This is a genomic window from Rahnella sp. PAMC25617 (genome assembly GCF_050606005.1).
Lineage (GTDB): Bacteria > Pseudomonadota > Gammaproteobacteria > Enterobacterales > Enterobacteriaceae > Rahnella > Rahnella variigena.
This window is the reverse complement of sequence record NZ_JBOCUM010000003.1, coordinates 460,357-548,308: the sequence shown is the minus strand read 5'-3', so window position 1 is coordinate 548,308 and position 87,952 is coordinate 460,357. Positions and strand designations below refer to the sequence as shown.

Sequence of the window (87,952 nt, the reverse complement as noted above, 5' to 3'; positions counted from 1 at the left end):
GGTTCGTATGGCGGAGTGTGTTGAGAAATCATGACATGATGCGGTATGGATGAAACAGAATTTGCCTGGCGGCAGTAGCGCGGTGGTCCCACCTGACCCCATGCCGAACTCAGAAGTGAAACGCCGTAGCGCCGATGGTAGTGTGGGGTCTCCCCATGCGAGAGTAGGGAACTGCCAGGCATCAAATTAGTAAAGAACGTGTTCCTTTTCCCCTGACAAGGAAAATAACAGGAACAAGCAGGCATCAGCCGATTGCTGATGCGTGTGAAAGAACCGGTGGAGCGGTAGTTCAGTTGGTTAGAATACCTGCCTGTCACGCAGGGGGTCGCGGGTTCGAGCCCCGTCCGTTCCGCCACTTATTGCATAACCCCTGAATCGAAAGATTCAGGGGTTTTTTGCATATGTTTTTTAGAATTCCAGAGCTAAAACGAATTTAACCTTCGTATGATTTTCTTATTCTCAGATAATCTCGCCCGATATTTATAAAGCTGGTTATTACTTCAGTTAAATAGCCTTAATTAACCCGGAATAACTATATTTACACAATGGTAATTGTTATCAGTAATATTATTTCCTATTCAAGAAGCTCAGAAGTTTAACGTTAATCTCCTGTCTCAATAAGTAGTTCGTTTTAAGTTTGTTTATATTAGGATAAATAAGTGGAGATGAAAAATAACTTGTTGTGGAATCTTAAGTAAAATCTATAGTTCAGGGTTATATGTCCACAAATTACAGATGCAACTTTCAATAAAATATCATAAAGTCATATTTCTAATAATTCACAAAGATCACTCATCATGAAATTAACACTGGATATGCTTGACTGGCGGGCTCTTGCTCCGGGAGTTGACAGCTGCGAACACTGGATCCAGTGGGCCCACCGGCCTGATGCAGAGAGATTCTCGGGTGAAATCCCTAAAAGCACGCAAATTCCCATGATGACTGCGCGTCGTATGAGTATCGGAAGTCGTTTCGCAGTGGATTCCGGTCTTTTATTGCTCGAAAATTATAAAGTCGACGCTGCCATTTTTACCAGTCGTCACGGTGAGCTCGAAAAAACAGGGCGAATTTTGCATAATTTAGCGAATGAAGAGCCTGTTTCGCCGACAGAGTTTTCGATGTCAGTACACAATACCGCGGCGGGTTGGTTAACCATTACCGGTAAAAAACCTTTGCCAGTCACCTCATTAGCCGCGGGACATGATAGTTTTCAACAGGGAATACTTGAAGCACAATCAATGTTATCTGCGGGGGCTTCCCGCGTTATGCTGGTCGATTTCGACGGACAAATTCCTGCGATATATAATGAATCGGTAAATTCTGAGTTTCTTCCTTATGCGGTAGCAATAATATTAACGGCTGGCAATACTTTGCAGTGTGAGCGTGTTTCTATGCCCGGTGAACATCAGATAGTGCCTCTTGCGCAGAGTCTTCAATTCCTGCGCGGTTATCTTTCATCTTCCCCTTCATTTGAGGTGAATGCAGGTAATCGTCACGGCTGGCAATGGTCACGTGACATGCAATGAGAGAATCTCAATTGAACCAAGGGGTGTCTTCTCTGGCGAACCGTATCTGGAGATGGTTGGCGACCGGATTCTTTTTCGCACTTTTCGGAATTGGCGGACTGTTGCTTTCGCTTATCTGGTTTAATCTGTTGCGGCTTATCATACGCCAGCCAGACAGATTGCACCGCATGACGCTGAACAGTATCCGCAGCAGCTTTCGGTTTTTCCTCGGCGGATTGCGCCTGGTTGGGGTGATGGATTACCGTTTTACAGGTGATGAAAAGTTTCAACAGGATACCGGCTGTCTGATCGTGGCAAATCATCCCAGCTTGCTTGACTATGTCATTCTGGCCTCACAAATGCCGCGCTGTGATTGCATTGTCAAACAAGCTTTGCTGAAAAACCCGTTTCTGAGTGGCGTGATTAAAGCTGCCGGATATCTGGTTAACTCCGGATCGGATACGCTGCTGCAGGCTTGTGAAACACGCCTGCAAGCGGGAGGAACGCTGCTGATCTTCCCCGAAGGTACACGTACCGTGCCTGGCGAGCCGTTAACTTTACAGCGTGGTGCGGCAAACATTGCGCTGAGAGCAAATTGTGATGTAAGAATTGTTCATATTACCTGTCAGCCGCCTATGCTGACTAAACGGGGAAAGTGGTATCAAATTCCCCCGGTAAAACCTCAGTTTGTTATTACTGTTGCCGATAAGGTAAAAGCTGAAGACTTTCTCTATGAAAGCGATCTTTCGCCGGCTCTGGCTGCAAGACGTCTGACACAACATTTGCGCACTGAGCTGATGCGTGGAAATACTCAAGATAATGAGAAATAAGTCATGGATTCATTAAGTAACGACATTAAAGTCCTGATCATCACGACGCTTAATCTGGAAGGTATGACACCAGATGAGATAGAAACTCAGGCGCCGCTTTTTGGTGACGGTTTGGGGCTGGACTCCATTGACGCTCTTGAACTGGGCCTGGCGTTGAAAAAACAATACGGTGTGATCCTTTCGGCTGAAAATCAGGAAATGCGCGAACATTTCTATTCCGTTGAAAGTCTGGCCAGATTTATATCAGTACAGCGTGGTTAAAGAGATTCCTATGCAGAAGCAAGAAATTTACCAGCAAATTAGCGTCCTATTAATCAAGCTATTTGAAATTGATGAAAGTGATATCAGTCCGCAAGCGAAGCTTTATGAGGATCTGGAATTAGACAGTATTGATGCTGTGGATCTGGTTGTTCATTTGCAAAAGATAACGGGCAGAAAGATTAAACCTGAAATGTTCAAGTCTGTAAGAACAGTTCAGGATGTTGTTGATGCGATTGATGAATTGCTTAACACGCCTGAGTCCTGATATTTGTGAATAAGCTCCGGCATTTATCATTCCCATTGCTGGCAAAAATTGCCCGATGGGCAATGCCGTTGGCGGTGATTGCTTATCCGATAGCCGTTTGGTGCGGATTAAAAAATTGGGGAACCGGCATTCTGGCACCTTTGCTGATCGCCATATTTATTCTGCGGTTACTGACTTTTCGCGGAAAATTATCCCAGCTTACTTTTTTTGGAAAAGCGATTGCCATCGTGGGGATCGTGCTGGTGGCAACCAGCGTTTTGCTCCGCGAAACATCAATGTTGCTGTATTACCCGGTCGCGGTGAATGCATTATTGCTGGGAGTATTTTTCAGCTCTCTCTATGCCCGGCAATCTCTGGTTGAGCGACTTGCCCGTTTAAGCGAACCGGAATTACCGCCACGGGGCGTGATGTATACACGTCGGGTTACGCAAGTCTGGTGTGTTTTCTTTTTATGTAATGGGTCAATGGCCTTATATACCTGCCTGAAAGGCGATACGGATTTATGGGCTCTTTATAACGGCGGGATCAGTTATCTGCTGATTGGCTTATTGATGGGTATTGAATGGATAGTCAGAAAGCGTCTGCGTCAGTGATAACCCTGCCGATGTGTAAATGGTTGAGCGCGGAAAGATCTGAGGATCATCTCGTCGCATGGAATGAAAGCCGTGAATGGCGGCAACACGAGTTTCGTCGCGATGTGCTATCTCTTATTGCCGGGCTCCGCAGGACTTCTCATAGCCGTTGGGCGCTATGTCTGGAAGATAACTATTCTTTCGCGGTCGCGCTGCTGGCGGTGATTTATAGCGGAAAAACGCCGGTTCTGCCCGGTCATTTTCGTCCCGCCGTATTAGCTGAACAGCAAAGTGAATTTGATGCGCTGATTACCGATCTCCCTTTGTCACCGGATTGCCCGGTACTGCGTTTTCCGTTCGCATCGGAAGATACTCTGAAGGTTCTGCCACCATGGCCGCAAGATGCCTCAGTCATCCTGTTTACTTCCGGTTCGACGGGGAAACCACAAAAAATCGTCAAGCCGGTTTCCTGTCTTGATCTTGAAAGTCAGTGGCTCGGCGCACGCTGGGGAACAGAATTTGCTGACGCGCGTTTTGCCGCCACCGTTGCCCCTCATCATATGTATGGCCTGAGTTTCGCTTTCATGTTGCCGCTGTCTCTGGGACTGCCGTTTGTGACCACCAGTGTTAAATATCATGAGCAATTACACTCTCTGGCTTCCGTACATTCTCTGGTTTTCATCAGCAGCCCGGCATTTCTGGAAAGACTGGATCCGGCGCTGAATATGCCAAAACTCCGGCACGTTTTTTCAGCTGGCGGACCGCTGAAACATGAGTCTGCACGCTTAGTCGCACAAACCTGCGGCGACGTGCCGACGGAAATCTATGGCACGACAGAAACCGGTGTTATCGCTTTTCGGCAGCAGCATCAGCCAGAACAGGTCTGGACGCTATTTGGCGAAAACGTTTTTTCGCTCAGCCCTGATGGCAATACTTCCCTGATTTCGCCACTGGTTTCGCCTTCGTGCTGCTTCATGCTCAGCGATGAGATTCGAATGTTGCCTGCCGACCCGTGTCATTTTGAGTTGCTGGGACGCAAAGACCGGATCGTTAAAATAGCCGAGCAACGGGTCTCCCTGACTGAAATAGAACAACGTTTGTGCCAGCTGGATCTTCTTTCAGAGGCCAGCGTGCTGACTGTTGAAAAGCGCGGGCGGGTTTATATGGCTGCCGTGCTGGTGTTAAGCCGCAGCGGAGAACAGTTACTGGATGCGCAAGGTCAGGCAGCACTGCTGGATAATCTTCGTCAGAGCCTGCGCAGCTGGATATCGCCCGTTGCGCTGCCACGATACTGGCGCATTGTTCCGGCGATCCCCCTTAACCAGCAAGGCAAGCGCTCGGCTGCTGAACTACAGGAGATGTTTTTATGATTATGCCTGACGTGCTGAACCAGCAACTCACCAGCGAAACCGGCCTGCTTCTTACGTTCAGGTTGCCTGCACAATTACTCTGGTTCAGGGGCCATTTCCCGTCGTCGCCAATCCTTCCTGGTGTGACACAGGTGAACTGGGTCATGAACTACGCAGAAACGATTTTGGGAATGAATAAAGCGTTTGCTGGTATGGAAGTGGTGAAGTTCCAGCGGCCACTTTTACCTGAAGAAACCGTAGATTTGCACATCGACTGGCTTAAAGAAAAAAACCAGCTGGTATTCCGGTATAGCGTAGCTGATGCCGTCGCCAGCAGTGGGAAAATCACATTATGTCCATGATGCCGCCAGCCCCATTTTCTCCCTGCCTGATTATTCCGTGCTACAACCACGGGCCGATGATGGCCGGTGTTTTGGAAAGTCTCCGGCCGTTCGATCTGCCCTGTATCGTGGTGGACGATGGCAGCGACGCGCAAACGGCAGACGAGCTACAACGTCTGGCTTGCATCACACCATGGATGAGTCTGACGCGCTTACCGGCAAATCAGGGAAAGGGTGGTGCCGTGATGGCGGCGCTGCGGCTGGCTGCTGAAAAAGGCTTCACTCATGCACTACAGGTTGACGCCGACGGTCAGCATCAGCTTTCTGACGTCCCCGCAATGCTGGCGGAAGCCAGAAGCTACCCGGATTGTCTGATCTCCGGTCAGCCGGTTTACGATGACAGCGTGCCGAAATCGCGTCTCTATGGCCGCTATATCACGCATTTTTGGGTATGGATCGAAACCCTGTCATTCTCAGTAAAAGACAGCATGTGCGGCTTCCGCGTTTATCCTCTCAGGCCTTGCCTGCAACTGATGGAGAAAAAGACGCTGGGTTTGCGGATGGATTTCGATACGGAAATCATGGTGCGTCTTTACTGGCAGGGCACGCGCAGTCGTTTCCTGCCCACGCGGGTGACTTACCCCGAAGACGGCCTCTCGCATTTCGATGCCGTAAAGGACAACCTGCAAATTTCCTGGATGCACACCCGGCTGTTTTTTGGCATGTTGCCGCGCATTCCTTATTTGCTGCGCCAGCGTAAAGACCGGCCGGAACACTGGTCAGTGACTCAGGAACGTAAAGGATTGTGGGGTATTCGCCTGATGCTGGCGGTTTACCGGACGCTGGGTTACAAAGCTTTTCGTCTGCTACTTTATCCGGTCATCACTTATTTTTGGCTCACTGGCCGCAAACAGCGCAATGCCTCTGCGGACTGGCTTGCACGTGTCCGCACTATAGCCGCACAGCGCAACATTTCCCTGCCTTATCCGCTGAGTACGTTCCGCCATTTCATGCGCTTTGGTGAATCTATGCTGAGTAAACTGGCGAGCTGGCAGGGCGATAAAACTCTGACTGATCCGGTGCTGGTCAATCCCGAAATTTGTGAATCACATATTGCCTCCGGGCGCGGCACGTTGATCCTCGCTTCACATTTGGGCGACATCGAATCCTGCCGGGCGATTGGTGCGCTCAATTACCGGATCACCGTCAATGCGCTGGTGTTTACCGAACACGCCGAGCGGTTCAATCAGGTGATGAAAGAAATTAATCCGCAGGCGGTGGTTAATCTCATTCAGGTCAGCCAGATGGGGCCGGAAACGGCTATTTTATTGCAGGAAAAACTGGATGTCGGTGAATGGGTAGCGATTGTCGGCGACCGCACGTCTGCCAGCCAGCATCAGCGCGGGGAGCATTCCCGCATCATTTACAGCGAGTTTCTGGGCCAGCCCGCGGCCTTCCCGCAAGGGCCTTTTATTCTGGCTGCGGCGCTGCGTGCGCCGGTCATGCTGATGTTTGGCATCATGCAGCAACAGCGGCTGCATATTTACTGTGAATCTTTTGCGGATCCCCTGATCCTTCCGCGCGGCAAGCGTCTGCCTGCGCTGCAGGCCGCTGTCGATCACTATGCCACACGGCTGGAATATTACAGCCTGCTCGCGCCGCACGACTGGTTCAATTTTTATGATTTCTGGCAGCATCCCGCGGATGTCGCCCCTGACAGGAAACCTGACTGATATGACTTCCAAACTTGATCCGCGTTTTAACGATCCGCGATTTTCTACCCGTGTCGAAATCACTGTGCCTTTCCATGATGCCGATGCGATGGGCGTGGTCTGGCACGGCAACTATTTCCGTTATCTGGAAGTCGCGCGCGAGCAGTTACTCAAACAGTTTGATTACGGTTACCGTCAGATGGAGGCATCCGGTTATGTCTGGCCGATTGTGGATACCCGCCTGAAATACATCGCACCGGTGCTCTTTGAGCAGCGTATTGCGGTTCATGCTCAGCTTGAGGAAATTGAAAATCGTCTGCGTATCGGCTATCAGATTTATGACATCGAAACCGGTAAACGCACGACGACGGGTTACACATTGCAGGTCGCGGTAGATGCCACTACGAAAGAAATGTGCTTCGTCTCGCCGCAGGTGCTTTTCGATAAAACAGGAGTCAGTCTGTGAAAGCTTTTCTGTTCCTCGTACTGACCTTCTTAAGCGTAACCGCGCACGCCGTCACGCTGGAAGAATTACAGCAACGCTTCAGTCAGGTGCCGGTATTGCGTGCTGATTTTGCGCAGCAAAGAACCATCAGCGGGATGGCACAACCGCTCAATTCCAGCGGCAATCTGCTGATTGCTCAGCAGCAGGGGTTGTGGTGGCAGCAGGAAAAACCGTTCAGCCTGACGTTATTGCTGACAGAAAAACGCATGGTACAAATCATGGCGGGGCAGGAACCGCAGGTAGTGACGGCAGATAATAACCCGCAGATGTTCCAGTTCAACTCCTTGCTCAGCGCGCTGTTCCACGCAGACCGCAAAGTGCTGGAAGAAAACTTTGCTCTCGATTTTAAAGATTTGGGCAAAGGTGCCTGGAAACTCGTCCTGACGCCTAAAGTGTCACCGCTGAACCGACTGTTCCGCAGCATCACGCTTAATGGCGAAACTTTCCTGAACAATATTGATATCAATGATATGCAGGGCGATGCCACACACATTCGTTTCTTCAATCAGAAAACGACACCTGCCACGCTGACCGACGCCGAGAAACGCCATTTTGCATCCTGATCTTCACAGAAAACTGGCGCAAAGCTGGCTGCTGATTATCGCGTTGATGGTGGCGGCACTGTTCTGGTTGCTGCCGCGCAGTCAGATTAACAGCAGCGTGCTGGCGCTTTTGCCTCAGCAGCAGACGGCGGATGTTCCTCAGGCATTTTCTGACGGATTCACGCAGCGGCTGGACAGGCAATTGATGTGGCTGGTCAGTCCGCCGCCGGGGGCCGGGGTTCAGCCCGCCAATGACTGGCTTACGCAACTGCAAACGTTGCCGGAGCTGAATCGGATCGCAGGGCCGATGGATGCGCAGCGTCAGCAGGAGTGGGGCGCTTTCTTCTTCAAACATCGCAATGCGTTGCTTGATGACGCGACGCGCCAGCGCCTGAAATCGGGCGCTGAGGCACAAAGTCAGTGGATCCTCGGTCAGGTCTATTCGGCGTTTTCAGGCGTCAGTGGCAAAGAACTGGCAAACGATCCGCTGCTGCTGGTGCGTGCTTCGCAAATGGCGCAACAGCAAAACAGCGCCGGTATGACGCTGGATCAGGGCTGGCTGATGGCCCGCGATAAACAGGGCCGTAACTGGTACCTGCTGCACGGTGAGCTGAAAGCCTCTTCGTATGACATCACCTCGGCAAAACACACAGTGGCGGCGCTCAGTGCGGCGAAAGATGCGTTTGAAGCACGCTGGCCGGGCGCGAAAGTCCTCGAGCGCGGCACGATTTTCTACAGTAATTATGCCAGTCAGCAGGCTGAGCACGATCTCTCCACGATTGGCGCGGTATCAGTGCTGGGCGTGTTTGCGCTGATCTTACTGATGTTCCGCTCTGTCCTGCCGTTGTTGCTCAGCCTGCTATCTGTCGCTATCGGCGCGCTGTCTGGCACCGTTTTTACCTTATGGATATTTGGCGAAATTCACGTGATGACGCTGGTGCTGAGTACCAGCATTGTCGGCATTTCCGCCGACTATACGTTGTACTTCCTGACGGAACGGCGTGTACACGGTGAGGTGAATTCCCCGCTGGAAAGTCTGAAAAAGCTCTTCCCCGCCTTATCTGTGGCGCTGCTGACCACGGTGGCCGCCTATCTGATGTTGCTGATTGCGCCGTTCCCCGGCCTGCAACAGCTGGCCGTTTTTGCCGCCGCCGGGCTGAGTGCCGCCTGCATCACCGTAATGTGCTGGTATCCGTATTTATCGAAGCGTTTGCCGGTCGGGCCAGCCCCGGGACTGGGGATCATCATGCGCTGGTTGCTGGCGTGGCGCAGTCGCAAAGCCGTTAGGTTCGGATTACCCTTGCTGGTTTTAGTGCTGGTGGTGGCCGGAATATCGCGGCTGAAAATCAATGATGACATCGCCGATCTGCAATCCCTTCCTGCGGATTTACAGCAGCAGGAACAGCAGATCGCCGCGCTGACCGGACAGACCAACGATCAGAAATGGCTGCTGGTGTATGGCGACAGCGCAGAACAGACACTGCAACGTCTGGAAGCTTTGCGGCCAAAGCTGGCGCAGGCCAAAGAGAAGGGCGTAATTGACGGATTCCGTGCGCTCAGCCTGCCTTCACAAGCACAACAGCAGCGCGATTTATCCCTGCTCCGCCAGCGCACCCCGCAAATTATTGCGCAGTTGCAGCAGGCGGGGGTGACGGTGGTGAAACCCGATCTCAGTGCGCAAACGGTTGATGTGCCGCAATGGCTTAACAGTGTGGTAAGTGAGGGCTGGCGTTTGCTGTGGCTGACGCTGCCGGACGGGCGCAGCGCCACGTTAATTCCGGTGAGCGGCGTGCATGACAGCGCAGCGATGGCGGCGCTGGCGGCTTCCACACCTGGAACGGGCTGGATCGACCGCAAAACAGAATTCAGCAGCCTTTTCTCACAATACCGCGTTTATCTGACGTATCTGCTGGCGCTGGGTGTGGCGGTCATTGCGGCTATTTATCTCTGGCGTTTTCGTCTGCCGCACGGGCTGATTTGCCTGGTGCCGACGCTGCTTTCGCTCGGAATGGGCGTCGCGGCACTGGGTTTCAGCGGTCACAACCTCAATCTTTTCTCCCTGCTGGCGCTGATCCTGGTGCTGGGGATTGGCATCAATTACACCCTGTTTTTCACCAATCCGCGCGGCACGCCCACCACATCAATGTTTGCTATTTTCATGGCCGTGGTGACGACATTACTGACGTTTGGCATGCTGGTGTTCAGCTCGACACAGGCGATCAGCAGTTTCGGAATCGTACTGAGCGCCGGTATATTAACGGCTTTCCTGCTGTCGCCACTGACCTTGCCGGCAAAAAAACGAGGACGTAAAAAATGACCCGATTGATGTGGCCGGTGCTGGCGCTTCTGATCTTAATGCTGGGCGGTTGTGCGATAAATTCCCCTTCCGGTACTGAGCCTCAGGCGTGGCTAAAACGCGGCGTTCAGGTGAAACTTCCCGCCCCCTTATTAGATAAGCCGGTCAGTCAGCAACAGTTACTGACGGCTACCGTCAACGGCAAACAGCAGTCATTGCTGGTGCTGCTTAATGCGGATGGCAAATCGCTGCAACTGGCCGGATTGTCTCCGCTTGGGATCCGCCTGTTCAAAGTGGTCTACGATCAAACAGGTATCCACCTCGGGCAGGCGATAAAAATGGAGGGTTTACCTCCCGCTAATCAGGTTCTGGCCGATATTATGTTGAGCTACTGGCCGGTACAGAGCTGGCAACCGTTGCTGCCAGCGGGCTGGACGTTCGATGAGCAGCCTTTGCGCCGGACATTACTGGATAACGAAGGCCATGCCGTCACCCGTATTGATTACGTGGTGCAGGGCGGCACGCGTCAGCCCGTTTCGATTACTCAGATGGCGTTTCACTACCAGATAACTATCCAGAATGTCGGTGAATAACATGATCTACTTTTCGGCCGTGGGCATGGTTAACGCGCTGGGAAATAACAACGCGCAAATCGCAGCCAGCCTGATGGCGGGCGTAGCGCCGGGTATGACCGTGCAGGAAGGCTGGCTGACGGAAGACCGGCCGGTCTGGCTGGGCAGTGTGACGGGTGACTTGCCTGCCATCCCGGCTGCTCTCTCTGCGCACCGCAGCCGCAATAATCAGCTGTTACTGGCCGCGCTGGCGCAAATTGAAGCGCCGGTAAATGACGCGATCGCCCGTTATGGCAAAGATCGCGTGGCAATCGTAATGGGCACCAGCACGTCAGGCATTGCTGAAGGTGAAGACGCGGTACGCTATCTTCAGCAGCATGGTGAATTCCCTGCGGGTTATGACTATCAGCAACAGGAGCTGGGTGATCCTTCAGAGTTTATGGCGCAACTGCTGGATCTGAGTGGTCCCGCCTATACCTTATCGACGGCCTGTTCTTCCAGTGCGAAAGCGATTATCAGCGGAAAACGCCTGATTGAATCCGGGCTGGCTGATGCCGCGCTGGTCGGCGGGGCTGACAGTTTGTGCCGGATGCCGGTAAACGGCTTCAACAGCCTGGAATCTTATTCCCGCGGTCATTGCACGCCATTCGGGCAAAACCGCGATGGGATCAATATCGGTGAGGCATCAGCCCTGATTTTGCTGACACGTGAACCGGCAGATATTGCGCTGCTTGGTGCCGGTGAATCATCAGATGCCTGGCATATGTCTGCGCCGCATCCTGAAGGGCTGGGCGCCGAACGTGCCATTGTTATGGCGTTAGAACAGGCCGGTCTGCGTCCCGCGGATGTGGGCTACATCAATGCACATGGCACTGCCACGCCGCTTAACGATCAGGTGGAAGCCGCGGTGATCCACCGGCTGTTTGGCAACCGGACGCCGTGCAGTTCTACCAAACACCTCACCGGTCATACGCTGGGTGCGGCGGGCGCAACGGAAGCGGCGCTGAGCTGGCTTATCCTCACGCAACATCTTGCGTTGCCGCGACAGGATTTCAGCATAACGCCGCGGGATATCAGCCTGCCGGATATCCGTCTGGTGGAAACCACAGTAATGGCGGAGAAACCGGTCATTTTATCCAACTCCTTTGCTTTTGGCGGCAATAACGCCAGCCTGGTGATCGGAAGACCGTCATGAATGCCTTAAACGCAGCAGATTATTTACCGCATGAATCGCCGATGGTGTTGCTGGAAAACATCATCGACGTGACAGAAGAAACGGCGTTGTGCAGCGTCGTGGTTTCAGAAAACGGCGTGCTGGCACCGTTTCTCAATGCTCGTGGTGCGTTGCCCGCGTGGTACGCCATTGAGCTCATCGCGCAAACTATTGGCGTGTGGAGTGGCTGGCACGGCGCGCAGAGCGGGTTATCGCCGCAGGTGGGCATGCTGCTGGGCGGCAGGGCGATAAAATGCAGCGTGCCGGAATTTACAGCAGGCAGTGAATTACGGATAAGCGTGGCGATGGTATTGCGCGACGAAAAACTCGCCAGCTTTGAAGGCGTTATCTGCATCAAACGAGAACAAGACAACCTTCAGGTTGCACAGGGAAGGCTGAATACGTACCAGCCAGACAAGGATGAATTGATTAAATTGACACAGGGGAAACTGGAATGACGCGTTCGGTATTAGTGACCGGTGCCAGCAAGGGGATCGGCAAAGCCATTGCCTGTCGGCTGGCAGGTGAGGGTTTTTTGGTAGTCATTCACTACCACAGCGATCAAGCAGGTGCAGATAACACCCTGCAACAGATAACTGAAAATGGCGGTAGCGGGCGCATTGTGCAGTTCGACATCAGCAACCGCCAGCAGTGCCGCGACGTGATCGACGCGGACATAGAAGCGCATGGTGCGTATTACGGTGTGATTAATAACGCCGGTATTACCCGCGACGGCGCGTTTCCTGCGCTGACTGACGAAGACTGGGACGGCGTGATCCACACTAATCTCGACAGTTTCTACAATGTTTTACACCCTTGCGTAATGCCGATGATCGGCCTGCGTCAGGGCGGGCGCATTATCGCACTTTCCTCGGTTTCCGGTATCACGGGCAACCGCGGTCAGGTCAATTACAGTGCGGCCAAAGCCGGGATTATCGGCGCCTGCAAGGCGCTGTCGCTGGAGCTGGCGAAACGCAAAATCACCGTCAACTGTATTGCGCCGGGGCTGATCGACACCGGTATGCTCGACATGGAACAGCCGGCGCTGGATGCTGCCATGAGCATGATCCCACTTAAACGTATGGGACGTGCCGAAGAAGTCGCCGGATTGGCGAGCTATCTGATGTCGGATATCGCGGGCTATGTGACACGCCAGGTAATCTCCATCAACGGAGGCATGGTATGAGTCATCGTGTAGTGATCACCGGCATGAAAGGGGTTACGGCATTCGGCAACCACTGGGACGAGGTTTCTGCCCGTCTGCAGCAGGGTAAAAATGCCGTTCGTCATATGGATGAATGGTTGATCTACCAGGGTCTGAACACTCATCTGGGCGCACCGGTGGATGATTTTGTGTTGCCTGCGCACTACACCCGCAAACGTATCCGGTCGATGGGGCGCGTCTCGCTACTTTCAACGCGTGCAGTGGAACTGGCGCTGGAACAGGCCGGTTTGCTGGAGGACCCGGTTCTGACCGATGGCGAGACCGGCATTGCGTTCGGTTCATCGACCGGCAGCACCGGTCCGGTGAGTGAATTCGCCACCATGCTGACGGAGAAGCACACCAATAACATCACCGGCACGACGTATGTGCAGATGATGCCGCACACCACGGCCGTGAATGCAGGATTGTTCTTCGGGCTGAAAGGGCGTGTTATCCCGACGTCCAGCGCCTGTACCTCCGGCAGTCAGGCCATCGGTTATGCCTATGAAGCGATCAAACACGGTTACCAGACTGTGATGGTGGCGGGCGGTGCGGAAGAAATCTGCCCGTCTGAAGCCGCCGTGTTCGACACGCTGTTCGCCACCAGCCAGCAGAATGATCACCCTGAACTTTCGCCGCGTCCGTTTGACACACAGCGTGACGGTCTGGTCATTGGCGAAGGCGCCGGGGCGCTTATTCTTGAGTCGCTCGAACATGCACAGGCGCGGGGCGCGAAAATTTACGCTGAAATCGTCGGATTCGCCACCAACTGCGACGCGGCGCATATTACCCAGCCGCAGCAATCCACCATGCAGATTTGTATCGAAAAAGCGCTGAAAAATGCCGGTATTCCTGCTTCTGAAATTGGCTATATCAGTGCGCATGGCACGGCAACGGATCGCGGCGATATCGCGGAAAGCCACGCAACTGCTGCCGTGTTTGGTAATCAGACGGCCATTTCATCGCTGAAAAGTTACTTCGGCCATACGCTCGGTGCCTGTGGTGCGCTGGAAGCGTGGATGTCGCTGGAAATGATGCGTGAAGACCGGTTTGTGCCGACCATCAACCTGACGCAGCCGGATCCGCTTTGCGGCGAACTGGACTACATCATGGGTGAATCGCGCCATATTCAGACTGAATTTATTCAGTCGAATAACTTTGCATTCGGTGGGATCAATACCTCTTTAGTTTTCCGTCGCTGGCAGTAAACAATGAACTCTGCGCGTCTCATCACTGCATCGCTGGATGACCCTTTTTCGTTGTCCCGCTTGTCCGCAGACATGATCGCTAAAAGTGCCGCAATGAACCCCGCCCGCCGCCAGCAATGGCGTGCGGGCAGGGTGCTGCTGGCCGAAGCATTGTCCGTTTTCTGCGGTTGTGAGACCTTGCCGGAACTGCAGTTTTCCGCGCAGGGAAAACCCTTTTTTGCCGATGTATCCCTGCCGCATTTTTCTCTCAGCCACAGCAAAAATCATCTGCAACTGCTGTTATGTCAGGCGGGTGAAGCCGGAGGCGATGTGGAGCAAATGCGTCCGCGCCGTCGTTATCATGACGTCGCCCGCGAAGCATTCAGTGACACTGAATTTCTGTGGCTGATGGAACAAGCGGAACCGCAAATGGCGTTCTGGCTACTGTGGTGTCTGCGTGAAGCGTGGCTGAAACAGCAGGGCGGCAGCGTGTGGCAGATGGACCGGATCCGCCTCGATCCTGCCTTCAGGTCTTTTACGTCTGAACCCGCCACGGACACGCAGTTATGGTATTTAGCCGATGGTTCTGAGATGCGTGCGCTGGCGCTGCCTGCGGGTGTTTCAGAACTTGAAGAATATGCTTTTAACGCGGTTTCCGGTGATTTTGTCCCACTGGCTTGCCGGCCATGGTCGCAATTTTCCTCCCGCTGATTATTGCGTTCAAATCAAAAGTCTTCTGGGGGGATATTCAGCTCCCGCGAGTTCCCAGCTTTTCACTCAGAAAATCAATAAAACACCGGATCCTTGTGCTGACCGTCTGATCGCTGTAATACACCGCGTGGAAAGGCATGGCGATACGCAGGGTGTCCGGTACCAGCAGTTTCACCAGATCTCCCCGTGCAACATCCTCATCGGTCATAAAGTCCGACAGACAGGCAATGCCGTTGCCCTGTAAACACAATCTGCGCAGCGTCTCACCGCTTCCTGAGCTGATAAACGGTGTGACCGTCAGTTGCTGGCCGTCCGCGCACAGCAGTGGCCATTTGTTCAGCGCCACCACTTCGTTAAAACCCAGACATCGGTGTTTTAGCAGATCATCAGCGCTTTGCGGCGTTCCCCATTTTTTCAGGTAATCCGGCGACGCCAGCACGCTGCGATAGCTGAGCATCAGCTTGCGCGCCCGCAGGCTGGAATCTTCCAGCTCACCGACGCGGATCGCCACATCCACTTTATGGTCGATCAGATTGATATTGCTCTCGGAAGAAAAAAGCGCGAGCGACATCTTCGGGAAACGTTCCGTAAATTCAGCCACCAGCGGTGAAATGATATGCAAAATAACCGGCGTCGCTGCATCGATGCGTAAAATCCCCTGCGGATCGTCGCGGTTCTCCAGCAGATCGTCTTCTGCTGCCGCCATTTCATGCAGGATCTTCTGTACGCGAAAGAAATAGCGCTCGCCTTCGTGCGTCAGGCTGATCTGACGCGTGGTGCGGTTGAGCAGGGTGATGCCCAGTTTTTGTTCCAGACGTTTCAACGTCCGGCTGACCACGGAATTATCCTGCCCCAGCTGTTCTGCCGCGCGGCTGAAACTGCCGCTTTCCACCACCGTGACAAAGGTAATCAACTCTTCAGAACTGGCTCGCATTGTTGTTACTCCAGCATAAATAAATTGATATTTTGGTTATTTCTGTCATTTAAGCACAAGCCGATAATAGCCGCCATCAAATCGATATTCATGTGGAGTAAAGGTTATGCCGCTTGCACTATTAGCACTGACCATCAGTGCGTTCGCTATAGGAACAACAGAGTTTGTTATCGTCGGCCTGGTGCCGACCATCGCACAGCAACTGGGCGTTTCAGTCCCGTCCGCCGGTTTGCTGGTGTCCATTTACGCGCTCGGCGTGGCGATTGGCGCACCGGTTCTGACCGCACTGACGGGCCGCGTACCGCGCAAAACGTTGCTGATTGGTCTGATGGTGCTGTTCACGCTGGGTAACCTGCTGGCGTGGCAGTCACCGAATTACAGCACGCTGGTGATGGCGCGTCTGCTGACCGGCCTGGCGCATGGTGTGTTCTTCTCTATTGGCTCGACCATTGCCACCAGTCTGGTGTCGAAAGAAAAAGCGGCCTCTGCCATCGCGCTGATGTTTGGTGGTCTGACCGTGGCGCTGGTGACGGGTGTGCCGCTCGGGACATTTATCGGTCAGCATTTCGGCTGGCGTGAAACTTTCCTCGCGGTGTCGCTGATTGGTGTCGTTGCCATTATCGCCAGCGCGATCCTGGTACCGAATAACATCAAAAACAAACCGGCAGCGCGTATTGCCGATCAGGTCAAAGTGCTGATGAACCCGCGTCTGTTACTGATTTACGCCATCACCGCGCTGGGTTACGGCGGCGTATTCACTACGTTCACGTTTCTTGCGCCGATGATGCAGGAACAGGCCGGTTTCTCCGCCAGTATGGTCAGCTGGATCCTGCTGGCGTATGGCGTGTCGGTTGCCATCGGCAATATCTGGGGCGGCAAACTGGCTGACCGCCACGGAGCCGTTAAAGCCCTGACGATTATTTTTGCCGCACTTGCCGCGCTGTTGCTGATTTTCCAGTTCACTTCAGGTTTCGGTATTCCGGCGTTAATCACGCTGCTGGTGATGGGAATTTTCGCCTTCGGCAACGTACCGGGATTGCAGGTTTACGTGGTGCAGAAAGCCGAAGAGGTAACGCCGAATGCGGTCGATGTGGCGTCTGGTCTGAACATCGCAGCATTTAACGTCGGTATCGCTTTAGGTTCGGTGATTGGCGGGCAGGTGGTTTCCACAATTGGTCTGGCGCAAACGCCGTGGATTGGCGCGGTGATCGTCGCGGGCGCGCTGTTACTTATCCGTCTGAGCGGGCATCTCGACCGCAAGCCGAAAGCGGCGCTGGCCTGATTTATCCTGCATTCTGTGTCTTCACGGCTCGCTTCGGCGGGCCGTTTTAGTTTTTGTGCTAGCCTGTAGATGTGACAAGGTTGTATACCAATGTAAACAGATTTGGCCTGAGCGCCTGCGGGCGTATACTGAACTTTCGCTGTGGGAATCTCTCTCATATAGCAACGATATAACGGGTAAACAGGCGATTAGCGTGCGGAAAAAAACATATGCAATGAGGTATGTCGCAGGTCAGCCCGCTGAGCAAATCTTTCCGGGTGCCCTCGCACATTTAGGGCCGGATTTGCCGCCGGGTGCTGCGCTACCCAACTCGAATATTCTGCGCGTCATGGTGTGGAATATCTTTAAACAGCAGCGGGCTGACTGGTTGTCAGTTCTGCGCGATTACGGCAAAGATGCGCAACTGGTGTTACTTCAGGAGGCGCAGACGACGCCCGAACTGATCCGCTTTGCCACATCCAACTATCTGGCTGCCGATCAGGTGCCGGCGTTTATGCTGCCTCAGCACCCCTCTGGCGTGATGACACTCTCTGCCGCGCATCCGGTTTATTGTTGCCCGTTGCGTGAGCGTGAGCCACTTCTGAGGCTGTCTAAATCGGCATTAGTGACTGTCTATCCGCTTCTGGATGGTCGTTTGCTGATGGTAGTGAATATTCATGCCGTCAATTTCAGCATCGGTATCGACGTCTACAGCAAACAGCTCGACCCTATTGGTGAGCAGATTGCTAACCATAAAGGGCCGGTGATTATGGCGGGGGATTTCAACGCCTGGAGCAAACAGCGTATTAACGCACTGTACGGCTTTGCGGGGAATATCCATCTGGAGGAAGTGCGTTTTCCTTCTGACTACCGTAAGCGGGCGTTCGGCAGGCCGCTGGATTTCATCTTCTACCGAGACCTGAGCGTCACCAGTGCGTCGGTAATGGAAACACGGGCTTCAGACCATAACCCGTTGCGGGTTGAGTTTATGGCAAGTAAACCGCTGGCGTTGTAGCGCTTTTTTTGTTGAACAAAAGAACGCGGCTCAAAAGAACACAGTCAAAAAACGCAGACATAAAAAAAGCACCCGGAATATTCAGGGTGCTTTTTTATTGCCGGTACCGTTACGAATCAGGTATCAGGACTCATCTTGTTGCTGACGAACAACGTTAACTTGTTGCCCGGCTGCAGGTTGTCGGCATTAGTGTTCCAGCGCATCACATCTTTGATGTTGACGCCGTGACGCTTGGCAATGCTCGACAATGAATCGCCTTTACGCACCTGATAAGTGATGCTGCCGCCATTGGCACTGGTATCGCTGACGCTGTTATCCGCCACCTGCAGTGTTTGCCCAACTTTTAACGCGCCTGCTGAGCGCAAATTGTTCCAACGCTGTAAATCACGGGTCTTCACATTCAGCCGGGCTGCAATGCCAGACAAGCTGTCGCCGGAGCGAACCTTGTACTGTTTTGCACCTGACGGAGTGTTGCTGGCCAGTTTGGTTTCCTGTACTGCGGCAATATCGCCATCAGCCAGTGAATCTTTTAACTGGTCGGCATGCGCCTTCGGCAGAACGATGTAATGCGGGCCATTTGGCGCGGTTACATTTTTCTTGTAGCCAGTGTTAAACGACTTGAGCTTGGTCAGGGACATGCCCGCCATCTCCGCCGCCTGGGTCAGTTGCATCTGCTGTCCGACTTCAACACGCGCCAGGGCACGGTCTTCACTCGGTTTCGGCAGGTTGATACCGTATTTTTTACTGTGCTTGAGAATGTCGCTCAGGGCTAACATCTTCGGCACATAAATCGATGTTTCACGTGGAAGCGCCAGCGCCCAGAAGTCAGTCGAACGACCCTTAGCTTTGTTCGCTTTCACCGCTTGCATTACGCGGCCTTCACCACTGTTATACGCAGCAACGGTCAGTAACCAGTCGCCACCAAACATCTTGTTCAGGCGTTGCATCATATCAAGCGCAGCGGTTGTCGAAGCCACAACATCGCGGCGACCGTCATACCACTGGTTTTGTTTCAAACCATAGTTTCGACCCGTTTGAGGCACAATCTGCCACAACCCTGCAGCGTTAGCTGATGAGGTTGCTTTAGGGTCAAAAGCGCTCTCCACTATGGGTAGCAGTACCAGTTCCATCGGCATATTACGTTTCTTAATCTGCTCGGTGATCCAGTACATGTACGGCTCTGCCCGTAATGTTACATCGTGGAGATAGCTCTTATTCTTTAAATATTTAACTCTTTGTTCGCGGATCCGGGGATTATCCGGAACCTTCATCTTCAGCTCGTCGCCTATGAAGTTCCACAAATTTTGTTGGGAGACGGTGTCGTTTCCATCCAACCATCCCCCAGAGGCCGCACGGCCATCATCTGTGTACTGTCCTGCTTCACTTTGACTTGCTGAAGACAAACTCTGTGCATGTTGTTCCGGTACCTTCACGCCCTGCCTGGACGCCTGGCAACCTGTGAGCAACATGGAGGCGATTATTAGGATCGCGTTTGCCTTCATGTGTGTGTCATAGTTGCTTAAAAGACGAGCGATAATACTTTGCTTCGAAAAAAAACACAACCTTTGGGGCTAAAAGCTATCTTTCAGTGCCCTTAATTGCGCGAAAACCTGCCAGTCAGGCTTTAAGGAACCGTTAAGGTTTAATTTGTTTTGTAAATCAACATCATCGCAACGTAAAAAGAGGTTAATTTTACGCTCAAGACCGAGGGTAGAAGGCAGGGAAGATTGTCCCTTTTCACGCATTTGTTGCACTTTGTGCTCATGAGAATGAATATCATGATCCTGCGGTAAAATGGAGCGCGCAAACTTAAGATTTGAGAGAGTGTACTCATGTGCGGCGCAGACTAATGTTTCATCAGGCAGGGCTGCTAAGCGTTGAAACGACTGGTACATTTGCTCCGGCGTCCCTTCGAACAAACGGCCACATCCGGCGGAAAACATCGTGTCTCCGCAGAAAAGATAAGGTGCGCTATAGTATGAAATGTGACCAAGAGTGTGCCCGGGCGTAGCAAAGATCTGCCATTCCAGACCGCCAATTACCAATTTATCGCCGTTTTTAAGACTAATCTGACTAAATTTGTTCTCAGTTTCGTGAGGTCCGTACACTTTCAGACCCGGAAAATGGCTGCAAATCTCATCAACACCCCCAACATGGTCGTGATGATGATGCGTCAGGAGGATAGCCGTCGGGGTTAAATTATCCTTTTTCAGCGCGGCTAAAACCGGCGCTGCTTCACCGGGATCGACAATCAGGCAATGCCCTTGCTGGTCATCGAGCATCCAAATGTAATTGTCCTGCAAGGCAGGAATACTGATAAGATTCATGGCAACCTCTCTTTGGCAACTGCTTGAAAGAAGATAACAAACTATGCGACCAGCCCGCGCCCGTAAGAAAATAGTTGCACCGGCTTCATGGGAAGATATCCCATGCGGCGACTACTACCGTGCCGCGCTTGAGCAACAACTGCAACCCTGGTGGGGCAAACTTTACGGGTTCCACCTGCTGAAAATCGGCGCATTAAGTGCCGAAATCGATGCTCAGGCCTGTCCGATCTCGCATCAGGTGAACTTCGCACCGGAAGGCGAGGGGCTGCATGTTCAGGGCGATCCTTACTATTTACCGTTTGCGGCAAAATCGGTGGATGCCTGCCTGCTCAGCCATACGCTCGCTTACGCGGATGACCCGCACCGCATACTGCGTGAAGTGGATCGTGTGCTGATTGATGACGGCTGGATGGTGCTCAGCAGCTTTAATCCGCTCAGTCTTTTAGGTATCGGCAAACTGATGCCGGTGTTTCGTAAACGCCAGCCTTACAGCAGCCGTTTATTTACCCAGATGCGTCTGCTCGACTGGCTGTCTTTGCTCAATTATGAAGTGATGGTTCACCGGCGTTTTCACGTGCTGCCGTGGAAAAAGAATGGCGGAAAATTGCTGAGTACGCATCTTCCTGCGCTGGGATGTATGACGCTGATCATTGCCCGCAAAAGGACTTTCCCGCTGACACCGACCGCGAAAAAAGTCCTCGCACAGAAACAAAAAATACCGCAGGCGGTGGGGGCGACGAAGAGTTACCGGGAAGAACATCGGGATTGAGTTGAGAAAAAAATGACCGACGCCAGCCGTTTAATTCTCAGCCTGATAACCCACATCTTCCAGCGTCGGATTCCCCGCCGCTTCTTTCGCCAGCACGTCGCACCGCTCATTCTCAGGGTGTCCGGCGTGGCCTTTGACCCACATCCAGTTCAGCTGATGCGTCTGGATCGCGGCGTCGAGGCGTTTCCATAAATCGACGTTTTTCACCGGTTTTTTGTCAGCTGTTTTCCAGCCACGTTTCTTCCAGTTGTGGATCCAGGTGGTAATGCCCTGGCGCACATACTGGCTGTCGGTGCTCAGCGTCACTTCGCACGGCGTGCTCAATGCTTCAAGCGCCACAATCGCCGCCATCATTTCCATGCGGTTATTGGTGGTCAGACGAAAGCCCGCGCTGAACTCTTTTTCGTGTTGCTTATAGCGTAATATCGCGCCGAAACCGCCGGGGCCGGGATTACCCAGGCAGGAGCCGTCGGTGAAAATTTCTACCTGTTTGGTCATATCTGGCAGGCTCTGTCATCAAAAGTAAAAACCAAGTCTGACATAAACCGCCGTGCCGGGCACAGCAATATCTTGGGGTGTAACTGTCTGAAAGCGGGCGCTGAGGAGGCTTTGTAACAGGTTTGGGCATCAGTAATGACTCTTTTGGCTGGAGAGCGCTGTCTTTTGCAATATAATAGGAAACTGCAGAGTGCCAGTTCAAAACTCTGAGTGAGTTCCGACTTTCATGGTTTTTTCACTGCCAATTTTCCAATGCTTTAAGGATGTCTAATGAGAAATGTTACGGTTTCTGCAACACAAATGAGCTGCAGCTGGGATCTGGAAAAGAATATTGTTAACGCTGAGAAACTGGTTCGCCAGGCTCATTCTAAAGGCGCACAAGTTATTCTTATTCAGGAACTTTTTGCTGCGCCTTACTTCTGTATTGATCAGAGCCCTGAGCATTACAGCCTGGCACAGGAGCTGGATAACAGCCCGCTGATCCGCCATTTCTCTGCGCTGGCGAAAGAACTGGAAGTGGTACTGCCTCTGAGCTTCTTTGAAAAGTGCAATAACGCCTATTACAACTCGCTGGTCATGATTGATGCTGACGGCAGTGTGCTGGACGTTTATCGCAAAACTCACATTCCGAACGGCCCGGCCTATCAGGAAAAACAATTCTTCATTCCGGGCGACACTGGCTTCAAAGTGTGGAATACCCGTTACGCGAAAATCGGCGTGGGCATTTGCTGGGATCAATGGTTCCCGGAAACCGCACGTTGCCTGGCATTGCAGGGCGCAGAAATCATCTTCTATCCGACGGCGATCGGTTCAGAACCGGCGTATCCGGAAATCGACAGCCAGCCACACTGGACCCGCGTTCAGCAGGGCCACGCTGCGGCTAACCTGGTGCCGGTGATCGCCTCTAACCGTATCGGCACGGAAAAAAGCAAATTCATTCCTGATTATGAAATGACCTTCTACGGTTCTTCCTTCATTGCTGATCAGACCGGTGCGCTGGTTGAACAAGCCAACAAAACGGAAGAAGCCGTGCTGGTTCATACCTTTGATCTGGATGCTATTGCTGCACAGCGCGCATCGTGGGGTCTGTTCCGCGACCGCCGTCCTGAAATGTATGGCGCAATCGCGACATCCGACGGTTCAACAAGGAAATAACTGATGTCTTCTATTGATATCAATCCTCAGGCTGAAGGTTTTGCGATGCCCGCTGAATGGGCATCGCAGCAGGCTGTCTGGATGATCTGGCCTTACCGCACCGATAACTGGCGCTCGAACGGGCGTCCGGCACAGCTGGCTTTCGCCAATGTGGCGGCAGCGATTGCGACAAAAACGCCGGTATTTATGGCGGTTCCGGCAGCGGAAATGGCCAACGCACGCGAAGTGATGCCAGCGCAGATTACGCTGGTGGAAATGGAAAGCGACGACGCCTGGATGCGTGATACCGGCCCGACCATTGTGGTCAATCCGCAAGGCGAGCGTGTGGCTATCGACTGGACATTCAACGCCTGGGGCGGCTTCAACGGCGGTCTGTATTCGAGCTGGGAGCGCGACCAGCTGGTTGCCCGTCAGGTGGCGAACTATCAGCACATTCCTTATGTGTCGACGGATCTGGTGCTGGAAGGGGGATCCATTCATGTGGACGGCGAAGGCACCTTGCTGACCACCGCAGAATGCCTGCTCAATCCGAACCGCAACCCTGATCTTTCTAAAGCTGACATTGAAGCGCAGTTGCAGAAATACCTCGGCGTGAAGCAATTCATCTGGCTGGAAGAGGGCGTATTTAACGACGAAACCGACGGGCACATCGACAATATGTGCTGCTTCGTGCGACCGGGTGAAGTCGCTTTGCACTGGACTGACGACGAGCAGGACCCGCAGTACGCGCGTTCTGCCGCAGCGTTAAAAGTGCTGGAAGCAACGAAAGATGCCAAAGGGCGCAGCCTGAAAATCTGGAAAATGCCTTCGCCTCCTGTGATGCACGCCACCGCAGAAGAGACGATTGGGGTATTGCCGGGTACGGCGATTGAACGTGTGGAAGGCAACCGTCTGGCAGCGTCTTACGTCAATTACCTGATCAGCAATAACCACATCATTTTCCCGCTGCTCGATGCGAGAACCGATAAGCTGGCTGAAGCAATGTTTGCGCAAATGTATCCGGATTATAAAATCACCGGTATTCCGGCCCGTGAAATTCTTCTGGGTGGTGGTAACATCCACTGCATTACGCAGCAAATCCCCGCGTAAGATAAAGTGCCCGGCCGTGTCTCTTTGCGTGCCGGGCAGACTGTTTCTGCCATTGACTGTCAGCGTTGGAAAATGACCCATGGATTTACAAAACACATCTAACAGGATCGTCGTTCTCGATACCGAAACCACCGGTATGAATAAACTCGGCGTCCATTACGAAGGGCACCGGATTATCGAAATCGGTGCTGTTGAAGTGGTTAACCGTCGTCTGACGGGGCGCAATTTCCATGTTTATCTCAAACCCGATCGTCTGGTGGATCCGGAAGCCTTCGGCGTTCACGGCATTAGTGACGAATTCCTCGCGGATAAACCGACCTTCGCCGACGTTGCTGACGACTTTGTCGAGTACATTCGCGGCAGCGAATTAGTCATTCATAACGCAACGTTCGACATCGGCTTTATGGATTACGAGTTCGACATGCTTGGCCGTAATCTGCCGAAAACCGAGACGTTCTGTAAAATCACCGACAGCCTGGCGATGGCGCGTAAGCTGTTTCCCGGCAAGCGTAACAACCTCGATGCCCTCAGCGATCGTTACCTGATCGACAACAGCAAACGTACGCTGCACGGCGCATTGCTTGACTCCGAAATTCTTGCCGAAGTTTATCTGATGATGACCGGCGGCCAGACCAGCATTAAATTCACCCACGAAGGCGAGCAAAATACCGGCGCTGACGGGCTCGGGATCCAGCGGGTGGCGCGTCCGGCTTCCGGGTTAAAAGTGATCGCGGCGAATGAGCAGGAACTGGCGTGGCACGAAGAAAGACTGGATCTGGTGGTGAAAAAGGGCGGCAGTTGTTTGTGGCGTTCTTAAGCCGCTTTTCCTGACTTTTGGATTGAAAATATCCAGCCTGCAGAAAAACTGTGCGGTTGATTGAAAATATCAGGAAAAGCATTGACGTAAGGGCGGGCATTCCTTAATATCCGCTCCGTTCTTAACCAGAACAAAACGCGGAGCGGTAGTTCAGTTGGTTAGAATACCTGCCTGTCACGCAGGGGGTCGCGGGTTCGAGCCCCGTCCGTTCCGCCACTATTCAGAAGCCCTGAGTGAGAAATCACTCAGGGCTTCGTCGTTTCAGCCATCCTGGCTGTTTCCTCCCTTGTATCAGTCTGTTATTCCGCTTCGATTTTCATATAGCCCATTGCGCCGCTGGTCGCCCGATCATGGCGGGCGATGTAACGATAGAAACCGCCTGCCAGGAATGCGCCAATAAACCAGCTGAAGTTCGCCACCTGATGCAGGCCTGGCGTAAAGCTTATCACCAGACCAATCACCACTGCGGGTACCAGGGCTGCAATCGCTTTCGGGTTAAACCCGTTGCGATACCAGTAACGGCCGGAAGGCGTGGCGTTAAACAGCGCATCGACGTCCATATGACCGCGTTTGATCAGATAATAATCCGCCAGCAAAATCCCGAACAATGGCCCGATAAATGCCCCCAGCACATCCAGCGTGTAGTGGATAATTTCCGGTGACTGGAACAGGTTCCACGGCGTCAGCAGCACAGAACCCACAGCAGCGATCATCCCGCCGGTACGGAAACTGATTTTCTGCGGTGAACAGTTAGAGAAGTCGAACGCCGGCGACACGAAGTTCGCCACGATATTGATACCGATGGTGGCGATGATCATGGTCAGCAGACCAAGCGCCACGGCAACGCTGTTACCCACACGGCTGACGGTCTCGATAGGATCGGTGATCATCTGCCCGAACAGCGATTGTGTCCCTGAGACGATAACTACGGTCACAATCGAGAACAGCAGGAAGTTAAACGGCAGACCCCAGCGGTTACCGCGACGGATTTCGCTCATGCTTTTACCGTAGCGGGAGAAGTCGCCAAAGTTCAGCAGCGGACCGGAGAAATAAGACACCACCAGCGCCGTGGCGGTCAGCATTTCCCAGCCTTGCTGACCGACCGTCAGGGTTTTGGTGGATAACGTAAACGAGATATTACTCAGCCCGGTTTTATACAAAATCCAGCCCGCCAGCATCAGCATAACGACATACACCGCCGGACCCGCCACATCGATAAAGCGCTTAATCGCGCTCATTCCGTGCCAGAACACCATCGCCTGCAATACCCACATAATGCCGAAACAAATCCAGCCGAGGGCAGAAAGGCCCAGCCAGTGCGGCACGGTCAGCGGCGTCAGGGAAGGGAAGAATTTTAGCAGCACCAGCATTAACGCGCTGGCCGCCAGATAGGTCTGAATACCGTACCACGCGAAGGCGATCAGCCCGCGGATCACCGCCGGAATATTCGCCCCGAATACACCAAATGCCTGACGGCAAATCACCGCGTAGGGCACACCGGCTTGCTGGCTTGGCTTCGCCACCAGATTGGCACAAATCTGCACGATACAAATCCCGCACAACAAACACAGCAGCACCTGCCAGCTGGTCAGGCCGAGGGTGAAGAAACTCGCGGCGACCACATAACCGCCCATGCTGTGTACGTCGGACATCCAGAAGGAAAATATGTTGTACCAGCTCCAGTTCTGGTCACGGGTCGGCGCTAAATCATCATTGCACAGCCGCGGGCTGTAATAAGGCTTGATGATCCCGGCACCCTGTTCGGAAGACGCCGTTGCGGAGGTGATTTCCTGATTTGGCATAAATCGTGCTCCTGTCATAAACAACATGTGAAAGTCGGAAGCCGGTGACCGGCTGCCCAAAGTTAAAAAGCAGTCACGGGAACACTGCATGAATCAGGCCAAACTTCACTTCTTGTATACAAAAAATCTATTTCAGGTATACGATAAATACACAAAACGGTATACGGAGTAACAGCAATGACCAGTTGGAGCGGGCTGAATACGGCCTATTTTACCGAGGATAAGGACGACCACATTTACAACGCGCTGGTGAGATCTATTGTTGAGCACCAGCTTTTACCCGGCAGTAAATTACCCGAAGAAGCACTGGCGGAAGTGTTCTCGGTCAGCCGCACGGGTATCCGCCGCGTGTTACAGCGCCTTGCCGCAGTGCAACTGGTGACGATATTGCCCAAACGTGGTGCGCATGTGACCGCGCCGGATGCCGCAGAATCGCGCGATGTTTTCGCGACCCGTAAAATTCTCGAGTGCGCCAACCTGCCGCAGGTGATTGCCCGTTGTCAGTCGACCCATCTGGTCGCACTGAAGAAGCTGGTGCAGGAAGAAAAGCGTGCCCATGATGAGCGCGACGGCGCTGCGGCAATCCGTCTGTCCGCCGCTTTTCACGTCCAGCTTCAGGCCATTTCTGGCAACAAAGTGCTGACCGAATCCGTCTCTCAGCTCACATTGCGATCTTCACTGGCGATCGCCGCCTGGGGCGCGCCGTGGCAGCAAGGATGTCGTTGTCATGATCATGACGATCTGCTGGAACTGCTGAAAAAACGGGACGCCGTGGCGATGTCCGCCAGCATGGCGCAGCATTTTGACAGCATCGTCGCCAGCCTGCGCTTTGAGCAAAATAAAGGGCCGACGCCTGATTTCGCGCAGATTTTTGCAGCCCGGATGCAGGTCACAGATAAGGACTCAGACTGATGGCGAATCCACTTTGTATACAACTGATCAATCCCAATACCAGTTTGGCGATGACCGACGTGATGGCGCAAACCGCCCGCTCGGTGGCGGCGCCGGAGACACAAATTCTGGCCGTTTGTCCGGAAGAGGGCGCGCCGTCCATTGAAGGGCATTTCGATGAAGCGATTGCCACACTGGGCGTGTTACAGCAGATAAAAGCCGGACGGGATGCGGGTGTCGGCGGGCACATTATTGCCTGTTTCGGTGATCCCGGATTACTGGCCGCCCGTGAACTGGCGCACGCGCCGGTTCTCGGTATTGCCGAAGCGGCGATGCATCTGGCGACAATGGTGGCGACGCGTTTCTCGATTGTCACCACCTTACCGCGCACGCTGACCATCGCCCGGCATTTGCTGCATCAGTACGGATTCGAACGCCATTGTGCTGCCTTACATGCCATCGATTTACCGGTGCTGTCGCTGGAAGACGGCAGCGGGCTGGCGCAGCAGAAGGTGCGCGAGCAGTGTATCGCGGCGAAAAAATCTGACGGCAGCGGGGCGATTGTGCTCGGTTGCGGCGGAATGGCCGATCTGGCGCAGGAACTGACGCTCGAGCTGAATATACCGGTGATCGACGGCGTCAGCGCGGCGGTCAAAATGGTCGAGTCACTGGCGTCTTTACGCCTGACGACCAGTAAACACGGCGATCTGGATTATCCGCTGGAAAAACCTTTGTCTGGTCGTTTTGCCGGACTGAATCTGAGAGAACACTATGTCTGATTTTGAGTACGGTTTGACTGATGCATATCCGCGTGACCTGATCGGTTACGCCGGACGTCCGCCACACGCTAACTGGCCGGGCAACGCCCGCATTGCGGTGCAGTTTGTTCTCAATTACGAAGAGGGCGCTGAAAATAACGTTCTGCATGGCGATGCCGGTTCCGAGCAATTTTTATCTGACATCATCGGTGCAGCCAGTTTCCCCGACCGCCATATGTCGATGGATTCGCTGTACGAATACGGATCTCGTGCGGGTTTCTGGCGCATCCACAATGAGTTTCAGAAACGTGGCTTACCGCTGACCGTTTTCGGTGTAGCGATGGCGCTGGCACGCAATCCGGAAATCGTCAGCGCGATCAAAGCGGCGGATTACGACGTCGTCAGCCACGGCTGGCGCTGGATCCACTATCAGAACATGAGCAAAGCCGAAGAGGCGGAGCACATGCAAAAAGCCATCACCGTGCTGCGCGACCTGTTCGGCAAAGCGCCGTCCGGCTGGTACACCGGCCGCGACAGCCCGAACACCCGCCAGCTGGTCGCGGAGTCTGGCGGATTCCAGTATGACAGCGATTATTACGGTGATGACCTGCCTTTCTGGACGCCGGTGAAACTGGAAAACGGCGAAACGAAACAGCATCTGGTGATCCCATACACGCTGGAAACCAACGACATGCGGTTTGCCTCCCCGCAGGGGTTCAATACCGGCGAGCAGTTTTACACTTACCTCAAAGACACCTTTGACGTGTTGTATGAAGAGGGCGAAACCTCGCCGAAAATGATGTCGATCGGAATGCATTGTCGGATCCTGGGACGTCCCGGGAGATTTCGCGCTTTACAGCGGTTTCTCGATTACATCGGGTCACATGAGAAGGTGTGGGTGTGTAAGCGGCAGGACATTGCGGATCATTGGGTTAAACATTTCGGTGTTTAATCTCGAAATTCAAATTCAAATTCAAAACCTTGGGCTCGCCGCCCAAACTGGCCCAGAGGACGCGTAAGCGCGCGCCCTCTGGACTCCCGCGCTTTTTCACTGCGCGCTGTCGCGGGCACGACGGACATGTTCTGTTGCTTTAGTGGGTGGCGAAAATCCAGGTGCTTCGCACTACCTTCTCTCGGTCTTCAAGCCATAGGTCTTGAAGCCGCTCCGTTCAGCTGAATTTTGAGCACGCCAATCCACTTTTCTAAAAGATGAAAAACAGTCTGCCGTTAATTTTAAGATGGTGCGGGCGATTCAGAAATCTTGCCGAACGGAGCGGCCTGAAGACCTGAGGCTTCAGGACCGAGAGAGGGAACCGCGTAGCGGCAAGATTTCCAGCCTGTCTCTGTGATACCTGAAACATAGCCAGCGAGCGATAGCGCGCAGTTAAAAGACGTGGGAGATCCAAGAGGGGCCCGTCCTGGCCCCTTTTGGGCGGTTTCGGCGCAGCGCGACAAGTGATCGCTGTTATTGAGAAACCGAAACTTTCATCGTCCATTCCTGGAAAAGAACAGTTTCCTCAGCTTTCCAAAGCTGAACCGCCCATTGGTTCGGTCAAACCATCAGACTCACATGGGCTGCCACAATCTTCCATCCACTCGCCATCTTCACCCACGTCTGCTGCTGACGTCCGATTTTGTCGGTCCCTTCACGGCGAAACTCCGTGCTGGCCACTGCCATGTCATCGCCAAATGTGGTGATGGTGGTGTTGACCAGATCCCGGTTTAAACCTTGTGAGGAACGCGCTGAGCGGAACGCGCGGATGGCTTCGATGCCGTAAAGATTTTCGCCCGCACCGTAGCGCACGGTACGCGGATCGTGCCAGAACAGTTCGTCGAGGACGGCGGTATCGTTGGTGATCAGCGCCTGTTCATAGCGATAAAATGCCGCATTCATTTCGGCAAGGATCGCCGGGCGGTCGATATGTTCAGTTTTCATGATTCGTCTCTTTACTCTTTTACTTCACCCTGGAAAACGGAGATGCAGGTTTTTACGCGGGCATCACCGGAGAACTGCTGACGTTCACTATTCCCTGTAATTCCAGCGCCCGTGCAGCGCGCAGGCACAGGTCTTCGCGCCACGGCGGCGCAATAAGTTGTAATCCAATCGGCAGACCGGTTGATGTCGTGACCGGCACCGTGACCACCGGTAAACCGAGGAACGAAATCGGCTGCGTCAGCATGCCCATATTGGCACGGGTTGGCAGATCCTGACCGTTAATTCTGATTGTGTCCTGACCAATCAGTGTTGCCGGGCATGGCGTGGCAGGGGCGATCAGAATGTCCCAGTGATCGAACAGGGGCAAGATTTGTTCCTGAAAATGTTGACGAAAACGCTGTGCCTGGACGTACCACGCCGCCGGGATCATCGCGCCTGCCAGTAAACGCTCGCGGGATAATGGCTCAAACTGCTCCGGAATGCTGCGCAGTTTTGGCAAATACTGATTACCACCTTCAGAAGCACTGATGATAAACGCCGCTGAACGCGCCAGTTCGGCCTGCGGCATCACGACTTCTTCCTGTGCTTCCAGAGCCTGCGCAACCTGAAGCACCGCCACTTTAGCGTGATCGTCGCACCAGGTAGAAAAATATCCGCCCAGCACCGCAGTGCGCAAACCCTGCTGGCCGCGTCCGAGCTGAGAAAACGTCGCGGTAACGGGCTTATCTGCCTGGAAGTGATCTTGCGGATCCGTGCCCTGAATCGCGTCATAGACCTGCGACAGATCCTCGCTGCACCGCGCCATCGGGCCGATATGATCCAGGCTGGCGACAAACGGCTGGCTGCCGCGACGTGAAATACGCCCGAAGGTCGGCTTCAGGCCGAGAATACCGCTCAATGAGGCCGGCACGCGGATCGAGCCGTTGGTGTCGCTCCCGAGTGTGAAATGCACCAGACCAGCAGCCACGGCGGCGGCGGAACCGCCGGAAGATCCTCCGGCGACACGCGCCAGATCCCGCGGATTACGGGTGGCACCGTAATGGCTGTTTTCGGTGGTGAAACCGTACGCGTAAGCATCCATATTCAGCATGCCGGAAAGCATCGCGCCTTGTGCTGCGAGGCGTGAAACTGTCCACGCATCGTGGCGTGCGGCAGCGTTGCTGCTGTTGAGGCTCGCGCCCGCCAGCGTCACTTCACCGGCCACGTCCAGAAGGTTTTTCACCGCATAAGGGATGCCTGCCAGCGGCGGAAGTGCGGCACCGCTTGCGCGGGTTTTATCCACTTTTGCTGCTTCACGTAACATACGTTCGCGGGTGATATGCGTATACGCGTTGATGACCGGATTAGCCTGTTCAATGGCGTCCAGCGTGGACGTCGCAATTTCTGTCGCTGAGATTTCGCCCTGCGCCATCGCCTGATGTAACTGACTGACAGTAAACCTATCAAACGATTTCATGCGCGATACACTCTTCATGCTCTGTACACCCCGGCAATTTCCAGTCGCGAATCGAGCGGTAAATCCATCAGCGGTTGTGCCATCTGGGCGATACGGCTGAACTGCACCAGCAATTCCTGACGACGGGTGTCGTCGAGTTCCAGCGCCAGCACGCTTTCCATCTGGCGGATATAAGCGGCCCAGTCGGTCGCTGCGGGGGTATTTTTCATGCTGCTTCCTTATCAATTTTCATGAGCGAACTCTGATCAAAATCCGGCGGCGCTGCCGTTGCTGCGCGGGTCGGAGGCACCTTCAAACATGCCGTTGGTATGGCGGACAATCGCACCGGCATGGCCGACGGCTTCGCTGAAATCCGGTAACAGTTCGACGTCGTGACCGCGCTGTCTCAGTCCGGCCTGCGTCGGATAGGCGAAACGGCCTTCCAGTTTCAGTGAATCCGAACTTTCTCCCCACGTCCGCCCCAGCAGCCAGCGCGGACCGCTGATCGCCTGCTGCAACGATTGCCCCTGCACCACATGGCGGATAAACACCGCGGCCTGGGTTTGCGGCTGACCGTCGCCGCCCATCGAACCGTAAACCATGGTGCGCCCGTCGTATAAACGTGCGGCGGCGGGGTTGAGGGTATGAAACGGTTGCTTGCCCGGTGCCAGCGCCAGTAAATGGCTGGCGTCGAGGCTGAAAGATGCGCCGCGGTTTTGCCACAACACGCCGCTGCCCGGCAGCACTACACCACTGCCGAACTCGTGATAAATACTCTGGATAAATGACACCGCCAGCCCGCTGCTGTCCATCACGCCCATCCAGACGGTATCGCCCGGACCTTTACCTTTGCCCCAGTCGGCGGCGCTGTGCGCTTTAATGCGGGTGGCGAGGGCATCGAGATACTGCGGATCCAGCAGGCTCTGCGCGTCCTGCGTCATCATGCGCGGATCAGTGATAAAGCGGTCGCGCAGGCCGAACGCCAGTTTGGTGGCTTCGACAATGCTGTGGATCGTCGCGCTTTCATCCATGGTTTCCAGCGGCAGGCGGTCAGTCAGGCCGAGGATCGCCAGCGACACCAGCCCCTGCGTCGGTGGCGTCAGGTTGTAGATTTCGCCTTTGCTGTGTTTGAGGCGCAGCGGCACACGGCGCTGCGGCTTGTAAGCAGCAAGATCGGCGCGGGTGACCGGCATACCGAGCTTTTCCATGTCGGCGGCCATATTGTCGGCCAGCTCACCGCGGTAGAAACTGTTCAGCCCGTCTTCGCACAACATCGATAACGTCTGCGCCAGCTGCGGCTGGGTGAAACGGTTCCCGGCGCGCGGCACGTCGCCGTTAGGCAGAAAAACATCGGCGAAGGTGCGGAAATCTTTCAGCTCGTGTTGCTTGGCGCGGGTGGCGGCTTCCTGCGAGGCGGTTACCGGAATGCCGTCCGCAGCGTAACGGATGGCGTCACGCAGCAGGCGCGAAAGCGGTTTTTGCTCGCCGCCGAATTCAGCCGATACATTCAACGCTTCCTGCCAGCCGCCGACGGTGCCTGCGACCGTCAGCGCCGCTTTCGGGCCGCGGTGCGGAATGTGCGTTTCACCGGCGTAGAAATCGAGAGAGGCCAGCGAACCGGCGGCACCGCTGGCGTCGATCGCCACCGGATTGCCCTGCGGGGGCACAATCAGCCAGAAGCCGTCGCCGCCCAGTCCGTTCATGTGCGGATAGACCACGGCAATGGTGGCGGCCGCCGCCACCATTGCCTCGATGGCATTGCCGCCTTCACGCAATACCGCAAGCGCACTCTGGCTCGCCAGATGATGAGGTGTAACCGCCATGCCCAGCGGTGCGCTGTTACTGTTAATCATGCGATGTCCTTTTTGAAACGCTTTTTTTATGTTGCCCGCGCATGCAGGGATGAGGGCGTGCAGGGATTAAGTTAAGCAAGAGGTGTTCCACATCGGCAAAACCTTCGGACTTTCACTCATAATTTAGCTTGCATTGGCAAGCATAGTGCATGGTATGTTCCGCTGATTTGCTGAAACATTGGTTACAAAAGGGACGGAGATGAAACAGATTGATGAACGTCTGCGTGACCATTACGCAGAACTCACGCCGCAGGAACAGCGGGTGGCCGACTTTATTTTTGCCAGCATTGATGACCTGATGAGCTACAACAGCGCAGAGCTGGCGCGGCTCAGCGGCGTGTCGAAGGCCACGGTCAGCCGCCTGTTTAAACGTCTTGGTTACCCGAGTTATCGCGATATGCGCGATGAAATGCGCACCCTGCGCCAGAGTGGCATGCCGCTGACCGACAGCCGTGACGCGGTACAAGGTAACACCTTGTTATCACGGCACTATAAACAGGAAATGGCTAACCTGACGCAGTGGATTAATCAGATTGATGGCGCACAGTTTGGCGCGCTGATCACCGCCCTGAGTCAGGCGCGGCAGGTACGTCTGCTCGGTTTTCGTAACAGTTATCCGGTGGCGCTGCACCTGCGTCAGCAACTGATTCAGGTGCGTGCTGGCGTGATGATGATGCCGCAGCCGGGGCAGACGCTGGCGGAAGAACTGGTGGATCTCACCGCGCAGGACGTGGTGATTTTCGTTGCTTTCCGTCGTCGTCCCCGCATGGCGAAGGCGATTCTCACGCAATTACAGTCACTTGATGTGCCGGTTTTACTGATTTGCGAGCCGCAGGCGCAGACACTTATTCCGCTCGCCACCTGGCATCTGGCCGCGCCGCTCGACAGCGTGTCGGCGTTCGACAGTTATTCTTCTGCCATGAGCCTGGCGAATTTACTCAGCAATGCGTTGTTGCACGATATGCTCGCGTCAGGCCGTCAGCGCATTCATCAGATAAGCGATTTGTATAACGATCTGGATGAGCTGGAGCAGCGCTGATTCCCGATTCAGGGACAATCTCAGCGCTTTTCTGGTGCTTTCGCACAATTACGGTGCATAAAAGTTTTCAACCTTTCTCACTTTTTGCCCTGATTCAGGGCAAAAAAAAACCTTCTCCCTTCTACTCTGAATGGCTAATTCCTTGTCATGTCCTGACTTTGCACACATTTTTTCTGCCGGGTCATTTTTGGCACATTCGTTGCAAAGTTTTAAATATAAGAATCTATCGTTCCAAAAACTTTTCACCGGAGATAATCTATGAACATGAACAAACGGTTGTTGGCATGGGCAGGTGCGGCAATGTTGGTGCTTCAGGCATCGAATGTTATGGCCGATCAGTTGCAGGATATTCAGAAGCGTGGCGTGCTGCGCGTGGCTGTTCCGCAGGATTTCCCGCCGTTTGGTTCGGTGAGCAAGGATTTGCAGCCGGAAGGTTATGACATCGACATGGCGCATTATCTGGCCGATAAGATGAAACTTAAGTTGCAACTGGTGCCGGTCACCAGCGCCAACCGGGTGCCTTATCTGCAAACGGATAAAGTCGATCTGGTGATTTCCAGCCTCGGCAAAAACGCCGAGCGCGAAAAAGTCATCGACTTCAGCAACGCTTACGCGCCGTTCTTCCTCGGCGTGTTTGGTGCGCAGGGTGACAAACTGTCGGATCTGAAAGAACTGTCCGGCAAAACCATCGGCGTGACCCGTGGCGCGGTGGAAGATCTGGCGCTGACCGATGTGGCACCGAAGGATGCCAAAATTCAGCGTTACGAAGACAACAACACCACGCTGTCGGCCTACCTGTCCGGTCAGGTGGAATACATCGCCACCGGTAACCTGGTAGTGGCGGCGGTAGCCCGCATGAACCCGGCCAAAGCGCCGGTTTCCAAAGTGATGCTGAAAGATTCGCCGTGCTATGTCGGTCTGCGTAAAGACGAACCGGCACTGAAAGACAAAGTGAATGAACTGATCGCCGAAGGCATCAAAGACAAGACGCTGAATACGCTGTCTGAAAAATGGATGAAGGCACCGCTGCCGGCATCAATCGGCGCGTGATCAGGGTTTTGACGGAGATTTTTCATGACCTATCAGCTTAACTTTAGCGCGCTGTGGCCTTATATGCCGGAACTGCTGGCCGGATTATGGACCACTATTGAGCTGACGGTACTGGCAACGGTTGGCGGTGTCGCGATAGGAATTTGCGGCGCGGCCATCCGCTGCGGCAACCATAAAATTCTGCGGACCGTCTGGGGCATTTATGTCGAAGCCATCCGTAATACGCCGTTTGTGGTGCAGCTGTTTTTCATTGTATTTGGTCTGCCAGCCATTGGCCTGAAAATGACCGCCGGTGAAGCGGCGCTGCTGGCGATGCTGATTAACCTCGGCGCGTACAGCACCGAGATTATCCGCGCCGGTATTCAGGTGACGCCTAAAGGCCAGTGGGAAGCCGGACGCGTGCTGGGACTAACGCGCAGTCAGACGTTCCTGCGCATTGTGCTGCCGCCGTCGCTGAAACGTATTTATCCGTCGCTGGTCAGCCAGTGCATTATCGTGATGCTCGGATCTTCCGTGGTATCGCAGGTGTCTTTTGAGGAACTGACGTTTGCTGCGAACTTAATTCAGTCACGCACCTTCCTCAGTTTCGAAGTGTATCTGGTCACCACGTTGTTCTATTTGCTGTTGTCGGTGGCGATGCGTCAGTTGCTGCTGCTGGCCGGACGCCGTGTCTTTGGGAGTGAAAACTGATGATGACCTTCACTGACTGGGACATTGTGCGCAATCTCCTGCTGGCGGCGCGCTGGACGTTGCTGTTGTCGCTGACCGCGTTTATCGGCGGCACGCTGGTGACTCTGCCGCTGTTGCTCATGCGCCTGACCAGGCGCCGCTGGCCGACGCGTTTTGTGCGTCTGTATTCCGAACTGTTTCAGGGTACGCCGTTGCTGATGCAGCTGTTCCTGGCCTTCTTCGGGCTTGGCCTGTTTGGTATCAACGTCAGTCCGTGGACGGCTGCCGCGCTGGCGCTGACGCTGTATACCAGCGCGTATCTGGTGGATATCTGGAGCGGCAGCATTGCCGCGTTACCGAAAGGCCAGTGGGAAGCGTCGCGCTGCCTCGGCCTGAATTTCGGTCAGACGTTATGGCGTGTCATTACTCCGCAGGCGCTGCGGATTGCCATTGCGCCGACCGTCGGGTTTTCCGTGCAGGTGGTGAAAGGCACCGCGCTGGCGTCGATTATCGGTTTTGTCGAACTGACCAAAGCCGGAACCATGCTGAACAACGTGACGTATGAGCCGTTCAAAGTGTTTGGATTAGTGGCGCTGGGCTACTTCCTGATGTGCTATCCGCTGTCCCGTTACAGTCAGCATTTAGAAAAATCATTGCGTGGAGATAAACAGTAATGCCACTGATCACCATCAATCAGGTTCAGAAATATTACGGTCAGAACCACGTGCTGAAAGGCGTGGATCTGGATATCGACAGCGGCGAAGTGATTTCGATCATCGGCCGCAGCGGTTCAGGTAAAAGCACGCTGTTGCGCTGCATGAACGGGCTGGAAGGCTATCAGGAAGGCAGCATCAAACTGGGCGGCATGACCATCACTGACCGCGATTCTCAGGCGCGTGACATCAGCCGTTCCGTCGGTATGGTGTTTCAGAGCTTCAATCTTTTTCCGCACATGACCGCGCTGGAAAACGTCATGCTGGCACCACGGCGCGTGCTGAAAAAGTCCGCCGCCGAATGCCGTGAACTGGCCGCGCAGATGCTGGCGAAAGTCGGGCTGGCGGATCGCATGGATTATTACCCGTCGAATCTTTCCGGCGGCCAGCAGCAACGTGTGGCGATTGCCCGTGCGCTGGCGATGAACCCGAAAGTGCTGCTGTGTGATGAAATCACCTCGGCGCTGGATCCGGAATTAGTCGGCGAAGTATTGAAAGTGCTCGAGCAACTGGCGAAAGAAGGCATGACGCTGGTGCTGGTGACGCACGAAATGAATTTTGCCCGCGAAGTGGGCGACCGCGTGGTGTTTATGCATCAGGGCACCGTGTGGGAACAGGGCGAAAGCCGGGCGTTGTTTGCCAATCCGCAAACCCCCGAGCTGAAACAGTTTATCGCATCCGTCCGCGGCCTTAGTGAGGCTGCTGCAAGCTAACATTGTAAAGGATTAACTATGTCAGATTTCATCTCTCCCGGACAAATCAACCCGCCAACCCGTCTGCTGATGGGGCCGGGACCCATCAATGCCGATCCGCGCGTACTGCGGGCGATGGCGAGCCAGCTGGTCGGGCAATATGACCCGGTAATGACCGGCTACATGAACGAAGTGATGGCGCTGTACCGTGCGCTGTATAAAACCGAAAACCCGTGGACGTTGCTGATCGACGGCACCTCGCGCGCCGGTATCGAAGCCGTGCTGCTTTCCGGTATCCGTCCGGGCGACAAAGTGCTGGTGCCGGTGTTTGGTCGTTTCGGTCATCTGCTGTGTGAAATAGCCCGCCGCTGCCGCGCTGAAGTTCATACCATCGAAGCGCCGTGGGGCGAAGTGTTTGATCCGCAGCAAATTGAAGATGCGATTAAATCCGTGAAACCGCGCTGGTTGCTGACCGTGCAGGGAGATACGTCCACCACCATGTTGCAGCCGCTGGAGCAACTGGGTGAAATCTGCCGCCGTCACGGCGTGTTGTTCTATTCCGATGCCACGGCGTCCTTTGGCGGCAATCCGCTGGAAACCGATGCCTGGGGTTTAGACGCCGTATCTGCCGGTTTGCAAAAATGCCTCGGCGGTCCTTCCGGCAGCTCGCCGGTGACCATCAGCCCGCGCTTTGAAGAACAAATCCGCCGCCGTAAATGCGTGGAAGAAGGCATCCGTACCGCCGACCACGCCGACGGCGATGAAGAGATGATCTACTCCAACTATTTCGATCTGGGCATGATCATGGATTACTGGGGGCCGGAGCGTCTGAACCACCATACTGAAGCCACCAGCATGTTATTTGCGGCACGCGAATGTGCGCGCATCATTCTGGAAGAAGGGCTCGATACCGGTATCGCCCGCCACAAACTGCACGGCGGCGCACTGCTGGCGGGGATTCAGGGCATGGGGCTGGAAGTGTTCGGCGACCTGAATAACCGCATGAATAACGTGCTCGGCGTGGTCATTCCACAGGGCGTTCATGGCGAACAGGTGCGCCAGATGATGCTTAACGATTTCAGCATTGAAATCGGCACCTCATTTGGCCCGCTGGCCGGGAAAATCTGGCGTATCGGCACCATGGGTTACAACGCGCGTAAAGACTGCGTGTTGCAGACGCTGGTGGCGCTGGAAGCGGTGCTTAACCGTCTCGGCTATGCGTCGAAATACGGCGCAGGGGCGCAGGCCGCCTGGGATCACTATGCAGGAGGTCAGTAATGGCAGAAGCCTTTACGCTGGCTGCGGTTTCCGACAGCGCAAAATGTGCCGCTGAACGGGTGATGGCGCGCTGCGATGCACTCGCCGCCATCAGTGAAACGCCGGGTCAGCTGACCCGCGTGTATCTCTCGGCCGAACATTTGCAGGCCAATCAGGTTGTGGGCGAATGGATGGAAGCGGCCGGTATGCGCGTCTGGCAGGACAGCGTCGGCAACATCTGCGGGCGCTACGAAGGGCTGGACGCTTCGGCTCCGGCCATCCTGCTCGGTTCACATCTCGACAGCGTGCGTAATGCGGGGCGTTACGACGGCCCGCTGGGCGTGCTGACCGCGCTGGAAGTGGTGGCGCATTTGCATCACAACGGCATCCGTTTGCCGATGGCGGTGGAAATTGTCGGGTTCTGCGATGAAGAAGGGACGCGTTTTGGTATCACGCTGCTGGGCAGCCGCGGGCTGACCGGCACCTGGCCGGCGGACTGGCTGGAACGTCAGGACGCGCAGGGGATTTCGGTGGCACAGGCGATGCAGAATGCCGGGCTGGAGCCGCTGAAAATCGGCGCGTCACAGCGCGCGGTCAGCGATTTCTGCGCGTATCTGGAACTGCATATCGAACAAGGCCCGTGCCTGCAAACGGCGGATGTGCCGCTCGGCGTGGTCACGGCGATTAACGGTGCGCGTCGGCTTAATTGCGAATTCACCGGCCACGCAGGTCATGCCGGAACCGTGCCGATGGGGCAGCGTCAGGACGCCCTGACCGCCGCCGCTGAGTGGACGCTGGCGATTGAAAGCATCACTACTGCTGCAGGCCGTAATCTGGTGGCGACGGTCGGCACCCTGGAATGTCTGCCGGGCGCGGTGAATGTCATTCCGGGTCAGGTGAAGCTGTCGCTGGATGTACGCGGTCCGCGTGATGATGATCTCTCTGCGCTGCTGGAAACGTTGCTGGCGAAAGGCCGGGATATCGCCGCACGGCGCGGCCTGACGTTCGCTGCCGAACAGTTTTACGGCATCAGCGCGACGGAATGTAATGCCGGTTTGCAGCATCGTCTGAGTCAGAGCGTTTTACACCTGCAGGGACAGGCGATGTCATTGCCAAGCGGGGCAGGGCATGACGCGATTGCCATCGCTGAATGCTGGCCGGTCGGCATGTTGTTTGTGCGTTGTAAAGACGGCATCAGCCATCATCCTGATGAATCTGTCACTACCGGCGATGTAGCTTACGCGGTGCAGGCGTATATTAATACGGTGCTGAGTTTTGCTGAGGGACATTTATGACCTTCGAAGGATCCGGCTCGTTATCCAGATTCAATGCGTTATCCAAATTCAATGCGCTTTCCGAATTTGAAGCCGTTGCCCTGTTGCGCCCGCTGGTGAATATCCCTTCGTGGGCGAAAACTGTCAGTGACGGACGGCCTTATACTTCTGTGGAAGACGTATTGCGCCGCGCCGAAGCGGCCTGTGAAAACTGGCAACCGGAAGATATTACTCAGGCGCTGTCGTCACATCCGCGTATCGGCGAACGCGCCAGCGGAGCCAGTAAGGAAGCGCAGCTTTCCCGTGGCGAACAGGCGACGCTCAATATCAGCCAGCAGGCAGTGATCGATGCGCTGCATGACGGCAACCTGCGTTATGAGCAACGTTTCGGACGGGTGTTTCTGATACGCGCGAAAGGGCGCAGTTCAGAGGAGATTCTGGATAATCTGCAACGGCGCCTGAATAATTCACCGGACGCTGAAGATCAGGAAACGGCGCAACAACTCAAAGAAATTACCCTGCTGCGTTTAAAGGAGATATTCCCGTTATGACACGCATCACCACCCATATTCTTGATACGTCTTTGGGCCAGCCTGCGGCTAATGTGCGCGTCTGGCTGGAAAGCCTTGAAGGGCGGAACATCACGCTCATCAGCGAAACCCAAACCGATGCCGATGGCCGCGCCGCAAAATTAACGCCGGAACCGGTGGCTTCCGGGCATTACCGGTTGTGTGCGGATATCGGCGCGTATTTCACGGCAACGGGGCGAGAAACGCTGTATCACTCGGCGATCATTGATGTGGTGATCGACGGTGAGCAGGATCATTACCATCTGCCGCTGCTGATCAGTCCCTATTCTTATTCAACGTATCGCGGCAGTTAGACCTTTCTGTCATTCAGCCCATCAGCAGGTGCGGATGCTTTAACCGCACGCTTTGGGTCAGCGCCGCGTGGCTGACATCCCGGTCACGATTGCCCTGACGCACCTGTTGCAGAAACGCCATCAGCAGCGGATGCGGGCGCTCGCGACGTGACATCAGTTCCGGTTGTCCCTGAACGCCGAGGAAGAACGGATGATTGTCCAGCTCTGCCACCTGCGCCTGTTCCCCGCTTTCGTCATACCCCGTAATGCGCAATCCCGTACTTTCCAGTTCTGCCAGTAAATGCGGGTTCAGATAGCGGCGCTGGTTATAGCGCAGCGTAAACTCATCGCCCATTTTATTCGCCAGCAGGCTGCCGCTGCGGGTGATGACCGTATGATTCCCCGGACGCGGCTGCGTGTGTTCGGCGAGCGGCAAACCGGTTTGCAGACTGCCCAGCGTTGACGGGCCGTGCATCACCACCCGATCCTGTCCGAGCACTTTCTGGCCCAGCGCCGTCACCATCTGATGCATTCCCTGATTGATGCCCAGCACCGGCGTACGGTTTTCCAGTGCCCAGGTGGCAGTCGCCAGCGCGCTGGCCTGATGATCGCCCTGCGTTAACGTTGCGCCCGGTAAAATAATGCCGTCGACGTCGAAAAGCGTGCAGTCGAGCTGGCTGCCCAGTAACGCCGCTGTCACATACACCACGTCAATGTTCATTGCCAGTGCATCGGCGGCGTCTCCCAGTGCAGCGAGCATCGCCGGATAGCTGTCGCGTTGCTCGGCAAAATCGCCCACCAGCGCCATGCGCAGTGTTTTTCCTGCCCGCATCACCGGCTGCGAAACGGAGCCTAACGCCCAGCGCCCGAAGGCATCGCGCCCCCAGCCGTTACTGCGAATTTTGCCGGTCGCGCAATCTTCCAGCTGGAATTTATCCTGATTGCGCACCACGGTCAGTGACTCAGTTTCTATGCCGTGTTCTCCGATTTGTGCCGCCAGATCCGCGGATAAAGGCTCACGCAATGGCACGACGATATCTTCTTTAAGTGCCCGATAAATCAGGGATTCAAGGCCGGTTTCTTCACCCGCACCGCGCCCGGTCAGGCGCTCAAGCCACACCAGCCCGCTGGTCAGTGCGTGTCCCTGCGCCGTGACGTGCTGACGGGCATTCGGGTAACGTTGTGCATCATGACTGACGGGAAAGTGACACAGCGGCAACGCGCGGAGTTCAGCAAGTATCGCTGCCATCGCGCCGTACAACGCAGGTTCGGGCGTGGAGTGTGCAATAAAGGTGATGGTCATCAGTGTTCCTCTGTCAGATGTTTTTGCGGGGGTATTGAATGCAAGAATTGATCCACACAGGGATGTGTTTACATGCGCTGACAAAAAGGGGGAGAGGAGAGCAAGGCTGAGTCAGATGTGAACCCGGCGCTGAAGGCCGGGGACATGTTCTTTGATTCTTTAATCGTGCAGCAAATAGGTATCGGCATCGCGCCAGGCGGGGAAAGTTTCGCGGTAATCCTGTAACGCTTCCAGTGATAATTCGGCCTCAATAATCATCGCCGAACCCGGTTCTGCCCGCGCCAGTTCTTCACCCTGCGGATTAATGATCAGGCTGTCGCCGCTGTAATAATGACCGTTATCGTCGTGGCCGACGCGGTTGCAACCGGCAACATACGCCTGATTTTCGATGGCACGGGCGGCGAGCAATGTCTGCCAGTGACGGCTGCGTGGGGCAGGCCAGTTGGCGACGTAAAGCGCCAGGTCGTAATCCTGACGGTTGCGTGAATACACAGGGAAACGCAGGTCGTAACAGACTTGCGGCAAAATACGCCAGCCGCGCCATTCGACGATTTCACGACGTTTTCCGGGCACATAATAATTGTGTTCACCGGCCATGCGGAACAGGTGACGTTTATCGTAAAAATGCACGTTGCCCTGCGGCTCAACCAGCAGGAAACGGTTCACCGCGCCTTCCGTGGTGCTCAGCGCCACACTGCCACCGATCATCGCACCGAGTTGTTTCGCCCATTGTTGCAGCCATTGCACCACACGCGATTCCGGCAGCGCGCTGCCCGGTGCCTGCATGGCAAAACCGGTGGTAAACATTTCAGGCAACACAATCAGGTCACGGCCGGTCAGCGCACCGAGCAGGCCGTCGAAATGCGCGAGGTTTGCCTCGCCGTCCAGCCACACCAGCGGCTGTTGCAGTACGGACAGTTTTAAAGTTGACACAGGCGCTCCGCGGCAGCGTCCAGCGTGGCTTCCTGTTTGGCGAAGCACAGCCGGATCAGTTTATGTGGGAAAGGTGCGGCGCAGAATACCGACATCGGAATGGCCGCTACGCCGACATGTTCAGTCAGCCAGTGGCAGAATGCAACGTCGTCTAAATCGGATACGTCACTGTAATCAACCAGCAGGAAATAGGTGCCCTGACTGGGTAACACTTTCAGACGGCTGTTCGCCAGCCCCTGCGCCAGACGGTCGCGCTTGGCCTGATAAAAGGCCGGTAATTCCTGCCAGTGTTCCGGCGCTTCACGCAGCATATCCGCCAGCGCCAGCTGAACCGGCGTGGTGATCGAGAAGGTCAGATACTGATGAACCTTGCGCAGTTCGGCGCTGATAATCGCCGGTGCGATGCAGTAACCCACGCGCCAGCCGGTCATGTGATAAGTCTTGCCGAACGATGACACCGCAATAGCACGCTGACGCAATTCGGGATGACGTAGCACGCTGGCGTGACCTTGCGGTGCAAAGCAAATGTGCTCGTACACTTCATCGCTCAGCACGAAAATGTGCTTATCCGCAATGGTCTGCCAGAGCTGTTCGACGTCGCTGTCGCTCCAGACCGTGGCCGACGGATTATGCGGGGTGTTGATAATCACCAGCTTCGTGCGGTCAGTGATCTGATCGGCGAATTCCGCCCAGTTCACTTTAAATTCCGGCGGTTGTAGCTGAATGCGTTTCATCACGCCGCCCGCCAGTTCCACCGCCGGGGCGTAGCAGTCATAGCTCGGATCAAAAGCAATCACTTCATCACCTTTCGACACCAGCGCGGTGATGGCGATATACAGTGATTCGGTCGCGCCCGCTGTGATGGTGATGTCGGTGTTGGCGTCGGGGGCGTAGCCGTAAATCTGTTCGGTTTTCGCGGCAATCGCTTCACGCAGTGGCGCGGTGCCGGTCATCGGAGCGTACTGGTTCGAACCCTGACTGACGTGATACGCCAGACGATCCCTCAGATATTGCGGGCCGTCGAAATCAGGAAACCCCTGCGACAGGTTAATCGCATTGTGTTTCTGCGCCAGAGCACTCATTTGGGTGAAAATCGTGGTGCCTAAGGCAGGAAGTTTACTTTCGGGGATCAATGCTGCTGTGCTCATGGCGGGTCAATACTCCTGGACCGTTGACCTGACAGGCGTCAGGTGTGCAAATAGCGATGTTGCTGACAATATAACACGATGTTAATATTTGGCAATCGAGACGCTTAGATGGCTAAATGCCAATTCGGTCTAAGGCACTTAACTTTTTATATATCGCTGTTTCACGCCAAACTGAGTCCCTCAACGCACCGGTTTTACAGGATAAAAATGACAGAGAATTTGCAACTGGGCGCGCTGCTGGCGGCCTGTCACTGGATTGGTCAGAAAGGCTGGAGCCCAGCGACGGGCGGTAATATGTCTGTACGCGAAGGCGATGCCCATTGCCTGATCACCGAATCAGGAAAAGACAAAGGATCCCTGACCGCAGAAGACTTCCTGCTGGTGGAACTGGAAAGCGGCTTTGCGCCGGGCGGTCGTCGTCCTTCGGCGGAAACCGGGCTGCACACGATGCTGTATTCCCGCTATCCTGAAACAGGCGCGGTGCTGCATACCCATTCGGTCAATTCGACCGTGTTATCGCGGGTTGAGCGCAGCGGCGCGCTGGTGCTGGAAGGCTACGAGATGCAAAAATCGCTCAGTGGCCAGACCTCGCACCTTGATCAGGTGGTGATCCCGATCTTCGACAACAGCCAGGATATTCCTGCGCTGGCGCAGAAGATTATTGCCTCGTCAGAGCACGCGCCGTTGCAGTATGGTTTTCTGCTGCGCGGCCACGGGCTGACCTGCTGGGGACGGGATGTGGCCGAAGCGCGCCGCCATCTGGAAGGGCTGGAATTCCTGTTCCAGTGTGAACTGCAACGTCGCCTGCTGGAGGCTAAATGATCCGCGCCATCGTCACTGATATTGAAGGCACCACCACGGATATCCGTTTTGTGCATCAGGTGTTATTCCCTTATGCCCGTCAGCGTCTGGCGGAGTTCCTGCGTCATGAGCATGAACAGCCGGACGTCGCAGCGGCGCTGGACGCCTTACGCGCTGAAATCGACCGGCCACAGGCCAGTGTCGAAGCGCTGATCGAACAGCTTTTTACCTACATGGACAACGACGTGAAATCGACGTCGCTGAAAGTCTTGCAGGGCATTATCTGGCGCACGGGTTATGAGAATGGCGATTTTCGCGGGCATCTTTATGACGACGTCGCGCCACAACTGGAAGCGTGGAAAGCCGAAGGTCTGCAACTTTGTGTGTATTCCTCCGGTTCGGTGGACGCGCAAAAACTGCTGTTTGGCTACAGTGATGCCGGTGATTTAACGCCGCTGTTCAGCGGCTATTTCGACACCCGCGTCGGGGCCAAGCGTGAAACGGAGTCGTATCAGAACATCGCCGAGCAACTGATCCTGCCGCCGCAGGATTTACTGTTTTTATCGGACATCCGTCAGGAACTCGATGCCGCGCGCCTGGCGGGCTGGCATACCTGTCAGCTGATCCGTGATGACGCTGACGAACTCAGCGATCACCTGCAAGTTAATCGTTTTGATCAGATAGCCTTAGAAACATTCTTATAAGAGGGTTGACCATGAGTGCATTGACGATTTTTAGTGACCAGGATCCTTCCGCACCGGTGTGGGAAAGCCGCGACGGCGATGCTATTGCCGCCGAACTGAGCAAAATTGATGTGCGTTTCGAACGCTGGCAGGCCGACCGCGATTTAGGCGCGAATCCTCAGCCGCAGGACGTGATTGCCGCTTATCAGCATGAAATCGACAAGCTGGTCGAAGAAAAAGGCTATCAAAGCTGGGACGTGATCAGCATGCGTCCGGACAACGAACAGCGCGAGGTGCTGCGCACCAAATTCCTTTCCGAACATACGCATGGCGAAGATGAAGTGCGTTTTTTCGTTGAAGGCGCAGGGCTGTTTTGCCTGCACCTCAATGGTAAGATTTTCCAGATCCTGTGCGAGAAGAACGATCTGATTTCCGTACCGGCCAACACCCGCCACTGGTTTGACATGGGCGGCTCTCCGTCATTTACCGCAATCCGCGTGTTCGACAATCCGGAAGGCTGGGTGGCGCATTTCACCGGCGATAAGATTGCCGATGCGTACCCGAGGATGGGGGAGTAAGGTTTGCGTACTGCAGAAACAAAAAAACCACCAGAAGGTGGTTTTTTTGTGCTGGTCAGGTTAGCGGCCTTTCCAGCGGGCTTCGTTACTGATGTAACGCAAGCGCAACCCAGCCACAACATAGTCTGCTTTCTGAACAATTTTGTCAAGTTGGTCGACAACAAGTGTATGATTGTGGCGGCCCTTTACGCCGTCTTAGCAAACGGGCACCGGTTTCAGAAAAGGATGTCCAATGACCGTCAACGCAGGCGCAACCCAGCGCTTGTTTCACGGAGATATCACCGGTGGTGTTGACGTGAAGCGGTCTTTGCAAGGACCGCACAATGAAACGGTACATCTGTATCTTTCTCGTTGTCACCGGCGCGACGCTGACACAAGGGAAGGGGAGCTGGAGCATTTCCAACAACTCTCTTAATGTGATCATTAACGCACCGGGCAAGTAAGCCAGAAAGCCGTCCCACAAGGGACGGCTTTCTTCAGGCCTTTAACGCATTACCTGCTTACCATAATTCGGTGAGCGTGGGCCGTACAGCAGGCCGTCGGTCTGAGATGCACTCAGCAGACGGTAGCTGGTGAGCCCGGCGATATCATGACCTTTGTCGGAAATCGTGCTGGAGATTTGCTTCACCGCAGCCTGAACCAGCATGCCGATGATCCCGCCGTTGTTGTTGTCATTTTCGCTGTCAGAGGCAGTGGCGTTACCTGTCCACAGCACTTTGCCATTGCGTAAATCCACCAGTTTGGCATTAGCGGTGACACGGGTTTCGCTGGAAACCACCATGTAGCTGCTGCCGTAGCTGGTGATATCAATGTAAAGCGCGGCATCCGCGCCGAAAATTTCACGCAATTTGGCGGCGCTGACTGCACGGATATCTTCCGCACCGGTTATGCCGTTCTGCTTGAAAGTTTCCTCAACGACAGCCACCGGGAAGACATAGAAGCCGTCTTCTGCCAGCGGTGCCGTGACAGTTGAAAGCATGCTGTGGCTGGCGTTCACGTCCGGCGAATGGTTCACCGGCGGCAGGACCAGAATCGATCTCGGTTTGCTTTCTTTAAACGCGGTGTAATCGTAAGACGCTTTTTTCGCGCAGCCTGTCAGCAACAACGTCAGCACCATACCGGTCAGCAGGAATAAACGTTTCATTTAACACTCCCTTTATTTTTCAGCAGGAAATCCATGTAGGTTGCTGACTCAGGAAATAAACTTTTCTCAGTATTGAATTCCTGAAATGCCAGATCGGTATGACCGGTATTGGCATAAAGTAATCCCAGCTGGGCGTGCAGGCCTGGTGGAACGGCTTTACCGGTTGCACGGGATTTTTCAATCGACTCTTTTAATGACGCGATTTGTTCTTCCGGGCCGACTTTGTCACCCTGATAATACTGGTAAACGGTCTTCTGATAGTTATCCCAGTTATATAATGATGTGTCAGCCTGTTTTGCACAGCCCGCTAATAATAACGCTAGGGTAAAAAATCCACCTTTTAACACGGCGCGTTGGGTTTTACGTAATGTCATTTGATAATATCCGTATTATTAATTAGCCGGACGCCATGCGCCGCTTTCGATCCCGTTCACCAGGTTATTCACCGCTTCACGGATTGCTAAATCCAGCACTTTGCCGTTTAAGGTAGAGTCATAACTGGCAGTACCGCCGAAACCAATAATTTCACGGTTGGACAGGGAATACTCGCCTGCGCCCTGTGAGGAATACACCACTTCAGAGGTCTGAACATTGACAACATTCAGGCTGACTTTAGCGTAAGCGATCTGTTGCTTACCGCGGCCGAGGATGCCCCACAACTGGTTGTCGCCGACTTCTTTACGACCAAACTCAGTCACATCACCGGTGATGACGTAATTAGCACCTTTCAGCGTTTGCGCCTGGCCTTTAATTCCGGCTTCTTCTTTAATTTCAGCCATATTGGTGCGGTCTAAAACATTAAAGCGGCCAGTTTGTTGCAGGTCAGTCACCAGAATAGTTTTAGACTGATTGCCCAGACGATCGACGCCGTCAGAGAAAATGCCACTCATATAGCTTGAGCGGTTATCGAATTTGCCGACAGAAATCGGACTGCGGGGGCCATTATATTGCGTGTTATAAGAAGCGACTTTCTGAACTTCAACCGTGCGGGATGATTCTGTTGCACACCCTGTTAATGTGCCTGCCGCAATCATTGCCGACAAAATGAAAACTGATTTCCTCATGTTACTATTCCTTGTCAATTTAATTTTTATTAACGGGCAAGGGTTGCCCGTGCCAAATTAAAATAATTTGACTTAATGTTATTCCAATAAGTATCAGGAGATATTTCACTTAACACGATGAATTATCTCAATAGCCATTTTTACTCTTTCGGGCGCGGAATACCGGCGCTGAGAGAGAGTAAAATTTAAAATTGGCTAATGATAATCGTAACAGATATTGCTTTTCGATTTCCTTACATTAATGGATTTTCTTTATCATTAGCTCAAAAAAACAGCGCCTGCAGGCGCTGCATTATTTACCAGAGGGTTAACGTAAGGCTCGCCTGAAGATCCCTTCGCGAACCTGATCCGGCGTCACCACGCCCACATCCAGCACCCATCCGCTGATCAGTTCTGCCGGGGTGACGTCAAACGCCGGGTTATAAACCTGTGCGTCCAGCGGTGCCCATTGCACGGACCCAAAACTGCCGGAAACACCGGTGACTTCGCTTGCGGCGCGCTGTTCGATGGGGATAGCGGCACCGTTCGGACAATGCGGATCGTGCGTGGTATGCGGTGCGGCGACGTAGAACGGAATGCCGTGATATTTCGCCAGAACCGCCAGGCTGTAAGTGCCGATTTTGTTGGCAACATCGCCATTCGCAGCAATGCGGTCAGCGCCGACCCAGATGGCATCGACGCGCTTTTGTGCCATCAGGCTGGCGGCCATCGAATCACAAATCAGCTGATAAGGAATGCCCAGCTCACCGAGCTCCCAGGCGGTGAGACGTCCGCCCTGTAACAGCGGACGGGTTTCGTCCACCCACACCTGTTCTACATTCCCCTGTTCATGGGCGCGGCGGATCACCCCGATCGCCGTGCCGACGCCTGCCGTTGCCAGCCCGCCGGTGTTGCAATGGGTCAGCAGGCGGCTGCCGGGTGTGACCAGCTTAGCGCCATGTGTGGCAATGCTGTCGCACAATGCCCGGTCCTCATCCACCAGACGCAACGCTTCTTCTGATAACGCCTTCACGTAATCAGGTTGTTGCAGCGCGACTTTCATCCGGTCGAGATTGTTCATCAGATTCACGGCGGTCGGGCGCGCAGCGCGCAGCGTGTCCAGCGCATGATGTAATTCATCCTGCGCCATTCCCTGTTCAGCCAGCAGCGCCAGCAGCAGGCTGGCGGACAAGCCAATCAGCGGCGCACCACGCACGCGCAGGGTGCGGATGTGATCCACCAGTTCGCTGACGTCGCGACATTCGCGCCAGTCAGACCGTTGCGGCAGGGCTTGCTGGTCGAGGATCCACAGCTGGTTTTCACGAATACGTAAACTGGTGGTTGTGAGGCTTTGCATTATTGGTTAAATCCTTGTTGCCCGGTTGCATCTGGTCACTTATTCTGCCAACATGCGTGACGGATGTATAGACGTCTAAACGCTTTAAAGGCTAAAAAAGAATTCGAGAGGTCAGGATGTCGCGCTACTACACATTTACCGCCAAAGATGCCGTTGAATATGCCCGTCAGTTTGGCGGCGTGGCAGATCCGCAATCCCTGGTCACTGCCGATGAAATCGGTGACGGAAACCTGAATCTGGTGTTTAAGATCCGCGATACTGCGGGTAAAAGCCGGGTGATTGTCAAACAGGCGCTGCCGTATGTACGTTGTGTGGGTGAATCCTGGCCGCTGACCTTAGATCGTGCGCGCATTGAAGCTGAAACCCTGATCATTCACGGTCAGTATTGCCCGCAGCACACGGTCAGCGTTTTACATCACGACGCAGAACTGGCGGTGATGGTGCAGGAAGATCTGTCGGATCATCACATCTGGCGTAGCGAGCTGGTGCAGGGGAAATACTACCCGCAGGCTTCTGCCCAGCTGGGAGAATATCTGGCACAGACGTTGTTCCATACCTCGGATTTCTTCCAGAACGCGCAGACTAAAAAAGCCGAAGTTTCCCGCTTTACCAACCCTGAATTGTGTCAGATCACCGAAGATCTGTTCTTTACCGATCCGTATGTCGATCACGAACGCAATAATTTTGATGCCGTATTGCAGCCGGAAGTGGATGCGCTGCGTGCGGATAAACCGCTGCGACTGGCGGTGGCTGCGCTGAAACACCGTTTCCTGAGTAAAGCGGAAGCGTTGCTGCACGGCGATATTCACAGCGGGTCGATTTTCGTCGCCGAAGGTAAACTGAAAGCCATCGACGCGGAATTCGGTTATTACGGTCCGCTGGGATTTGATCCGGGTTCGGCAATGGGAAATCTGCTGCTGAGCTACTGTGGCCTGCCGGGACTGGTCGGGGTGCGTGAAGCGGCAGATGGCCGTGAGCAGCGCCTGAAAGATGTGCGTGAACTGTGGCTGAGCTTCTCGGAGCGTTTCCTGCAACTGGCGCGGGATAAATCCCAGGATCCGACGCTGGCGGAGCCGGGCTATGCGGAAGTTTTCCTGCAGGAAGTCTGGCACGATGCCGTCGGGTATTGCGGCGCGGAGTTGATCCGCCGCACCATCGGACTGGCGCACGTCGCCGATCTCGATACCATTAAAGATGCTGCGATGCGCGCCGATTGCCAGCGACACGCGCTGAGCCTCGGACAAAAACTCATTATCACTGCACAACAAATCGGCGATGTGGAGTCACTTATTGCGCGGATCCGTCAGTTCAGCTAATCCTGTAAGATTCTTGTATAATGCCCGCCTTCGAGGTGCGTAGGGGTAAACCCGGTGGCATTTCCTCGGTTTACTTTTAACAGGAATACAGAATTATGATGCATAACCATGTCTTGCGCAGCGTGCGCTACATGCTGGATTTGAGCGAAGGTCAGTTGATTGAGATCCTTAAAACGACCGGTACGCCTGTCAGCCCTGAAGTGATGTCACGTTACCTGAAAAAAGAAGACGAAGAAGGCTACATGGAAGTGCCAGACGAAGTGATGGCGAACTTCCTTAATGGCCTGATCACCTTCAAACGCGGTAAAGACGATCGCTTCCCGGCACCGGAAGTAGAAAAGCGTCTGACCAACAACATCATGCTGAAAAAATTGCGTGTGGCGTTTGAGCTGAAAACCGAAGACATGATTTCCGTGCTGACTGCGGCAGATTTCAAAGTCTCCGAAGGCGAACTGAGTGCGTTCTTCCGCAAGGAAGGCCATAAAAACTACCGTCCTTGCGGCGATCAGGTAATGCGTTATTTCCTGAAAGGGCTGACGGCGAAAGTGCGTCCTAAGAAGGGCTGAATATAAAGTATTCATGAAATAAATATTTTCACAGAGAATACTTCATTAGTGAATAATAAGCGGGAGCCTCAAAAAAGGCTCCCGTTTTACGTTTATTGATTCTGTAATTGCGGAATTTAGTTATTTCCTTTCTCACTTCACGTTTTTCCAGTTTATTTTTGACAGGATATTAATCCGGAAACTATCTTCATCCCTCGCCGTAATACCTCTGGGCACTATTTCAAAAAAAATAAAACACCGCTGTTAATTGAAGGGCAGCGGTTAAATTTTATAGTGAAAAGGATATCTTTTTATGACAAAAATTAAAGCGCTGGCCTTGTTCGTTGGATTTGCCGTTTCGGGTTCTTCTGTGGCTGCGGCGTCTCAAAGCAGTCTGGAAGCCCGCATGGCGCAGCTCGAACAGCGTCTGCAGCAGGCAGAAACGCGAGCAGAAACGGCAGAAAAGCAAATTGAGCAGCTCAAACATCAGGACATCAAACGCGAACAGGAAATTGCTATCGTCAAAGAAGCTAATCCTGTTGAAGTTAAAAAAGATGGAATATCGAAAGACAAATTATTAACACTTAATGGATTCGATAATTTAAAACTGTATGGCGATGTGGAGTTTAATATCGACGGCGCAAGTCGTACAGGGCAATTAACCTCTGTGCGAACCAGTGACAATAAAAACTGGAAGCCGGGAAATAATGAACGCTGGGATGTTAACGGACGGTTATTAATCGGGCTGGATGGTTATCGCCGTAATGATAATGGCCAGTTCTCCGGTTTCTCTGTACAGCCAACGGCTGACCTGAATGGCTCGATGAATCTTGATGATGCCGCCTTCTTCTTCGGTGAGGAAAAAGACTGGATGGCAAAAATCGGTCGTTTCGAAGCCTACGATATGTTCCCGCTTAATCAGGATACCTTCATCGAATACTCCGGGAATACCGCCAACGACTTGTACGCCGATGGTTATGGCTATGTCTATATGATGAAAGAAGGGCGCGGGCGTAGTGACAGCGGCGGCAACATCATGCTGAATAAAAATATCGGCAACTGGTATTTCGAGCTGAATACCTTGCTGGAAAACGGTTCAGCCTTGTTTGCCGATCAAAACTATCATGGCAACGAACTTGAGAATGACAAAAACGTTGCCTATCTGCGCCCGATCATTGCCTGGAAAGGGGATGCCTTCTCAGTCGCGGCGGCAATGGAAACCAACGTGGTGAACAACGCGTATGGTTACACCAACGATAAAAACGAATTCGTCGATCAGTCCAAACGTAATGGTTATGGCCTGACAATGACCTGGGACGGCCAGAAAGCTGACCCGGAAAATGGCGTGATAGCAAACCTGAGCACGGCGTATATGGACGCGTCAGATGAGAAGGACTTCACCGTCGGTGCCAATGCGTTGTGGAAAAACTTCGAACTGGGTTACATCTACGCGCACAACAAAATTGAAGACTTTAATATCGAGGGGGTCCGCGCATCTGATTACGACGATGACTGGTTCGATGAGCCGGGCAACTACGACATCCATACCGTTCACGCCAGCTACCTGATCCCGAACGTCATGAACATGGAAAACTTCAATGTTTATCTGGGCGCGTACATCTCCATGCTGGAAGCGGATAAAACTTACAGCAGCGATGATGACAGTGACCAGAGGTATGGGGCGCGTGTCCGCTTTAAATACTACTTCTAAATTACCCGTCATATTTCGCGCTGCAGATGCGTTGGTTGCACTCACTCACCCCGGTCGCTTAGTTATCTAAGCTCCCGGGGATTCATGAGCTTACCGCCTTTCTGCAACACGAACTATTTAGGGTAATACTTGTGTATCTTCACAAATAATAAAAGCCTGAGTGCGTAAACACTCAGGCTTTTTTATGACTTAACCGTTAAATCAGGCAGCTTCGGTGTGGCGGGGTTTTGCCTCAGCCTTTTTTACGCTGTCTTTCTCCGCTTCTGGTTTTTGCGCAGCCAGGGCGTCCGGCTCAAACTCATCGACATTGATTGAACGCAGACGGCTTTCTTCCGCACGACTCAGGATACGCGCATCGTCGGCGCTCAGATGACCAGCATCCAGACCTTTTTGCGCCAGAATATCCAGACGGGTGAACGGCAGCTTTTTACCCATCGCGTCGCACAGACGTTTGTGAACCGGCTCAGCGGCCAGAATATCCTGCAACGCTTCTTCCAGCAGACCGACCGGATTGTGCTCGCTTGGCGTCAGATACTGACCACGACCGATGCGGCTGCGGGTCGCGGAAGGCACCTGAAGAATACGTGCCAGTTCATGATCAAGTCGGTCAGACGGTGCGGCGTGTGAAAGGCCCAGCGGGAAAATCACCAGACGCATCACACCCGCCACGAAACGGTTCGGGAAGTTACGCAACAAATCGTCGATAGCCACTTCAGCCTGATGCAGACAATCCTGCACGCCCCAGTGAACCAGCGGTAAATCCTCTTCGTTACAGCCTTCTTCGTCATAACGTTTCAGCGTTGCCGTCGCCAGATACATCTGGCTGAGGATATCGCCGAGACGGGCGGAAATACGTTCGCGACGTTTCAGACTGCCGCCGAGCACGCCCATGGAAATATCAGACAGCAGCGCCAGGTTGGCGCTCAGACGGTTGATGTGCTGATAGTAACGCGCCGTTTTATCGTTAACCGGTGTATCGCTGGTGCGACCGCCGGTCAGACCGAGCCAGAAGCTGCGCATATTGTTACTGCCGACATGGCCGATGTGTCCGAAGAGTGCACGGTCGAAATCAACCAGATCGTTTTTCTCAGCCGCCGCCATTTCACGCAGAACATAAGGATGGCAGCGGATCGCGCCCTGACCGAAGATGATCATGCTGCGGGTCAGAATGTTGGCACCTTCCACGGTAATCGCAATTGGCGCGCCCTGATAAGAACGGGCCACAAAGTTGCTGGTGCCGAGCATAATGCCTTTACCGCCTGTGATATCCATCGCATCCATCACGGCGCGCTGGCCGCGGTGAGTACAGTGGTATTTCACGATAGCCGACAGCACCGCCGGTTTTTCGCCGAGCATAATGCCGTTGGTAATCAGGGTTGCAGCGGCGTCCATCACATAAGCGTTACCGGCAATGCGTGCCAGCGGTTCTTCGATGCCTTCCATTTTGCCGATAGGCAGTTTGAACTGACGGCGGATATAGGCATATGCGCCAGTCGCCAGCGCCAGAGATTTCAGGCTACCCGTGGAGTTAGACGGCAGGGTAATACCACGACCCACAGACAGACATTCCACCAGCATACGCCAGCCCTGACCGGCCATTTTCGGGCCGCCAATGATGTAGTCGATCGGCACGAAAATATCGTGGCCGCGCGTCGGACCGTTCTGGAACGGCACGTTCAGCGGGAAGTGACGATGACCAATTTCGACACCGGCGGTGTCGGTTGGGATCAGCGCACAGGTAATGCCCAGTTCGGTTTCGTTGCCGAGCAGATGATCGGGATCTCTCAGTTTAAACGCCAGACCCAGCACGGTGGCGATAGGGGCCAGCGTGATGTATCGCTTGTTCCAGGTCAGACGCATACCGAGGACTTCTTTACCCTGCCACTGGCCTTTACAGACGATACCGAAATCCGGAATAGCGCCGGCATCAGAACCCGCTTCCGGGCTGGTCAGGGCGAAACAAGGGATTTCAAGACCTTCGGCCAGACGCGGCAGATAGTGATCTTTCTGCTCCTGTGTGCCGTAATGTTGCAACAATTCGCCCGGGCCGAGGGAGTTCGGCACACCGACGGTGATCGCCAGAATACCGGATACACCGGCCAGTTTTTGCAACACACGTGCCTGAGCGTAAGCGGAGAATTCCAGGCCGCCGTATTCTTTCTTAATGATCATCGCGAAGAAGCGATGTTCTTTCAGATACGCCCACAGTTCAGGCGGCAAATCTGCCAGTTCATGGGTTATCTGGAAATCATTCGCCATGCGACAGGCTTCTTCAACCGGCCCGTCAATAAAGCGCTGCTCTTCTTCGGTCAGTTGCTGTTCAGGGTAATCCTGCAATTTTTTCCAGTCAGGCTTACCGCCAAACAGATCGCCTTCCCACCAGGTCGTCCCGGCTTCAATGGCTTCTTTTTCCGTACGTGACATGGCCGGCATCACTTTACGGAAGGTGCGCAGGGCAGGGGCTGAGAACAATGAACGACGCAGGGCAGGAATATTGAACGGCAGCAAAATGATCGCCAGCGGCACCAGAAGCCACAGCGTCCACAAATTAATGGCACCCATGGCAGCGGTAAACGCCAGTAAAATCAGGCTGCTAAGGGCAAGATTGACCTTGTGGTAGAACAACACACCAAGGATCACGACAAATGCAACAATGCTAAGAACCATCATAGTAAAGCTCCTGAGTAGTAGGAGGTCTGACCTGTTGTAGGGATACAATGGTTTTAGTTCATGCTCATTTCTTTATCAATGTGTTTACATACTAATTACAACGCAGCTCACAAACCGGCCGCACGAAGCGTCAAAAATAGAAACTATCGGAATCATTACCGCTTCATTGCTTCTCGCTGTTTCGGCTTTCCGTTAAACTGCACAGCGGAACGTTTTATTGCTATCGGCCGTGCGTAAACCGGCTGCAAATGGACATAAAAGAGGCTGCTATGTACCAGGATATTATCCGTACTGAACTGAACGAAGCTGCTGATACGCTGAATAAATTCATCAGCGATCCGGCAAATATTGAGTCTATTCAACGTGCAGCAGTGCTGCTGGCAGATTCATTCAAAGCGGGTGGGAAAGTGATTTCCTGCGGCAACGGCGGTTCACATTGTGACGCCATGCATTTCGCGGAAGAGCTGACAGGCCGTTATCGTGAAAACCGTCCGGGCTATCCGGCGATTGCCATTTCTGACGTCAGCCACATCTCCTGCGTCGGCAACGATTTCGGTTACGAATACATTTTCTCTCGTTACCTGGAAGCCGTTGGCCAGAAAGGTGACGTTCTGCTGGGGATCTCCACTTCCGGCAATTCTGGTAACGTGATCAAAGCTATCGAAGCTGCCCGCGCTAAAGGCATGAAAGTCATTACCCTGACCGGTAAAGATGGCGGCAAAATGGACGGCTCAGCCGACGTGGAAATCCGCGTTCCGCACTTTGGTTTCGCTGACCGCGTGCAGGAAATCCACATTAAAGTGATTCATATCCTGATTCTCTTAATCGAAAAAGAGATGGTCAAGGCATAAGATTTTTGCCGTAAAGGAGGCAGGTGATGTGCGAATTGCTCGGGATGAGCGCTAACGTCCCTACTGATATTTGTTTCAGTTTCAGTGGATTAGTGCAGCGCGGTGGCGGGACTGGTCCGCATAAAGACGGCTGGGGCATTACCTTTTATGAAGGCAATGGCTGTCGTACTTTTAAAGATCCGACGCCAAGTTTTAATTCGCCCATTGCCCGCCTTGTTCAGGAATATCCGATCAAATCCTGCGCGGTGATTTCTCATATTCGTCAGGCAAACCGTGGCGAAGTGGCGCTGGAAAATACCCATCCGTTTACCCGCGAACTGTGGGGACGCAACTGGACTTACGCGCACAACGGCCAGCTTCGCGGTTACCGCCAGCTGGATACCGGCACGTTGCGCCCTGTCGGTCAGACAGACAGTGAATACGCTTTTTGCTGGTTGCTGCATAAACTCACCCAACGTTATCCGCGCCGCCCTGCAAGCTGGCCGCCGGTGTTTCGCTATATCGCGTCGCTGGCTGATGAGTTACGGCAGAAAGGGGTGTTTAACATGTTGCTGTCGGACGGCAATTTCGTGATGGCATACTGCTCGACGAATTTGCACTGGATCACGCGGCGGGCACCTTTCGGAAAGGCAACGTTGTTGGATCAGGATGTGGAAATTGATTTTCAGCAGCAGACGACACCGAATGATGTCGTCACCGTGATTGCCACGCAACCGCTAACCGCAAACGAAACCTGGAACAAGATTGCCCCAGGTGAGTTCGCGTTATTTCATCGGGGCGAACGCCAGCTGTGAGGACAGCGGGGTGTTAGACAACGGCTGCAGCACTTCATATTTACCGTCAGTAACCACAACATTCGGTGGCTGATGGTGTTTCTCAAAGTACGCATATCCCGGCTGCAACTGGCTCCAGAAGCTGTAGTAGCTTGAGTTTTTGTGTGCTTTCATGTTGGCATCGGTCATTTTGAACGGATAAATGCTGATCTGCAGATTACGTTGCCCGAACTGGAATGCCGCCTGCACATAGGTAAAGATTTCGTCCATGTAGCCGTCGGTCATGGCGTAGCAACCGATAGACTTACAGTTTCCGTGGATCATCAGATACTTACCCGAATAGCCCTGCGAGATGTCGTAAGCATTGGGGAAACCGATGTTGATGGCGCGATAAAAGCGGCTGTCAGGTTTCAGGTGGTGAATATCCACGTTGTAGAAACCTTCCGGGCTTTTGAAATCACCTTCGCGACGTTTATTTCCCAAACCGCCAGAAAAATCGCAGATGCCGTAACTGCCGATCAGACGAAATTCGCCGTCGAGCTGGGCATACAATTCGAGTTTACGTTCTTGTTTGAAGATCTGGATATAAACCGGAGCGCCTAACAATTGCTTTTTAAGCGTCGCGTTGACCGGGACAGCATCGCTGGCCACGGCGTAATTTGCTGTAAATAAAGGCAAACTGAGGAGCATCGCAAGAAACAGCGCGATTCTGATCATTCTAAATCCTGCTTGGTAATAATGTCGATTATTTTGTCTACAGCGGAACTGCCTGTAAGACCGCCACTGATTTTCTTCTTATGTACTGCCTGTCTGAAACGATGCCATATTAATACTGATTAATTTTTTAGCAATCACCAAATAATGAATAATGAATTTCACAATCGGAAATTTATTACCTTGCCATGAATGGTGATTAATTAAGCGAAATTAACCAACATTTTCTGTGTTGGAAATCTCCACACTCAACTGTATACTTATACAGTCATTGGGGGAGGGCTATGCGTAAAATCATTCATGTGGATATGGACTGCTTTTTCGCGGCCGTCGAAATGCGCGACGATCCTTCTCTGCGCGATATTCCAATCGCTATCGGCGGCAGTCGTGACCGCCGTGGCGTCATCAGTACCGCCAATTATCCTGCCCGCAAATTTGGCGTACACAGCGCAATGCCTACCGGCATGGCCCTGAAACTGTGCCCGCATCTGAAAGTCATTCCCGGCAGAATGGACGCCTATAAAGAAGCGTCAAACCACATTCGTGAAATCTTCGCGCGTTATACGCCATTGATTGAACCGTTGTCACTCGATGAAGCTTATCTGGATGTTTCCGACGCCACCCAATGCAATGGTTCCGCCACGCTTATCGCCGCTGAAATTCGTCAGGCCATTTTCGATGAAATCAATCTGACGGCTTCTGCGGGCATTGCGCCGATAAAATTTCTGGCAAAAATCGCCTCAGACCTGAATAAACCCAACGGCCAGTTTGTGATTACGCCCGATAAAGTGGACGCGTTTTTACAAGATTTGCCGCTGAGTAAAATCCCCGGCGTCGGCAAAGTCACCGCCCAGCGGTTGCAGGAGCAGGGGTTGATCACCTGCGGTGATGTACAGCGTTACGATCTGGCGAAACTGCTCAAACGCTTTGGCAAGTTTGGACGCGTGTTGTGGGAACGCTGTCAGGGGATTGATGAGCGCGAGATTTCCCCCGAGCGGTTGCGTAAATCCGTCGGTGTGGAACGTACGCTGGCCGAAGATATTCACAGCTGGGAAGAGTGCGTGGCGCTGATCGAACGTTTGTACCCCGAACTGCAAACGCGCTTAAGCCGCGTCAGCCCGGATCTGCGCATTGCGAGACAGGGTGTAAAACTCAAATTTCATGATTTCCAGCAGACCACGCAGGAGCACGTGTGGCCGGTGCTGAATAAAGAAGATTTACTGAAAGTCGCGCGTGATGCCTGGGAACAGCGGCGTGGCGGAAGGGGAGTCAGGCTGGTGGGGTTACATGTGACGTTGCAAGATCCGCAGATAGAGCGGCAGCTTCTTTTGGATTTGAGCTCCCCCCCTACGAAGTCTCTTGATCAGGAGATCTGATCAAGAGACAGTCGCAGGGGAGGGAGCAAAACGATTTATCTTGAGCTTTCCCCTTCGCAGGGGATCGATCGAGTATTAACCGCGTTCAGGAATCGCTTTCAGCAGGGCCGTCAGCAGTTTCCAGTACAGCTCGACGCTGGCAATTTCAACCTGCTCATCCGGCGAGTGCGGGCCGGTGATGGTTGGCCCGATGGAAACCATGTCCATGTCCGGGTACGGTTTTTTGAACAGACCGCATTCCAGACCGGCGTGGATCACCATGATGTTCGGGGTTTTATTGAACAGCGTCTGGTAAGTTTCACGCACCAGCGTCATCACCGGTGAGCTTGGCTCAGGTTTCCAGCCAGGGTAGCTGCCTTTTGCCAGACTTTTCGCGCCAGCCAGTTCACTCAGTGAATTAAGCATGCTGACCACATATTCTTTGCCGCTGTCGATAAGAGAACGGATCAGACTGTTGATCGCTACTTCGTCATCTTTCATGGTGACAACACCGACGTTCAGCGAGGTTTCTACCACGCCTTTCACGTCATCACTCATGCGGATCACGCCGTTTGGCGTCGCGTTCAGCAGGGCAAGGAATTTACCCTGAGTTTCTGCGGTCAGCGCTTTCGCGTTGCTTTCAGCCGCTTCTGCCACCAGAGCAATTTTCTTCTCAACCGCTGACAGTTCGAACTGAATGGTCGCCAGGAATTCCTGTGCTGCCGCTTTCAGTGCGTCTGTTTTATCCGCAGCAACGGCCAGAGTTGCAATCGCTTCACGCGGGATGGCGTTACGCAGTGTGCCGCCGGTGAAATCCAGCAGACGCAGGCCCAGTGTCTCGGCGTTGTCTGCCAGGAAACGCGCCAGCAGTTTGCTTGCGTTACCCAGACCTAAATGGATATCAGCGCCGGAGTGGCCGCCTTTCAGTCCCTTCAGGGTCAGCTTCAGCGTCGTGAAACCAGCCGGAACCGCTTCACGGCTCAGTGGCAGTGTGGCGGTAAAATCAATGCCGCCGGCGCAACCCATGTAGATTTCGCCTTCGGTTTCTGAATCGGTGTTGATCAGGATTTCAGACTGTAACCAGTCTGGTTGCAGGCCGAATGCGCCTGCCATGCCGGTTTCTTCGGTCATGGTCAGCAGCACTTCCAGCGGACCGTGCTCTACGCTGTCATCAGCCAGAACCGCCAGCGCGGACGCCATGCCGATGCCATTGTCAGAACCCAGCGTGGTGCCGCGGGCTTTTACCCAACCGTCTTCGATGAACGGCTGGATCGGATCTTTAGTGAAATCATGAACGGTATCGTTGTTTTTCTGCGGCACCATATCGAGGTGCGCCTGCAGGGCAACGGCTTTGCGGTTTTCCATGCCTTTCGTGGCCGGTTTACGCAGCAAAATGTTGCCGACTTCATCACGCTCAGCGTGGATACCCTTTTCCTGTGCCCATTCAACGATGTGTTTTGCCAGTTCTTCTTCATGATAAGAAGGGTGCGGAATTGAACAGATTTTGGCAAAAATATCCCACAACGGTTGTGGCGAAAGCTGAGACAGTTCAGACACTATAAGTCTCCTGTAACAGTCAGCTCATTCAGGCTCCGTTTGCAGGGGAACTGATTGAGATGCTGTAGGTTTAAGGTTAAGTAATCCCCGCCAGACTGTGTGGCGAGTGGCCTGACAGAATATCACTTAATCTTAACCTGTGCGCGGGGACGGGGAGAAATTCCGGGTTTTTTGGGGCGCTTTGACCAGATAATCGCTGGTTTTTGTGAGACGGACTCACTATAATCTCGCGCAACCTTTTTTCCCCCCATTATTTATTTAGAAGCCGTTAATTCACTGGCTGGGACACCTTTATGAGCGAAAAATACGTTGTAACCTGGGACATGCTGCAAATCCACGCCCGCACCATGGCTAAACGCCTGCTGCCGGCAGAACAATGGAAAGGCATTATTGCCGTCAGCCGTGGCGGTCTGGTCCCTGCAGCGTTGCTGGCTCGCGAGCTGTGCATCCGCCATGTCGATACCGTGTGTATCTCCAGCTACGACCATGATAATCAGCGCGAAATGCAAGTGCTGAAACGCGCAGAAGGCGACGGTGAAGGCTTCATCGTGATCGACGATCTGGTTGATACCGGCGGCACCGCGAAAGCGATCCGCGAAATGTACCCGAAAGCACATTTCATCACCATCTTCGCCAAACCTGCTGGCGCACCGCTGGTCGATGATTACGTCATCGACATTCCGCAGAACACCTGGATCGAACAGCCGTGGGATATGGGGGTCATCTTTGTGCCTCCATTAGTGGGTAAGTAATTTTCCCTTAGTGTTTATAAACGCCTGGCTTATTGCCGGGCGTTTTGCTTTTGTTGACTTGAAATCCTTTCCGCTTGACCTCACCCCTCACTTGTCGCAACGTGGTCGGGTTATAATCCCGTCCAGAAATGATCGCCTGCGGGCGACCTGCTGCTTGCTAACGGAGGATCTTGCATCATGGCTCCAGCCAACCTTACGGAAAAACTGTTTAAACCTTCCTTTAAATATCCGGAAACTTCGACGCTGGTTCGTCGCGTTCATCATCATAATACGCACCCGCCGATGCACACTGCGCTGGAAGGCGACACGGTAAATTGCTGGTACAGAACCATTAACCGCCTGATGTGGATGTGGCGGGGTGTCGATCCTTTAGAAGTCGAAGAAGTGCTGTCGCGGATTGCAGTTTCCAAAGCCGAGCACAGCGATCCGCTGTTGCTGGACACCGTCATTGGCTACCGTAACGGCAACTGGGTTTACGAATGGTCAAATCAGGCGATGGCGTGGCAGCAAAAAGCCGCAGAAGAAAAAGATCCGAACCTTGCCAGCGAATACTGGCTGAAGGCGGCGAACCTTTACAGCATCGCCGGTTATCCGCATCTGAAAGGCGATACGCTGGCAGAGCAGTCAGAAGTACTGGCCAATAAAGCCTTTGAGAAATCGTCAGAACATTCGCCGTATTCTCTCAAAGAGATCGAATTCAAAATTCCGGGCGGCGCGCCGATCACCGGTTTCCTGCACCTGCCGAATGAAGGCAAAGCGCCGTTCCCGACCGTTATGGTGTGCGGCGGTCTGGATACCTTGCAAAGTGACCATCAGCGTCTGTTCCGTTCTTATCTGGCGCCGATGGGCATTGCGATGCTGACCATCGACATGCCGTCGATCGGGTTCTCGTCGAAGTGGAAACTCACCCAGGACACCAGCTTCCTGCATCAGCAGGTATTGCACCAGCTTGCCGATGTGGCGTGGGTCGATGCCAGCCGTGTCAGCCTGCTCGGTTATCGTTTTGGCGCGAACGTTGCTGTGCGTCTGGCCTATCTCGAACCGCGCCGTGTGTGTGCCGTTGCCACATTAGGCGCGCTGGTGCATTCATTGCTGAGCGATCCGAAATGTCAGGAACAGGTTCCCGATATGTATATGGATGTGCTCGCGAGCCGGCTGGGGATGTCGAGCGCGTCGGATTCGGCGCTCAAGACCGAACTTAATCGATATTCTCTGAAAATGCAGGGGCTGCTGGGGCGCAGAACGCCGACGCCAATGCTGGCCGCGTACTGGGAAAACGACATATTCAGTCCGAAGGCGGAAGCCAGATTGATTGCGGATTCTTCATCTGAAGGCAAGCTATTACCGATTCAGAACGAGCCGCTTTATGAGCATTTTGACAAGGCTTTGCATGAGATTTGTGAGTGGTTGCAAAAGCATATGCGTTAACTTAATGGTTGCTAATTCCTAACGTTTTGCTAAAAAGGATCGTCTTTCTATGGAGGTTGTACTATGACGTTACCAAGCGGTCATCCTAAAAGCAGGCTAATGAAACGTTTCGGTACACTGGGACCGTACATCAGAGAAGGAAAATGCGAGAACGACCGCTTTTTCTTTGACTGCTTAGCTGTCTGTGTGAACGTGAAGCCCGCGCCGGAAAAGCGTGAGTTCTGGGGCTGGTGGATTGAGTTGCAGGCTGAAGCCGAACGTTTTACCTATGTTTATCACTTCGGTTTGTTCGATAAAGACGGCATCTGGAAAGCGCAAAACATTAAAGATGCTGAAGTGCGTGAGAAGCTTGAGACGACATTGAAAGGGTTCCACAAGAATCTCAACAAGATGATTGAAGAGATGTCCCTCAAACTGGAACCTGCTGATGATTTCAGCGAAGAACCCGTGAAGCTCTCCGCCTGACTTTCTGTACTACCCATTCCCATACTGAATGCTGCTATTATAGCGTTATGCCGGTTGGCATAACGCTTCTCCCCTGTTAAAAAGACACAGAAGCACTTCTTATTCACACTAATGGAACGATTATGAGTGGTAGCCAGACACTGGTTGTAAAACTGGGCACCAGCGTGCTCACTGGCGGTTCACGCCGCCTCAACCGTGCTCACATTGTTGAGCTTGTCCGCCAGTGCGCGCAGCAACATGCGGCAGGGCATCGGATTGTGATTGTGACCTCGGGCGCCATTGCCGCCGGGCGTGAACATCTTGGCTACCCCGAACTCCCCGCCACCATTGCTTCCAAACAACTGCTGGCTGCCGTCGGGCAAAGCCGTTTGATCCAGCTGTGGGAGCAATTGTTCTCTATTTATGGCATCCACATTGGTCAGATGCTGCTGACGCGTGCCGATATGGAAGACCGCGAGCGGTTCCTCAACGCCCGCGACACGATGCATGCGCTGCTTGATAACCATATCGTGCCGGTGATTAACGAAAACGATGCAGTGGCGACGGCTGAGATCAAAGTCGGTGATAACGACAATCTTTCCGCGCTGGCCGCTATTCTGGCCGGGGCCGATAAATTGCTGCTGCTGACCGATCAGCGTGGTCTGTTTACCGCCGATCCGCGCACCAATCCGCAGGCCGAGCTTATCCGTGAAGTCATGACGATTGATGACGAACTGCGCGGTGTGGCGGGTGACAGCGTTTCCGGGCTGGGTACCGGTGGCATGGCGACCAAATTGCAGGCGGCGGATGTCGCGTGCCGTGCGGGCGTCGATACCATTATTGCCGCAGGCAACCTGCCGGGTGTGATTGGTGATGTGATTAATGGCGTGTCCGTCGGCACACGTTTCCACGCGATGGAAACCCCGCTGGAGAACCGTAAACGCTGGATCTTCGGCGCACCGCCAGCCGGTGAAATCACCATCGACGACGGCGCGGTTTCCGCCATGATGGAGCGCGGCAGTTCACTGCTGCCAAAAGGTATCCGCGAAGTGAAAGGCGATTTCTCGCGTGGCGAAGTGATCCGCATCCGCAATCTGAACGGACGCGATCTTGCGCACGGTGTCAGCCGCTATAACAGCGATGCGATGCGCATGATTGCCGGTCATCACTCTCAGCAGATCAGCGAAATTCTCGGTTACGAATACGGCCCGGTTGCCGTGCATCGTGACGACATGATTGTCAGTTAAGGAGCCACAGATGCTTAACGAGATGGGCAAGGCCGCGAAAGCCGCGTCCTGGCAGCTCTCCACCCTCAGCACCGCGCAGAAAAATCGTGCGCTGATGCTGATGGCCGACATGCTTGAGGCCAACAGCCAGAGCATTATTCTTGCCAACGAACTCGACATGTCCGCCGCCCGCGAAAGCGGCATGAGCGAAGCCTTATTAGACCGGCTGCTGCTGACGCCCGCGCGCTTATCGGCCATTGCCAGCGACGTGCGCGATGTCTGCCGCCTGAGCGATCCGGTCGGGCAGGTGATTGATGGTTCACAGCAGGACAGCGGTTTGCGTCTCGAACGCCGCCGTGTGCCGCTCGGCGTGATCGGCGTGATTTATGAAGCGCGCCCGAACGTCACCATCGATGTCGCCAGCCTGTGCCTGAAAACCGGCAACGCCGTGATCCTGCGTGGTGGCAAAGAAACGCACCACACTAATCAGGCGACGGTTAACGTCATCCAGATGGCGCTGGAAGAGTGCGGGCTGCCGAAAGCGGCGGTTCAGGCGATTGAAAGCCCCGATCGCGCACTGGTCGCAGAACTGCTGCGTCTGGATAAATACGTCGACATGCTGATCCCACGCGGTGGCGCGGCGCTGCATAAACTGTGCCGCGAACAATCCACCATTCCGGTGATCACCGGCGGTATCGGTGTGTGTCATACATTTGTGGATGAAAGCGCAGATTTCGACAAAGCGCTGACCGTGCTGGAAAGCGCCAAAGTGCAGCGTCCGAGCGCCTGTAACAGCCTGGAAACCGTGCTGGTGCATCAGGCGATTGCCGCACGTTTCCTGCCGGAGCTGAGCGACAAAATGCACCGCGCTGGCGTGACGTTACACGCCAGCGAATCCGCAATGCCGTATCTGCAAAACGGCCCGGCGAAAGTGCTGGCGGTAACTGAAGAAGATTATTCAGATGAATGGCTGTCACTGGATCTGAACGTGACGGTTGTCGCCGATCTGGACGCCGCCGTGGCGCATATCCGCACCTACGGCACCGAACATTCCGATGCGATCCTCACGCGTTCTATCAGCAGCGCGGACAGGTTTGTACGTGAAGTGGATTCCTCGGCGGTGTACGTCAACGCCAGCACCCGTTTCACCGACGGCGGACAGTTTGGTTTAGGCGCAGAAGTGGCGGTCAGTACTCAAAAACTGCACGCCCGCGGCCCGATGGGATTAGAAGCCCTGACGACCTACAAATGGATTGGTTACGGCGACGATTTAGTCCGTCCGTAACAGTGAGCACCGGTGGATTTGTAGTCATGAAGCCGGTGCTAATCCCCTATTTTGCATAGGGTGATGAGAAAAGCAGCAAACGCACTGCAGGGGGCTTGACGGCAGCGTCATATTTCACTAATTTAGCACCCCGTAGTCCCCCGGTAACACTCCAAAATGCCGACTTAGCTCAGTAGGTAGAGCAACTGACTTGTAATCAGTAGGTCACCAGTTCGATTCCGGTAGTCGGCACCATTTCTATCTTATACTTTCTTAGTTTTAATCCATTTTCTATTTCGCATCAGCTCCTTTATTGCTTCAAAATTTACATAAGATTCCTTTTTTGCTAATTAATTTTGATCGCCTAGTAAAGGCATATCTAAAAAAGGTCAGAATAGCCTGCTGGCAGAGCTGCGCATTAGCAACGTTAAGGTCATATTTTCGTCTCGTACTATCGACACTATAAAGTCAGCTCATCCATCCTTAGAAATAATCCCTTTAAGCTCTTCAGGGGTAAAAGGGGGGATCCGTTTATGCAACATCGCATGGCAGTTCGGACACACCGGGACGAGATCTTTTATCGGGTCAACTCGATAATTCTCTTTGATTGTTGAGAGGGGTATCAAATGATGGATATGAATAAATCCTTCGCCGATTTCGCCATATATTTTACAGAAATCAATATTGCATACTTGGCAATTTGTACCGTGGTGGGCTATCGCGGACTTCCTTGCGTTAATATCTCTTTCATAAAGGTTAACAGTGATTTGTTTTGTCGAACCTTCCCAAAACTGATCGGTGCTATGTAATTCATCAGGATGATCATTATTCGTAGAAAAGTATGCTTTTCCCTTTTTAATTCTGATTTCGAAGCCTTGATTTGTAAGTAATTTCACGCATTTAGATTTTATTCCTCCTGTGAAATCCTCTGGAGTAAACTCAACTCCGGTCAGTTTGGTCGCTGCAATACCTACGATGGCCTTTGGAGGGTAGCTTAGCCCATCATGCATAACGTCATAAATACGAGAAGCATCAAACTTGTGCGAGATGCCGCTGTTATAAGCGTGAATAGCCTCGATGATTTGCTGGCGTGAAATAAAATCGGGTAAAAGCTTCGGCATTTTTTCTCCTTAATATTACAGGGAATCGATCATTCCCAATTTCAGCAAAGATTTTTCTATTTCGCTTATCCATTCCTCAGGGCAGGGTTTCACACGTTTTTCAGGATCTTGTCGATTATGAGCTTGTCGTGTGGTCAAGCCATGCATTGCTTTGACATGCGCAATCCAGCAAGGAGTGTGAATAGTTTTACCCGTTCTGGACTTCACATCCGCAATTATTTCTTTATAAGTAGCCATCTTTTCCTCCATAAAAACTTCCTGGAACCCACCTCGCAACTTCAACGACTTACTTGGTCAGCCCTTCTGATTTCCGATATAATCTACACCGCTGCGGCACAATCCGCAGCCGAGTTTCGCAGCTCGTGTAATCTGAAGGCGGCACCTCACGTTGAGAGTGCCGTCGCTTTGACGCAACTATTGAAAATGTGGCTGTAATCCACAAGCAGTATCTCAATGGTGGCTCAGGCGGGGCAGCCTTCGGGCTGGCCGGTAGCCTTCAGAACCGGTACTGCGAACCTCGTCTGGGCTACCACCAAAGGGTTTCGCAGCTCCCGTGGTAGTGATTAACTATCTGAAGGAGCAATCCATGAATACTCTCAACGACTGGCATCCCGCCGATATCATTGCAGCACTACGCAAGAAAGGCACCACGCTGGCTGCGGTATCACGCGCTGCGGGGCTGAGTTCTTCCACGCTTTCTAATGCACTTTCCCGACCCTGGCCCAAAGGAGAGATCCTGATTTCTCAGGCAATCGGTGTACCTCCGTACACTGTCTGGCCGAGCCGTTATTATGACCGGCAGGGTAAGCTGGTTCATAGAACCGCGCGGGTTACTGACAAACAGTGTTTGCGACATGAATTAGACGGGCAAGACTGATAAATAGTTATCAGTGCAAAAGATGCAATAAGGGAGCCAGTAGGTAGGCTCCCTTATAAAACAGTCGGTAAGATTTTTCGAGTTACTTAATCAGGTATGTTGTCCAGCCGAAAGCCGAACACCTGCAGCACGTGTGAGTTCAGTTAGCGTACCGATAGTTGGGTTACCATTTTCTGATAACGCTCTGTAGATATGCTGCCGCGTTATACCGGATTTTTTAGAGATTTCACCGACTCCACCGCGTGCTTCGATGACCCGACGTAATGCCGTGAGGAAGGCCGGAACGCCACCCTCTTCGTAGATTTCTTCTAACGCCGTTTGCAGATAAATTTCAGCATATTCCGGATTGGCGCGGAGCGTCTCAATCATCTCTGCATCACGGCTTACTGATGCAGGGATCGAATCACCTGCGGTGTCTTTCGCGTTCATGGTTTTTGCCTCTTCCTGAAGTCAGCCAGATATATCAATATCCCGCGTTACTGTCTCTTATAAAAGACAGTAACGCAAGCGCACGGATTTTCCCTTATCCCACTCACTCAATCTCCGGCAGTCCCTCAATCAGTTTATCCAGTGTCACCGGATAATCGCGCACCCTGATGCCTGTGGCGTTATAAATGGCATTGGCGATGGCGGCGCTGACGCCACACAGGCCCAGTTCGCCGACGCCTTTGGCTTTCATGGGGGAAGAAACCGGGTCGGTGTCGTCGAGGAAAATCACTTCCTGATCAGGGATGTCGGCGTGAACCGGCACTTCATAGGCTGCCAGATCGTGATTCACAAAATATCCCAACTCTTTATCGATATTCAGCTCTTCGGTCAGCGCCGCGCCGACGCCCATGGTCATCGCGCCGATCACCTGGCTGCGTGCCGTTTTCGGGTTAAGTATCCGGCCCGCAGCGCAGACCGCCAGCATGCGGCGGACACGGGTTTCGCCGGTCGCGATATCTACGCCGACTTCCACGAAATGCGCGGCAAAGGTCGATTGCTGAAACGTTTTGTCCAGCCCGCCGAACTCGATGGTGTCTTCCACGGTGAGGGTTCCGCTGGCTGCGGCTGTGGCGAGCGGGGCGGTGCGCTCGCCCTGACAAATCAGTTCATCGGTAAACACGGCGTCATCCGCATTAAACCCGAGCTTTTCAGCGACAGCTTCGCGCAGTTTCACGCAGGCGGCGTACACCCCGGCGGTGGACGTATTCGCACCCCACTGGCCGCCGGACCCGGCAGACACCGGGAAGTCGGAATCGCCCAAACGCACGACCACTTTTTCCAGCGGAACGCCCATCATCTCGGCGGCGGTCTGGGCGATGATGGTGTAACTGCCGGTGCCGATATCAGTCATATCGGTCTCCACCGTCACGATGCCCTGCGCGTCGAGATGCACCCGCGCACCGGATTTATCCAGCAGATTGTTACGAAAACCCGCCGCGACACCCATACCGATCAGCCAGCGTCCGTCACGAACCTGTGCCGGTGTGGCGTTACGCCGGTGCCAGCCGAATTTATCTGAGCCGGTGCGCAGGCATTCGATCAACTGACGACGTGAAAAGAAACGCTCGGTATTGAGCGGATCGACCTGCGTGTCGTTCAGAATACGAAACTCCACCGGATCAACGCCGGCTTTCTCCGCCACTTCGTCGATAGCGATTTCCAGCGCCATCAGACCAGGCGCTTCGCCGGGAGCGCGCATGGCGTTGCCTTCGGGCAGATCCAGCTGTGCCAGCCGTAACCCGGTCAGGCGGTTTTTGCCCGCATAAAGCAGTTCACTCTGCTGCACGGCTGTCTCCGGTGTACCACCGGGCAGGTTGCCCGACCAGCTTTCGTGGGCGATGGCAGTGATGCGGCCTTTTTCATCCGTGCCGATGCGGATGTGCTGAATAGTGGCCGGACGGTGCGTGGTGTTATTAGGGATCAGCGGTCGCGGCAACATCACTTTCACCGGTCTGTTCGCGGCACGCGCCGCCAGTGCCGCCAGCACGGCATCGCTGCGCAGAAACAGTTTGCCGCCGAAACCGCCGCCGATGTACGGCGAAATCACCCGCACCTTCTCTTCGGGAATATTCAGCGTTTTGGCAAGTTCACTGCGACACCAGGCGATCATCTGGTTCGAGGTGCGCAGGACCAGCTTGTCGCCTTCCCAGACGGCCAGCGAGGCGTGCGGTTCCATCGCCATATGGCTCTGATCCGGCGTCGTATAAATGGCGTCATGCTGCACCGGCGAGGCGGCGAAGGCGCTGGCGAAATCACCTGCGGTTTTGTCTGGCGTATCTTCCGGCGGCGTGGTGACGGCAGGCTTTTGCTCCGCCAGGCTGTACGCACCTTGTTCACGCTGGTAATCAACGTTGATCAGTGACGCGGCGGCGCGTGCCTGTTCGAAGGTCTCCGCCACAACCACGGCAATCGCCTGATGGTAGTGCTCAATCTGCGGGCCGCCGAGCAGTGTGGCGGCGTTCATGTCGCCTTTGCCCAGCTTACCGGCGTTGGCCGCCGTGACGATCGCCAGCACGCCGGGTGCGGTTTCGGCGTCATGCAGATCCATCGCGATGATACGGCCTTTGGCAATGGCGGCACCAAGGACATAACCATAGGCTGCGCCCGGTACTTCATTCTGCCATTCGTAAGCGTAGGGCGCGGTGCCGGTGGTTTTTAGCGGACCGTCGATGCGGTCATGCGCACGACCGACCACTTTCATCTGGTCGATCGGATTGTCAGTTGCAGGCGTGTCGAATTTCATTTGTTATGCCCTCGCTTCAGTCAGCACGGAGGCGAGCGTTCGCTTCGCCAGTATCAGCTTGAACGCATTCTCAGGTGTCGGTTGCGCAGCGGCGAACAACCGCGCGTAAACCTCTCCCGCACCGTTCGCCACCTGTGCATCGGCTTCTGCCAGCCTCCAGGGTTTATGCGCCACGCCGCCGAGTGCGACACGACCAGTGCCGTCGGGCTGTACGATGGCAGCAACGGACACCAGCGCAAAAGCGTAAGAGGCGCGGTCACGGACTTTGCGGTAAACATGCGTGCCTCCCGCAGGGGGCGGCAGGATAACGGCGGTGATCAGTTCACCTGTGGCCAGCACGGTTTCCAGATGTGGCGTATCGCCCGGTGCAAGGTAGAAGTCGGCCAGCGGAATGAGGCGCACCGCGCCGTCAGGGTTGATGGTTTCCACTACGGCGTCGAGCAATTGCATCGCGACGGCCATGTCGCTCGGGTGTGTGGCGATGCAGGCCGCGCTTGCGCCGACGACGGCATGCTGGCGGCTGAAGCCCCTGATGGCCGCACAACCACTGCCGGGCTGACGTTTATTGCACGGCTGGTTGGTATCGTAAAAATACGGGCAGCGGGTACGCTGGAGCAGGTTACCGGCGGTAGTCGCCTGATTGCGTAACTGGCCGGAGGCTCCCGCCAGCAGCGCCCGCGACAGCACGGCATAGTCGCGGCGGATGCGCAAATCAGCGGCCAGATCGGTATTACGTACCAGCGCGCCAATGCGCAAGCCGCCGTTGCCGTCGGGTTCAATGGTATCCAGCGCCAGACCGTTGACGTCGATCAGATGGGAAGGTTGCTCGATCTCAAGTTTCATCAGATCCAGCAGGTTGGTGCCGCCCGCAATAAATTTTGCACCGGGATGCTGTAAGGCACTGCTGGCGGCGCCGGCGGGCGTCTTTACCCGTTCATAGGTAAAAGCCTTCATGGTTTTTGCCCTCCGGCGACGTCTTCAATCGCGGCAAGAATGTTGGAATACGCGCCGCAGCGGCAGATATTGCCGCTCATACGTTCGCGGATTTCTTCTGCGGTACGCGCAGGAGGGGAAACCAGATCCAGCGTGACGTGGCTGGGAATGCCGCTTTCGATTTCCTGTAACACGGCGACTGAGGAGCAGATCTGCCCCGGCGTGCAGTAACCGCACTGGTAGCCGTCGTGTCTGATAAATGCGGCCTGCATCGGATGCAGGTTGTCAGGCGTGCCAAGACCTTCAATAGTGGTGACGTCGGCGTCCTGATGCATCACCGCCAATGTCAGGCAGGAGTTGATACGGCGGCCATCGACGATAACGGTACAGGCACCGCACTGACCGTGATCGCACCCTTTTTTAGTGCCGGTCAGTTGCAGGTTTTCGCGCAAGGCGTCCAGCAGGGTGGTGCGTGTATCCACGACCAGCTGGCGGATCTGGCCGTTCACTTTCATTTTAAGGTGGGACTGATGTGTTTCATTGTCATGGTTGCTCATGCCAGACCTCCGGTATTACAAAATTTGAATCCAAAAAGGGGGTGACTTCGCGGGTGCCTTTGCGGCATTTTTTTATCACGAAGCCTTAAGCATAGTCGGCGATGGCGTTGGGATTAATCCTGAAGTCCGGCTTCTTCAGTTTGTTCCTCTTTTAGTCCTGCTTTTTTCCCTTAACTGGCTTCGTCAGTTCCCGCGCATAACGGATGAAATCCGCCAGAGCTTTGTTTTTCAGATGCCGCTGCCAGCTGAGCGTCAGCGTGGTGGTCGCACCGGGATCGGTCAGGAAGCAGTAATTCACATCGGGGATCATCACTGAACGCTGGGTTTCCGGGACTAACGTCACGCCCATGCCCATCGACACCAGCCCGATCGCCACCGACACATCGCGTGTGAACTGAATTTTCTGCGGCACGAATCCGGCCTGCTGACAGGCATTTATTGCTGACCAGCCGAGGCCAACGCCCGGCGGATCTTTCTGGATAAGGAACGGCGAATCTGACAGCGAGGAGAGCGAAATTTTTTGCCCGGAGCCGAGCGGGTGGCTGCGTGGCAGCACCGCAATCAGCGGACGGGTAGCAACGTCGAGATATTCCAGCTCAGGAAACTGCGGCACCGGTGAACGCACCAGCGCGATATCCAGCTGATAATTGAGCAAAAGTGTTAGCTGCTCGTGAACGTTATGTTCTTCAATGACAATATCAATATCGGGTTTATGTTTGCGGTAACCATTAATTAACAGCGCGAGGGCCGGATCCAGAATCGACGATCCGACATAACCCAGTTTGAGTTGTCCTTTATGTCCTAGCCGCAAACTGCGGGCGTTCTCGAGGAATTTCTCGTAGTGGGTGATGGCGATGCGCGCTTCTTCTACCAGTTGCTGCCCCTCGAAGGTCAGCGCTACATGGCGCTTATCACGGGTGAAAAGGGGGATCCCCAGAGACTGTTCCAGTGCCTTTATTTGCTGGCTTAATGCGGGCTGGGCGATGTTGAGTTGCAGCGCAGCTTTACCAAAATGCAGTACTTCCGCCAGCACCACAAACGAGTGTAATTGTCGGTAATCCATATGTCCTCCGGTGCATTTCCTCATAATAATCCCTTATTAAAAAGCCGCGTATTGTTATTGGACTCTTATCACCCATTCTTTGCAAACTGGCGGGGTAGCGGCGATGAACAGCAGGCCGCTGTATCCTCAATGACATGAATTAAAGGGGCATGAGATGTCTGAAGAAAAAACAAAAGTGACTGATCTTCGTTCCGCGCTGGAGGTGTTGAGCCAGTACGACGACGAACTGATCTACACCGATGAACCTGTAGACCCGATTGCGGAGTTATCCGGTGTATACCGCTACGTTGGCGCACACGGCACCGTCAAACGTCCGACTCAGGTGGGGCCGGCGATGATCTTTAATAAGGTCAAAGGGTATAACGACATGCGGGTGCTGATTGGCCTGCTGTCTTCGCGCAAACGTGTGGCGCGTTTGTTTGGCACCACGCCGGAGAATCTGGCGTTTATGCTGAAAGATTCCGTATCGAATCCCATTCCGCCGATTGTTATTCCGCGTGAAAAAGCGGTCTGTCAGGAAGTGGTTCATCTGGCGACCGATCCGGATTTCGACATTCTGAAAATCCTGCCAGCCCCGACCAATACGCCGGAAGATGCGGGCCCGTATTTCACCCTCGGCATGTGCTACGCCGCTGACCCTGAAACCGGCGAGCATGACGTGACCATTCACCGCCTGTGCGTGCAGAGCAAAGATGAAATCTCCATGTATTTTGTGCCCGGTCGCCATCTGGATGTGTTCCGTCAAAAAGCCGAAGCCGCAGGCAAAGCGCTGCCCATCACCATCAGCATCGGCGTTGATCCGGCGATTGAAATTGGTGCGTGTTTTGAGCCGCCAACTACGCCGCTGGGCTTTGATGAACTGTCCATCGCAGGCAGCCTGCGTAATCAGGCCGTGGAACTGGTGGATGCCCTGACCGTCAATGCGCGGGGTATTGCCAACGCCGAAGTGGTTATCGAAGGTGAACTGGTGCCGAACTACCGTGTTCGCGAAGATCAGAACACCAATACCGGCAAAGCGATGCCTGAATTCCCGGGTTATACCGGTGCGGCACAGGCCGAAGTGCCGGTGATTAAAGTGAAAGCCATTACCCACCGCCGCCATCCGATCCTGCAAACCTGTATTGGGCCGAGCGATGAACACACCAATATGGCCGGTATCCCGACCGAAGCCAGTATTTTGCAAATGGTAGAACGTGCGTTGCCGGGCTTTGTGCAGAACGTTCACTGCCCGTCACCGGGTACCGGTAAATACCTCGCGGTATTGCAGGTGAAAAAACGCTTTGCGGCGGATGAAGGTCGTCAGCGTCAGGCAGCATTGCTGGCATTTGCTGCCTTCTCAGAGCTGAAACATGTGATGCTGGTGGATGAAGACGTTGATATTTTCGATCTCAACGACGTGATCTGGGCGATGACCACCCGTTATCAGGGCGATGTCAGCACGGTCTTTATTCCCGGCGTGCGCTGCCATCCGCTTGATCCGTCTTCCGATCCGGCCTTCAGCCCGTCGATACGTGACCACGGTATTGCCTGCAAAACCATTTTCGACTGCACAGTACCTTACAACCTGAAAGCGAATTTCCAGCGCAGCGAGTTCCTCGACGTGGATGTGAACCGCTTTATTCCAGGCTTTACTAAAAAATAAGAAGGCAATGGCGGAACTATGAAGTTAATGACCAGGAGTAATAACTCATGATTATCGGACCTTATATCAACGGTTCCGCCGTATTGCTTGGCGGGATTGTCGGCGCGTTACTCAGTCACCGGCTGCCGGAACGTCTGCGGACGTCGATGCCGCTGATTTTTGGTGCGGCCTCGATGTGTATGGGCGTCGTGCTGGTAGTTAAAGTCAGCCACATGCCGGTGATGGTGCTGTCAGTTATCCTCGGTGCGCTGCTGGGCGAACTCTGTTATCTGGAGAAGGGCATCGGCAAGCTGGGCAGTAAAGCGCGCAGTCTGGTGGAGGTTTTTGTGAAATCCGATCCGGGTGATCAGGCGTCTCAGGAACAGTTTTTGCAAAGCTACGTGGCGATTATCGTGCTGTTTTGCGCCAGCGGTACCGGGATTTTCGGTTCCATGCATGAGGGCATGACCGGTGATACCAGCGTGCTAATCGCCAAATCGTTCCTCGATTTGTTCACCGCCGCTATTTTTGCCACCACACTCGGTTTCGCCGTGGCGGTGGTCGCGGTGCCGCAGCTCATCATCCAGTTGCTGCTGGCGTACGGCGCAGTATTTATTCTGCCGCTGACCACGCCGGAAATGCAGGCGGACTTCTCCGCCGTCGGCGGTGTATTAATGTTCGCCACCGGTTTCCGTATTTGCGGCATCAAAATCTTCCCGGTCGCCAATATGCTGCCAGCGCTGATCCTTGCCATGCCAATATCAAGCTTATGGGTTCATTTCTTCTGATTCAGACCATTTCCGCTATCACCCGCCACTCAGCTTCTTCCGGCAGAGAGCTTCCTGTCTCTGCCGAATTGCCTCCCCTGTTTTGATACCGTTCCCTATTCCCCTCCCTAATCGATGAATTCATTCACGACTAAAATAATGATAGTCATGATTTTTTTCTGGTTATATAAAGTGCAGGTTTTTTAAAGATATTGGTTCTGCCGTCAGCCGGGGGCAAAAATATTCAATATTCCTCTGAGGCCGTGCAGGAGGTCTACCCGCACGGTTTCAGGCTGATAGGACAAACGTAATAATGAATTATTCGCGCCAGTGCTCTGGTCGCATCAATGCCTGAGCACATTGAATATTACCCTTTGCATTAAAGGGATTGGCTGAAAGACCCTGCGTCATCCAACAATCTTTGAGGTGTTCCGGAATAAAGTATGGAGCATGATAACCTTTACTCCCTGCGTCAGGCTCGAAACCATGGCGCGGGTAATATCCGGCATGGCCCAGAACGAAGACCCTCAGACATCCGATTTCCTTAAGCTGACGAATCCCATGATTAATTAGAAAACCTCCTACCCCAAATCCCTGATATTCCGGTATGACTGCTAGTGGAGCGAGCAGGTGCATCAATGGCGATGCGCTATTACCCTGAAAGGTTACCCGTGTGAAAAGAATATGTCCGACGGCCTTTCCGTTATGTTTAGCCATCAGCGATAGGGTTGGAAATGCTGTTTCGTCAATAAGTAAATCAGCTACCAGATCAGCTTCTTTCGCGAAACCAAAAGCACATGTTTCCACTTCTCTGATATCGCTGGCGTCCTGAGATTTCGTCACGTGTAAGGTGAATTCATAATTTTTCATAGTGCTTTCCTTTTTTTTTCGCCAGTTAACGGTTATCAGATTGTGAGCGTACGTTATTGAGTCCGGCGGTATTGATGCGGTAGGGCTGACCCTTAACTGACTTAATCAGTTTCCTGGCTTTAAGTTTTTTGAATATGGCAAGAGTGCAGTCGCTGAGTAATTGTCCTTCGCGGGTATAGCATTCAATGGATAGCACGCGTCCTGAAGTATCGCGGATATATGCAATACATCCACCTTTAGCAAGAGTGTGTAAGGTTCGTTGTTCCTGACGAGATAAATTCATACTGAAAAACCTGTTAATCATCATGTGCAAAATTTGCAAACATCCGGCAGATGTCCGCATTCGATTTCAGCGCATTGATAATCAATTCAGCCCAAAAGGTGGGTTAACTGATTATCTGATGATTACATTCTCCAGCATCGGTGCCTCAGTGAGAGTTGAAGGTATTTGGGATTTAAGCCGAAAAGAGTAACACGTATTTACTGTGTGGATTTAAGCGCGTTTGAAAAATGTGACCCTCTTGGCAATTGCCAGTCACCACGCCATCAGATAACTCCTCGGCGCGACATATGGAGTAATGGTTTCCCCCGGCATTGGAATGCAAATAGCAGCTTTCAATATTCGCGTGATACTGGATCTTCCGCAGCAGATGCGGTGGCGCTTTCCTGAAAGCTGAACGCCTGATAAACGAAGCCAAAACAGCACGCCTTTTAAGAATACGGGAGTAGATAACCGGAAGCGGCGGGGAATAGAATCCTCCGTCGCTTATTCTTTTTATGAAGGCTCGTTATGAAAAAATTCTTTTTTATCATCATGGTTTCAGCACTGGCGGGTTGTGTCAGTGAGCACCCTAAACCGGAAAGGCATCAGATCGGGATGGCGAATCCGGCGGCGGTCTATTGTCATGAGAAAGGCGGCAGATCGGTGAGTGTGCAAACGCCGCACGGTGTCCGTGCCGACTGCGTATTTGCAGATGGCCGGGGTATCGATGAATGGGAACTGTACCGCAGGGATCACGGATAATAATCAACGAGCCAGGCACAGGCAAACAACCCGATTTCACGTTTATCTGTTCACGACGGGATGTGATACTTTGAACCCATTAGCGTGCCGGTGAGAGCAACTCATCGCTTTGGATTCAGAACAGCACAGAGGGTTTATGGCGGTCATTTCCCAACACATTATTGAGCAGGCAAAACACTGGCGCAGGGACTTCCATATGCGCCCGGAACTGGGGCTGAATGAACATGGCACCGCAAAAATAATCAGTGAGCTGTTGCTGTCATTTGGTCTTGAAGTTCACACAGGGATTGCGGAAACCGGCGTTATCGCCACGTTGCGAAACGGCGAAGGGCCGTCCATTGGCTTGCGCGCAGATATCGATGCGTTACCTATTCATGAACTGAATGATTTCGCTCACCAGTCGCAAAACCCGGGGCTGATGCACGCCTGCGGTCACGACGGGCATACGTCGATTTTGCTGGGTCTGGCAAAACATCTTAGTGAGAACCGCCATTTTCGCGGCACGGTGCATTTCATCTTCCAGCCAGCAGAAGAGAATTTCGGTGGCGGTGAAATGATGGTGAAAGAAGGGCTGTTTGAACGCTTCCCGATGCAGGCGGTTTACGCGCTGCATAACTGGCCGGGCTTGCCGGTCGGCGAAGTGGCAGTCAGTCAGGGGCCGATGATGGCGTCGCAGGATAATTTCTATATCACCCTCACCGGAAAGGGCTGCCACGCGGCGATGCCTGAACTCGGTGCCGATCCGGTGGTGGCTGGCGCGCAACTGATTTTATCTCTGCAAAGTCTGATTTCACGCCGTCTGTCGCCGCTGGAACAAACGGTGATCAGTCTGACCCAGCTTCAGGCCGGTGAAGCGATCAACGTGATCCCGGAAACGCTGCAAATGTCGGGAACACTGCGTTGCCTGAGCAGTAAAACCCGTGAAACCTGCTGGCAGCTGATTGAGGAATACGTCAAAGCGGTGCCGCAGCCGTTTGGTGTGAAAGGGGAAGTGCGCTGGGAATATGGCTATCCGGTGACGCAAAATCATGCGGCGCAGGCGGATATTGTGCGTGTCGCGGCGGAGAACACGCCGGGCATTCAGAAAGTGCATTTCAACAATGCGCCGTCGATGGCTGCCGAAGACTTTGCCTATTTACTCGAAGCCTGTCCGGGCGCGTACTTCTGGTTAGGTGCCGATGGCGCTACGCCGTCAGCGTCTTTGCACAGCCCGCGTTATGACTTTAATGACGATATTATTCCGCTGGGTATCGGCGTGCTGACAACGCTGGTTGAGCGTGAATTAAAAGCATAACGCCCGCGCCGCGCATACAAAAAGGCCGGACATTTTACAGATGTCCGGCCTTTTTCATGACATTGACCCGTCCTGATTAGCGTTGATTACACCCGGAAATGTCCTACGGCGATGGCTAGTCCGGTTGCCTGTTCCTGCAACGCCGACGCGGCGCCGGTGGATTGCTGAACCATCGCCGCGTTCTGCTGCACCATGCCGTCGAGCTGGGTGATGGCGCGGTTAATTTCGTGAATGCTCTGCATCTGTTCCTCAGACGCGTGAGTGATTTCCAGCATCGCGCTGCTGACATTCGCCACATTACTGACGATCTCACTCATGCTGTCGCTGGCCAGCCGGACCTGCGCTGAACCCGATGCCACGCTGCTGACGGTAGATTCGATCAGCACTTTGATCTCCTTCGCCGCCTGTGCGCTGCGCTGTGCCAGACTGCGCACCTCGCTGGCGACCACCGCAAAACCACGGCCTTGTTCACCTGCGCGCGCGGCTTCTACCGCGGCATTCAGCGCCAGAATATTGGTCTGGAAAGCGATGCCGTCAATAACGCCGGTAATATCGCCGATTTTCGACGACGCCGTTTCAATGCTTTCCATTGTCGTGATGACTCTGGTCACCACTTCGTCACCGCGTGTGGCGGCTTCAGAGGCCGATCGCGCCGTGCCGGACGCCTGTTTAGCGGAACTCGCCGACTGAGAAACCGTGGCAGTGATTTGCTCCAGCGACGCCGCTGTTTGTTGCAGGCTGGCCGCCGCGGATTCGGTACGCCCGGACAAATCGTTATTCCCTGCGGCAATTTCATCGGCGGCAATTTTGACCGATTCGCTGGTGGTGCGGATCTCCGACATTACCTTGCTGAGTTTATCGACAAAGGTGTTGAACGCCTGCGCGATTTGCGTCACCTCGTCGTGGCCGTCCGTTGGCAGACGTTGCGTGAGGTCATCTTCGCCGGAACTTATGGCGTTGAGTGTATCCCGCACCACAGAAAGGCGGCGGAAGGATTTGCTGATAATCAGCCCGATCACCGCAGCCGAGAGCAGCACAATCACCATCAGCGTAATCACCGAAGACGTCAGCAGGGATCGCATACCCGCCGTGGACTCTTTCTGATCCTGCGCCACCAGTGTGTACCATTCCGTGCCTGCCACCGGCATGGCGCGCACGCGTTTCACCACACCATTGAGTTCAATATCCTGCGGTGAATTCGCCGCTAACAGCGCCGGTAAATCCACGCCTTGCGCCAGTGCAGTAAAGGGCTTCAGCGCCAGACTGGCGTCAGGATGTGCAATGATAACGCCGGATTTATCCACCAGCATGCCGAAACTGCCTGGCGTCGGATGAACGGTATTAACGTTATTCACCACGCTGTCCATCGATACATCGCCCGCCACAATCGCTTTCAGCGTGCCAGATTCCATGACAGGCACGGCGAAAGTCACCACCAACTTACCGGTTCCGGCATCAATATACGGTGGCGTGGCAACCGGATGTCCGGCGTCGGCTGCCTGCGTATACCACGGGCGACCGGTCGGATCGTAATCTGCGGGCACACCGGTCGGATCGGAGAACTTCGCGGTTTTATTCGCGTATCCGACGTAGACGTTAGTAAACCCACCTGCGCTGGCGATCTGTTTGAGAACCGGGATCGGATCTTCCGACAGCGCAACCTGTTGCAGTGAATCGATCATCCGTGTTTTAGAACTCACCCAGTCGCTGATCCCTTGCGTGTGGCTGGAGGTCAGCGCGTTCAGCGTACTGTCAGTCGCCTGACGGTTGTATTTGTTAGCAACGGTGTAACTGAGGAACGTATTGATAACCAGCGAGCACGCTACGATGGCGATACAGGCGGTGATAATGCGCGAACGGATAGTCTTTAGCATGGGCGTTTCCCTGGAAGGAATCTTAAGTTTTTGGTATCGGCAGGAAAGGGAAAAACTTGAAGTCGATCACAAAAAAATCTTAGCGTTAAATTACCTGCTTGTTTAAGTGATACGCATAAGGTGTTGTTGTATAAGAATAAAAGTTAAATAACCATGGTATTTGTAAGGTTTATTGAGTTTAATAAGTTGAACAATGCGCTTATCTCTCATCAACCTGCACACCATGGATGAACTATGACCAAAATGGACTTTTCCCAAACCGCGGCCTTTATCTGGTCAGTGGCTGATTTGCTACGTGGTGATTTCAAACAGTCGCAGTACGGACGCATCATTCTTCCCTTTGCCTTGCTCCGCCGTCTGGAATGCGTGCTGGAAAACAGCAAAGACGCGGTCGTGATACAGGCGCAAAAAGTACATGCGATGGCGTTGCCGGAAGACGCGCAGGAAAAGCTGATTTTGCGCGCCACCGGCGGACTGGCGTTTTTCAACACCTCGCCGATGAACCTCAGCAAGCTTGGACAAAAAGACACCCGGGATAATCTGGAGAACTACATTCAGAGCTTCTCCACCGATGCCCGCGAGATTTTTGAACACTTCAAATTCAGCGAATTTATCAGTCAGCTCGACGAAGCCAATTTGCTGTATAAAGTGGTGCAAAAAGTCGCAGCGACCGATCTCAGCCCGGCGGCGGTATCCAACCACGATATGGGGCTGGTGTTTGAAGAACTGATCCGCCGTTTTGCCGAAGGGTCCAATGAAACGGCGGGTGAGCACTTTACGCCGCGCGACATTGTGCGCCTGACCACCGCGCTGGTGTTTATGAAAGATGATGAGGCGCTTACCCGCGACGGGATCATCCGCACCATTTACGATCCGACGGCGGGTACGGGCGGCTTTTTATCCGCGGGGATGGAATACCTGCACGAGCTGAATCCGAACGCCGTGATGCGGGCATTCGGACAGGAACTGAACCCGGAATCCTACGCCATTTGCAAAGGCGACATGCTGATCAAAGGGCAGGACGTCAGCCTGATTAAACTCGGCAACACACTTTCCAATGATCAGCTTCCCGCCGATAAATTTGACTACATGCTCTCCAATCCGCCGTTCGGTGTGGACTGGAAGAAAATCGAAACCGAGATCAGCGACGAACATACCCTGAAAGGTTTTGATGGCCGTTTTGGTGCCGGGTTACCACGTGTTTCCGACGGTTCGCTGCTGTTTCTGTTGCATCTGATCAGCAAAATGCGCGACGGCGGCAAAGAGGGCGGCGGCCGCATCGGCATTATTCTTAACGGTTCGCCATTGTTTACCGGCGGGGCGGGCAGCGGTGAAAGCGAAATCCGCCGTTACATCCTGGAAGCCGACCTGCTCGAAGGCATCGTCGCGCTGCCGACCGACATGTTCTACAACACCGGCATTTCGACCTATGTGTGGATCCTGTCGAATAACAAAGACAGCGCACGTAAGGGCAAGGTTCAGCTGATCGACGGCTCAAACCTGTGCGGTAAAATGCGCAAATCGTTAGGGTCGAAGCGTAATCTGATGGGCGAAGATGACATCAGACTCATCACCCGCACCTTTGGTGATTTTGCGGTGATCAATCCGACCCCGCTGTATGAGCTGGGATTAGAGAAAGCGCCGGAACAAAAATCCAGCCGTGGCCGTCAGTCCGCCAGCAGTAAAAAAGACGCGCCAAAAACCTTCGCCAGCAAAATCTTTAACAGCACCGATTTCGGCTACCGTCGCCTGACGATTGAACGTCCGCTGCGCCTTTCTGCACAAATCACCGATCAGGCCATTGCCACTTTACGTTTCGCGCCGAAGCCGTTTAACGCGCCGATGGAGCGGTTGTATCAGGATTTCGCCGCGCCGTGGAATGCGCAGATTTATGGCGATTTTTCGCAGGTAGAAACCGAAGCCCGCGCCATCATTAAAGCCGATTTCCCCGAGCTAAAAGAGAAGCAGATTAAAGACCTGCTCGACCCCAGACTGTGGCTGGCGCAACGCACGCTGATGGAGAAAGCCCGTCAGATCCAGATGGCCTTTGGTGCAACTGACGGCGGTAAACACAGCGTCAGCAACGATTTCAATCAGTTTGATCACTCACTGAAAACCGCGCTCAGTGTTGCTTGCGTGAAGCTCGATACCAGAGAGAGAAAGCAGTTTATCGACGCAATCACCACCAAAAATCCGGCAGCCGAACCGGTGGTGAAGAAAGTCCTGAAAGAGAGTGAACAGCCGCTGTATGGCGCGTTCCGCTACAAAGGCAACGTGGTCGAGTTCGAACCTGACGGTGATTTACGCGATAACGAAAACGTCCCGCTCGATCCCTCCGTTGCTACCAGCCAGCTTATCGAAAGCTATTTCGACCGTGAGGTAAAACCGCACGTCAGTGACGCCTGGATCAATGCCGACAAACGCGATACGAAGGACAACGAGATCGGCGTCGTCGGTTACGAGATCCCGTTCAACCGCCACTTCTATGTCTATCAGCCGCCACGCGACCTGAAAGAGATCGACGCCGACCTCGATGCCATCAGTGCCGAAATCATGGCGCTGTTGCAAGAGGTGCATTCATGAGCGGGCGGTATAAGGCGTATGGGGAATATAAGGATTCCGGGGTTGAGTGGCTGGGGGAAATACCTAAGAGTTGGAAAGCAAAGCGGTTAGCTGCTTTTTTTGAAGAACGCAGAGAGAAAGTAAGTGATAAGGATTATTCACCTCTATCTGTCACAATGAAAGGCATTGTCCCGCAACTTGAAAATGCAGCAAAAACTGAAGCTGGCGATAATAGAAAATTAGTTTTAAAAAATGATTTTGTAATTAACAGTCGTTCAGATCGAAAAGGTTCCTCAGGAGTATCTTCTCTTGTTGGTTCTGTTTCACTAATTAGTATTGTTATGGTACCAACGAGGATTTATCCGTACTTCGCCCATCACTTACTTCGAAGTTATTCATTCCAAGAGGAGTTTTATCGGTATGGAAAGGGGATTGTTGCTGATTTATGGAGCACCAACTCTTCAGAAATGAAAAATATTCTAATACCTGAAGTTCCGATGCGAGAGCAAGAAGCTATTGCCGCCTTCCTCGATCACGAAACCGCCAAAATCGATACCCTGATCGACAAGCAGCAACAACTGATTGAACTGCTAAAAGAAAAACGTCAGGCGGTGATCAGCCATGCGGTGACCAAAGGGCTGGACCCTGATGTGCCGATGAAAGATTCGGGAGTTGAGTGGTTGGGGGAAGTGCCTGAGCATTGGAAAGTAATTTATATTAAGCACTTATCTGAGGTTAAAAGGGGAGCAAGTCCAAGGCCGATTGATGATCAAAAATATTTTGATGAAGAGGGAGAATATGCATGGACTCGTATTGCAGATGTATCTCTGGCTGGAATGTATCTGAAAGATACTCAACAACGACTTTCAAGTTTAGGGTCATCTTTGAGTGTGAAACTAGAACGTGGTGAACTCTTTCTAAGTATTGCTGGTACTGTCGGTAAACCGTGTATCACTACTTCAAAAGCTTGCATTCATGATGGGTTTGTATATTTCCCTTCTTTGAAAATTAATAACAAATACTTATTTTATATTTTTGATGCTGGGCAAGCCTATCTTGGTTTAGGCAAGATGGGAACACAATTGAATTTAAATACGGACACTGTTGGCTGTATTAAGGTTGGATTACCTCCGAGCCTTGAGATACATGAGATTGTTTCTTATATAGTAAAACAAAAAGAAAAATATGATCTACTAATTTCAAGTGCATACGAGTTTATTGAATTAATACAAGAACGCCGTACCGCCCTGATTTCCGCCGCTGTCACCGGCAAAATAGACGTGCGTGACTGGCAGGTTCCTGCCACGCAAACCGAATCCGACGAGGTGATGGCATGATGTCGGATCCGACCAAAGAACGGATTTTTCAGGATGAGATAATCGCGCAGTTGTGCGCTAACGGCTGGATCACCGGTAAACCGGACGGCTACGATCGCGAGCGGGCGCTGTATCTGCAGGACGTTCTGACCTTTGTGCACACCACGCAGCCGAAAGAGTGGGAGAAGCTGGCGCGGGTGTATCCGCAGGATACCGAACGTCATTTCCTCGATGCGCTGGTAGCGCAGTTAAGCAAAGCCGACACTAACGCCACGGACAAACTTTCGCGTACTTACGGCACCCTCGGCGTATTGCGTCACGACCTGAAGATCCGCAATGCCAGTTTTACCTTGTGCCAGTTCAAACCCGAGCACGACCTGAATCCCGATACGCTGACGCGCTACCGGCAAAATATCTGCCGCGTGGTGCCGGAACTGGTGTACAGCCCGTATGCCAGCCCGGAGCATTTTGCGGAAAGCGGGGTGAAAGCTAAAAGCTGGCGTATCGATCTGGTGTTGTTCGTCAACGGTCTGCCGGTCGCCACCCTGGAGCTGAAATCCGAGTTTAAGCAAACGGTGCAAAGCGCCATCGCTCAGTACAAAGACACCCGCCTGCCGAAAGATCCGGCGACCAAAAAGCCGGAGCCGCTGCTGACATTCAAACGCGGGGCGCTGGTGCATTTCGCCGTCAGCCAGTACGACGTATTCATGACCACCCGGCTGGCGGGCGATCAGACCTTTTTTCTGCCGTTCAACAAAGGCACGCCGGAAGGCGGAAAGGGCAATCCGACGCCCACCGACCAGACCCGTTACGCGACGGATTATCTGTGGAATGAAGTGTTGCTGCCCGATAACCTGCTGACCATTTTAGGCAGTTACGTGCATCTGCAAATCGATGAGAAAGAAGACTGGCAGGGACTGAAATACAAAAAAGAAGCGCTGATATTCCCGCGATATCACCAGTGGGATGTGGTGAATAAACTGGTGCGTGCCGCAACGGAAGAGGGCTGCGGACATAAATACCTGATCCAGCACAGTGCGGGTTCCGGCAAATCTAATTCGATTGCCTGGACAGCGCATCAGCTTTCGACGCTGTATAACGCCGGCGGACAAAAGCAGTTTCATTCGGTGATTGTGGTCACTGATCGCACGGTGCTGGACGATCAGCTTCAGGACACTATCTATCAGTTTGAACATGCCGACGGTGTGGTCGGGCGCATCAATAATAAGACCGGCGATGGCTCAAAAGCCGAGAAGCTCGCCGCCGCGCTGGAAAACTCGCAGCCGATTATTATCGTCACCATCCAGACGTTCCCGTTTGTGCTGAAAGCGATTGAAAACAGCGTGAGCCTGAAACAGCGCCAGTACGCGATCATTGCCGACGAGGCGCATTCTTCACAAAGCGGTTCAACGGCGCGTCAGCTGAAAGAAGTGCTGATGCTGGAAAATACCGGCGACGACGTTGAGCTGTCTTCCGAAGACATCATGGACGCCACGATGGCTGCACGACGTGGCAGCAATAATCTCAACTATTACGCTTTTACCGCCACGCCGAAAGCCAAAACGCTGGAACTGTTTGGCCGTCTTCCCAACCCGAACGAACCGGCATCTAAAACCAACCGGCCGCAGGCGTTTCATGTTTATTCCATGCGGCAGGCCATTGAGGAGGGCTTTATTCTCGACGTGCTGAAAAATTACGTCACCTATCATGTGGCTTATAAACTGGCGCAGAAACAGCAAGATGCAGATAAAGAAGTCGATAGCAAAAAGGCCGGCAGGCGGCTGAGTCAGTGGGTGCGGCTGCATGATCACAATATCTCGCAGAAAGTGAAAGTGATTGTCGAACACTATAAAAATCACGTCATGAACTTACTCGGCGGGCAGGCGAAAGCCATGGTCGTCACCAGCTCGCGTAAGGAAGCGGTGCGCTACAAACTGGCATTCGACAAATACATTATTGAAAATAATTACCAGAAAATCAGCGCCATGGTGGCGTTTTCCGGTGAGGTGGAATTCACCGAAAACGACCCGAGCAGTGACGGGCAACTGGGACAGAAATTCACGGAATCCAGCATGAATCCCGGCCTGAAAGGACGTGATATGCGCAAGGCTTTCGACAGCGACGATTATCAGGTGATGCTGGTAGCAAACAAATTCCAGACGGGATTTGATCAGCCGAAACTGTGCGGCATGTATGTCGATAAACCGCTCGGCGGCGTTGAATGCGTGCAGACCCTTTCACGCCTGAACCGTATTTACCCCCTCAAAGCCGAATCCGGCACCTTTATTCTCGATTTCTATAACCAGCCTGACGAAATCCTCGCTGCCTTTCAGCCGTATTATCAGACCGCTGAACTGATGGACGTATCCGATCCGGCGCTCGTTTTCGAGCTGTTTGAAAAGCTGCGTACCAGCGGGATTTTTCAGTGGAATGAAGTAGAACAGTTTTGCACTGCTTTTTTCAGCAAGAACAAGTCCAGCGCCGCGCTCAGCAATATCAGCAGACCGGCCGTGGTGCGCTGGGAGAAACGCTATGCCTCGGCGATTGAAGCCTATAAGCAGGCGAAAGATATGTTTGAACGCACC

General features: G+C 53.7%; 87 protein-coding genes, 3 tRNA genes and 1 rRNA gene (1 of these 91 cut by a window edge). 62 read left to right on the top strand and 29 right to left on the bottom strand.

What is annotated here, in order from left to right:
* Positions 1-64: 64 nt before the first annotated feature.
* The 19 genes from rrf (at position 65) to ACM615_RS04620 (ending at position 15,065) form a co-directional block, all read left to right on the top strand.
* Positions 65-180: ribosomal RNA gene (gene rrf, locus ACM615_RS04710) — 5S ribosomal RNA — on the top strand.
* 98 nt (positions 181-278) lie between these two features.
* Positions 279-355 (top strand) — tRNA-Asp (locus ACM615_RS04705).
* Between the two features lie 442 nt (positions 356-797).
* Positions 798-1,526, top strand: a complete 729-nt coding sequence (locus tag ACM615_RS04700; RefSeq protein ID WP_431011519.1) for a beta-ketoacyl synthase chain length factor — start codon at positions 798-800, stop codon at positions 1,524-1,526.
* Positions 1,523-2,335 (top strand): lysophospholipid acyltransferase family protein, encoded by an 813-nt coding sequence (locus ACM615_RS04695; protein ID WP_431011518.1) that lies wholly within the window; start codon positions 1,523-1,525, stop codon positions 2,333-2,335. The genes ACM615_RS04700 and ACM615_RS04695 overlap by 4 nt, the downstream gene beginning before the upstream one ends.
* Positions 2,336-2,338: 3 nt before the next feature.
* A complete protein-coding gene (locus ACM615_RS04690; RefSeq protein ID WP_112290822.1) occupies positions 2,339-2,596 on the top strand; it encodes a phosphopantetheine-binding protein in 258 nt (85 codons plus the stop codon).
* A gap of 10 nt (positions 2,597-2,606) precedes the next feature.
* Positions 2,607-2,861 carry an acyl carrier protein gene (locus ACM615_RS04685; RefSeq protein WP_112290820.1) on the top strand — a complete coding sequence of 85 codons (255 nt, stop codon included), beginning with the start codon at positions 2,607-2,609 and terminating at the stop codon, positions 2,859-2,861.
* A gap of 62 nt (positions 2,862-2,923) precedes the next feature.
* Positions 2,924-3,454 (top strand): hypothetical protein, encoded by a 531-nt coding sequence (locus ACM615_RS04680; RefSeq protein WP_240783351.1) that lies wholly within the window; start codon positions 2,924-2,926, stop codon positions 3,452-3,454.
* Positions 3,424-4,803 (top strand): AMP-binding protein, encoded by a 1,380-nt coding sequence (locus ACM615_RS04675; RefSeq protein WP_431011517.1) that lies wholly within the window; start codon positions 3,424-3,426, stop codon positions 4,801-4,803. The genes ACM615_RS04680 and ACM615_RS04675 overlap by 31 nt, the downstream gene beginning before the upstream one ends.
* Positions 4,800-5,144, top strand: coding sequence for a 3-hydroxyacyl-ACP dehydratase FabZ family protein (locus ACM615_RS04670; protein ID WP_132966894.1), 345 nt, complete (start codon positions 4,800-4,802; stop codon positions 5,142-5,144). The genes ACM615_RS04675 and ACM615_RS04670 overlap by 4 nt, the downstream gene beginning before the upstream one ends.
* Entirely contained in the window at positions 5,141-6,856 is a 1,716-nt protein-coding gene (locus ACM615_RS04665) for a glycosyltransferase family 2 protein (RefSeq protein ID WP_431011523.1), read from the top strand. Before ACM615_RS04670 ends, ACM615_RS04665 begins: the two co-directional genes overlap by 4 nt.
* 1 nt (position 6,857) lies before the next feature.
* Entirely contained in the window at positions 6,858-7,301 is a 444-nt protein-coding gene (locus ACM615_RS04660; RefSeq protein WP_112290815.1) for an acyl-CoA thioesterase, read from the top strand.
* Complete coding sequence (locus ACM615_RS04655) at positions 7,298-7,903, top strand: LolA family protein (protein WP_129639194.1); 606 nt, start codon at positions 7,298-7,300, stop codon at positions 7,901-7,903. The genes ACM615_RS04660 and ACM615_RS04655 overlap by 4 nt, the downstream gene beginning before the upstream one ends.
* Entirely contained in the window at positions 7,893-10,199 is a 2,307-nt protein-coding gene (locus ACM615_RS04650; RefSeq protein ID WP_431011516.1) for an MMPL family transporter, read from the top strand. Before ACM615_RS04655 ends, ACM615_RS04650 begins: the two co-directional genes overlap by 11 nt.
* Positions 10,196-10,771, top strand: coding sequence for a DUF3261 domain-containing protein (locus ACM615_RS04645; RefSeq protein WP_431011515.1), 576 nt, complete (start codon positions 10,196-10,198; stop codon positions 10,769-10,771). The genes ACM615_RS04650 and ACM615_RS04645 overlap by 4 nt, the downstream gene beginning before the upstream one ends.
* A 1-nt stretch (position 10,772) precedes the next feature.
* Positions 10,773-11,945, top strand: a complete 1,173-nt coding sequence (locus ACM615_RS04640) for a beta-ketoacyl-[acyl-carrier-protein] synthase family protein (RefSeq protein ID WP_431011514.1) — start codon at positions 10,773-10,775, stop codon at positions 11,943-11,945.
* The gene (locus ACM615_RS04635; protein ID WP_129639191.1) at positions 11,942-12,421 is read left to right on the top strand and encodes a hotdog family protein; all 480 of its coding nucleotides are present in this window, start codon (positions 11,942-11,944) and stop codon (positions 12,419-12,421) included. Before ACM615_RS04640 ends, ACM615_RS04635 begins: the two co-directional genes overlap by 4 nt.
* Entirely contained in the window at positions 12,418-13,149 is a 732-nt protein-coding gene (locus ACM615_RS04630; protein WP_159282580.1) for a 3-ketoacyl-ACP reductase FabG2, read from the top strand. Before ACM615_RS04635 ends, ACM615_RS04630 begins: the two co-directional genes overlap by 4 nt.
* Positions 13,146-14,375, top strand: a complete 1,230-nt coding sequence (locus tag ACM615_RS04625) for a beta-ketoacyl-ACP synthase (RefSeq protein WP_129639189.1) — start codon at positions 13,146-13,148, stop codon at positions 14,373-14,375. Before ACM615_RS04630 ends, ACM615_RS04625 begins: the two co-directional genes overlap by 4 nt.
* 3 nt (positions 14,376-14,378) lie before the next feature.
* On the top strand, positions 14,379-15,065 hold the full coding sequence (locus ACM615_RS04620) for a 4'-phosphopantetheinyl transferase superfamily protein (protein WP_431011513.1): 687 nt from the start codon (positions 14,379-14,381) through the stop codon (positions 15,063-15,065).
* 37 nt (positions 15,066-15,102) lie between these two features.
* On the opposite strand, the gene yafC is transcribed toward ACM615_RS04620, so the two are convergent.
* Positions 15,103-15,999, bottom strand: a complete 897-nt coding sequence (gene yafC / locus ACM615_RS04615) for a DNA-binding transcriptional regulator YafC (protein ID WP_431011512.1) — start codon at positions 15,997-15,999, stop codon at positions 15,103-15,105.
* A 106-nt stretch (positions 16,000-16,105) separates the two neighbouring features.
* Between yafC and ACM615_RS04610 the strand changes: the two genes are divergently transcribed.
* Positions 16,106-17,281, top strand: coding sequence for an MFS transporter (locus ACM615_RS04610; protein WP_129639186.1), 1,176 nt, complete (start codon positions 16,106-16,108; stop codon positions 17,279-17,281).
* Between the two features lie 193 nt (positions 17,282-17,474).
* Positions 17,475-18,275 carry an endonuclease/exonuclease/phosphatase family protein gene (locus ACM615_RS04605; RefSeq protein WP_112290801.1) on the top strand — a complete coding sequence of 267 codons (801 nt, stop codon included), beginning with the start codon at positions 17,475-17,477 and terminating at the stop codon, positions 18,273-18,275.
* Between the two features lie 116 nt (positions 18,276-18,391).
* Here ACM615_RS04605 and mltD read toward each other — a convergent pair whose 3' ends face one another.
* Both mltD and gloB read right to left on the bottom strand, forming a co-directional pair.
* The gene (mltD, locus tag ACM615_RS04600) at positions 18,392-19,777 is read right to left on the bottom strand and encodes a murein transglycosylase D (protein ID WP_112290800.1); all 1,386 of its coding nucleotides are present in this window, start codon (positions 19,775-19,777) and stop codon (positions 18,392-18,394) included.
* 69 nt (positions 19,778-19,846) lie between these two features.
* Entirely contained in the window at positions 19,847-20,602 is a 756-nt protein-coding gene (gloB, locus tag ACM615_RS04595) for a hydroxyacylglutathione hydrolase (RefSeq protein ID WP_112290798.1), read from the bottom strand.
* A 43-nt stretch (positions 20,603-20,645) separates the two neighbouring features.
* Between gloB and ACM615_RS04590 the strand changes: the two genes are divergently transcribed.
* On the top strand, positions 20,646-21,371 hold the full coding sequence (locus ACM615_RS04590) for a class I SAM-dependent methyltransferase (protein WP_112290797.1): 726 nt from the start codon (positions 20,646-20,648) through the stop codon (positions 21,369-21,371).
* A gap of 30 nt (positions 21,372-21,401) precedes the next feature.
* On the opposite strand, the gene rnhA is transcribed toward ACM615_RS04590, so the two are convergent.
* Positions 21,402-21,869, bottom strand: coding sequence for a ribonuclease HI (rnhA, locus tag ACM615_RS04585; RefSeq protein WP_056781594.1), 468 nt, complete (start codon positions 21,867-21,869; stop codon positions 21,402-21,404).
* A 270-nt stretch (positions 21,870-22,139) separates the two neighbouring features.
* Between rnhA and aguB the strand changes: the two genes are divergently transcribed.
* From aguB to ACM615_RS04565, 4 genes are all read left to right on the top strand, one after another.
* A complete protein-coding gene (gene aguB, locus ACM615_RS04580) occupies positions 22,140-23,024 on the top strand; it encodes an N-carbamoylputrescine amidase (RefSeq protein WP_112290795.1) in 885 nt (294 codons plus the stop codon).
* A gap of 3 nt (positions 23,025-23,027) precedes the next feature.
* Positions 23,028-24,113, top strand: a complete 1,086-nt coding sequence (gene aguA, locus ACM615_RS04575) for an agmatine deiminase (RefSeq protein WP_431011511.1) — start codon at positions 23,028-23,030, stop codon at positions 24,111-24,113.
* Positions 24,114-24,192: 79 nt separating this feature from the next.
* Positions 24,193-24,930 (top strand): DNA polymerase III subunit epsilon, encoded by a 738-nt coding sequence (gene dnaQ, locus ACM615_RS04570; protein ID WP_112290792.1) that lies wholly within the window; start codon positions 24,193-24,195, stop codon positions 24,928-24,930.
* A 139-nt stretch (positions 24,931-25,069) separates the two neighbouring features.
* A tRNA-Asp gene (locus ACM615_RS04565) sits at positions 25,070-25,146 on the top strand.
* Between the two features lie 83 nt (positions 25,147-25,229).
* Here the strand turns inward: ACM615_RS04565 and ACM615_RS04560 are convergent.
* Positions 25,230-26,732 carry an NCS1 family nucleobase:cation symporter-1 gene (locus tag ACM615_RS04560; protein WP_159282585.1) on the bottom strand — a complete coding sequence of 501 codons (1,503 nt, stop codon included), beginning with the start codon at positions 26,730-26,732 and terminating at the stop codon, positions 25,230-25,232.
* Between the two features lie 177 nt (positions 26,733-26,909).
* Here ACM615_RS04560 and ACM615_RS04555 point away from each other — a divergent pair, with 177 nt between their 5' ends.
* The 3 genes from ACM615_RS04555 to puuE are packed head-to-tail and all read left to right on the top strand — an operon-like array spanning position 26,910 to position 29,333.
* On the top strand, positions 26,910-27,644 hold the full coding sequence (locus ACM615_RS04555) for a GntR family transcriptional regulator (RefSeq protein ID WP_431011510.1): 735 nt from the start codon (positions 26,910-26,912) through the stop codon (positions 27,642-27,644).
* Positions 27,644-28,402 carry an aspartate/glutamate racemase family protein gene (locus ACM615_RS04550; RefSeq protein ID WP_431011509.1) on the top strand — a complete coding sequence of 253 codons (759 nt, stop codon included), beginning with the start codon at positions 27,644-27,646 and terminating at the stop codon, positions 28,400-28,402. Before ACM615_RS04555 ends, ACM615_RS04550 begins: the two co-directional genes overlap by 1 nt.
* Positions 28,395-29,333 (top strand): allantoinase PuuE, encoded by a 939-nt coding sequence (gene puuE / locus ACM615_RS04545; protein WP_129639182.1) that lies wholly within the window; start codon positions 28,395-28,397, stop codon positions 29,331-29,333. The genes ACM615_RS04550 and puuE overlap by 8 nt, the downstream gene beginning before the upstream one ends.
* A 600-nt stretch (positions 29,334-29,933) precedes the next feature.
* On the opposite strand, the gene hpxZ is transcribed toward puuE, so the two are convergent.
* From hpxZ to ACM615_RS04525, 4 genes are read right to left on the bottom strand one after another with little or no spacing between them, the layout of a single operon-like run.
* Positions 29,934-30,317: an oxalurate catabolism protein HpxZ gene (gene hpxZ / locus ACM615_RS04540; RefSeq protein ID WP_112290588.1), complete on the bottom strand. Its 384-nt coding sequence runs from the start codon at positions 30,315-30,317 to the stop codon at positions 29,934-29,936.
* 52 nt (positions 30,318-30,369) lie between these two features.
* The gene (locus tag ACM615_RS04535) at positions 30,370-31,773 is read right to left on the bottom strand and encodes an AtzE family amidohydrolase (protein ID WP_431011508.1); all 1,404 of its coding nucleotides are present in this window, start codon (positions 31,771-31,773) and stop codon (positions 30,370-30,372) included.
* Positions 31,774-31,787: 14 nt separating this feature from the next.
* Positions 31,788-31,982 (bottom strand): oxalurate catabolism protein HpxX, encoded by a 195-nt coding sequence (hpxX, locus tag ACM615_RS04530; RefSeq protein ID WP_112290587.1) that lies wholly within the window; start codon positions 31,980-31,982, stop codon positions 31,788-31,790.
* Positions 31,983-32,018: 36 nt separating this feature from the next.
* Positions 32,019-33,605, bottom strand: coding sequence for a gamma-glutamyltransferase family protein (locus ACM615_RS04525; protein ID WP_112290585.1), 1,587 nt, complete (start codon positions 33,603-33,605; stop codon positions 32,019-32,021).
* A gap of 199 nt (positions 33,606-33,804) precedes the next feature.
* Between ACM615_RS04525 and ACM615_RS04520 the strand changes: the two genes are divergently transcribed.
* The 9 genes from ACM615_RS04520 (at position 33,805) to uraH (ending at position 41,182) form a co-directional block, all read left to right on the top strand.
* Positions 33,805-34,644, top strand: a complete 840-nt coding sequence (locus ACM615_RS04520) for a MurR/RpiR family transcriptional regulator (protein ID WP_112290583.1) — start codon at positions 33,805-33,807, stop codon at positions 34,642-34,644.
* A gap of 258 nt (positions 34,645-34,902) precedes the next feature.
* Positions 34,903-35,694, top strand: coding sequence for a transporter substrate-binding domain-containing protein (locus ACM615_RS04515; RefSeq protein WP_112290582.1), 792 nt, complete (start codon positions 34,903-34,905; stop codon positions 35,692-35,694).
* Between the two features lie 24 nt (positions 35,695-35,718).
* A complete protein-coding gene (locus tag ACM615_RS04510) occupies positions 35,719-36,384 on the top strand; it encodes an amino acid ABC transporter permease (protein WP_112290580.1) in 666 nt (221 codons plus the stop codon).
* A gap of 2 nt (positions 36,385-36,386) precedes the next feature.
* On the top strand, positions 36,387-37,037 hold the full coding sequence (locus ACM615_RS04505) for an amino acid ABC transporter permease (RefSeq protein ID WP_132966908.1): 651 nt from the start codon (positions 36,387-36,389) through the stop codon (positions 37,035-37,037).
* A complete protein-coding gene (locus ACM615_RS04500) occupies positions 37,037-37,789 on the top strand; it encodes an amino acid ABC transporter ATP-binding protein (protein ID WP_112290577.1) in 753 nt (250 codons plus the stop codon). The genes ACM615_RS04505 and ACM615_RS04500 overlap by 1 nt, the downstream gene beginning before the upstream one ends.
* 18 nt (positions 37,790-37,807) lie before the next feature.
* Entirely contained in the window at positions 37,808-39,046 is a 1,239-nt protein-coding gene (locus ACM615_RS04495) for a pyridoxal-phosphate-dependent aminotransferase family protein (RefSeq protein WP_120163213.1), read from the top strand.
* Positions 39,046-40,320, top strand: coding sequence for an allantoate amidohydrolase (gene hpxK, locus ACM615_RS04490; protein WP_132966861.1), 1,275 nt, complete (start codon positions 39,046-39,048; stop codon positions 40,318-40,320). Before ACM615_RS04495 ends, hpxK begins: the two co-directional genes overlap by 1 nt.
* Positions 40,317-40,850, top strand: coding sequence for a 2-oxo-4-hydroxy-4-carboxy-5-ureidoimidazoline decarboxylase (uraD, locus tag ACM615_RS04485; RefSeq protein ID WP_431011507.1), 534 nt, complete (start codon positions 40,317-40,319; stop codon positions 40,848-40,850). Before hpxK ends, uraD begins: the two co-directional genes overlap by 4 nt.
* On the top strand, positions 40,847-41,182 hold the full coding sequence (gene uraH, locus ACM615_RS04480; RefSeq protein ID WP_112290571.1) for a hydroxyisourate hydrolase: 336 nt from the start codon (positions 40,847-40,849) through the stop codon (positions 41,180-41,182). Before uraD ends, uraH begins: the two co-directional genes overlap by 4 nt.
* Positions 41,183-41,195: 13 nt before the next feature.
* Here uraH and ACM615_RS04475 read toward each other — a convergent pair whose 3' ends face one another.
* The 3 genes from ACM615_RS04475 to ACM615_RS04465 all read right to left on the bottom strand — a co-directional run bounded on the left by ACM615_RS04475 (position 41,196) and on the right by ACM615_RS04465 (position 44,545).
* Positions 41,196-42,464, bottom strand: a complete 1,269-nt coding sequence (locus ACM615_RS04475; RefSeq protein ID WP_431011506.1) for a glutamine amidotransferase-related protein — start codon at positions 42,462-42,464, stop codon at positions 41,196-41,198.
* Between the two features lie 159 nt (positions 42,465-42,623).
* Positions 42,624-43,397 carry an amidohydrolase gene (locus tag ACM615_RS04470; protein WP_113877959.1) on the bottom strand — a complete coding sequence of 258 codons (774 nt, stop codon included), beginning with the start codon at positions 43,395-43,397 and terminating at the stop codon, positions 42,624-42,626.
* Entirely contained in the window at positions 43,385-44,545 is a 1,161-nt protein-coding gene (locus ACM615_RS04465) for a pyridoxal phosphate-dependent aminotransferase (RefSeq protein WP_112290567.1), read from the bottom strand. The genes ACM615_RS04470 and ACM615_RS04465 overlap by 13 nt, the downstream gene beginning before the upstream one ends.
* 207 nt (positions 44,546-44,752) lie before the next feature.
* Between ACM615_RS04465 and ACM615_RS04460 the strand changes: the two genes are divergently transcribed.
* Genes ACM615_RS04460 through ACM615_RS04450 form a run of 3 tightly spaced genes read left to right on the top strand, consistent with a single transcriptional unit; the run spans position 44,753 to position 46,607 of the window.
* Positions 44,753-45,367, top strand: a complete 615-nt coding sequence (locus ACM615_RS04460) for a methylthioribulose 1-phosphate dehydratase (protein ID WP_112290565.1) — start codon at positions 44,753-44,755, stop codon at positions 45,365-45,367.
* Positions 45,364-46,050 carry an acireductone synthase gene (gene mtnC / locus ACM615_RS04455; RefSeq protein WP_113877961.1) on the top strand — a complete coding sequence of 229 codons (687 nt, stop codon included), beginning with the start codon at positions 45,364-45,366 and terminating at the stop codon, positions 46,048-46,050. Before ACM615_RS04460 ends, mtnC begins: the two co-directional genes overlap by 4 nt.
* A gap of 11 nt (positions 46,051-46,061) precedes the next feature.
* Positions 46,062-46,607, top strand: coding sequence for a 1,2-dihydroxy-3-keto-5-methylthiopentene dioxygenase (locus tag ACM615_RS04450; protein ID WP_112290562.1), 546 nt, complete (start codon positions 46,062-46,064; stop codon positions 46,605-46,607).
* A gap of 484 nt (positions 46,608-47,091) precedes the next feature.
* Here the strand turns inward: ACM615_RS04450 and ACM615_RS04445 are convergent, their stop codons facing one another.
* From ACM615_RS04445 to mtnA, 4 genes are all read right to left on the bottom strand, one after another.
* Positions 47,092-47,751: a DUF799 domain-containing protein gene (locus tag ACM615_RS04445; protein WP_112290561.1), complete on the bottom strand. Its 660-nt coding sequence runs from the start codon at positions 47,749-47,751 to the stop codon at positions 47,092-47,094.
* Positions 47,748-48,125 (bottom strand): DUF4810 domain-containing protein, encoded by a 378-nt coding sequence (locus ACM615_RS04440; protein ID WP_112290559.1) that lies wholly within the window; start codon positions 48,123-48,125, stop codon positions 47,748-47,750. Before ACM615_RS04440 ends, ACM615_RS04445 begins: the two co-directional genes overlap by 4 nt.
* Positions 48,126-48,143: 18 nt before the next feature.
* Positions 48,144-48,815, bottom strand: a complete 672-nt coding sequence (locus ACM615_RS04435) for a CsgG/HfaB family protein (RefSeq protein WP_112290558.1) — start codon at positions 48,813-48,815, stop codon at positions 48,144-48,146.
* Positions 48,816-49,122: 307 nt separating this feature from the next.
* Positions 49,123-50,151, bottom strand: coding sequence for an S-methyl-5-thioribose-1-phosphate isomerase (mtnA, locus tag ACM615_RS04430; RefSeq protein ID WP_129639174.1), 1,029 nt, complete (start codon positions 50,149-50,151; stop codon positions 49,123-49,125).
* 116 nt (positions 50,152-50,267) lie between these two features.
* On the opposite strand from mtnA, the gene mtnK reads away from it, so the two are divergent.
* The 3 genes from mtnK (at position 50,268) to ACM615_RS04415 (ending at position 53,723) form a co-directional block, all read left to right on the top strand.
* Complete coding sequence (mtnK, locus tag ACM615_RS04425) at positions 50,268-51,467, top strand: S-methyl-5-thioribose kinase (protein ID WP_431011505.1); 1,200 nt, start codon at positions 50,268-50,270, stop codon at positions 51,465-51,467.
* A gap of 95 nt (positions 51,468-51,562) precedes the next feature.
* Positions 51,563-52,033 carry a DUF1456 family protein gene (locus tag ACM615_RS04420; RefSeq protein ID WP_095923134.1) on the top strand — a complete coding sequence of 157 codons (471 nt, stop codon included), beginning with the start codon at positions 51,563-51,565 and terminating at the stop codon, positions 52,031-52,033.
* A gap of 292 nt (positions 52,034-52,325) precedes the next feature.
* Positions 52,326-53,723, top strand: a complete 1,398-nt coding sequence (locus tag ACM615_RS04415) for a carbohydrate porin (RefSeq protein ID WP_112290553.1) — start codon at positions 52,326-52,328, stop codon at positions 53,721-53,723.
* Positions 53,724-53,924: 201 nt separating this feature from the next.
* Here ACM615_RS04415 and fadE read toward each other — a convergent pair whose 3' ends face one another.
* Complete coding sequence (gene fadE, locus ACM615_RS04410) at positions 53,925-56,393, bottom strand: acyl-CoA dehydrogenase FadE (protein WP_431011504.1); 2,469 nt, start codon at positions 56,391-56,393, stop codon at positions 53,925-53,927.
* Between the two features lie 269 nt (positions 56,394-56,662).
* On the opposite strand from fadE, the gene lpcA reads away from it, so the two are divergent.
* Positions 56,663-57,244 carry a D-sedoheptulose 7-phosphate isomerase gene (lpcA, locus tag ACM615_RS04405; protein WP_095923131.1) on the top strand — a complete coding sequence of 194 codons (582 nt, stop codon included), beginning with the start codon at positions 56,663-56,665 and terminating at the stop codon, positions 57,242-57,244.
* 26 nt (positions 57,245-57,270) lie between these two features.
* The gene (locus ACM615_RS04400; protein ID WP_112290550.1) at positions 57,271-58,038 is read left to right on the top strand and encodes a class II glutamine amidotransferase; all 768 of its coding nucleotides are present in this window, start codon (positions 57,271-57,273) and stop codon (positions 58,036-58,038) included.
* Here the strand turns inward: ACM615_RS04400 and dpaA are convergent.
* On the bottom strand, positions 58,009-58,734 hold the full coding sequence (dpaA, locus tag ACM615_RS04395; protein WP_112290549.1) for a peptidoglycan meso-diaminopimelic acid protein amidase: 726 nt from the start codon (positions 58,732-58,734) through the stop codon (positions 58,009-58,011). The two genes, ACM615_RS04400 and dpaA, sit on opposite strands and share 30 nt — an antisense overlap.
* A 281-nt stretch (positions 58,735-59,015) precedes the next feature.
* Between dpaA and dinB the strand changes: the two genes are divergently transcribed.
* A complete protein-coding gene (dinB, locus tag ACM615_RS04390; protein WP_431011503.1) occupies positions 59,016-60,107 on the top strand; it encodes a DNA polymerase IV in 1,092 nt (363 codons plus the stop codon).
* Between the two features lie 75 nt (positions 60,108-60,182).
* Here the strand turns inward: dinB and pepD are convergent, their stop codons facing one another.
* Positions 60,183-61,643: a beta-Ala-His dipeptidase gene (gene pepD, locus ACM615_RS04385; protein WP_112290919.1), complete on the bottom strand. Its 1,461-nt coding sequence runs from the start codon at positions 61,641-61,643 to the stop codon at positions 60,183-60,185.
* Between the two features lie 293 nt (positions 61,644-61,936).
* Between pepD and gpt the strand changes: the two genes are divergently transcribed.
* The 6 genes from gpt to ACM615_RS04355 all read left to right on the top strand — a co-directional run bounded on the left by gpt (position 61,937) and on the right by ACM615_RS04355 (position 67,012).
* Positions 61,937-62,395 (top strand): xanthine phosphoribosyltransferase, encoded by a 459-nt coding sequence (gpt, locus tag ACM615_RS04380; RefSeq protein WP_112290918.1) that lies wholly within the window; start codon positions 61,937-61,939, stop codon positions 62,393-62,395.
* Between the two features lie 177 nt (positions 62,396-62,572).
* Positions 62,573-63,823, top strand: a complete 1,251-nt coding sequence (gene frsA, locus ACM615_RS04375; RefSeq protein ID WP_112290916.1) for an esterase FrsA — start codon at positions 62,573-62,575, stop codon at positions 63,821-63,823.
* A gap of 63 nt (positions 63,824-63,886) precedes the next feature.
* Entirely contained in the window at positions 63,887-64,288 is a 402-nt protein-coding gene (gene crl, locus ACM615_RS04370; RefSeq protein ID WP_112290914.1) for a sigma factor-binding protein Crl, read from the top strand.
* Positions 64,289-64,410: 122 nt separating this feature from the next.
* Positions 64,411-65,514 carry a glutamate 5-kinase gene (gene proB, locus ACM615_RS04365; protein WP_112290913.1) on the top strand — a complete coding sequence of 368 codons (1,104 nt, stop codon included), beginning with the start codon at positions 64,411-64,413 and terminating at the stop codon, positions 65,512-65,514.
* 10 nt (positions 65,515-65,524) lie between these two features.
* Entirely contained in the window at positions 65,525-66,778 is a 1,254-nt protein-coding gene (proA, locus tag ACM615_RS04360; protein WP_112290911.1) for a glutamate-5-semialdehyde dehydrogenase, read from the top strand.
* Between the two features lie 158 nt (positions 66,779-66,936).
* Positions 66,937-67,012, top strand: a tRNA-Thr gene (locus ACM615_RS04355).
* Between the two features lie 218 nt (positions 67,013-67,230).
* Here the strand turns inward: ACM615_RS04355 and ACM615_RS04350 are convergent.
* Together ACM615_RS04350 and ACM615_RS04345 are read right to left on the bottom strand one after the other, a co-directional pair.
* Entirely contained in the window at positions 67,231-67,878 is a 648-nt protein-coding gene (locus tag ACM615_RS04350; protein WP_431011502.1) for an HNH endonuclease, read from the bottom strand.
* Positions 67,879-67,893: 15 nt separating this feature from the next.
* Positions 67,894-68,115, bottom strand: a complete 222-nt coding sequence (locus ACM615_RS04345; RefSeq protein ID WP_120163233.1) for a hypothetical protein — start codon at positions 68,113-68,115, stop codon at positions 67,894-67,896.
* A 216-nt stretch (positions 68,116-68,331) separates the two neighbouring features.
* Here ACM615_RS04345 and ACM615_RS04340 point away from each other — a divergent pair, with 216 nt between their 5' ends.
* The gene (locus ACM615_RS04340) at positions 68,332-68,445 is read left to right on the top strand and encodes an ash family protein (protein WP_112197217.1); all 114 of its coding nucleotides are present in this window, start codon (positions 68,332-68,334) and stop codon (positions 68,443-68,445) included.
* A gap of 19 nt (positions 68,446-68,464) precedes the next feature.
* Positions 68,465-68,755 (top strand): helix-turn-helix domain-containing protein, encoded by a 291-nt coding sequence (locus ACM615_RS04335; RefSeq protein ID WP_431011501.1) that lies wholly within the window; start codon positions 68,465-68,467, stop codon positions 68,753-68,755.
* Positions 68,756-68,845: 90 nt separating this feature from the next.
* Here the strand turns inward: ACM615_RS04335 and ACM615_RS04330 are convergent, their stop codons facing one another.
* The 5 genes from ACM615_RS04330 to ACM615_RS04310 form a co-directional block, all read right to left on the bottom strand.
* Positions 68,846-69,184: a DNA-binding protein gene (locus ACM615_RS04330; RefSeq protein WP_431011500.1), complete on the bottom strand. Its 339-nt coding sequence runs from the start codon at positions 69,182-69,184 to the stop codon at positions 68,846-68,848.
* Positions 69,185-69,287: 103 nt separating this feature from the next.
* Entirely contained in the window at positions 69,288-71,486 is a 2,199-nt protein-coding gene (gene paoC, locus ACM615_RS04325; RefSeq protein WP_431011499.1) for an aldehyde oxidoreductase molybdenum-binding subunit PaoC, read from the bottom strand.
* Between the two features lie 3 nt (positions 71,487-71,489).
* Positions 71,490-72,440, bottom strand: a complete 951-nt coding sequence (locus ACM615_RS04320) for an FAD binding domain-containing protein (protein ID WP_431011498.1) — start codon at positions 72,438-72,440, stop codon at positions 71,490-71,492.
* On the bottom strand, positions 72,437-72,976 hold the full coding sequence (gene paoA, locus ACM615_RS04315; protein WP_113877981.1) for an aldehyde dehydrogenase iron-sulfur subunit PaoA: 540 nt from the start codon (positions 72,974-72,976) through the stop codon (positions 72,437-72,439). The genes ACM615_RS04320 and paoA overlap by 4 nt, the downstream gene beginning before the upstream one ends.
* A gap of 151 nt (positions 72,977-73,127) precedes the next feature.
* Complete coding sequence (locus ACM615_RS04310; RefSeq protein WP_431011497.1) at positions 73,128-74,039, bottom strand: LysR substrate-binding domain-containing protein; 912 nt, start codon at positions 74,037-74,039, stop codon at positions 73,128-73,130.
* Positions 74,040-74,193: 154 nt separating this feature from the next.
* Here ACM615_RS04310 and ACM615_RS04305 point away from each other — a divergent pair, with 154 nt between their 5' ends.
* Positions 74,194-75,681 (top strand): UbiD family decarboxylase, encoded by a 1,488-nt coding sequence (locus tag ACM615_RS04305; RefSeq protein WP_132966818.1) that lies wholly within the window; start codon positions 74,194-74,196, stop codon positions 75,679-75,681.
* Positions 75,682-75,728: 47 nt separating this feature from the next.
* Positions 75,729-76,448, top strand: coding sequence for a DUF554 domain-containing protein (locus tag ACM615_RS04300; protein WP_113877984.1), 720 nt, complete (start codon positions 75,729-75,731; stop codon positions 76,446-76,448).
* Positions 76,449-76,745: 297 nt separating this feature from the next.
* Here the strand turns inward: ACM615_RS04300 and ACM615_RS04295 are convergent, their stop codons facing one another.
* Together ACM615_RS04295 and ACM615_RS04290 are read right to left on the bottom strand one after the other, a co-directional pair.
* Positions 76,746-77,297 (bottom strand): GNAT family N-acetyltransferase, encoded by a 552-nt coding sequence (locus ACM615_RS04295; protein ID WP_129639162.1) that lies wholly within the window; start codon positions 77,295-77,297, stop codon positions 76,746-76,748.
* A gap of 25 nt (positions 77,298-77,322) precedes the next feature.
* Positions 77,323-77,580 (bottom strand): YjhX family toxin, encoded by a 258-nt coding sequence (locus ACM615_RS04290; RefSeq protein WP_129639161.1) that lies wholly within the window; start codon positions 77,578-77,580, stop codon positions 77,323-77,325.
* A 507-nt stretch (positions 77,581-78,087) separates the two neighbouring features.
* Here ACM615_RS04290 and ACM615_RS04285 point away from each other — a divergent pair.
* Together ACM615_RS04285 and ACM615_RS04280 are read left to right on the top strand one after the other, a co-directional pair.
* Positions 78,088-78,321, top strand: coding sequence for a putative hemolysin (locus ACM615_RS04285; RefSeq protein WP_129639160.1), 234 nt, complete (start codon positions 78,088-78,090; stop codon positions 78,319-78,321).
* Between the two features lie 136 nt (positions 78,322-78,457).
* Positions 78,458-79,615, top strand: coding sequence for a M20 aminoacylase family protein (locus tag ACM615_RS04280; protein ID WP_112290894.1), 1,158 nt, complete (start codon positions 78,458-78,460; stop codon positions 79,613-79,615).
* Between the two features lie 86 nt (positions 79,616-79,701).
* Here ACM615_RS04280 and ACM615_RS04275 read toward each other — a convergent pair whose 3' ends face one another.
* The gene (locus ACM615_RS04275) at positions 79,702-81,489 is read right to left on the bottom strand and encodes a methyl-accepting chemotaxis protein (protein WP_112290892.1); all 1,788 of its coding nucleotides are present in this window, start codon (positions 81,487-81,489) and stop codon (positions 79,702-79,704) included.
* A 234-nt stretch (positions 81,490-81,723) separates the two neighbouring features.
* Here ACM615_RS04275 and ACM615_RS04270 point away from each other — a divergent pair, with 234 nt between their 5' ends.
* The 3 genes in view from ACM615_RS04270 to ACM615_RS04260 are tightly spaced (each overlapping or abutting the next) and all read left to right on the top strand, a layout consistent with a single transcriptional unit that may run on beyond the window.
* A complete protein-coding gene (locus tag ACM615_RS04270; protein WP_431011496.1) occupies positions 81,724-84,072 on the top strand; it encodes a type I restriction-modification system subunit M in 2,349 nt (782 codons plus the stop codon).
* Positions 84,069-85,388, top strand: a complete 1,320-nt coding sequence (locus ACM615_RS04265) for a restriction endonuclease subunit S (protein ID WP_431011495.1) — start codon at positions 84,069-84,071, stop codon at positions 85,386-85,388. The genes ACM615_RS04270 and ACM615_RS04265 overlap by 4 nt, the downstream gene beginning before the upstream one ends.
* A protein-coding gene (locus ACM615_RS04260; protein WP_431011494.1) for a type I restriction endonuclease subunit R crosses the window boundary here: on the top strand, positions 85,385-87,952 show its 5' portion. It continues 681 nt past the right edge of the window; 2,568 of the gene's 3,249 nt are visible here — the first part of the coding sequence; it begins with the start codon at positions 85,385-85,387; the stop codon falls past the right edge of the window. The genes ACM615_RS04265 and ACM615_RS04260 overlap by 4 nt, the downstream gene beginning before the upstream one ends.

Coding starts and splice junctions, on each gene's coding strand:
- ACM615_RS04700 (WP_431011519.1), top strand. CDS start 798: ATGAAATTAACACTGGATATGCTTGACTGGCGGGCTCTTGCTCCGGGA.
- ACM615_RS04695 (WP_431011518.1), top strand. CDS start 1,523: ATGAGAGAATCTCAATTGAACCAAGGGGTGTCTTCTCTGGCGAACCGT.
- ACM615_RS04690 (WP_112290822.1), top strand. CDS start 2,339: ATGGATTCATTAAGTAACGACATTAAAGTCCTGATCATCACGACGCTT.
- ACM615_RS04685 (WP_112290820.1), top strand. CDS start 2,607: ATGCAGAAGCAAGAAATTTACCAGCAAATTAGCGTCCTATTAATCAAG.
- ACM615_RS04680 (WP_240783351.1), top strand. CDS start 2,924: ATGCCGTTGGCGGTGATTGCTTATCCGATAGCCGTTTGGTGCGGATTA.
- ACM615_RS04675 (WP_431011517.1), top strand. CDS start 3,424: ATGGATAGTCAGAAAGCGTCTGCGTCAGTGATAACCCTGCCGATGTGT.
- ACM615_RS04670 (WP_132966894.1), top strand. CDS start 4,800: ATGATTATGCCTGACGTGCTGAACCAGCAACTCACCAGCGAAACCGGC.
- ACM615_RS04665 (WP_431011523.1), top strand. CDS start 5,141: ATGATGCCGCCAGCCCCATTTTCTCCCTGCCTGATTATTCCGTGCTAC.
- ACM615_RS04660 (WP_112290815.1), top strand. CDS start 6,858: ATGACTTCCAAACTTGATCCGCGTTTTAACGATCCGCGATTTTCTACC.
- ACM615_RS04645 (WP_431011515.1), top strand. CDS start 10,196: ATGACCCGATTGATGTGGCCGGTGCTGGCGCTTCTGATCTTAATGCTG.
- ACM615_RS04640 (WP_431011514.1), top strand. CDS start 10,773: ATGATCTACTTTTCGGCCGTGGGCATGGTTAACGCGCTGGGAAATAAC.
- ACM615_RS04635 (WP_129639191.1), top strand. CDS start 11,942: ATGAATGCCTTAAACGCAGCAGATTATTTACCGCATGAATCGCCGATG.
- ACM615_RS04630 (WP_159282580.1), top strand. CDS start 12,418: ATGACGCGTTCGGTATTAGTGACCGGTGCCAGCAAGGGGATCGGCAAA.
- ACM615_RS04625 (WP_129639189.1), top strand. CDS start 13,146: ATGAGTCATCGTGTAGTGATCACCGGCATGAAAGGGGTTACGGCATTC.
- ACM615_RS04620 (WP_431011513.1), top strand. CDS start 14,379: ATGAACTCTGCGCGTCTCATCACTGCATCGCTGGATGACCCTTTTTCG.
- yafC (WP_431011512.1), bottom strand. CDS start 15,999: ATGCGAGCCAGTTCTGAAGAGTTGATTACCTTTGTCACGGTGGTGGAA.
- ACM615_RS04610 (WP_129639186.1), top strand. CDS start 16,106: ATGCCGCTTGCACTATTAGCACTGACCATCAGTGCGTTCGCTATAGGA.
- mltD (WP_112290800.1), bottom strand. CDS start 19,777: ATGAAGGCAAACGCGATCCTAATAATCGCCTCCATGTTGCTCACAGGT.
- gloB (WP_112290798.1), bottom strand. CDS start 20,602: ATGAATCTTATCAGTATTCCTGCCTTGCAGGACAATTACATTTGGATG.
- ACM615_RS04590 (WP_112290797.1), top strand. CDS start 20,646: ATGCGACCAGCCCGCGCCCGTAAGAAAATAGTTGCACCGGCTTCATGG.
- rnhA (WP_056781594.1), bottom strand. CDS start 21,869: ATGACCAAACAGGTAGAAATTTTCACCGACGGCTCCTGCCTGGGTAAT.
- aguB (WP_112290795.1), top strand. CDS start 22,140: ATGAGAAATGTTACGGTTTCTGCAACACAAATGAGCTGCAGCTGGGAT.
- aguA (WP_431011511.1), top strand. CDS start 23,028: ATGTCTTCTATTGATATCAATCCTCAGGCTGAAGGTTTTGCGATGCCC.
- dnaQ (WP_112290792.1), top strand. CDS start 24,193: ATGGATTTACAAAACACATCTAACAGGATCGTCGTTCTCGATACCGAA.
- ACM615_RS04560 (WP_159282585.1), bottom strand. CDS start 26,732: ATGCCAAATCAGGAAATCACCTCCGCAACGGCGTCTTCCGAACAGGGT.
- ACM615_RS04555 (WP_431011510.1), top strand. CDS start 26,910: ATGACCAGTTGGAGCGGGCTGAATACGGCCTATTTTACCGAGGATAAG.
- ACM615_RS04550 (WP_431011509.1), top strand. CDS start 27,644: ATGGCGAATCCACTTTGTATACAACTGATCAATCCCAATACCAGTTTG.
- puuE (WP_129639182.1), top strand. CDS start 28,395: ATGTCTGATTTTGAGTACGGTTTGACTGATGCATATCCGCGTGACCTG.
- hpxZ (WP_112290588.1), bottom strand. CDS start 30,317: ATGAAAACTGAACATATCGACCGCCCGGCGATCCTTGCCGAAATGAAT.
- ACM615_RS04535 (WP_431011508.1), bottom strand. CDS start 31,773: ATGAAATCGTTTGATAGGTTTACTGTCAGTCAGTTACATCAGGCGATG.
- hpxX (WP_112290587.1), bottom strand. CDS start 31,982: ATGAAAAATACCCCCGCAGCGACCGACTGGGCCGCTTATATCCGCCAG.
- ACM615_RS04525 (WP_112290585.1), bottom strand. CDS start 33,605: ATGATTAACAGTAACAGCGCACCGCTGGGCATGGCGGTTACACCTCAT.
- ACM615_RS04520 (WP_112290583.1), top strand. CDS start 33,805: ATGAAACAGATTGATGAACGTCTGCGTGACCATTACGCAGAACTCACG.
- ACM615_RS04515 (WP_112290582.1), top strand. CDS start 34,903: ATGAACATGAACAAACGGTTGTTGGCATGGGCAGGTGCGGCAATGTTG.
- ACM615_RS04510 (WP_112290580.1), top strand. CDS start 35,719: ATGACCTATCAGCTTAACTTTAGCGCGCTGTGGCCTTATATGCCGGAA.
- ACM615_RS04505 (WP_132966908.1), top strand. CDS start 36,387: ATGACCTTCACTGACTGGGACATTGTGCGCAATCTCCTGCTGGCGGCG.
- ACM615_RS04500 (WP_112290577.1), top strand. CDS start 37,037: ATGCCACTGATCACCATCAATCAGGTTCAGAAATATTACGGTCAGAAC.
- ACM615_RS04495 (WP_120163213.1), top strand. CDS start 37,808: ATGTCAGATTTCATCTCTCCCGGACAAATCAACCCGCCAACCCGTCTG.
- hpxK (WP_132966861.1), top strand. CDS start 39,046: ATGGCAGAAGCCTTTACGCTGGCTGCGGTTTCCGACAGCGCAAAATGT.
- uraD (WP_431011507.1), top strand. CDS start 40,317: ATGACCTTCGAAGGATCCGGCTCGTTATCCAGATTCAATGCGTTATCC.
- uraH (WP_112290571.1), top strand. CDS start 40,847: ATGACACGCATCACCACCCATATTCTTGATACGTCTTTGGGCCAGCCT.
- ACM615_RS04475 (WP_431011506.1), bottom strand. CDS start 42,464: ATGACCATCACCTTTATTGCACACTCCACGCCCGAACCTGCGTTGTAC.
- ACM615_RS04465 (WP_112290567.1), bottom strand. CDS start 44,545: ATGAGCACAGCAGCATTGATCCCCGAAAGTAAACTTCCTGCCTTAGGC.
- ACM615_RS04460 (WP_112290565.1), top strand. CDS start 44,753: ATGACAGAGAATTTGCAACTGGGCGCGCTGCTGGCGGCCTGTCACTGG.
- mtnC (WP_113877961.1), top strand. CDS start 45,364: ATGATCCGCGCCATCGTCACTGATATTGAAGGCACCACCACGGATATC.
- ACM615_RS04450 (WP_112290562.1), top strand. CDS start 46,062: ATGAGTGCATTGACGATTTTTAGTGACCAGGATCCTTCCGCACCGGTG.
- ACM615_RS04445 (WP_112290561.1), bottom strand. CDS start 47,751: ATGAAACGTTTATTCCTGCTGACCGGTATGGTGCTGACGTTGTTGCTG.
- ACM615_RS04440 (WP_112290559.1), bottom strand. CDS start 48,125: ATGACATTACGTAAAACCCAACGCGCCGTGTTAAAAGGTGGATTTTTT.
- ACM615_RS04435 (WP_112290558.1), bottom strand. CDS start 48,815: ATGAGGAAATCAGTTTTCATTTTGTCGGCAATGATTGCGGCAGGCACA.
- mtnA (WP_129639174.1), bottom strand. CDS start 50,151: ATGCAAAGCCTCACAACCACCAGTTTACGTATTCGTGAAAACCAGCTG.
- mtnK (WP_431011505.1), top strand. CDS start 50,268: ATGTCGCGCTACTACACATTTACCGCCAAAGATGCCGTTGAATATGCC.
- ACM615_RS04420 (WP_095923134.1), top strand. CDS start 51,563: ATGATGCATAACCATGTCTTGCGCAGCGTGCGCTACATGCTGGATTTG.
- ACM615_RS04415 (WP_112290553.1), top strand. CDS start 52,326: ATGACAAAAATTAAAGCGCTGGCCTTGTTCGTTGGATTTGCCGTTTCG.
- fadE (WP_431011504.1), bottom strand. CDS start 56,393: ATGATGGTTCTTAGCATTGTTGCATTTGTCGTGATCCTTGGTGTGTTG.
- lpcA (WP_095923131.1), top strand. CDS start 56,663: ATGTACCAGGATATTATCCGTACTGAACTGAACGAAGCTGCTGATACG.
- ACM615_RS04400 (WP_112290550.1), top strand. CDS start 57,271: ATGTGCGAATTGCTCGGGATGAGCGCTAACGTCCCTACTGATATTTGT.
- dpaA (WP_112290549.1), bottom strand. CDS start 58,734: ATGATCAGAATCGCGCTGTTTCTTGCGATGCTCCTCAGTTTGCCTTTA.
- dinB (WP_431011503.1), top strand. CDS start 59,016: ATGCGTAAAATCATTCATGTGGATATGGACTGCTTTTTCGCGGCCGTC.
- gpt (WP_112290918.1), top strand. CDS start 61,937: ATGAGCGAAAAATACGTTGTAACCTGGGACATGCTGCAAATCCACGCC.
- frsA (WP_112290916.1), top strand. CDS start 62,573: ATGGCTCCAGCCAACCTTACGGAAAAACTGTTTAAACCTTCCTTTAAA.
- crl (WP_112290914.1), top strand. CDS start 63,887: ATGACGTTACCAAGCGGTCATCCTAAAAGCAGGCTAATGAAACGTTTC.
- proB (WP_112290913.1), top strand. CDS start 64,411: ATGAGTGGTAGCCAGACACTGGTTGTAAAACTGGGCACCAGCGTGCTC.
- proA (WP_112290911.1), top strand. CDS start 65,525: ATGCTTAACGAGATGGGCAAGGCCGCGAAAGCCGCGTCCTGGCAGCTC.
- ACM615_RS04350 (WP_431011502.1), bottom strand. CDS start 67,878: ATGCCGAAGCTTTTACCCGATTTTATTTCACGCCAGCAAATCATCGAG.
- ACM615_RS04345 (WP_120163233.1), bottom strand. CDS start 68,115: ATGGCTACTTATAAAGAAATAATTGCGGATGTGAAGTCCAGAACGGGT.
- ACM615_RS04340 (WP_112197217.1), top strand. CDS start 68,332: ATGGTGGCTCAGGCGGGGCAGCCTTCGGGCTGGCCGGTAGCCTTCAGA.
- ACM615_RS04335 (WP_431011501.1), top strand. CDS start 68,465: ATGAATACTCTCAACGACTGGCATCCCGCCGATATCATTGCAGCACTA.
- ACM615_RS04330 (WP_431011500.1), bottom strand. CDS start 69,184: ATGAACGCGAAAGACACCGCAGGTGATTCGATCCCTGCATCAGTAAGC.
- paoC (WP_431011499.1), bottom strand. CDS start 71,486: ATGAAATTCGACACGCCTGCAACTGACAATCCGATCGACCAGATGAAA.
- ACM615_RS04320 (WP_431011498.1), bottom strand. CDS start 72,440: ATGAAGGCTTTTACCTATGAACGGGTAAAGACGCCCGCCGGCGCCGCC.
- paoA (WP_113877981.1), bottom strand. CDS start 72,976: ATGAGCAACCATGACAATGAAACACATCAGTCCCACCTTAAAATGAAA.
- ACM615_RS04310 (WP_431011497.1), bottom strand. CDS start 74,039: ATGGATTACCGACAATTACACTCGTTTGTGGTGCTGGCGGAAGTACTG.
- ACM615_RS04305 (WP_132966818.1), top strand. CDS start 74,194: ATGTCTGAAGAAAAAACAAAAGTGACTGATCTTCGTTCCGCGCTGGAG.
- ACM615_RS04300 (WP_113877984.1), top strand. CDS start 75,729: ATGATTATCGGACCTTATATCAACGGTTCCGCCGTATTGCTTGGCGGG.
- ACM615_RS04295 (WP_129639162.1), bottom strand. CDS start 77,297: ATGAAAAATTATGAATTCACCTTACACGTGACGAAATCTCAGGACGCC.
- ACM615_RS04290 (WP_129639161.1), bottom strand. CDS start 77,580: ATGAATTTATCTCGTCAGGAACAACGAACCTTACACACTCTTGCTAAA.
- ACM615_RS04285 (WP_129639160.1), top strand. CDS start 78,088: ATGAAAAAATTCTTTTTTATCATCATGGTTTCAGCACTGGCGGGTTGT.
- ACM615_RS04280 (WP_112290894.1), top strand. CDS start 78,458: ATGGCGGTCATTTCCCAACACATTATTGAGCAGGCAAAACACTGGCGC.
- ACM615_RS04275 (WP_112290892.1), bottom strand. CDS start 81,489: ATGCTAAAGACTATCCGTTCGCGCATTATCACCGCCTGTATCGCCATC.
- ACM615_RS04270 (WP_431011496.1), top strand. CDS start 81,724: ATGACCAAAATGGACTTTTCCCAAACCGCGGCCTTTATCTGGTCAGTG.
- ACM615_RS04265 (WP_431011495.1), top strand. CDS start 84,069: ATGAGCGGGCGGTATAAGGCGTATGGGGAATATAAGGATTCCGGGGTT.